The organism is Paenibacillus melissococcoides, assembly GCA_944800085.1.
GTDB lineage: Bacteria > Bacillota > Bacilli > Paenibacillales > Paenibacillaceae > Paenibacillus_B > Paenibacillus_B melissococcoides.
In genome coordinates this window covers 112431-227773 of record CALYLO010000012.1, presented here as the reverse complement: position 1 = coordinate 227773, position 115343 = coordinate 112431, and the positions used below count along the sequence as shown (strand labels likewise).

Sequence of the window (115343 nt, the reverse complement as noted above, 5' to 3'; positions counted from 1 at the left end):
ATGATTCCTCCTTCAAGTATCGTTATACCTATTATGCTCATCAGGAGCCGAGCCACCCGCAGGAAATGTTGCTCTGCTTGCCAAAAACCCCCTCTTGCGAAGAGGGGGTAAATGAGCACGATCAATTAGTCCGATGTTCGTGCATTTCTAAGGTTGTACGCACTTCCATAGCTGGCAAGCTTGACTTTCTCTCCTTGGAAAGAATCGTAAATGGAAACTTGGTACCCTCCGTTTTGAATTCTCTCGAAGAGTGCATCGTTGAAGCTTGCCGTATAACTCAGGTTTTTCCCAACTTTCAATCCGCCGTCTTTATCGATTTCGATTTCTTTCTCAAAAACTCGGTTGCTTGCATCCGTAATCTCCACAATAACCTTGTGTCCGTATTCGCCCATATCATACTGCTCATCCTTCTTCAACTCATACTTAAAGTCAAATTGCATCGAGGAGTTGTTGATGGTTGCATAAAACTCGCTAATGGTTAACGTGTATGGGAAGAAGTCCAGATTATCGAAGTATCGCTTAAGCGATGGTTGACCAATATCCAAATTCATCGCTACCGCATTAATGTATCCATCAGACTCTTCCTTCGGTGCCGTCAATTTGTTTTCTTTAATGCCTTCGCCCAATATAAGCTGCATATCTTTAGTGTTAACCGAGCTTGGCACTTTCGCCCACGCCGTTACGATGTTTTTGCCTTCCGGACTGGTTGGACGATCAATCTGCACCATGTTCGCTTTATAATACAAGCCATCGGATGTTCGGTAGTAGCCGACCATTTGCGACAGAGTCGCTTGGCGTCCTTCCTTGCTCTTCATTTCCAGGTCTGTATAGACGATTTTATCGGAATTTCCTTGGTATACTCTGGATTGACGGGCTAGAATCTCGGCCTTGCGGCCTTCGGTTTCTAGCTTGTGATAAGTATTGAATTCCACGACTGGCAACTCTGGCAATTTTCCAATGTTCGTGAATTGAATTAACTGCGCCGTGTCGGTCTCCCCGATTTTTTCAAGCAATGCGATTTGCATCTGCGTAAAATCAAGATACGATGGCAGCTTGGTGACCACGTACACATTTATTTTTTCTTTTGGACCAATAATAAGCGTGCCATTGGAGCTTACGATTTGCGTTTTTCCGCTGCTCTCCGCCGCATCGATTTTGAATACTCCTTCCAATGCAGGCAGTTGAATCGATTTTGACTCTTTATTGCGGATTGTCATTTTAGCAGACACGATTTTCCCGTCTGTCCAAGGCAATTGCTGAAGTGTATCAATCGTAATGCCCAAGTTTCCTTTACTATGTTGAACATTATACTCAATACCGGTTTTATTTTGCATTGACAACAGCTCAGGAACATTGTAAATCCCTTCTGGGTATTTAAATGAATTTGAAGCTGAATCCTTCACATCTTTTTCACCCGTATCTCCAGGACGATTCATGTGAAGCTTGAGCTGATTCGTACCGGTTTCTGCGGAAATGGATACATTCAATGTAATTGGCCGTTTCTCCAATGGCTTCAACGTCAAGTTTTCCAACGATTTCGTTGGAATTGGAGTAGAGAAGCCATTCGGGCCATGAAGCTCGAATTCATATTTCGGTAAAGTTACCGGTTTATTAGACATGTTCTCAAACATAAATGTCAAAGTAATATCGTTCTGGTTATAACTTTGATTTAACCAACCGGTTGTAATTTTCGTGTTAACTTTAGCATCATTGATGGTAATCACTTTATCTTTATTGGCAGGCACACCTGAATTAGAGTCATTTGCTTTAGGAAGCGCAAACGTCCCGACAGCCAGATTAATTTTCCCTGCCTCACCTTCTTTTCCGGATGCTTGTTCCTGAATGACTTGAAGTTCCAGCTTTTTTACATTTACGCTTTTAGGAATAGCCGTCATTAAGTTTAATGTCTTCTTTTCCCCAGGTTGAAGCTTATAATCTTTGCTGGTACCGTCAGGAACTAAAATATAGGTGCTGCCGTTCGTGGTCTTTACTGCATACTTGTATGAGCTATTTTCCAACGCCTTAACACCGGCGTTCACCACATTCACAGCTACGTTCACATAATGGTACTCATCGGAAGGAAAAACATTAACCCGATCGACGCTTGTCTTAATCGGAATATCATTCATGCGAATTGTCCGCGTTTCTCCAACTACGGTAGAAGTAGTGATTCCACTTGGAATCTGGAATGAACCGAGACGATTTTCAAAATTAGATTTGCTGAAATCCCATTTAATAATGTCATAATTCAAATCATGGACGGTTAAATGTTTCGCCACTTTAGCATAATATGTAACGCTCAGCTGAGATTGAGCCGGAATTACCTTCTTATCTTTGTCTTCATCTGTCAAATTACTCGAATAAACGGTTCCGCTTTTGGTGCGGACCTTCGTCCAATAATCAATAAGCGGAATGCTTCGCGCTTCATTGTTCGTATATGTCAATGTATAAGATAAAATGTTGCTTTCATCTTGGCGATACATGTTGACATTGGTTAATTTCACGGAACTTTTGTTTGTAAGCTTGATCGAACTCAAAGTATCCAACGTTTTTACAGCGGGGGTCTTGGTCGTCGTTTTCGCTTGACTTTGCTTGTCGGAGGCCTTTTGAGCTGCCTGCACTTCTGGAGACACGGTGGCAAATGTACCTAGAGCTAAAGACAGCGAAAGTACGGCCGCTATCGTCTTTTTCTTATTCAATCTGCTTCCTCCTATATCGAAAAAATTTCCTCTACATAGTATAACGCTAGGGGGAAGTGGAAAGTTTCGCTTTTCATACGATTTACTGGGTTACATTGTTGTAAGTTTTATAAAAAAAGAAAGCCCCGAAGGGCTTTCTTAAAGATTATTTCTGAGTGAATTGAGTAGTGCTAGTGAAGCCTTTCATTGGAACTGCTTCTGTAGCATATTTATCAATAATGTATTTGAATACACTATTCTTGGTGTCGTCCATCGAAACCGTAACAAAGTCGTCCTTAGTAAGTTTTACAACTTCACCATTGACTTTAGCGATTTCGAATTCAACAACCAAGGTTTTTTGGTCACTTCCTAAGAGGCTTACCTCTTTCACTGTAACAGCTGCATCCTTACCGTCTGCAGTTTTACCCTCATTCACTTTTACAGTGAAGAGTCCTTTAACATCAGCACCCTCCAAGAACTTAACGCCGCCAGTCAGATCAACTGTTGCTCTATAAGTAGCATCAGTTGCGGTAACCTGAAGCGTATTGAGAATTGCTTCTGGTCTTACATTGTAATAGTCAGACAGGTTTGTATTTCCAGCTTTAACAGGTACATTCAAGATGTCTGCAGTAGTCGCACCTTCTTTTACATTCAGCACTGCACCAGCAAGGCTTGCAGGCAAAGTTTCACTCGTGCTAAATTTCAAAGTCATGACAGTACCGTCATTGCTGAGCTCATATTCGTAAGGAACATAGGTATTGTTAAGAGCCTTGACAGAGAAATCATTGAGGTTTACATAGTTGATTTTTCCGCCAAACTCAACTTTGATCTCATTACGGTCAACTACACTTGCTTTTGTAACAGCGATGTTATTGGCAAATGCTTCACCCAATTTACCGCTGTAAGTCAACGTGTAAGAGTCACCGTTTTTAATGTAGTCTCCTTCGGCATTCTTAACTTGGCTTACAGATACTCTGATTTCGTAGTCCTCTTTAGCATCTGTAGGAATAAGCTTGCCTGCCTTAGCGGTAATACGAACTGTATCTCCGTTTACCATCGAAATTTCATGATCGGTGATGGATTTGTTGTTGACGAGGTATTTCTCTTTAGTCAGGACACCACCTTCGCCATCACTTCTCATATCTTCTTTAAACTGAATGTAAAGGTTTTGCTCGCCGTATTCTTGAGTGAACCAAGCGCGAACGATACCTGTTTTAGCAGTTTGTTTTGCTGTGAAAACTTGAGACCATGGCGCCATTGTGTTTTGCAACGCAGCTGTGTCGCGAACACCGGCAACCTCTAGAATATAGTCCGTCTGATTAGCCAATTTACCATTCAGGTTAATTGTTACCTTATTATTGCTTTCATCGTAGCTAGGCTTAGCAATTGGATGGCCGTCAACGTCTACGCCAACGAAGTTCTTCAGGACTTTACCGTCTCTGTCTTTCAACGTGTAGTTTCTGAAGTTTTCAGCGGACTCTTTATCCAATTTCTTGTTGAATTCAATAACCAATTGGTGGTTATTCATTGCGCCAACTTCTTTTACTTCCAGCTTTACAACTTCAGGACGAGTAGTATCCAAAGTAGGGTTCACTTTGTATTCACGATCAGCTTGGTTGCCGCTGTAGTCAGTTACACCTTTAACATAGATCGTGTTGTCTCCATTGTACATTGCGTTGGAGAAAGTGACCTTTACTTTATTGTCCTTATAAGTGATCTTGCCAGTATTTCCAGATACGTTATGATAAACCTTTTCGATGGACTTAACGGTTTCGTTAAATTCAATCTCTAGCTCTTTCAAATCGTTAGTCTTAGCAGAAACGATTTCAGGAGCGGAAGTGTCTTCAGCAACTGTAAACTCTTTGTCAACTGGAATAGATTTCAGGCCCGAGAAGTCTGTAATGTTGCTGATGCTCAATTTGTGTTCGCCTACAGACAAGTCCGTCTTAACGATGGCTACGTTAGGGTAAATGTAGTCAACGCTGCCGGATACCATCTTGCCATCAATTTTGTAGTTGCTGGAAGCAACGGCATCACCGCGTTTTACCGGCTCGGAGAACACAACTTTGAATGCTTTCGTACCCAAACCTACTACTTCTTTAACTTCTGGAGTTTTCACGTCAACTGGAGTGAACTTCTTCGTTTCGTTGAACGTTTTGGATCCGTCTTCGTTACGAACGTTTTTAATCTTCACTTCAGTTTCTTTTTGGTTCTTCATTACAGAACCGTTTTCTTCAAGCAAGATTGTAACGGAACGTTTGTCGGAAGACAAAGTCACGCTATCAATCGTCATGTCTTTTACTTCGTAGTTGTTTTTGTTTTCAGCTGTTTTTTGCTCCACAGTGCCGTCAAATGTAACAACTACTTCTTTCAGGTTTTCAGCTGTAACGGACTCGATTTTTTGAGCCGAAGTCACAACATAAGTAACCTTCGTAGTGTACTCTTTGCCTTTGTATTCAAACTTGATTTCAGTTTCTACGTTAGGCTTCAGAGCTTCTTCTGCTTTCAGCTCGACTTTAACTACTTCCTTGTCGGACATAGTTACTTCAACATTTCTTGCGTCGATAACTTTTGCGGACTCAACTTTAGGTCCTTTTGCAGCTTCGTCAGCAGCGTAAACTGCTTCTACGAGTTGACCGCGAGTTGCGTTCGCTTTAGGATTTACATCCTTGGAGAACAGACCTGCGTCAACTGCAGCTTGGAAGTAGTTCTTAGCCCAGTCAGAAGCGTTGTTTTCTGCGTTTTCTGGGATATCGAATTTATATCCAAGAACGAGAACTTTAGCAGCTTCTTGAACCGTGATGTTATCGTTCGTACCGAACAGTTGCTTGGAAGCGTTGATACCTTGCATCAAGCCTTCTGCAGTAACTGCTTCGATGTATTTAGCAGCCCAGTGCTTAGGACCGTAGTTTTTGTCCTTATAGGAGTACACGCCTTCTACTTCTTTCAAACCGAGAGCTTTAACAACCACTTTCGCGAACTCAGCGCGAGTCAGGTTTTGCTCCAGCTTTACATCGTCAGTTCCTGGGTATCCGCTAAAAATGCCAGCTTCTTTCAAAGCGTCGAATTTTTCTTGTGTCGTCTTAGCTGCATCGGCACCGAAAGCTACGTTAGCGAACATGGAGAACGCCATAGCTACGGAAAGCAGCAGCGCCAATCTTTTCTTCATAACCTTTTTGTCTCCTCCTCTAAATTGCTTCGTTTGTTGAGAATCTTGCTTAGAAGATTGATAGCTCATTTCCCTCATTCGCCGATTCACCCCCTTCCCAGAGTAAGAGCGAATTGTATTCAAAAAATAAGTCTGCAACATGGGACATGCCACAGAAACTAGTAAACAAATGAGAATAAATAGAAATGCTCATACTACTCTAGACATTATACAATGACAAACGACTAGCGTAAAGCATATTTTTGAGAAATACAGGGAATACTAATGATTTTATCCCTTTGTTTTTCAACTTCATGTATATAAACGCGCGTTGCTCGAAAAAGTTGCGGCTTCTTAAAAAAATTCTCAAGCTTTTTCGAACGCTTCATGAAGTCTTCAAAAACACTGCTTGTCCGCCATGCATAGAGCATGGCTCTGCCCCACAATCCGCCGAGTACCTGTATGTACGAAGTTATGTAAGCAAGAACCATTCGTTGTCACAAGTGACAGTATAGCGCGATTCATTTGTTTCGTCACGGGCTAATGTTTACCAAGGAGTGTAAGTTCACCCATGAAGAACAATTTCGCTCAGCCTCTCACAGAACTGGGGACTATTGCAGATAAAGAAGAGCCGAAGCGCAGTTCGGCTCTTCTCTTCATTACCCGTTGAGGGAACGGGTCAAACATCACCGGCTTATTTCACTTTCCCCAAAATGCGTTCGCCCATGACCGCAGCGTCGGCTCTCGTGAGATTCGACTTCGGATCGAAGCGGTAGGTCGGCTTTTTCTGGCCTTCCTGCATCTGGTTCGGAATGCCGTTGATGATACCGGCCTTCGTCACGGCGAGAATAGGGCTAATGCTGTAGTAATCGATGAGATTCGCATCGGTAAAGGTCTTCTGCAATTTGGCAAGATCCTTATCCGGATCGCCAAGCTTCAAGTTCAAGGCGCGTGAAATCATTACAGCGGCTTCTTGACGGGTTAGCTCCCCGTTTGGCATGAACAGGCGCGGAGCGAGACCGCGGACAATCCCTTTGCGGGCAGCCGTCTCAATATAGCGGTAATCCCATAGCAGGTCCGGAACCTCATAGTTGACCACATCATCGAAGGTCAAGTTGTCCGGATCGTAATCCAACGGAATATTCAGCATCTTCACGAGCATCGTCGCCATTTCGCCGCGCGTAATATTATCATATACCCCGAACTCATTCAGGTTCTTCGCCTTCATGAAGCCGCGGGACATCATCAGCTCCAGGCTCTTGCGGGCATATTTATGCGAAATAATATCGTCATAGCTATAGCGGACCGCGAAGACGGCATAGTAGCCGAAGCCGTCGAACGGCGCCGTAATCGTCTTTTTCTTCGTATCCAGCGTGCCGCCGAGATTCTCCCAAGACTTGTTCGTGTTGTTCCAACGCCATACGCCGACATTTCGCGCATGCTCGTTCACGATATTCGGATCATACTTAATCGTAATCGTGCCGCGTTGGGTCGGCTCAAGCCACATCCGGTCGCCGCGCTCGTAGAACTTCTTCGACTCGTCATAAGGATGCGACGGGCTTACCAACTTATAATCCTCATTCAGAAGACTGTCTTCTGAGCTGAAATATCCCGCATCGATCCAATACAGACTGGAACCGAGTCCGAAATGCGCCTTCGGCATAAGCACGCTGCGCGCAAATTCATCGGGATCGATTCGACGGAGCTGGCCGTCCAGGAATTCGTCGCTTCCGCCGGTTACCGGCTTGCGCACGCCAACCTGGTTCTCGCGCGTAATCGTCCGCCCGTCATCCGGGTCTGCGATGCCGAACAACAGATTCTGCTTGTCGAACAACTGGATTTCCTTCGGCGTCTGGCCTGGACGCGGATTCATGTCGCGCAGCATCGTGCCTTTCGGCAGTTGCACAACGAGGTCGCCTCCGAAGGCGGACAGCTTGCCGTTCTTGCCGATCGTCGTCTTGTATTGAGCGCCCGGCAGCGCGGCATCCGCATAATTTACTTCAAATGAGCCATTAATCTTTTGCTTGCCCTGCACAACCGTAAATTTGACGGTATTTTTGCCCTTCTTGAGCGTTGTCTCGCCCCGGAAAATATCCTGTTCGCCCTTCACCAGCTCCTGCTTGCCGATAAGCACCTGATCCGCGCCTTCCGCACGAATACTTACCATTAAGAAGTTCTGGTTGACGACACTCTCGTCCGGCAGCTTTGGAGACAGAATCTCGAACGTATTCTGTTCGCGCGTAATCTCCAGCGTCTGGCGGGCTGTCGTAACCCCTTTACGCACTTCGACGGTCACGTTCTTCTTGCCGGACGTCGGGAACTCCAGGCTGTGCAGCAAGAACAAGTAGGACCCTGTCGTCGTATTCTGTTCCTTGAACAGAATCGCCGGATTCGTATTCGGGCTGCCGTTAGCGAAGTCGCGCTCGTTCAACGTCGTAATCAGCTTGCCATCAATATACACATTCATCGAGTCCGCGTTCTGGATTTCTATCCATACGTCAGCCGAACGCTCCTTCGTGACATACTCATAATCTTTAATCAGCTTAAATTTCTGCTCCGTATCTTCCTTGTTCGGATTGGTCGGATCCTGGGCCGCCGGCACCGGATACATCTTCACAATCGCCGGAACGTCCTTCGAGAAGAAGAATACGGTAATCGTATAGCTGATCGGAACCCCATTCGCTACCCCGTCGAACGTGATCTTGTTCGGACCTGCAACCAGCTCTCCCAGAGGGTGTGTGAATTTCCCCGTAGCGGTATCTACATTTTTAAGATTTTCCTTTTTGCCATTAAAAGTGATGGTAAGCTTATTCAATTCCTCTTTATTCTGCAGATTGAAATTGATAAGCTGCCCTTGAATTTCAGGCAGGCCATTCGCCATATCGAATGTTTTGCCGTCATGCACGTTCGTCAGCTTGATATAAGGCCCTGGCGCGTAGCTTACCTTAATCTCGTAAATTTCCCCGCCGACCTCGATTTTGAGCGTCTGATCCCCGGCTGGCATCGCATCGATCCGGATCACCGGTTCACCGTTGACGGTTTTCAAGCCGGTAGCGCTTTGGAACTCGGTGGTCCCCACCTGCTTGCCGTTTTGCCAATCGGTGACCTTAACATCCTGACCCTTAAAATTATTCACGTCCAGCTTCAGATACAGCGGCAGCTCGAACACCGTGCTGTTCTGCGCGAACGTCGCTTCCGCGCCGAACGACACCGTGCTTCCGTCCACCTGTGGATTGAACAACTGCTTCACGCCCAGGATCTCAGCCGCATCCGCGTCTCTGACCGTGAAGTAATTGTTGAAGACATTCGTTTTGCCGTCATAGGCGACCTTTAAGTTCAAATTATATTTCCCGGTATCGGCCGGAGAAGCTGTACCAGCCGTCTCATATTCATAAATGATATAAGTCGAGCCCTCTTCCTTCTTCGTCACGTTCGTGATGCTGGCCTCATTGAAAATCTCGGTGCCGTCACTGTCCTTCGTAATGACCACATCGACGACAGGCGCCGCAGGCGTGTTGTTCTGCTGCGACTTCGGCACGATGAACTTCCCTTTGACCGTGCCGCTCACCGGGCCAGTCACATAGTGGTTCGCGGTCGCGTCAATCGCGCTGGCGCCGATAAAGGTGTCATAGCCGGTAAGAACGCCGTTGAATGACACGACATGGCGCGTAATCGTATACGTCAGGTTGCCGTTCGTGGCTACGATGACGAGCTCGTTCAAGCCAGGTTGAAGGGCTACCCCGGAGGATACGAACGTGCCCGCGCCGCCATTGAACATTTGACGCCCGTTGAGCGTCACGATCGTTGCGTTCGGCGCCTTCAGGGACAGGGACGCGGTATCGCCTTTTACAATCAGCGGCACGCCGGACTCGAGAATTCTGCCGTCCGACAGCTTGATGTCCGAGATAGCCGGCGCATTGCTGAACTCAACATAGGCGCTTGCCTCTACGGTGTTGCCGTTCGGTCCCAGACCGGTGACCGTTACAATGTTCAAGCCGGTCTTCAGCGGAACCGCGCGAAAAATAAACGAGTTGCCGGTAATAATCGGCTTCACATCGGTCCCGTAGGTCGTGTGCTCAATCTTCCCGTTTACTACCAAATCAACCCGGTATCCGATCGAACTCGAGGACACCCCGTTGAAGGTTCCTTTCACCTCAATCGTTTCGGTATTGACCTGGGTCGGATGTTCTTCCTCTGTACTCAAATTGTCAAAGTGAAAATATCTGGCACCATCTTGATCCGCCGCCTTGGCGATATCCAGCGGAATCGACATGGATATCAGCGCAACAACGAGCAGCATGTACAATGGTTTAAGCCAAGCACGCATTGTATCCCCTCCATATGACTGTATTGATTCCAAACGCTATATACCACTTTTTATCGGTTCCACATCGCATATTTTTTAGACAATGTCCAAAATCGAGTAAAATTCTTAGTGAAAATACAGTCCTGAAGCCATCTGCAAAAAAAGGCACAAAAAAGCCTGCTCCGCAACCGGAGCAAGCTTGATTTTGTCACATATTCGATTATTTCGACCGCGAATCCGCGTTGGCCTTGACGCGCATGCGATGAATCATATTCAACAGCGGCCGTTTCGTCTTGCTGACGATGCCGATAACCTCGGCGCCGAGCTGAAGCGATACAATCAGAATGCAGATGACGACAAACGTCACCCAGTTCGCATCATGCGAGGCCGCCACGGACTGAATAATGGCTAATACGCCGAAGAAGGTAGCAATCGCATAGATGATAAGCACCGTCTTGCGATGACTGAAGCCCAGCTCGCGCAAGCAATGGTGCAAATGCCCTTTGTCTGGCGCAAAAATCGGCTTCTTCTGCACCGCTCGCCGCACAATCGCGAAGAACGTATCCGACAAAGGAACGCCGATAATCAAGAGCGGCGTAATAAACGAGACGATGGCAATCTGCTTAAAGCCTAACAAGGACAATACCGCCAGGCTGAACCCGAGGAACAGCGATCCGGTATCTCCCATGAAGATTTTCGCCGGGTGAAAGTTAAAGAACAAAAACCCGATAATGCTGCCCAGCAGCACGGCGCACAATAAGATCACCATCGGATTGCCCATGAAGACCGCCATGACTAGAATGGTGGCGATGGAAATGGCAGATACCCCAGCCGCCAAGCCGTCCAGCCCGTCAATCAGGTTAATGGCGTTCGTCACGCCCACGATCCAGAAGATCGTCAGCGGAATCGCAATCCAGGATTCAATATTCCAGTATTGGTCGCCGAAAGGCACGTTCACGAAGTCGACCGTCAGGTCAAAGCCGAATACGACGACGCAAGCGGCGATGATCTGGCCGACCAGCTTGACCTTGGCCGACAATTCAAAGCGGTCATCCAGCGACCCCGTCAGCACGATAATCGCGCCGCCGGAGAGCAATGCCCAAATCAGGTTGGAATCACGGCGTCCGAACAATATATCAGGAACAAATAATGCCAATAAACATAACGTGATAACAAAAGCGGCAAAAATCCCTAAGCCGCCCATACGCGGCATAATGCGGGTGTGCACTTTACGTGCATTGGGCACGTCGACTGCACCGACTTTTATCGCGAACTTTTTAACTAGCGGCGTCAAACCGGTGGCCAGCAGCAAAGCGACCAGTCCACCAACAACATATACGGTTATCATCGGTTGTTCCAACCCCCATTTATGGTACCGGATCGAATTATACTCCGTTCATAAGGGAAACACCAACAGCATATTATGGAGCATTCTTACGAAATCATAAGCATAGGCTCCATTTCATTGCACTTTTGTCACCTTATCTTTATCGCGCATTACTTTCCAAGCGAACTTCGGCAAGGCCAGCATCCGGCCGAAGCGCTTCGGCTCCCGAAGCAGGCGGTACAGCCATTCCAGACGCAGCCGCTGCATCCATGCCGGGGCGCGCTTGCTTCTGCCGGAGATGACATCGAAGCTTCCCCCGACTCCCATCATCAACGGAACCTGCAGCTCATGACGATGCTTCGCAATCCACGGCTCCTGCGTATCGAGGCCCCGGGCTACGAACAGAATATCCGGAGCGGCCTCGCGAATGGACTGGACGACCGCCTCATCCTCCGCTTCGCCGAAGAAGCCGTCACGCACGCCGACGATCTCGGCCAGCGGATATTGCTGGCGCAACCGCTCCGCCGCGGCCCCAACCACGTCGGGCGCCGCCCCGAGAAGAAATACCTTCCAGTGGCGAACTTCGCCCGCCTTCATCAGCTCATGCAGCAAGTCGAAGCCGGTTACCCGCTCCGCGACCGGATCGCCTACATAATTAGCGGCCCATACGATGCCTGTCCCATCCGGAATGATGAGATCAGCCTGCTTCATGACACTCATGAACTTAGGATTCTCCAACGCCTCCATTACCATAATCGGATTGGCTGTAATCAGTTGGATCGAATGCCCGCTTTCGATTACCTTCTCCAGACAGGCAACGGTATCCTGCATATTCAGCTTGGAAAAATGAATTCCATATATGGACACGGTAGGTATTTTCGCCAGACTGTCCTGTTGCCCCATCATGCATCACCCACTTTATTTCTTCTCGAGCAGCCTGCGGACGATATTCTGCGCTGGAGTCATCGCTTCCCGCTTCAACGCTGCAATCGCGTTCCGATGGGTCTCCCGCCAGCTGTCGGCTCCATCCAGCAGCTTCACCAGTTCCCCAGCCGCAGCTGCGCTGTCGAGGCTGTCCGTCGAACCGGCGGCCTTCATGCCAAGCCGGTGCAGGAACTGGTCTATCTTCGGATCATAGGATATGCCGACCATCGGAACATCCTGGGAAGCGGCATAGATGAGCGAATGCAGGCGCATGCCGATGAGCGCGCGACAGCGGCTGACCTCGTACAGCATCGCCTGCGGATGCTCCTGAGCCGGGCACAGGCTCATGACCGAGCCGTTGCCCGCTGTCTGATCCCCCTGAGCGGAACCTTCGTCCCCGTTCCAGGCCCGAACCTCTTCCCGCAGCAGGTCCATGACATACTGCGACGCTTCCGTATCGGCCTCCCCGTGGAACGGGAGCAGGCGCAGATGCACAGGCCGCTGGCGGGCGGCCTGCATCAGCAGGTCCGCAATCGCCCGCATATCCGAGCGATCCTCCTTCCAGAAGCGAAGCGACACGCCGACAATCGGGCGGCCGGCCGTATCGAAGCCCTTCCCGTCCCCTTCCGCATGCGGGCCGTTCTCCCTCATGGGTCCCCGGCCTTCGGGAAGCTCCAGCCCCATGACCGGATCGGGAACGACATCGATTCGTTCCCGGCTCACGCCCATGCGGGCCAGCAGATCCGCCGACTCCGCATCGCGGACGGACAGATAGGCCGACTTGTTGAACACGCGGCGGATATAAGGGTAGAAGGCCTGTCTTCCGACGGGCCCCACTCCTTGGGCATAAATAAAGGTCGGCTTGCGGAACCACTGGGCCAGCTTCAATACCGCCAAATAATACGGTATCGTCTTCCAGCTTGTCGCATCCTGAAGCAGGCTACCGCCGCCGCTGATGAGGCCGTCGCATTCGCGGATCGCGCCGAGCAGCTCGCCCGGCTTCATCCGATGCGCGGCCTGCACCCCGTACAGCCGGGAGGTCGTCACCGGATCGCCGGACAGCACGATCGGCTGAATCCGGAGGCCCTCCTCCTGGCCGGCCCGCTCCAGCGCGGTCAGAATCGACAGCAGCACGGCCTCGTCCCCGCTGTTGCCGAATCCGTAGTAGCCGGACAGCGCTATGCTTCGAACTTCGGCCGCCATGCCTCCCAACACCTTTCAATAATAGTCCATATCAGCACGAAGATAAGGGCGACCACGATGCCAAGCCCGATGCCCAATACCGTGCGAATCAGCGAAATAATGACCGGCGTATGAATATGAGCGAACGTATCCACCATGGACAGTTGGCCAATCGATCCGATAATAAACAGATAGATGCCGAAGCGGTAACGATAAGCGATAAAGGCGCCCGCAATCAGCAGCGGATGGGCCATCAGGAACTCCTTATTGCGCGGACGGACGCCAATCGTATTTTCCAGCAAGGCCCGGAAGGTCGCTTCTCCCGGAAGCAGCGTCCCGGCATTGCCCGTGCGGGACAAATAGAACAGCCCCACTGCGCCAACGATGCCCAGAGCGATGACCCACAATACCGTAATCGGCGTGAACAGCCAACGTTTGCCTTCCTTGAATACCGATTCGCCGCGATACAGGAACACATAGAGCGCGGTCAAGACGATCGGCACGAAATGAAGCAGGCTGACGCCGCGGAACTGTTCCAGCACCAGGCTGTACGTAATGTTATTCAACAGCGCAATCACGAACGGAACCGCCATCAGCGACAACACCGTTGTGCGAAGGAACAAGCCGAGCGCCTTGGCCAGCCGGGTTCCCCCCGCCGTAACCGTCGGGCTCATATCGACCCGGCGGACAGCAAGCACCATCGCGATGGTCGGTGCGCTGATCGCGACCCCCAGGGCGAGCGCCTGCTCCAGCAGATTCGGCTTCAATACGAACAAGCCGGCGCTGCCGATCAGGCCGATAAGGAAGGCCGGCAGCATCACATAAGGAACGAAGAACGAAATCATAAGCGCGATCATCGCGACTCCGCCAATGACGACCAGCAGCTTCGCATAGCGCTGCCAAGGCGCATCGACGACATGGAACGCTTCCGCTTGCCCTAACGTATATCCGTTGGCTTCAATAGAAGCGATAGCTTGCCCCGGCTCCTTCAAGCTGTGCAGCATGTTGTCAATCGAATTGACGATTTCCGCTTTGGTGAAGTCCTTTTTCACCCCGATATTGAAATAAATCATCCGAATATTCCGGTCCTTCGTGGCGAGCGACAAGCGATCCCCCAGCACATCCGGCTCATTGAACGCTTCCTGATCGGTAATGGAGTGCAGGCGGATGACATTATAATCCGTCAAATACGCCAGCCTCTTCATTCCCTTTTGCTCCACCTTCAAGCCTTCGATGGCGGCAATCGCGATATCATATTTTTTCAACAAATCAGCAAAGGCAGTCAGGCTATTCATTTCCAGATCATCATTGAAGCCCTTGACCGACTCGCCGTCGAAAATAATCGTCTTCACGCCGATATCGTGAAAGCTCTTCAGCAGCGCTTCCACCTGCTCCTGATTGTACGGCAGCGCGTCGGACAGCCGCGGCACGATGTGGAAGCCTTTGGCAAGCAACTGCTCGATCGCAATCGGATCCTGCGGCAGCGGCTTCATGGACGTGCTCTCTACAGGCGCCTCGATAATCAGGCCGTCCCTGCCGCTCCACAAGCGCACATTAATATCGAGACCGAGGAACGTTTTCTCGATCATCGGAGACAACCGCTCCGCATACTCCGGACTCGTGAAGAGGACATATGTATAATTTTCATTGAGAGGCGGCGTCTTCTGATCAAGCAGCGCCGCATCCTGAGAATTATACAGCACGACGCGGTTGGCATTGCGTAGCTCGGCCAACGAGCTCTCGAACATAGCCATCGATCCGATGCCGGCTTGTTTCAACCGTTCGAGCTGTTCATTCATATAATTCGTCGGTTGAGGCGCGTAAGCGGCAGCCTCCACCAGATTGCGGTAATTGACGACCAATTCCACTTGATTCGACGATTGCTCCGTCTGAACCCGCTGGACAGCAACCGGTATGGCAGCCACCAATCCGACGATGACAAGCAGCCACAGCCACTTTTTCATACGGCGGTTCCATCTTTCCAACTGTTGAAGCACGAAGTTCCCTCCTTAATCCAATACCGGCACGGATGCCCCATGTCGAAAAAGCCCGCCATCGCCCGAGAGCATATGAACTCGTTCGACAGGAACAAGACATAACGATTCGATCACGGATCGCTTATCGTATAGAATAACCGAACCATGCCGAATCATTGCATGAATTTTCCGATTCCGTACCTTTCTTTTACGTGCGGTCCGCCAGCGCGAACATCAACTCGCCTTCCGCGACAACCTGATCGCCGACCTTGGCTACGGCTTGCCCCTTGCCGATGCTTCCTTTGAGACGGGTAATCTCGACTGACAGCGTCAGCGTATCCCCAGGCACAACCTGTCCGCGGAACCGGAAATGATCGATGCCGGCGAAGAAAGCCAGCTTTCCCCGGTTCTGCTCCAGCTTCAAAATCGCAACGGCCCCGACCTGAGCCAACGCTTCCACAATCAATACGCCGGGCATGACCGGATAGCCCGGAAAATGACCGGCGAAATGCGGCTCGTTCATCGTGACATTTTTGATGCCCGCCGCGCGTTTGCCTTCTTCCAGCTCCACAATCCGATCCACCAGAAGAAATGGATAGCGGTGAGGGATAATTTCTTGAATTTGTTCAATATTCAGCATTTGCGCATGCTCCTTTCGATAAATTCAGGACTCGCATGAATAAAAGCGTTCCTCCCCGTCTACACTAACATCATCCTTCAATGACTGCAGGCGTGAAGGTTAAGATAGAGAGCTTCCCCAGCGGCGAGGCGCTGTGACGGGAAGCTCTTTGTATTCTCATGGCTGTGAACACGCTCTTATCTTCTGCAGGACAAGACCGCATATTGCCGGTATCCGGCTTCTCTCTAATGGTTACAGTTTATTCGCTGCCATTTCTGTCTCGCGAGGCATGGGCTCACCGCCGTTATGCTTCGCTCTTTCGGTTCACGCGGACGACGAGCACGAGATACATCAAGGTCGTGACGAAGGAGAACAGGATAACGCCCCATAAGATGGCATGCGCTTGCGGCCATTGAAAATAGATGAACAAAATGGCGATATAGTATAATACCGTCGTCAGCTTGCCCATCCAGTTGGCGGGAACCGTCCGCTTGCCGTTAAAATGCATCAACGCCGCTACCGCAATCATCCCCGCATCGCGCACCAGCATCGCCAGCGCCGCGGCGACAGACAGATCGCCGGCCCACAGCAATGACAGCATGACCGTCAACATCATCAGCTTGTCTGCCAACGGATCGAGCATCATCCCTACCGAAGTCACCATATTATGCTTGCGGGCCAAATACCCGTCCAGGATATCCGTCGCTCCCGCCAACAGCCAGATTCCGAACGCGGCGAACCGCTCACCGAAGAAGAACAAAGCCAAAAAGACGGGGATAAGAACGAATCGAACCATGGTCAGCGCATTAGGCAAATTCAAACGTAAGACCCCCAGTTCCCCCCATATTACAGTTCCTCCAACTCATTATACATGTCTGCTATTAAAATGAAAACTGCACAAGCCCAAGCTCAGACCGGGCCACATCGGCGCAGAAGGACGGCTGGAAATAGAAAAACACAGAAAAAACCCCGCCAAGGCGGGGCCAACATCAGGCAAACACCAGTTGAAACAGGTGTCTCCAGGTATCAAAATTGAGCGCTTCCGCCACCGTGCCCTTACCTACGACGACGTATCCGGTAATCAACCCTGCAATCAGCGTCAAAAGGCATATCAGCGGAACGATAACCAGACGGACCAACCATTTGACCGAGCTGCCCGATTTCCTTTTCGCGGTTCCGTTCGGTTGTCCCTCTGTTTTCTCTGTAACATTACGGCGCTGCGGCTTGCGCGCGGTCGTCCGCTCCGCCGCCGCATGCTGCCGAAGCCTCGGCGCATCCGCATTTCCCGGAGCCCGCGGAACCGTCTCCTCTCCCCGTCTGCGCGCAATGCGCTGCAGCGAGATATCCTGCCGCTCCGGCTCGAAATCCGGCAGCTTCTTCTCGTTACTCATTGCTATTCACCTGCTTCATTACGCACGCAGACTATTGGCCAGCCCCCACATCGCATCACCCGACATCAATGCCCGCGAAGCCAACTGATAGGCCCGCTGCGCCTGAATCAATTCCGCCATCTCGTCCGCCATCGACACGTTCGATTCCTCCAGCATGCCCTGCATCACATAGACATGAGGCGCATTCGGATCGGAACGATCCCCGGTCAGATTCAAGGTCTCCACAATCGTGTTCCGGTCCGCTCCCTGGGGCAGCACATACAGATTGTTCTCCGTCTGCACGAGAAGCTCCGGCTTCAGCGGCCGGACAACCTTCAGCTGTCCGAGCTCCTCTTCCGGCTCGCCTGTCTTCACGGCGAACACCCGGCCAGCCTCATCGATCTTCATCTCATAGCCTGCCGGAATGCGAATCTCCGTGTCGTCCGTGCTCATAACGGGATGACCTTCGGCGGAAGTAAGAATCCGTTCATCCCCATCTATTATATAATGGAAAGAACCTTCGCGCATCCATGCCGTGCCGGTAGGAGTGCCCACTTCGAACAGCGCGTTCCCCTGCAAGGCCACATCGGTGCCGACCCCGGTATGCTGCAGCGAGCCTTGGCTCATGTCGCGGCTCAAGCCGGTCAGCTTGGAGCCGTACCCAAGCGTATACCCCATCGGAGTGACCCGCCCAGGCTGCCGAAATTCTTCATTATGCTGCTGCACATTCGTCAGCACGTCGGCGAAGGATGCCGTCTTCCGTTTGTATCCCTTCGTATTCAAGTTCGCCACATTGTCCGCGATAATGTCCAGCTTTCGCTGCAGACCATTCATCGAGACCGCAGCCGCAATCATCGTCTGATTCATATCGTTCCTCCCGCCCTGGCGTTAGACTCGGCCTACTTCATTCACCGTCTTGTCCAGCGTTCTGTCATAGAACTGCACAACCTTCTGATTCGCTTCATAGGCGCGATATGCCGTCATCATATCCACCATCGATTGTGCCGGATCCACGTTGGAACGCTCCAGCACGCCTTGGCGAACCTCCACGGCATCGCCTGCCGCCACCGGGGCGGCTTGGGCAGCGCCCGGCTGCAGCCGGAAGCGCCCATTGCCGGCCCGAAGCAGATCATTCGGATTGTCGATGCGGCTAATGAGCAGTTCCCCGCCTGCGATCGGCGTGCGGGTCCGGGTATCCAACAGTTGGCCTTCTCCGTTCACCTGGATGAACTCCAGCGCTTGTTCATTCTCCAGCACGATCGGCGCATTATTGCGGTTCAGCACCAATGAGCCATCGGATGTCACCAATTCATTTTGCCCATTCACATGAAAACGGCCGTCACGGGTGTACATGATCTCATCCCCGGCCTGTACCGTGAAAAAAGCTTCCGGCTGGAATACCGGATTGCCGTTCGCATCCTGGCCCTTTCCCGTCGCATCGAAGGTAACGCCTGGCACCTGGATATCCGAGAGCAGCGCGAAATGGCCCGGCTGCCTCGTCTCCAGCAGATCGCCCTGCGTGAAGGCCAAGCGGCTCTCTTCAGCGAATACGCCCGTGTTCAGCCGGCCGATCGTCTGGCCTTGGGCCTTATCGCTCCCCATCAAGGTCAGCATCATCTCGGGAAAGGATCGGCTCACTTCGGTAACCGCCTTATAACCCGGCGTCTGCAGGTTAGCCACGTTATTCGTCACTGTGTCATGCCGGCGCTGCTGGGTAACCATACCCGACGCAGCCGTGTATAATCCTCTAATCATGGAAGCTCCTCCCGTAACTGTAGACAATATACCTTGTATATCGGATTATACGAACCGTTTCTTAATGACTTTATCCAAATTATCGAGCATCATGCCCGTTCCCTTGACGACGCAATGCATCGGATCCTCCGCGATCAGCACCGGAACCTTCAGCTCCTCGGCCAACAGCTCGTCCAATCCGTCCATCAGCGCGCCTCCCCCGGTCAATATCACTCCGCGATCGATAATATCCGCCGACAATTCCGGCGGTGTCCGTTCCAATACCGATTTGGCGGCTGCCACGATGGAGGAGATCGGATCCCATAAGGCTTCACGCACTTCGTTCGACGTGATCGTCACCGTATAGGGCAGGCCGGATACCATATCGCGGCCCCGGATATCCATCTCGCGCTCATGGCCGGATCCCGACGGGCGGACCGTACCGATGTTCACCTTAATATCTTCGGAGGTGCGCTCCCCGATCAGCAGCTTGTACTTCTGCTTGATATAGCGCATAATCGCGTCATCGAACTTGTCCCCCGCGACTTTAATAGAAGAGGCGGTCACGACATCCCCCATGGACAACACGGCCACGTCCGTCGTTCCGCCACCGATGTCGACGACCATATTGCCGCTCGGCTGGAATATATCCATGCCTGCGCCAATCGCCGCCGCCTTCGGCTCCTCTTCCAAAAATACTTCCTTCGCGCCGCTCCGCTCGGCCGCTTCGCGGATCGCTTTCTGCTCTACAGAGGTAATGTTCGTCGGGGCGCAAATCAGAATCCGTGGATGCGAGTACCATTTGCGGCCGCCGACGCGTGAGATGAAATGCTTCAGCATCGTTTCCGTAATTTCAAAATCGGCAATGACGCCGTCCTTCAAGGGACGGATCGGCACAATATTGCCCGGAGTCCGTCCAACCATTCTTCTCGCTTCTTCCCCAACGGCAAGCACTCGCTTGGCATCGCTCTCAATCGCCACCACGGCCGGCTCGTCGAGCACAACCCCCTTCCCCTTGATATGGATGAGAACGTTCGCCGTTCCTAAGTCGATTCCGATATCCTTGCTTAGCATAAGTTCAAGAGCCTCCACATTCATTTTTCAACTGATTTTCGATGAAATCCGACCGATTCCTGCATAATATTTACTCATCGTTTACCATATCATACTAATAGCGCTGGATTCAATGAAAGAATGAAGGAGGATCCGTCTTATTCGGAACAAAGCAGGAGACGGTACGATCCGGCGGCGATTCGCTTGTTCCGAACTGCCGGCTACGACTTGCCTGCCGTCATCACTTCACGTTTTTTTGAGCTCGATTTCTTGTATTTGATTTTGGTCGCTTCCCCTCCCCGCAGATGGCGCACAGATTTATGGTACTCGAGAATGTGCTTCACCTGGTCCGCCAAATCGGGATTAATCTCGGGCAGCCGTTCGGTCAAATCTTTGTGTACCGTGCTCTTGGATACGCCGAACTCTTTGGCGATAGTGCGAACCGTATGCTTGGTCTCGACGATGCAGCGGCCGATTTTTATGGTCCGTTCCTTGATGTAATCGTGCACGTTCCCGCCTCCCTCTACTCGGTTTAATTGGTACATTATATGAGTGGGCCGCACACTTATGCGTTGTTGGACAGCCTGACAAGCCCGGCTTAACCAATAAATTTGACAAGACGGGGAAGAGGGACTTGGGCGGCGGGGGCGGAACCTGAGCGCTTGTCCTGTGCAAAAACGGCGCTGCGATGCGGAAAAATTCTGAGCCGGATACCGTACAAGAACGATCGCGGGAAGGCTGTCCACCCGAATAGAACCATCTGAAAAAAATTTAATCCAGGCTGTCCCACTCCATCCCCTGGAACGGCAAAAGGCGGAAGCATGTTCGCTTCCGCCTTCCTCCGGAGAGTGGAGAAGATTAGTTTTTGGCCAGCAGGCTCGTCGGATTGACCGGCTTGTTATTGTCGTACACTTCAAAGTGCACGTGCACGCCCAATGCCTTCTCCAGCTCGCTGCGTCCGGCCGTGCCGAGCGTGTCGCCCTTCTTGACCGTATCGCCTTTGGCGACTTTGACATCCGCCAGACTTTGATAGACCGTCTTCATGCCGCCGCCGTGATCCACTTCCACCACGAAGCCGTTTTTCGGGTGCTGCTCCGCACGGATGACTTTACCGCTCATTGCAGACAGGACGTCGAACGATTTCTGATCTTTGCGGGCCAGGTCGATCCCTACATTCGGCGTGAAGGTCTGTTCGAACTCTATCAGCGCCGCCGCTTGCTCTTCCTTGCTGGCCGTCTCGTCATAGAAGGACATGACGACGTCTACTTCCTGCGCGTCTTTCACCGGCCAACCCAACGTCTCGTTGGATGCGACCACTTCGACCGCGTCTTCGTTGACCGTTCCCTCCACCTGTGTTCCGGAATCTACCACCGTGTGATCGACCTGCGCCGTCTCCGCGTTCGGGTCGAGCGGCCGGTTCATATCCTGGTAGACCCACACTAACGTTAGGATGATTGCTGCTGCGGCCATGTACAAAGCAGGAAAGACCCATCGCTTGGACAACAGCTTTCTCCATGTGGAAGTGTGAACCGCCTGGGCTCCCTGCATTGGTTTGGAAGCTTCCGGCGTGTTCGCTGCATTGTTAGCCGATGAACTGGTTGCGGATTTGTTTTTCGAGTTGTTTTGGTTTTGTTCACTCATTTGTGATCACCTCAGTAACCATTGTTACCGGGGCTATCGCTTTTATACGTGGAAGTTTGCTAATTTTTTAGATTCATAGTTCTCTTACGAGGAAGGCCGGTCGGCCGCCGTTAGTAACTTCGAAGCTTTGTCCAACTGGACCCCTGTATAATAGTAGGTCAAGATCCGCTCGGCCCCCGCTCCTTGCTTCGCCATCCCCTGCGCCCCATACTGGCTCATGCCGACACCGTGGCCGTAACCGTATGTCGTGATGCGCAGCTTGTCGCCGTCCCGCTCCCAATCGAACGCGCTCGAACGCAGATTCAGCTTCTCCCGGATATCCCTGCCGCTGAAGCGCTTCGATCCGAATTGAACCTCCTCCACCCGCTTCCCCGCCGTTCGGGACAGGATGCGCACATCCGCTGCCAGCCCGCCGCCAGCCGCTGTGCCCGAGGACGAACTTTCCGTTCCGTCCTGCCGCGGGGCTTGCGCGAGACCCGGCACCGCGGCAGGAGTCAGGCCAAGCTTGTCGAGGACTTCGTTCAGCGGCAGCTCCGCCGTCTCGGCGTATCGGGGAGACTCGTTCTGATCCCAAGGGCTGGGCACACTCTTCAAATAGGGAACCGGATTCTTCCAATAGTCTTCGGCATTCTCGGTATACCCGTTGCTCGTCGAGAAGAATGCGGCCATAATCGGCTCGCCTTGATAGGTAATCACTTGATCCCGCGTCTCATTGACGGCCTGGTTGAGCTTCGCGATCGTGCGCTCCGGCCGCTTCGCCAGCTCATCCAGCGGGATATAAGCCTGATGGGCGACGGTATCCGTCACGTCAGCCCCTTCCGGGACGCCGGCAGTGTCGCCCGAACGAAGGCGGCGCACGATATACGTGCGGGCGGCGATCGCCTGCGCCTTCAGCGCCTCCAGCTCGAAGTCGGCCGGCATCTCGGCCGCCAGGACGCCGCGCACGTAGTGCTCCAGCGGGACGCTCTCTATCTTGCGCGCCTTCGCCAGATAGACGCGCACTTCCGTCCCGCCCTCGGGGGTGCCCGTCATAGGCGGCGCCGGGCCGGGTCCGGTCTCCGTAGCGGGCGGCCGCTCCGCCAGCCGGTCTACCAGCCCGAACGGCAGCAGCACCGCCAGCGCCATCAGGCCCGCCGCCCATAGGATGGCTCGTCCCAGCATGTCGTTCCGCCGGGACGATCGTCTTGCCCCTGGACCGCCCTTCCATCGCTTGGCGGATATCCGTGTCGGCAGCATCGTCATCGCTTCTCTCTCCTTATCCTCCCGATGGCTCCCTCTTTCTATGAACCGGATATAGAGGGAAGGGGGTAATCTACTTCCATCCTATGCTTTTTTGAGAGACGAAAGAACCGGAATCTGACAAGCTCTCTCCTCCGCCGGGCCGTGGACGCTGCCGCAGGCTAACCGGATATATAGAATTTTCCGTTTCCGGTATTCAATTTCGACTGTCGGCAGTCGATATTAGATACGGAAGACTGCTCAAGAAATCGAAGGTTTCCGCAGCAGATTGGAAGGGGAACGTCATTGAATTGGCGGAGCCTTTGCCGTGGCATGTCAAGCTATGGTGCGCCTTGCCGCTCGCGCTCATCTTCGTGGGCGGAGCAGTCGGCGGAGCCCTCGCCGCAATCGCGGCGCTAGCGAACTTCGCCCTCTTCCGGACGCAGCTTCCCGCCATGACCAAATACATGACGACGCTGTTTGCGACGATTGCCTGTGGAGCCGGATGGTGGATGCTCGCCATGATGGCGGCCGGAAGACAGTGAGGGGAACAGGAGGAGGCAGCGAATCCTGCGTTTTACAGGAATTCACACGCTACCATCCGCTATCAGATGAAATTCCTGCAAATGTACATCCTTTTCGCCGATTTGTGCTTTCAATCCATTGACGTGGCTGAAATTCATGCCGTTCTGCAGGAATTACGGTACCAGAGTAAACGTCACCTGGAAAAACTGCATTTTCGCGGTTTTATCGGCAAGTCGAGCTGTAGAAAAAAGGGAGCTGTCTCACCATAGCTAAAAACCTACGGATGGGACAGCCCCCTCTTGCTTCATAAAAACTGGATCCGCCGCATCCGGATCTTCGAACGGACGAATCCAGACCGTATCCATTTATTCAAACCGTCACCGCCAAGAGAGCGAAGCGAAATCTACGCCCAGGTCGGCTGCGCGCTGAACAACGGAATATCCTGTTCTTCCTTCGCTTCCTGCGCCTGCTCGTCGATCGAGACGCGATAGATATCGGCTCCGAGCGAGGACAGCTTCTCCGTGATATTGACATAGCCGCGGTCGATATGTTGAACACCGCTCACCTCGGTCGTTCCTTCCGCCACCAGTCCGGCACAGATTAAGGCCGCGCCTGCGCGCAGGTCCGTCGCGCACACCTTCGCCCCGACAAGCTTGGCGCCTCCCGTGACGACGGCGGTGCGTCCATCAACCTTAATATTGGCCGACATCAGATTGAACTCATCGACATGCATAAAGCGGTTCTCAAATACCGTCTCCGTGACGACGGAGGTGCCTTCCGCCACGAGCAGAAGCGCCATCATCTGCGATTGCATATCCGTAGGGAAGCCCGGATAAGGCAGCGTCTTCACGTCTACGGCCTTGAGCGGCCGATCGGCCCGAACCCGGATTCCATTCTCGTCCGGTTCGATCTGTACGCCCATCTCTTCCATCTTCGCAATGACTGGACCGAGATGGTCCGCAATGGCTCCCTCAACGTAGACATCCCCGCCGGTCATCGCCGCGGCCACCATATAGGTGCCGGCCTCGATTCGATCCGGGATGACCGTATGCTCGGCCCCGTGCAACTGCTCTACACCTTCGATGCGAATGACTCCGGTGCCCGCGCCCCGCACTTTGGCGCCCATCTTGTTCAAATAGTTGGCCAGATCGACGATTTCCGGCTCGCGGGCCGCATTTTCAATCGTCGTCGTGCCTTCGGCTAGCGTTGCCGCCATCATTATATTTTCAGTCGCGCCGACACTCGCCACGTCCAAATAGATCTTGGCGCCCTTCAGCCGGCCGTTCACTTTCGCTTCAATATAGCCCTGACCCAATCCAATCTGCGCACCCATCGCTTCGAAGCCCTTCAGATGCTGATCGATAGGCCGCGTTCCAATCGCACAGCCACCAGGCAAGGAGATCCGTGCCTGACCCGGGCGGGCCAGCAATGGGCCCATCACGAGGAACGATGCCCGCATTTTGCGCACCAGCTCATACGGAGCTTCATACGAGTGAAGATGCTCTGCGTTTACGCGAATGGTTTCATTGGAATATGTAAGGTTGGCTCCCAGCTTCTCCAACACATGGTGTATCGTCTTGACATCGTCGAGTGGAGGCGCGTCACATATTACACTTACGCCATGCTCTCCCAATAACGAAGCAGCGATGATCGGCAGCACCGAATTCTTTGCACCGCTTACGCGGACGGTTCCCGTCAATCGTTTGCCTCCGCGGACGATAAATTTGCTCATCATGTTTCCCTCCGCGCCTTTTTTCGCCCCATCCTCACATCACTGTACAAGATGGTAGGTCTCTCTCTTGCCCAACCCTCATCATACCACCGCCTAACGAGGGCGACAAGCGATATTTTTCGACATACCCTTCCACAATTTACTTGGGGCTACTCCCATTGTTGACATCTTTATTCGATGTTATTCGACAAGCACCGAAACCGCCGGCCGTCCCCCCGTACTCTGCCAATCGGCAGGGCGGCGGCGACGGCTGCCGGCCTGCGGTGAATGTTTTTCATTTCCTCTTAACCACAATCGCTACGCTCCAAACAAATAACGCACGGACTGTGTCCAGCCCCAATAATCGATGAAGAACCCGGCCACTGCGCGCCCGACGATAATCGCCAGGAGCAAGTGCAGCATTTTGCCCTGCGGGCTCTGCGGATGGCAGATGAACAGATCGAGCTTGACATGCTGCAGCGACCACCAGGCAACGCCGATGCACAGCAGCGTGACGAGCATGTTCACCACTCCGCCCCAACCTACGGCTGCCGATAGGTTCGACCATGAATTGTCCATAACCCACCCTCCTTCTATAGAGGTTGTTCAAAACGTCCTGCTTACCGCAGCCCGGCGAGCATCGACACGAATTCCGCCCGGGTCGCCTGCCGATCCGGGGCGAAGAGATCCTCGTCCATCCCCTGGATGAGGCCCTCCTCCTTCATAGCGGACAGCATCGGGGCGGCCCAATGGTTCACGGGCACGTCTCGGAACGGAGCCTCCGACGGGCGCTCCGGCTGAATACCGAGCGCCTTTCCCATCATGACGGCCATCTCCGCCCGCTTGACCGGCAGAGCCGGACCGAAGCGACGGTTGCCGATGCCGCCGGTGATACCCGCCTTCGCGACCCGGGAGACATCGGCGTAAGCCCAATGCTTCGCCGGAACGTCCGTGAAGGTTGGAGCTCCCTGAATGCTTCCGCCCAGCTCGAAGGCTTTGGTCAATACGGTTGCCGCTTCGGCCCGGGTAATCTGCCGGTTCGGCCGGAACAGCGCCTCATCATAGCCCTTGATCCACTTGGATCGGACGGCCTTCACAATGGCCTCCTGAGCCCAGTGGCCGCCGATATCGCGGAAGCCTTCAACCAACGGCTCGGTGTTGAAGGACAACCGGTAATATTTCGTATCGAACTTCTTGTCCGTCGTCAGGCGGACATAATACGTTCCCGGCTCCAGCGCAGCGCCCGCCGCTATCTGCTCGAGCTTGGCGCCGCTCTGCGCGCCGGCGAGCTTCTTCTGCTCCTTCGTCATCACCGTCATGCCGACGTTCCGGTCCGACGGGAGATTCTTCAAGGTCACCGTGCCATAGACCGGATTCCTGACCGTGAATTGGAACCAGTCCACATCGCTGTCTTTGTCGAACACGCCGACATATTCGGCGCCTTCGCTCATCGTGACCGCTTCATACATCTTGTCGTTCGGTTCATTCGGATCGGTGTATTGCGTAATATATTCGACATGCAGCTTATACTCGCCCGCGACCGGTTCCGGATTCGCCGTGACGACATTCTGCACTTGAATGTAATATTTCCCCGCGGGAAGATCGGTCAGCACGGCCGATTCAGACCGCCCCTCCTTCTCTTCGTCGATCCATTGCGTGCGAATATGCGAGCCGCGCACCTCCAGCGCCGGATCGATCCGCACCGTATCCACGCTGACCTTGAGGCGCAGCGTGCCTTTGCGCGGCAGTTGAATCATATACCAGTCGACATCGCCCGTATGTCCGAACGTGCCGACAATATCCTGCGTCCGCGCCGGAATCGTGTAGGCCTGGTACTGCAGGTCATTGGATTCGAACGGATCCTCGTAGATGAAAAACCGGGACGACAGCTTATAGGACAGCGTCTCCTTCCCCTCATATCCTTGATGCTGGAGACGGATCATATTCAGGCCCTGCTTCACCGGAATCAGGGTCTTCTTGCCGCCTGCGTCGCTGTACGTCTTGCCTGTGCTCTGCTTCCCAACATAATGTGCCGCCTGAACGGTTCCCTTCCCTTGGATCCGTTCCAGCGAGAGCTGGAGGGTGCCTTCGTAAGGGGCATCGACCGCGAACCATTGGGTCCGCTTATTCGGGGCGAATACGCCGCTAAGCGATGTGTCGATAGGGAACACGCGCGCGGTGCCACGAGTCGTATTCGTGCCGAATGCTTGCTCATCGTAAGAAATCCGAAGCGCCTCGTCGACGCGCAGCAGCCCGTACCCGCTCTCCCGATCCCAGCCTAGCGATTTGATATTCTGCGCGGTGCGGCGGAGATGCTCCCGAATCTGGTGTGGCTTCAGCCCGGGATATTTGCTCCACAGCAGGGCGGCCGCCCCGGCCGCTTGCGGCGCAGACATCGAGGTTCCTTCTTCCGCCTTGTAGCCGCCGCCGAGCGCTGTCGTATAGACATGCCACGGAGCAACCAGATCGACCTCCGGCCCCGTGTTCGAACGCGGCTCTACCAGCAGATCGGGCGTGCTTCCCCCGACAGCCAGCACAGTCGGATAAGCTGCCGGATATTTGACCTCGACCTTTTCCTGGTAGCGCATGCCGTCATTGCCCGTGGCCGCGACGAGCAGCACGCCCTTTTTCTCGGCGTAATTTACGATATCTTCCATATATTTCGAATAACGATACAGTCCTACTGACATGACAACAATTTTGGCTCCGTGATCGACCGCGTACAATATGCCTGCGCCCAACTTGTCTTCGTCCCCGTAGCCTTGCGCATCCAATGCCTTGATGGGCATAATCTTCGCGTTCCACAGCACCCCCGCGGTGCCCTTGCCGTTATTGCCGACGGAGGCCAGCACGCCCGCCACGCTGGTGCCGTGGCCGTTATCGTCCTGAGGCAGACCCGCTTCCAGCAGGTTCGTGCCTTTGACGAGGTTCGGCTTCAGATCAGGGTGGTTCAGATCCACTCCGGTATCCACCAGCGCGATCGTAAGGTTCGAGTTGCCCTTGACCTGCGCCCAGGCCTTATCCGCACCGATCTGCCGCAAATAGCTCTGCTGGGAATAAAGCGGATCATTGGGCTTGACGCTCGCGTTCAGCGTCCGGACAGACTGATTCGGTTGAACATATTCAACATGATCCGACTCTCTCAGCGTCTCCAGCCATTCCCCGGCGGCGTCCGCCTGCTGCGGCTTGACGATCGAGATATTCACCGCCTGCTGCTCGCTTACGATTTCGCTGTTCGCCAGCAGCCGTTCATCGTGATGTCCATTTTTCCATTTTAGAATCCAGGTGCCGGCTGCCTCTTCCTTCGCGGCGCTTTCCCGCCGCATCTCGCTTAAGGAGAGAAGATTGCCGTCCTTCCCCGCCCAGTCGACCGGCCGCAGATGACGAATCTCAGTCTGCAGCGGAGTCAAGGAGTTCACCAGGACAAGCAAGGCTAGGGCTGCAACCAACATCGATCCGACGGCTGTTCGCCATCGTGTCTTCATAGCTTTCATCCCATTCCAATCATTCAGGTTATGCACGGGCATCGCGCATCATTCAGAGGATGATTAAACCAGACCGTCACCCTGCTGTCAATCGGTAAACCTTGCTTGTTGACAGGACATTCCTGTCCGTCATGCCATTCGCCATGGAGCCCATTGCTATTGTAAGGGATGCCGAATGACTGCACAAGGCGTCGTAAGATATATAAGATTCGTCACATAGAAGGGACAATCCTTTATTTAGAGCCAATATAGTTCCCTGGACCTATTATCGACAAATTCCCGCATCAACGGGCTCGCAAAGCCCGCCTCTTCACCATTGTTTTTGGGTGGAAAACTCCCCCCCCGTTCCCCGCCTCCCGGATAAAAATAAAAAAACTTCGCCTGTACGGCAATTTCATGCGTGGACTAACTTGCTTCATGCCGGATCAGCCTGCTTCGTTGCACGGACCCACTAGCCCTTACTTAACCTGTTCTGCCTTCCCCGGCCCCCCTACCTAAAATAAGAAAGCCCAAGGGATTTTTCGAAACTTCATTAGGACTTGTCTCTCAATAGAAAGAAATGGATTTAAAACGCTCGGAGTGTCAAGTTTTGCTTAGGAAATTGGACAATCCCCACCCCTTCGTAAAAAAAGGGGGGCCCGCGGCCTGAAGACTGCACGATTTCTTCAGACACGTCGATTCGGTAAGCAAAATCCTGCCTAAATACAGCAATTCGATAGGCACGACTTCAGCAAAAAGGGAATCCTGCAAAACAGCAGCAATTTCACCCGTTTCGCTCCGGCTTGGAGCACAAGGGCCTAAAATGATGTAGATTTGCAGCATTTCCTCGGGATGCGGACTCATTGAAACGAAATTCCTGTAAAATAGCAGCAATTCCCTCCACACGTTCAAGCCCGAGGAGGAACCGATGCCCTCAGAACGCGACGATACCCTCAGAAGGCGATGATGCTCCAAAAAAAAATTCTATAATACCCAAAACACCCAAAAAAGCCCCTGAACCTGGTGCCCAGGTTCAGGAGCCCTAATGACTCATTTTTTTATCTCACCAGCAAATCGGCCCCGATGGAGAATACCCGGCTCAGCGCATGGATGACCGGATTCGGGAATGCCCCAAGCCCGACAATCGCGAGCACGCAGACCACGATGACGAGACCTTGCGTCCATGGTATGCGCACTGCCTCCTCATTATCCCCGCGCATATACATCTGGCGAATAAAGCCGAAGTAGAAGTAGAAGGAGACAACGCTCGTGACCATCATGACGATGGCGATCCAGAGCGTGCGCGATGCAATCGCTCCGAGAATAATGAACAGCTTCCCGAAGAAGCCCGCGGTAACCGGAATGCCGGCCAGCGACAAGACCATCACCGTCATCGCGACGGCCAGCCATGGCGAACGATAGTAAAGGCCCGCATAGCCGCTTAGTTGATCGTGGCCGGAGGACCGTTCGACAACCATATGAACGGCAAAACCCCCGAAGGTCATGAACAGATAAGCGATAAGATAATAAATGAATTCCGCGAAGTTCGACGCGTGCAGATGCTGGCCGAACAAATTCAGACTGATCGGAACCAGCAGGTAGCCCGCGTTCGCGATTCCGGACAAGGCAAGCAGCCGCTTCACGTTGGCCTGGCGAAGCGCCATCGTCGTACCGACAATCATGGACAAGGCTGCGATGGACAGCAAGATCGTCGACAGGTCTGAATAGATGGCCATATCCCGGCCCAGACCGAGATACATGCTATAGAATATGCGGAACACGACAGCCAGCGTTGCCCCCTTGGACACGACGCCCAGAAAGGCGGATATCGGCGTCGGCGCCCCCTGATACACATCCGGGGCCCAGGCGTGGAACGGAGCCGCCGCGATTTTGAAGCCGAAGCCGACAATCATCAGGATGAAGCTGACATAAATGAGCGGCTCGAACCCGGCGGTGCGATCAGCCAAGGCATGGGCGATTCCATTGAAGGCCGTGCTTCCGCTGATTCCGTACAGAAAGGACATTCCATATAAAATAAAGGCCGAAGCGACGCTTCCGAGCACCGTATACTTGAACGCGCTCTCCGTTGATTTGCTGTCGTTCTTTTTCATCGCCACTAAAATATACGATGTGATGCTGAGCAGCTCCAAGCCGACATAAAGAGTCAGCAGGTCGCCGGAGGAAGCCATCATCATGCCTCCGATGGCGGCCGGAAGCAGCAAATAGTAATACTCTCCCCGATTCGGCAGCTCTTCCTTGCGCAGATTGCCGAGACTCATCATGATGACGAAGCCGACGCCAATCAGAATGATGGCCTTCACGATCAGGGCGAAGCCGTCGATGCGATAGCTGTGTTCGAGCAGTTGCACCGCCTGCGCAGTCTCGGCCGTCAGCTTCGCCCGCTGATAAAGCTTAAGCAGGACGAACCCAAGCGACACGGCAACGGCCAGCAGCGAGAGCACGCCCATGACGTCGCGATGGATGCGGCGGGGAAGAGCCAGGTCAATGAGCGAGATGACAATGGCCGCAATGACTAGCGTAAGCTCAGGCGCCAGCAGTGCGAGATCGGCCAAATGCAGCAATTGAACATGTGGCGTATCCATGAGCCTACCCCCTCACCTTGAATAGTTCGATCATTTGCCCAACGCTATTGTCTATCGGGGCGGTCACGAAGGACGGGAACAGACCGATAAGGACAATGCATGCGGTCAGCACCATTATCGGAATCGCCTCCGCCAGCCGCGCATCCTTCAGCCCCTCGAAGCGGGCATCCATCGGCCCGTACGAGATGGCCAGCACCCCGCGGAGCACGTAGACGGCGCTGAAGATGAGCCCGAGCGCTCCGAGTATCGCGGCCCAGGATGCGGTGCCGTACAGCCCGAGCAGCGTCAGCAGCTCCGCGACGAAGCCGGACAGCCCCGGCAGGCCGAGCGATGCCAGACCGGCCAGGAGCAGAATTCCGCACAAGAACGGCATGCTCTTCGCCAGTCCGCCCAGTTCGCCGATGCGCGTCGTGCCCGTTCGCTTGCCAAGACTGCCGACGAGCAGGAAGAACAAGGCCGAGATGAAGCCGTGCGACACCATCTGAACGACTGCGCCCTGTATGCCGAGCTCATTCATGGCCGCGACGCCGAGCAGCACGAAGCCCATATGGCTGATGCTGGAATAGGCCAGCAGCAGGCGCAGCTCCCGCTGCCGAAAAGCCAAGATCGCGCCGTACAGCACATTGATTACGCCGAGCACGGCCAGCACGGTCGCCCAGGAGGCGGTCTCTCGCGGAAGCAGCGCCGCTCCGAATTGGACGAGCCCGTAAGCCCCCATTTTCAACAAAATACCCGAGTGAAGCATGACGACCGGAGCCGGAGCTTCGGCATGCACCTTCAGCATCCACGTATGGAACGGGAAGAACGGCAGCTTGATGCCGAAGGCGATCAGCAGCAGCACGAACACCGTCGTCCTCATTCCCTCGGTGAGATAAAAGACGCTGTAGTCCGGCTGATTGACGTAAGCTGAGGCGCTTCCCAGATTGTCCATAATGACATTCAGATTGCTGGTGTAGATATAGTGGCCGCCATCCGGGAAGTCGGGATGGGTCGTGAAGCCCGCGGTTACCGTCAGCATGACGAAGGCCACGAGCAGCAAGGCCGAGCCGAGCCCGTTATAGACGAGGAAGCGGTTCGCCGCCTTCTCCCGGCGCATCAATCCCCATATGCCGATCAGGAAAAACGTCGGCACCAGCGTCCATTCGAAGAACATGAAGAACAGGAGCAGATCCCGCGCCAGGAAAACGCCAATCATCCCGACCTCCAGCAGAAGGAAAAGGATGTAATACGTTTTCCATCTTTTTTTGATGCCCAGTGAAGCGATCGCCGCCATCGAGGCCACAATCGTCGTCATGACGACGAGCGGCAGCGACAACCCGTCAATGGCCAAATGATAGTCGATGTTGAACGACCAGGATTGAATGCCGCTGGCGATCTCCAGATTCAGCGGAAGGGAGATCCAGGCGTATTGCTCGGTTAAAGACGCTCCTTTATCGACCAGATCATAGATGCCGTACACCGTGAGCGCCAAGATGAGCGGCAGGATGGTCGCCGCGATGCCGATGAATCGAATCGCGCGCGCGCAGCCCTTCGGCACGAACAGCAAAATCAGCACGCCCAACAGCGGAGAGAAGGTCAGCAGTGTCAATAAGGGCAGCGATGTAAGCCCGTTTACCATTTACCAGAACCTCCTTCCGAGCGCCAGGATGAACACGATCAGCGCAGCGAATCCGAACAGCGACATCAGCCCGTACGTCTGAAGCTGGCCGTTCTGCAGCCGGGTCCCCGTCTTGCCGATGCCTATCGCCGTTCCCGATACAAGCCGGACGATCCCGGCGACAATCCATTTGTCGAACGCCTGCAGCACGCGGCCGAGGCCGGCAAGCGAGCGGACAAAGACGATCTGGTACAGCTCGTCGATATAGTACTTGTTCGCCACAAGCCGATAGAACGGATTCGCCGATTCCTGCGCACCGCCGCGGCGGCTTCCGCGCGGCCCGTACCATACATAGCCCAGCCCGATCCCGAGCACGCCCGCCAGCACCGAAATGATCATGGCAGCCGCATGGACGGAGGAGCCCGGCTCATCCCCGTCCAGCCACGTGCCGAACGCGCCGCTGAATGGAGTATGAACGAACCCGGCGGCAGCGGCCAGCACGGCCAGCACGACGAGCGGGAATGTCATGGAAGCCGGAGCTTCGCGGACGCTCTCCGCATCCGAATCCGCGGCAGGGGAACCGGTGAAGACCAGGAAGAACAATCTCGCCATATAGAAGGCGGTAATGAATACGGTGACCGCTCCAACGATGAAGAGCGGCATATTTTGTTCCCAGGCGGCCGCCAGAATGGCGTCCTTGGACCAGAAGCCGGACAGCGGCGGAATGCCGGACAGCGCCAAGGCGCCGATGGCGAAGGTCCAGGCCGTCACCTTCATCCGGTTCCCCAATCCGCCCATGCGGAAGATGTCCTGTGTATGTATGGCGTGAATGACACTGCCTGCCCCGAGGAACAACAGCGCCTTGAAGAAGGCATGGGTGAACAGATGAAATATCCCGGCCGTAACCGCCCCGAGTCCGAGCGCCATCATCATATAGCCAAGCTGGCTGACGGTGGAATAGGCCAAGATTCGCTTCATATCCCGCTGCGCCGCGGCAATCGATGCCGCGAAGATCGCGGTGAAGCCGCCTACCCCCGCGACGATCATCATCGCCGTCGGCGAGACGGTGAAAATATCAAAGGTCCGGGCGACCAAATATACGCCGGCCGCAACCATCGTCGCCGCATGAATCAGCGCGGAGATGGGCGTCGGCCCCTCCATCGCGTCCGGAAGCCAAGTATGCAGCGGGAACTGGCCGGACTTGCCGGCGCCTCCCAGGAAAATCAGCGCGGCAATCCAGGTGCCCAAGCCGGCGGAGATGCCATGCTGCGCCATGGAATCGGCATTGGCGAAGACGTTGCCGATCATCGTAAAATCAAGCGCATGGTTCGGCATATGCCAGAACAGAATGAGAATCGCGAGCAGCAGCCCGACATCGCCGATGCGGGTGACGATGAAGGCTTTTTTGGCGGCGGCGCGCGCCGCGGGCCGCTCATACCAGAAGCCGATCAGCAGGAAGGAACAGACCCCGACCAGTTCCCAGAATATATAAAGCTGAATGAGGTTCGGCGACAGGACAAGTCCCAGCATCGCGCCCGTGAACAGAGCAATGTATGCGTAGAACACCGTCTGCCGCTCGTCGCCCTCCATATAAGCTTTGGAGTACACATTGACCAGCGTGCTAACCAGCGTGACAATGACGAGCATCAGCACATTCAGATTCGTAACGTCAAATCCGAACTCTAGGCGGATGTCGCCAATGCGGAACCATTCGAAGCTGCGGGTGTAGTCGTCAGGCGCTCCTGTCATCCGCTCCCACAGGATGAGGATGGACAGTACGCATGCGGCGAACGAGCTGAAGACGCCGAGCATGACGGCAGCACCTTTCATCTGGCGGCCGAATGCCGTCAGCACGAGGAACGCGAGCAGCGGAATGACCGGGATAATCCATGCATATTGCGACAAGACGGATTCCATTGTCGTATCCTCCTCGTATAGTATTTCCTGAAGGCAGTTTTGAGTCTTTTTCCAGTCCTTTATAGGAACATAGAATGCCTTCAAAATTTCCAGCTTGCACATTGAAAATTAATATGGGGACTGGACTTTCCGGAATGTCTCTGGACAATGGAACTTAGGGTTCCATTCGGGGAAATTCGTCTCCCTCCTGTAGTCCAATCTACTTTTTAAGTCTGTTTCTCCGGTACTCGCTTGCACTTCTTACCCGCTGGCTGTTCCCTTCGGCAACTCATGCCCGACTGTAGCAGCGTCGGGGCAGCTCATGAACCGAAGCGTGTTCTCATATGCGAGGGTGATTGATCGGCGAGTGCGCCGGAGACAGTCCGGAGAGTCCGTTCCCTGAATCCCTTATAGAAAGGAGGAATTCTCTTGAAGCTTTTTGTCGGTATTGACGTCAGTTCCGAAGAACTGGAAGCCTGTTTGATGAAATCGGATGGCGACACCCTGGAGACCTTCAAGACCACCAACAATCTGCACGGCGCCTCTTACTTGCGGGATCGCATCATTTCTGCTGCGGTCAAGACAGCCTGCTCTGAGGTTCATATCGGGCTTGAAGCCACATCCGTCTACAGCTGGCATCCAGCCATGTACTTGCATGAAGATGAGGCCCTTCAACAATTGAATGCCAAGGTGTTCACCATTAATCCGAAGCTGATTAACAAATTCAAAGACGCTTATGCCGACCTGGACAAAACCGATCGCATCGATGCCTGGATCATTGCAGACCGCCTGCGTTTTGGCAGACTCACGACGACTATCGTGATGCAGGAACAGTACATCGCCTTGCAGCGGCTCACTCGCATGCGATTCCATCTCGTACACAACCTTACCCGCGAGAAGCAATACTTTTTGCAAAATCTGTTCTACAAGTGCAATGCTTTTCGCGCGGAGGTGGACAGTTCCGTGTTCGGCCATGCCATCATGGAAATGCTCTCGGAAAAGTATAGTCTGGATGAGATGGCGAATATGGATGTCGCCCGTTTGGCTGACTATCTCAAGGACAAGGGGAGAAATCGTTTCCCCGATCCCGAACACGTCGCCCGCTGTATTCAAAAGGCGGCTCGGGCCTCGTACCGTCTCTCGAAGGTTGTCGAGGATTCCATTGATTTGGTGCTGGGCACCTCAATTCAGTCGATCCGGAGCATCCAGAGTCAGCTTAAAGAGCTCGACAAGGCGATTGAGCGCATTTTAGACGGCATTTCCAGCAGCCAGTGCCTCCGTTCCATTCCGGGCATTGATCGGGTCTATGCCGCAGGCATCCTGGCCGAGATCGGCGACATCGACCGCTTCACGGATCAAGCCGCCTTGGCCAAGTATGCGGGTCTGACGTGGCGCAAGCACCAATCCGGCTCCTTCGAGGCGGAAGATACAAAGCGCATTCGTTCCGGCAACCGATTCCTTCGCTACTACCTTGTTGAAGCTGCCAACTCGGTAAAAAACCGCGACCCGGAATTCGGGGAGTACTACCGGAAGAAATTCAATGAAGTCCCTAAGCATCAACACAAACGTGCCCTCGTCTTAACGGCAAGAAAACTTGTGCGTCTGGTCGATGTGCTGCTACGCAACGACCAACTCTATACGCCCAGAAGGAAGGTGAAGCCGACAGAGCAATAATGCCTTGGCTCATGAATTTTCTTCTCTAATTCCCAGTTAAATTATGGTATTTTACTTAATTTTCGACTGGGTCTAGTTTGGTGATGCCTTTTTTGGGATTGATCCTGCTGCACGCCAAGGAAATTTTCCAATTCTCATCAATCAGGGACTTGACATCATACCGCTGGACTTACGGTTATCTCTTCAATTCGTTATATTCGTCCACGTTAGCCGTGCCGCGGTTCCGATACAACGCGATTAGAATGGCGACGCCCACCGCCGCTTCCGCCGCGGCGACCGCAATCGTGAAGAGCGAGAAGATCTGTCCCTTCAGATTCGGCACGACCCCATACTTGGAAAAGGCAATCAAGTTCAAATTGGCCGCATTCAGCATCAGCTCGATGGACAGCAGCACGATGACGGCATTGCGCTTCGTCAGCACCCCGTAGAGTCCAATGCAGAACAGGATGGCTGCCAGCGTAAGGTAGGAAGCCAGCATGCTACCCATTTAATCCGCCTCCTTCTTCGCGAGCACGATGGCCCCGATGAATGCGACGGTCAACAGCACCGACAGCAGCTCGAACGGGATGACATGCTCCGTAAATATCTGCTTCCCGAGCTGGAGCGTATTGTCCTGGGCCAGCCCGGCCGGCTCAGGCGCTGGAAAATCAGTGCCGCGTATCGTAAAGAACAGCACCCCGAACAAGGCCAGACAGCCAAGGGCGGCCAACGTCTCCCTTAGCGGGCGCGATACCTCTTCGTCCTGCCGATCATGCCGGGTCATCATGATGCCGAAAATCATCAGAATCGAGATGGCTCCCGTGTAGACCAGCACCTGGACGAAGGCGACGAATTCGGCTTCCAGCATAACGAAAATGCCAGCCAGCCCGAGAAAAGCGAAGGCCAGCGACACGACCATATGAACGACCTTCGTAAAATTGAGCATCAATACCGATCCGGTGATGATGCAGATGGCAAGCACGAAGAAGGCTACCGTTTCTCCCGTCCACTCGATGGAGAAGTTAAACATTTTTTCTGGCGCCCCCTTTTGGCATGGCTGAATTGTTTTCCTGCCGAATATTCTGGTTGTTCTCGTTCAACCATTCCATGTTTTTGAACAGATCGTCGCGGCTGTACGCCGCCAGCTCGAAATTGTTCGTCATGACAATCGCTTCCGTCGGACATACCTCGGTGCACAGATCGCATAAAATGCAAATTTCAAAATTGATGTCGAACGTATCGATAACCTTGCCCTTCTTCTCCGGATCCGGGTTCGGCTTGCCGGTGAGCGTGATGCAATCGGTCGGGCAAATGCGCGCGCACATGTTGCAGACGATGCATTTGTCCGGTTCGAAATATTGAATGCCGCGGAACCGGTCAGGCATGACCAGAGGCTTATCGGGATACGGATAGGTGACTTTTTTGGAAGTCAGCGCCTTCATCGTGACGCCCAGCCCTTTGAATATTCCTTTCACGTATTTCCCCCCTAGCCTATTTGTTGAAAAATTCGATGTATAGCGCCGTCACAAACACATTCAGAAGCGCCAGCGGCAGCAGCACCTTCCAGCCGAAGCTCATCAATTGATCCACGCGAATGCGCGGCATCGACGCCCGCAGCCAGAAGACGAAGAAGACGCAGAACGAAAACTTGAGCGCGAACCATAAGATTCCCGGAATAAAATCAAGGAACGGAAACGGCGGATGCCAGCCGCCAAGGAACAGCACCGTCGTCAGCGCGGAGAGCGCGAAGACGTACACATATTCCGCCAGCATGAAAAAGGCAAACCGGAAGCCGCTGTACTCCACATGATAGCCGGCTACCAGCTCCGATTCCGCCTCCGGCAAATCGAAAGGGGTCCGGTTCAGCTCGGATATCCCCGCAATGATGAAGACGACGAAGCCGATAATTTGCGGGAACAGATTCCATTCCCAAAAATAATTGCCTTGCCCTTCTACAATGGTACGCAAACTGAGCGATCCATTCAATAGAATAATGCCGACGACGGAGATGACCAGCGGAATCTCATAGCTGATCATCTGCGCTGCAGAGCGCATTCCGCCCAAAAGTGAATATTTATTGTTCGAGGCCCAGCCTCCGATAATGATGCCGATGGTCGTAATGCTGGAGAGGGCGGCGTAGTAGAGCAAGCCCACATTCAGATCGGCGAAGCCAAGCCGTTCGCTGTACGGTATCGTGGCCAGAACGGCGAACGCGGGCACATAGGCGATGACTGGCGCGAGGATGAACAAGGCCCGGTCGGCTTTGCGCGGAATGGTGTCTTCCTTAATAAGCAGCTTGAATATGTCCGCGACCGTCTGCAGCAGCCCGAGCGGACCGACCCGGGACGGGCCATGGCGGTACTGCATCCAGCCGATCACTTTCCGTTCGAAATAGATCGCATACGTGACGAAGCCGAGAACGACAAGCAACATGACTATGGCCCAGCCCAGAAAGATGAAGGCATTCGTCCAGGTGAGCGATTGTGCGATGAGTTCTTGCACTAGCAATCCACCTCCCCGACGACGATATCGACCCCGCCCAGTATCGTGATAAGATTCGTCATCGTCTCTCCGACGAGCAGCTTCGGCAGGATTTGCAGGTTGACGAAGGAAGGACGCCGGAACTTCAAGCGATAAGGCTCCTGCTTGGCCCGGGATACGATATAGCAGCCGATCTCGCCGCGCGGCGATTCAATTCGCGCATAGATCTCTCCCTCCGGCGGACGGATGACGCGCGGCACCTTGCCCATCGTCTCGCCCTCGCTCGGGAATTGTTCCACCGCCTGCTCCAGAATGCGCAGACTCTGGTGAATCTCCTCCATCCGGAGGACGTAACGCGTGTAGCAATCGCCGTCCGTTCCCACCGGGACATCGAATTCGAAGCGGTTATACAGGCTGTACGGCTCATCCTTCCGCAGATCCCACTTCACGCCGGTGCAGCGAAGATTCGCTCCGCTCAATCCATAGGCGATGGCCGTCTCGGCATCATAGGTTCCGATCCCTTTGATCCGGGCCAAAAAGATCTCGTTGCCGCTTACCAGCTTGTCGTATTCCTTCAACCGCTTGCGCATGTATGGAAGGAAGTCGCGCACCTTGTCAATCCATCCCGGCGGAGCGTCCCACTTGACGCCGCCGACGCGCATATAATTGTACGTCAACCGCGCTCCGCACAGCTCGTTGAACAGATCGATGATAATTTCGCGATCGCGGAACGCATACAGGAACGGGCTCATCGCCCCGATGTCCAGCAGGTAGGTGCCCCACCAGACGAGATGACTGGCCACGCGCTGCAGCTCCATTACGATCAGGCGGAGAAATTCGGCTCGTTCGGGTATTTCGAGCTGCATCATTTTCTCGACGGCGTGAACAAGCACATAGTTATTCGTCATCGCGGACACATAGTCCATTCTATCAGTGTAAGGGATAATTTGCGTGTAGTTGAGGTTCTCGGCCAGCTTCTCCGTCCCCCGGTGCAGGTAACCCATCACGGGGGTGGCTTCCTTGATCACTTCGCCGTCAAGCTTCACGACAATGCGAAAAACGCCATGCGTGCTCGGATGCTGAGGACCGACGTTCAAGAGCAGTTCTTCTGTGCGAATCAAGGGGGATTACACCTCCGAATCCAACGGCTCATAGTCTTTGCGCAGCGGGTGGCCGACCCAATCGTCCGGCATCATGATGCGGCGCAAATCGGGATGCCCGGGAAAATCGATGCCCAGCAGATCATACACTTCCCGTTCACACCAATTCGCGGTGGGCCAGATCGGCGTGACCGAAGCAATAGACGGCTGTTCCCGATCCGTTTTGACGTGAACGGCCGCTTCGGCCTTCGTGGATAAATTGATCAAATAATACACAACCTCGAGATGCGTCTCGCGGTCTACGCCGGCCAGATTCCGCAAGTAATGGCAGGACCACTCCGGGTGATGCCGAAGCAGCCGCGCGCAGGCCAACCAATGCTCATTCTTCACGGTAATCGTCGGCAAATGCCCGTTCTCTTCGTTAATGACGGCCTCCTCCACCGCATCCGCGGCCACCTCCGCCTTCAGCAGGGCAACCAGCGCATCAAGTATAGGCTGCTTCGGGGAAGGCTCCTTCGGCTTCGGCGGCTCGTCGCTCGCCTTCGCCCGCGGCAAGCGTGCCGGCCGCTCGGGCTTGGCGCCGGCTGCGGCAGCCGCCGTCCGGGCAGGCCGTTCGCCTGCGGCTCCCGCGGCGCGCCGTTCCTCCGCCGCTTTCAGGCGGGCGGCCTTCTCCTCCTCGCTGAGCGGCGCGCGCTTCGCCTTGTCCGCCGGCGCGGCCGGTTCTGCCGCGGCGGGTTCGCACACCGGCTTCGGCGCGTTCGCTCGCCTCCACGTCAGGCGGCGCACTCTCAGCGGACGGAGATGCCGCTTCCTTCGCGGGCTCCGTCTTCGGCTCTTCCGCAGCGCCTTCCGAAGCGGATACCGGCTCTTCTTGCGGCCTCGTTCCCTTGGCCGCTCGCTTCACCGGCTCCACCGCTGTCTCTCCTTCCCCCGATGCAGCCGCGGACGGTTCCGCTTGTCCTGCCTCCTTCCCTTCTTGTGCGGAAGAAGTTGCCTCAACTTTCACGGCCATCCCGGTCTTACCGGATTTTTCCGCCTTCTCTTCCTCTACTAACTTTTCCGCTTCGTCCTTCCGCTCTTTCTTTACCATCTTTTCACTTTGTTCAGCTTGCGCTTCTTTTACCGTCTTTTCGTTTTTTTCGGTTAGTTCTTCTTTCACAGCCTGTTCCGTTTTCTTTTCCTTCTCGGCTTTTTGCGGCGGCTGAACCGCCCCCCGATCCTTCTTCTTCTTGCTCACGCATCCGTCACCCGCTTTCCGGTCTTCGCTTCGTAGCGGATTTTCGCTTGCAGTTTGTTAATGCCGTAAATCAATGCCGCCGGATTCGGCGGGCAACCCGGTATGTAAATATCGACCGGCACAATCTGATCGACGCCTTTAATAACCGAGTACGATTTGACGTAAGGTCCGCCGGCCGTCGCGCAGGAGCCCATGGCGATCACCCATTTCGGCTCAGGCATCTGATCGTACAGCCGTCTCAATAGCGGCCCCATTTTCTTCGTTACCGTTCCGGACACGATCATGACGTCCGACTGGCGGGGAGAGGTACGGAATATGACGCCGAAGCGGTCCAGATCATAGTGCGAGGCGCCGGTGCCCATCATCTCGATTGCGCAACAGGCGAGACCGAACGTCAGCGGCCATAGCGAGTTGCTGCGTGCCCACCCCTTCAGTTGCTCCAGCGTGCCGAAAAAGACATTGCGTTCCAGTTCCTGCCGTTCTTCCAACGTGATTGACTCTAAAGAGAATCCCATCGAAACACCTTCTTTTTCCAGGCGTAAATTAATCCAACCAATAACAATCCGACAAAAATCAGCATCTCAATCAGCGCGAACAGGCCAAGCTGCTTGTACGCAACCGCCCACGGGTACAAGAAAACGGTTTCCACATCGAAAATGACAAACATAAGCGCAAACAAATAATACCGGATGTTAAATCGAACTTGTCCCACACCAACCGGATCGTTACCGCTTTCATACGTTGTTTGTTTCATGTCTGTCGGCTTCTTCGGCCTGAGCAGCCGGCCCGCTGTCAGAGCGGCCACCGGCAGAAAAATACCGAGTCCGACAAAAATGGCCACGATGACGTAATTGTTGATGTACTCCAAAGACATCCCCTCCGTCGCAGCTTATCGTATTATAGACAATCCTGTATTCAATTGTTATAAAACCCGCCACAATTATAACAAAACCTGCCAACCCCGTCTATGCAATTCCTGGCATAATTTGTATTCCTTTTTGCAAAGCGGCCAATGGACATATCGTTATATTTTATTCATCGCGACGGGATAATAGAAGCATTTCAAAGAAGCTTTTGTGGCAATATAGACATATTCGTTCGAATGTAAATCCAGAGAGGTAAAGCCTATTATTACTATCAGCTTAGAGAGAATGGTGTAAGATTCATCGTTGAGGGACCGTTGTTGCGGGATGCATGCGTCGAATATCCGCACCTAACGGAAGCTGGGGCGGCTGCGTTCAACTAACCTGGGGTCAATTCGGCGGCAGGGCGCTGCGCAAGCCCTCCGGATACAAATCAAGCCGAGACGCTAACAGCGCCTCGGCTTGAATCTATTATCGTGACACGTTTCTTTGGGACACTTGGATCCGTGTTACGGCACGTTGGAGCGACAATTCCGCACGGCGGAAATCGACGTGATCCTGTTTGCTCCGTCGAGCCATTGCCAGGCGTTGTTCCGCACGCGCTTTTGCTGCCTTCGCACGCTCGATGTCGATCTCTTCCGGCAGTTCCGCGCTTTCCGCAAGGACAACGACCTTGTCTCTGCGTACTTCCACGAATCCGCCATGAACAGCAAGCCAACGCTCCTTGCTGCCTGTCTTAATCTTCATCGGCCCAACCTGCAGCGGCGTTACCATCGGGATATGTCCTGCCAAAATGCCGAGTTCACCTTCCGCGCCCTTGACGGTAATCATGTTCACTTGATCCTCGAACACTTTATGCTCGGGTGTGACGATTTCCAATAAAAAGGTGCTCAACTGCGGTTCCTCCTTCCGTTCCATCCGGAACTACCCGTCCCGGACAGCCCGTTTCACGTCAAGCCGCTTACAGCGTCTTTGCCTTCTCCACCGCTTCTTCGATGGTGCCGACGAACAGGAATGCCGCTTCCGGAAGGTCGTCGTGCTTGCCGTCGAGAATTTCCTTGAAGCTGCGAACCGTTTCCTTGACCGGCACGTACTTCCCGGGAATGTTCGTGAACTGCTCGGCAACGTGGAACGGCTGGGACAGGAAGCGTTGAATCTTCCGCGCCCGGGCTACCGTCAGCTTGTCATCCTCCGACAGCTCATCCATACCGAGAATGGCGATAATATCTTGCAGCTCTTTGTAGCGCTGAAGAAGCTTCTTCACGTCTTGTGCCACATCATAATGCTCCTTGCCGACGATATCCGGCGACAGAGCGCGGGATGACGAAGACAGCGGATCGACCGCCGGGAAAATACCCAATTCGGAAATTTTCCGGTCGAGGTTCGTCGTTGCGTCCAAGTGGGCGAACGTCGTCGCCGGCGCCGGGTCCGTATAGTCATCCGCAGGAACGTAGATCGCCTGAATGGATGTAACGGAGCCTTTTTTGGTCGACGTGATCCGTTCCTGCAATTGTCCCATCTCGGTAGCCAGCGTCGGCTGGTAACCTACCGCGGAAGGCATGCGGCCCAGCAGGGCGGATACTTCGGAGCCCGCTTGCGTGAATCGGAAAATGTTATCGATGAAGAGCAGCACGTCGCGGCCTTCTTCGTCACGGAAATATTCCGCCATCGTCAGACCGGTCAGAGCAACGCGCAGACGCGCTCCAGGCGGTTCGTTCATCTGACCGAACACCATCGCCGTCTTGTTGATAACGCCGGAGTCTCTCATTTCATAGTAGAGGTCGTTCCCTTCCCGGGTACGCTCGCCTACGCCGGCGAAGACGGAAATCCCGCCATGCTCCTGCGCGATGTTGTTGATAAGCTCCTGAATGGTAACGGTTTTCCCAACGCCCGCACCGCCGAAGAGGCCGATCTTGCCGCCTTTGACGTACGGAGCAAGCAAGTCGATAACCTTAATCCCGGTCTCCAGAATCTCCGCTTGCGTCGTCAGCTCGTCGAAGCTAGGAGCCGGCTTATGAATCGGGCTGGACAGCTCGCGGCTGACGTCCCCCGCATTGTCAATCGTATTGCCCAGAACGTTGAAGACACGGCCCAATGTCGCCGCGCCTACCGGTACGGTAATCGGATGCCCCATATCGGTTGCTTCCATGCCGCGCACCAGACCATCTGTCGAAGACATCGCGACGCAGCGCACTACGTCATCGCCCAGATGGACGGATGCTTCCAATGTCAAGTCGATGTCAGGCGCGCCAGGAGTCGTCGATTTCTGTTCAATCTTGATCGCGTTCAATATCTCCGGAAGTTGACCGCGTTCGAACTCAATGTCGACAACCGGACCGGTTACGCTAATCACGCGTCCTTTGTTCATCTCGTTCCCTCCTACTGAAAACTTGCGCTATCCTGTTACCCGTTTAAGCTTGAGCGTTCGCTCCAGCTACGATTTCAGAAATTTCCTGCGTGATCGCCGCTTGGCGCGCACGGTTATAAGACAATGTCAGCGAGTTGATCATCTTCGTCGCGTTCTTCGTCGCGTTGCCCATAGCGGTCATCTGCGCGCCGAATTCGCTTGCTTTCGCATCCAGCAGCGCGCTGTAAATGAGCGTCTCCGCATATTTCGGCAGCAGATCATGCAGCACCGCCTCCGGCGAAGGTTCATACTCATAACTGGTCGTCTCTCCGCCCAATGCGTCATCATCCAATGGAAGAAGGCGCTTCTCGACCGGCACCTGCGTGATCGCGTTGACGAATTCGTTGTAGAACAGGTTGAGTTCGTCGTACTGCTCTTCTTCGAAATATTTCACGGCTTTATAAGCTATCGTTTTAATATTCGCGAAGGTTGGAGAATCAGGCAGCTCCGTCACGACCTCCACCATCGGCATTTCCCGTCTGCGGAAGTAATCGCGGCCTTTGCGCCCGATGACGAACAATGCATATTCATCCGCCGAACGGTGACGCTCGTTAATGACCTGCATCACTTTGCGGAGCACGTTGGCATTATAGCCGCCCTTCAATCCGCCGTCGGAAGTAATGACCAGATATCCCGTCTTCTTCACCGGACGCTTCGCGAGCATCGGATGCTGAATGCCTTGCGTGCCTGCGGCGATGCTGGAGACGACTTCCTTCAGCTTATCCGCATAAGGACGGGCCGCTTCCGCCTTCTCCTGTGCGCGGCGAAGCTTCGCTGCAGCCACCATTTCCATTGCCTTCGTGATCTGCCTTGTACTCTGTATGCTCTTGATCTGGCGTCGTATTTCGAGAATCCCTTTAGCCACTTACCTTCACCTGCCTTTCACACTTTGCGGGAGGCAAAGCGGAATTCATCCCTGTGCAGGCCGGGCCGCCATTGGCTTCCCGGCTTGCCTGTTCACTCTATAATCAGCTCGACACGGCGAAGCTCTTCTTGAACTTGGTAATCGCCTGCACCAGTGCCTCTTCATTTTCTTTGCTCAAATCTTTCGTATCCCGGATCGATTGATAGATTTCATCGTTGTTCGACTGCAGGTACATATGAAGCTCCTGTTCGAAGCGAAGAACGTCCTTGACCGGAATATCGTCGACATGGCCTCTCGTCGCCGTATAGATGCTGACGACTTGCTTCTCGACCGGAAGCGGCTCGTTGACGCCCTGCTTCAGGATTTCCATCAGACGGGCGCCGCGCTCCAGACGGGCCAGCGTCGATTTGTCCAGATCGGAACCGAACTGGGAGAATGCCTGCAGCTCGCGGTATTGGGCCAGATCCAGCTTCAGTGTGCCGGCGACCTTCTTCATCGCCTTAATCTGAGCCGCCCCCCCTACGCGGGATACGGAAATACCGACGTTAACCGCCGGACGTTGGCCGGCAAAGAACAGATCGGACTCCAGGAAGATCTGTCCGTCCGTAATCGAGATGACGTTCGTCGGAATGTACGCCGATACGTCATTCGCCTGCGTCTCGATAAACGGCAATGCCGTCAGGGAGCCGCCGCCATTCTCGTCGCTCAGCTTCGCTGCGCGCTCCAGCAAGCGGGAATGGAGATAGAAGACATCGCCCGGATATGCCTCGCGGCCCGGAGGACGGCGAAGGAGCAAGGAGAGCTCACGGTATGCCGCCGCTTGCTTGGACAGGTCGTCGTATACGACCAGCACATGCTCGCCTTTGTACATGAAATACTCGCCCATCGCGCAGCCTGCGTACGGTGCCAGGAAGAGAAGCGGCGCCGGTTCGGATGCCGATGTCGTAACGACAATCGTATAGTCCAAAGCGCCGTGGCGGCGCAGTGTTTCCACGACTTGAGCTACGGTCGATTGTTTTTGGCCGATAGCGACGTAAATACATTTTACGCCGTTGCCTTTTTGGTTAATAATTGTATCGATAGCGATGGTCGTCTTACCGGTCTGACGGTCGCCGATGATCAGCTCCCGCTGTCCGCGGCCGATTGGCACCATCGAGTCAATCGCTTTAATCCCGGTTTGCATTGGCTCATGAACCGATTTACGGTCAATGACGCCTGGCGCATTCGATTCCACCGGACGGAATTCGGTCGTCGCGATTTCTCCCTTGCCGTCAACCGGCTGTCCGAGCGAATTCACGACGCGGCCGAGCAGCGCTTCGCCGACCGGCACTTCCATAATGCGTCCCGTACGTTTGACTTGATCCCCTTCGCGAATATCGGTGTAAGGACCAAGAATAACGATACCAACGTTGCCTGCCTCCAGGTTGAGAGCCATCCCTACGACGCCGTTGGAGAACTCCAGAAGCTCCCCGGCCATGCAGTTCTCCAAACCGTGAACGCGGGCGATACCGTCACCGACATTGATAACCGTGCCGACTTCGGCCACTTCGATCTCAGCCTTGTAGTTCTCGATTTGACTTTTAATCAATGTGCTGATTTCTTCAGGTCTGATGCTCAATTCGCTTCACCCCATTCTTCCGTGCTTATATCGTTTAACGTACTTGTGTTTTCAACGTTTTTTGAATGCGTTCCAGTTGGCCGGACAAGCTTCCGTCATACAAGACGTCGCCGATGCGCACCTTCATGCCGCCGATGATCGAAGCATCGACCACATTTTGAACGCGGATCGTCTTGTTGAGCATCTGTCCGAACTGGGCGGCAACTTCTTGCTTCCCTGCTTCGTCCAGCGGAAAGGCAGTCGTCACGTAGGCGTCAGTCACGCCGGTCGCTTCGCCGACGATGCGGACGAAGTGGTTCGCCAGCTCGGGAAGGATGCGGATGCGCCCCCGTTCCGTCAGGAGCAGCAGCGTATTCAGGACAATCTCGGATACTTCGTTTTCGAACGCCTGCCGAAGAATGGCCTGCTTCACGCTGACATCAATATTCGGCGCGGAGAACAGAACGTACAGTTCCGAAGTCGAGTTCATGACTTCCACGACAGCCTTCAATTGCTGCTCGGTCTCGGCAACGGCTTTGCGCTCGGATGCCAGGTCGAACAGCGCTTTGGCATAACGCTTCGCTATATCTTTGCTCATTGTTTGCCCCCTACCTCTTTCAGGTACTGGTCAACCAATTGCTCTTGGTCCTTCTCGTCCACCTGCTTCTGAAGAAGCTTCGAGGCGATGGCGACAGACATGCCGCTGACTTCGTTGCGCAGGGCAGCCACAGCCTTGTTCTTCTCGCTCTCGATATCGCGGGCTGCTTCTTCCTTCAAGCGAGCTGTCTCGGCCTTCGCTTGACCGACGATTTCGTCGGCCTGCCTTACGCTGGTCTGCTTCGCCTGCTCGATAATGTCATAAGCTTCTTTGCGGGCAGAATCGAGAGCCTGCTTCTGCTCTTCGATGTAAGCCTGAGCTTGAGTCCGGCTGTTGGCCGCTTCGTCGAGCTGCTGCTTGACCAGCTCGCGGCGTTTTTCCATGACGCTGAACAGAGGCCCGAACGCATATTTTTGAAGCAAAAAATATAGGATGAGGAAAGCGATGATCGCCCATACGAAATTTTCCCACACGAAATTCACTACAGTCACTCCTTTCCGTTAACATAACGCGCATTTACAAAACGAAGGCGCGGATGGCATCGGCCTTCCCCGCCAGACCGTTTGTCGTTTCATTAAGAGAAAAATGCCAGGAATGCGATAACTGTAGCCGCAAGCGGAATAACCTCGACAATACCGACGCCGACAAACATGGTCGTCTGCAACATGTTGCGGGCTTCCGGTTGGCGGGCGATTGACTCCACCGTACGGCTAATGATCATACCGTTACCAAGACCGGCGCCCAATGCGCCCAAACCTACTGCAATTGCTGCTGCTAACATACCCATTAGAAAAGTCCTCCTCAAATTCATGTATTTGTGAATTGCTTTTGTCTATATGTCTCACCCGAAGTTGCTCATCAAGATGATGGATTCGGCAGAGTTTGTTAATGTTCTTCATGCACGGACGCTTGCGCGATATAGACCATCGTCAACATCGTGAAGATGAAAGCCTGCAAGGCGCCGATAAAGATACTGAATCCTTGCCAAGCCGCCAGGAACGGAAGACCGAAAACGCCCGCTCCGATAAGCGTCGATAGCAGGACCTCTCCCGCAAAAATGTTCGCGTAAAGACGGATACCGAGCGCGACCGGCTTCGCCAGGTTTTCCACAATGTTCAATGGAAGGAAAATCGGGAACGGCTCGATATAATGCTTCAAGTAATGCTTGCGGTTGTTCTTCAAGCCCAGGAAGTTCACGATGACGAAGACCATGAACGCCAGACCGAAGGTTACGGAAATGTCCGCCGTCGGCGACTTATACCATAGCAGATGGACGTGCTCCGGTTTGCCTTTGGCAGCAAGCTCGTCGAAGACCTGTTGGCTCGTCGTAACGATCTCCTGGCCGAAGACCGTTACCGGGTGGTGCGCCTCCGTGATGACCGCGAACGGCAACCCCAGCAGGTTGGATACAAAAATAAACAAGATAAGCGTCATCCCCAGGGAGATGTATGCCTTGCCTTTCTTGAAATCCATCGCGCTGCCGATAATCCCCTGTACGAATTCGACAACCCATTCCATGAAGTTCTGCATTTTGGAAGGGTTCTCGACCGACAGATTGCGGACGGCCAATCGTGCAATGATGAATACGATGACTACACTGATGAGCAGCGTGAGTATGATGGATAAATCCAAGTGCAGCCCGCCAACCTCGATAATCGGTGCTGAGTGCATAAATGTGTTCACCCCTTTCGAATAAGCTGCTTATTCACCTTTTCTCCATTCCATAATGACGCTAACGATAATGGTCATGACTTGCATGAAAATCAGTCCCGCAATGGTCGACACAAGCGACACCTGTTCGAACTTCATGCCGATCATCACGGCCAAGAGAACGATACACATTCTCGTAACGAGTCCAAGGTTGAACCTCTGCCTTGTCTGACTGGCGGCCAGTTCGGCCAACTGTCTCACCTTCATCGACAAATAGCGCGCATTAATGAGACCGGCGACGGTTCCTAGCGTCAAGCCGGCTGCATAAGGGCGGTGCTCCGGTGAAAAAGCCCATACGAGAAGGAACATCGACATCAGGATGAATGCCACCCTGGTCACGGCATGGACAATCGAAGTCATATCATTCATCTTGTTCCCCCATGAACTTCCTTACAAAATAAATAATGTTCATGATGCCGAGACACATCCCGGCGATCATGCCGACGGCCAGCCACAGCTTGGGCCCGTCCAACATTTGCGCCAGCCATTTCCCCGCGAAGTATCCGATGACGATGTACACGGCGAGCGTGACACCGGCCCCACCGATGCTGAGAGCGATGAACCAAGCGCTGTCATTGCGTTTCGAAGTCTTCATAGGCTAATAATTCCCATTCATTTTACTGAACAATACGAGATTTTGTCAATTCGTTAAAACCTTGTATTTATAAGGATGAAAACGTTGTATTTTGGTTCTCGCTGTCGTAAAAATCCGCGTAAACCGTACAGTATCACTGTATGCTGGTACGTTAGGGTATAGAAGACGCTCCGAATTCAAATTGTGAACTTTGTGTGAAAAGACTCCGGACACTCCGCTTTCCGTCCGAAACTGTGAAGAATCGCACTGACAATACGCTGGGATGCCTTCCCGTCCCCGTATGGATTCGCCGCTTGGCTCATCCGGGAATACAGCTCCTGATCGGTCAACAATTGTTTGGTTCGGCTATACACCTTCTCTTCGTCCGTGCCGACAAGCTCCAGCGTGCCCGCTTCAATGCCTTCCGGACGCTCGGTTGTGCCCCGAAGCACAAGTACGGGTACGCCAAAGGACGGCGCCTCTTCTTGCATGCCGCCGGAATCCGTAAGGATAAGATGCGTGTGCGGATAGATGTTGTGAAAATCAGCGACATCGAGCGGCTCGATAAGCTTGATCCGCGGGTGATCGCCCAGCATCTCATGCGCCGGAATACGAACAGCCGGGCTTGGATGCACCGGATAGACGATGGCGATATCCTCGAATTGGTCGGCGATTCGCCGCACGGCACGGAAAATATTGCGATGCGGATCCCCCTGCGATTCCCGGCGGTGAGCCGTCATCAGCACGAGGCGCTTGCCCTGTGCCCATTCCAGCACCTCATGGGTGTAATCGGAACGTACTGTATATTGAAACACATCTGTTATTGTGTTGCCTGTGACATATATCGATGATTCTTTCTTATTCTCCTGCTTCAGGTTGTTCGCGGACCATTCTGTCGGGGCAAAATGCAGGTCCGCCAGCACCCCGGTCAGCTGCCGATTCATCTCTTCCGGATACGGCGACAGCTTGTTCCATGTGCGCAATCCCGCCTCGACGTGACCGACCGGAATCTGCTGCATGAACGCCGCATAACTGGCCAGGAAGGTCGTCAGCGTATCGCCGTGCACAAGCACGATGTCCGGCTTCGCCTCCTTCAGCACCGGCTCCAGCCCTTGCAGCACCCTGATCGTAATATCGTTCAGCGACTGCTGGGCCTGCATAATGTCCAGATCGTAGTCCGGCCGAATATTGAATACGTCCAGCACTTGATCGAGCATTTGACGGTGCTGGGCCGTCACGCAGACAATCGATTCGATCTGGTCCGGATGCTTTTGCAATTCCAGAATAAGAGGCGCCATCTTGATCGCCTCCGGGCGGACACCGAACACCGTCATCACTTTCAGTTTCGACATCTCGTTCTCCTCCGCTATTTCCATATTATCGGCATGCTATAACCATATTATCGGCAGTTTATGCCACATTCATTTAGCGATATGCCTTATTTCGTACCGAAAAGCCGGTCGCCCGCATCGCCCAATCCCGGCACAATGTAGCCGTGGTCGTCCAGACGCTCGTCCAGCGCAGCCAAATAAATATCGACGTCAGGATGCGCATCCTGAACCGCCTTGACCCCTTCCGGCGCCGCGATGAGGCACATCAGCTTAATCTGGGTGCATTCGCGCTTCTTCAGCACATCGATTGCGGCAATCGCCGATCCGCCGGTCGCCAGCATCGGATCGATGACGATAAGCGCCCGCTCATGCACATCGGTCGGCAGCTTCGTGTAGTATTCAACAGGCTTCAATGTCTCTGGATCGCGGAATAGACCGACATGTCCGATTTTGGCCCCCGGAATCAGCTTCACGACCCCTTCCACCATGCCCAGACCGGCCCGCAGAATCGGAATCAAGCCAAGCATGCGGCCGGAAATGACCTTGCATTCCGTCTCCGCCACCGGCGTCTCCACCGTGGATGTCTGCAGCGGAAGTTCGCGCGTAATCTCATACGCCATCAGTGTCGCGACCTCGTCGACCAACTCGCGGAAATCTTTCGTGTTCGTGCGCTTGTCACGAATCAGTGTCAATTTGTGTTGAATCAAAGGATGATCGCAAATGATCAATTTGCCCATATAACATGTCCCTCCGCTTTTTACTCATGTTGCTTGCTAGAAAATGTCCAGCGATTCTTATTCATCGTCAAACAGGCCTATTATAACATTCCCGCCTTGTATCTGCACGTTTTCAAGATCACTTTATGACTCCCATTTATCGCCTGGCCGATCGTAACAAATCGGTTCTATCCCTATTAGTGACATCCCACCCTCTGGTTATACCTGGATCAAAAATAAAGTTTGTGCCCTTTTTACATTTTCTCCGCTCAGCGTGCGGAAATGAATGAATCCGGCCAGACCAACTTGAAGCTGTTCTATCTCCATCAAGGCATCTACTGTCTACATCGAGGCTCATCTCTTTGTGCCCCTTGGTGTCGTTCGGATTTATCTCCTTTGCCGCGCTTTACGCTACTCTCCCATCGAATCAGATTTATCGCCTCTGCCGTCCTTTACGTCACTCTCCCATCCAGTCAGCTCTACCGCAGGGCGGGCTGCCCGGGCGTATCTCCTTACATAAAAAAAACCGGCCCCCCAGAGCTGCCGCTCCGGGGAAAGCCGGAATACATCATCTATGCCGGTTAGATTAATATTTGATCGTCTGATACAGCGGGTATTGCGCCGTCAGCTCCCGCACCATCCGGCGCGCAGTCGCGAGCGTCGCTTCGTCGGCGGGATTTTTCAGCGTCATGGCAATCACCTTGCCGATCGTGCGCATCGCTTCGACATCCATGCCGCGCGATGTCGCAGCCGGCGTGCCAATGCGGATGCCGCTTGTAATGAACGGACTTGTCGGATCGAACGGAATCGCATTTTTATTTACCGTAATGCCTACCGAATCCAGCACCTTCTCCGCATCCTTGCCGGTAATGTTGACATTGCGCGTGTCAATTAGCATCAGATGGTTGTCGGTGCCGCCGGATACGATGTTCAGTCCTTCTTCGATCAGGGTGGCCGCCAGCGCTTGCGCGTTCTCGATGACCTGTGCCGCATATTGCTTGAAGGATGGCTGCAGCGCTTCGCACAGCGCGACTGCCTTGGAAGCAATCACATGCATGAGCGGACCGCCCTGCGTGCCCGGGAAGACGGCTTTGTCGATGGCTTGCGCCCAGGCCGAACGGCATAGGATCATGCCGCCGCGCGGACCGCGAAGCGTCTTGTGGGTCGTCGTCGTCACGAAATGCGCATGCGGAACCGGGCTTGGATGCAGACCTGCGGCGACCAGACCGGCGATATGCGCCATATCGACCATGAACAGCGCACCTACGTCATTGGCGATAGAGCCGAGCGCTTCGAAGTCGATAATGCGAGGGTAGGCGCTGGCGCCAGCGACGATCATTTTCGGACGATGCTTGAACGCTGCCTTGCGAACCTTGTCATAATCGATGAGGAACGTGTCTTCCTCCACGCCATAGGCCACGAAATTATAGAGCAAACCCGAAGCATTGACCGGGCTGCCATGCGTCAAGTGGCCGCCATGCGCCAGATTCATGCCCAGGACCGTATCTCCCGGCTTCAGGGCCGCCAGATAGACCGCCATGTTCGCCTGCGCGCCGGAGTGCGGCTGCACATTCGCGTGCGCGGCCCCGAACAGCTCCTTCGCGCGGTTGCGAGCAATGTCCTCGACGATGTCGACATGCTCGCAGCCTCCGTAGTAGCGCTTGCCCGGGTAGCCTTCCGCATATTTATTCGTCAGGACGGTCCCCATCGCTTCCATGACCGCTTCGCTTACGATATTTTCCGAAGCGATAAGCTCGATATTGTTCCGCTGACGCTGCAGCTCCAAATCCATCGCTTTCAGCACTTCCGGATCCGATTGTCGTAAATGTTCTACCATTGGCCAAGCCCTCCCATTTCATCGTTAATCATAATCAGAAATCAATCTTGCGAAAACAGGCCGCAATCGGCGTCAATCGCATGAAGTTCCGCTGTCGTCCGGCAGACGGTAGACCGCCCGTTCGCCGCCAATGAGCTTCGGCCGCGTCGATGCCATCGTCACTCTGGCGCTGCCGATGGCGCGGAGCTCCGTTCGCAGCGGAACGGCCACGCGGCGCAAATGCATGCCGATCAGCGTCTCGCCGATATCGATGCCGGCATGCGCCTCGATCGACTCGGCCAGACATGCGTCCGGCAGCATGCGGTACGCCTGCGCCGCCATCGAACCTCCCGCATGCGGGACAGGCACCGCGGCGACCTCCTCCAGCCGGAATCGCTCCAGCGTGCGGCGCTCCACCACCAGCGCGCGGTTGAGGTGCTCGCAGCATTGAAAAGCGAGCTGCAAGCCGAACTCGGTCCGCAGCACATTCAGCCCGTCGAACAGCATGCGGGCAACCTCAAGCGTGCCGGCCGTCCCGATCCGCGCGCCGGCCACTTCGCTTGTGCTGCAGCCGACTACGACCAGTTGGCCCGGAGCAAGCTTCGCTGCAGCCGCCAGCTCCCGGGCGGCCTGCTCGGCCTGCCGCTTATAAGAAGATTTCATGTCGCTTCCTCCTCGCTGATGCGTTACGGCGCCGGGTTGTACTTGCGCTCGGCTTCCTCCACCTTGCGGATGCGGCCGGCATGGCGCTCCCCTTGGCTGAATTCCGTGCCGAGCCAGACGCGAACGATCTCTTCCGCCAGGCCGGGGCCGATGACCCGTTCGCCCATGGCGAGCACGTTCGAATCATTATGCTCCCGAGTCGCCTTCGCGCTGAACAGATCATGCACGAGGGCGCAGCGCACCCCAGGCACCTTATTGGCGGCGATGGACATGCCAATCCCGGTCCCGCAGATCAGAATTCCGCGATCGGCTTCGCCGGCGGCCACCTTCTCGGCGACAGGCACGGCATAATCCGGATAATCGACCGAATCGGTGCAATGACAGCCGAAATCCTCCACCTCATGTCCCAGTTCCCGAATGACCGCGATAATGCCGTCCTTCAGCTTCACACCTGCGTGATCCGCTCCAATTGCAATTTTCATGTACGTTCCCTCCATCCCATCATTCCCTGGGCGAAGCCTCTGCCCCGCCAGGAAACAATATGCTGTCTGTCCATTATAACCAATTTTCGTACCGTTGGCCCGCGTCTTCGATATCATTTTGTTCGAAAGCGCGCTTCTCTCCTCCAGCATCGGAACAAGGGGATGCATATCTCCCGTTTATGCTTGGAAGTGTGTGTTCAAAATGATCGGTTTTCAGCACCGAGAAGGTTGCAAGAACTTGAAGCGGATGCTTTCGTAGCGAGTTTTGCTTCGTAAAACTTGTGAGGAGCAGCAGTGTAGGCAAGATACATGAGCAGCTACAATGTTTCCGCAGGAAACATACTTCGGAAGCATACGCTTTTCGAGAGTGAATGCAAGATTCGATGCCGAGTTGCTTCCTGCTTTACTTCGTGATCAAAAGCGGACTTTTTGAACTGCCTCTCAAAAAAAAGAAAAAGAGCATAGCATGGCCGTAACCATGCACTGCTCTTTCGCCCAGGCGACCGGCCGTATATCACTCGATGCTCCACCGTGGTTTTCCCACTTCCGTCGCCAGTCACACCGAGTGCCCTTCATCTATTTCCGATAATAATGGATGCGCCGCGGAAATGCAATCACTTTGTGTCAGGCGGGGCCAGCTTGTCCACCACGACAAGCAGCGCCTCCCGAATCTGCAGCGCGGTCATCCGGTACTCCTCCAGCGAGCCGCCGAACGGATCGGCGACATCCGGGTTCGGGCAGCGCCGCTCCAGTTCAGCCAGCTCCGCCAGCTCCTCCGGCGTCGGCTCCTGTCCCAGCGCCTGCTTCAATTGCAGCTCCGCGGCCAGCTCCTGCAGCCGATCGCGCTCCCCGGAACCGCCTTCCCCCGGCTCCGCGTATTCCCTCAGCGTGTATGTTTTGTCTGCGGCCGTTGGGAATCGCTGCAGCACATGACGCTTATGGCCGACCGTCAGCGTCAAGATGAGATCGGCCCAGGCCACCTCCGCGTCGCTCAGCGCCGTCGAAGCGAAGGTCTCGTACCCCTCAATATTATGCTCCTTCAGCACAGAGGCGGCGTGATCCGACATCGGCGTCCCATCCCATGCCGATACGCCCGCGGACTTGACCTCCAGCTCCAGCCCCCGGTCGGCGGCCAATTGGCGGAGCATCGCTTCCGCCATCGGACTGCGGCAGGTGTTGCCCGTACATACGAATAATATCCGGTTCATAGGCCGTCACTCCTTTGGATGGTTATGATTTTGTGTGCGGCAGGGCGGCACGGCTGCGAGCGACTCCGGCTCCCTGATTATCGATAACTCCGGCCGCTGTATTATCGGCGGATTTTTTCACGTTCATGACCCTCCCCAAGGATAGAGCCCTTACCGGATCGTACCCAAATACGTCCGGATCACAGCTCAACGGTTAGGGCAGCATGAAAAGAATGCCGAAGGTGAGCAGAATCGCTCCTCCAACCGCCTCCCCGTACTCGCCCATAGCGGCACCGACCCGCTGGCCGAGAACCAATCCCATGACAGACATCGCTCCCCCGGCCAGACCGAAGGCAATAATGGTCACCATCAGGCTGGTATGGAACATGCCCAGCGATACGCCGACGGAGAACGAATCGATGCTTACGCTCAAAGCGAACAGCAGCGTTCCCCAGATCGGCATCTCATAGAGAGAGCCCGCGGACCCGCTCCGGAAAGAGCTGAACATCATATGTCCGCCCAGCATAATAAGCAGCCCGCCGGCGGCCATCACCGCGACATGTCCAAGGATGGAGCTGATATAATGCCCCGTCAACACGCCAAGCAGCGGCATCGCGATATGGAACAGCGCGATAATTCCGCTGATGCGGAGCATCTCCTCCGAGCGCACCCCTCTCATGCCCAGGCCAAGACAAAGTGAAAAGGCGTCAAAACCGAGTGCCACGGCCATGACGAGTATCGTGATCCACTGACCTGCCGGTACTGCCGTCTCCCACATCGCGTTCTCCCCTTGTCCATCGTCTGAGATCAGCGTATGCGGACAAGGAGGCAATGATGACAAGTCCTTCAAGGCGGAAGACGTGGCGGCCAGCGGATATCCCGGCCGTTCAGCAGCGGATAACGCGGTGGCCGGCAGCCTTCAGCAGCCGGTTCATGACCGCCAATCCGATCCCTTCGGTGGAGCAGGCTTCCGCCATAATGAAGCCGACCCCTTCCTCGTCGAAGCGGCGCAGCCCTTCATACAGCCGGTGCGCGGCCTCCTCCGGCGCGGACACGCTGCCCAGCGGCACGACGACATCCGCGCGGTAGGCTGCGGCATGCTCGGTGAAGGCGAGCACGCCGGTGCGCTCTCCGCGCTGCCGGGCGGCGTCGAGCTCCGCCTGGATGCGGCGGGCCGCGGCTTCCGGCGAGGCGCTCTGCACGATCGCGAGCGTGCCTTGCGGCGCATAGTGAGCGTATTTCATGCCCGGGGAGCGCGGCGCTGCCAGCGCTTCGCCGGCCTCCTGCGCCGCGGGAGCCGCCAGCGCGCCGTCCGGATCGACGGCCGGGTCGATCGTGACCTCGGCGGCAAGCTCGCGCAGCATGGCGGTCGTCACGCCGCCGGGGCGCAGCACATGAATGCGGTCGCCGTGCAGCTCCACGACGGTCGATTCGACGCCGACGCCGGTCGGACCGCCGTCCACGATGCCGCCGATGCGGCCGTCCAGATCCTCGGCGACATGCTCGGCCCGCGTCGGGCTCGGGCGGCCGGATCGGTTGGCACTCGGCGCGGCCACCGGGCAAGCGGCGGCGCGGATCAAGGCCAGCGCCGTATCATGCGCCGGCATGCGGACGCCGACCGTGTCGAGGCCCGCCGTCACCCGAGGCGACACGGCTCCGGGGCGCGCCGGGAGCACAATCGTAAGCGGACCCGGCCAGAAGCGCTCCATCAAGCGGCGCGCCGTCACGCCGAACGGCTCGACCAGCTCATCCAGCATTGCCATATCGGCGATATGCACGATGAGCGGGTTGTCGGACGGGCGGCCCTTGGCGGCGAAGATGCGTTCGACGGCGCGGGTATCGCGAGCGTCGGCGCCGAGGCCGTAGACCGTCTCGGTCGGGAAGGCCACCGTGCCGCCCGCGGCCAGCAGGGCTGCCGCCTCCGCAATAGCCGGCTGACCCTCGACCGGCTGCTTCGCGTCGACCGTCCAGCGCTGCGTGGCTTCGCCCTCATGGCCGGCGGCACCCTCCGCAGCCTGGTCGGCAAGCTTCGGTTCATTGAATCGATTCATGACGTTCATTCCTTATTCTCTCAGATGGGGATCAACGCAAGAAAGATGCCAAAAGAGCTTCGGCATCTCCCAGTCCATCCCGTCGAATTGATGTCTTCTTCTAGTTGTACCACAATTGCCGAGAGCTCGTCCAGCATGCGGCGCCGCCCGGCCGGCCCGCAACGATAGCAACCGCTACCCATGCCAATAACCAAACAGAGGAACCTAAAATTTAACCGATAAGGGCATTCCACACCTCTGCCAGCCATTGAAACAAGCTTACCAGCATATCCCACAAAAAGAAGCGCACTTCCGGTCCTTCATCCGTGCTTGGCTCCGCTCCCGAAGCGGCGGATCCGCCGTCCATTCCGGCTGTTCCGCTTGCTTCAGCCGCGGGAGCTCCATCCTGCCCTGCCGCTGCCGATGAGACGCTTTCGCTTCCGGCACCGGAATCGGCCTTCGCCTGGCCCGTATCCCCGTCAATGAAGCAGAGCGGCGGGAACAGTACGCACCACCAGTTCTGTCCTTCCCCCGCGCCCAGCGTAACGAGCAGCGCCTCGTACATGCCCGCCGGATACACCTGGCCGCCGTACAGCTTCGCCGGGAAGGGCACCTCGCCCAGCGTCAGCTTCGCCGAATACGGCATGCCTGCCTCCTTCAGCGTCTGGGTGGCCGTGCGCTCCAGCTCTTCGAGATGGTCAGCGATGAATTCCCGCGCCTCCTCCCGCGTCTGCGGAGCGGCTTGCTCCCGCAGCCAGCCGTTCAATTGCTCGACGATGCGATCCCGCACCAGCCGCTTCACCCGCTGATCGCCGTCCGTGTCCGAATTCGCCAGCACGCGCAGCCGAATCGCATCCTCGGGTATGGCCGCCACGGCCGGCTGGCCGGCTTCCGCCGTCGTCCCCCTTGCCAAGCCTGCTTCCTCCACAGCCGCTGCCGCGCGGCCTTGATCCCAACGCATCCACGTCCCTGCGGCGACGATGGCCAGCAGGAGACCGAGTACGAACATCCGTGATTTCATGTTCTTCTACTCCTTGTGAGGTTGGGCGCGCCTCTTGTCTATCAGTATGTCCGGCAGCGGCAGGATTAAACGTCGGCAGTTCGCAATTCATAGAATAAAAAAATAGAGTCCCGCGCCCTGAGCCCGCCTGAGAGACAGGCCGCAAAGGAGCGGAACTCTATCAAAATATGAAAACAATATTATCTAGCGAATTCCACGCTTACAGGCGCCATTGGGAGTTTCCATCGAGAGCTGCCCTGGACCCCAAGCTCAGCTTTATTGCCGTGCCTAGTTCGGCTCCGCCGCGGCTCCAGTCAGCTCTTCATCTTTCGGCCGCATGGCGCGCACGCCGATGACATGGCGCTCGATGCCGGCCAGATCCGGCACGATGACGAGCCGCTCCCCGTAGCCCGCCGCCTCCAGCAGCGCGGCCACGTCTCGGGCTTGCCCCTGGCCGACCTCGAAGCCGATAAGACGCGGCGGGCAGCCCAGCAGCGGCAGCATGGCGACGATGCGGCGGTACGGGTCGAGCCCGTCCGCGCCGCCGTCCAGCGCCGTGCGTGGCTCATAATCGCGCACCTCGCGCATGAGCCCGCCAATCTCGGCGGCCGGGATATACGGCGGGTTGGACACGAGCACGTCCAGCCCGCCGCCGGCGAGCGGCGCCAGCAGGTCGCCCTCGCGCCAGCTCAGGCGCGCCGCCACGCCGAGCTGCCCGGCGTTATGCTGCGCCATGCGAAGCGCCGCGGGCGAGATGTCGGTCGCCGTCACCTGCCAGGACGGCCGCAGATGCGCCAGCGTGCAGGCGATGGCCCCGCTGCCGGTGCCGATATCGGCCGCCCGCAGCGCGGTCCCGGCCGGCCAGAGGCGATCCGCTTCGGCCACGATCGCCTCGACCAGCAGCTCCGTCTCCGGACGCGGAATCAGCACATCCGGAGACACGGCGAACGGCAGGCCGTAGAAATGCTGCTCCCCGATAATATATTGGGTCGGCTCGCCTCCGGCCCGCCGCTCAATCGCGGCCTCGTACGGACCGCAGACCGCCTCGGGCATCGGATCGGGCAGCCGCACGAGATAGGCTACCCGCTCCCAGCCGAGCACATGGCGCAGCAGCAGCTCCGCATGATGCGGCGCATCCTCCACCCCGCCGGACGCCAAAAAAGAAGAAGCCTGCACCCAGGCTTCTCTTATCGTTAACGGCCAGGCTAGTCGGAAGGAGCCTTGCGCTCCCTGCGCCGATCCGCCGGGCCGGCTCATGCGTGATTCTCCCGCTCCATCAGCTCGGCCTGTTCGGTCAGCGTCAGCGCTTGAATAATCTCTTCCATATCGCCGTTCATCACCTGATCCAGCTTGTGCAGCGTCAGGCCGATGCGATGATCCGTCACGCGGCTCTGCGGGAAGTTGTACGTGCGGATGCGCTCGCTGCGGTCGCCGGTGCCGACCTTGCTTTTCCGTTCGCCCGCGTATTTCGCTTCCTCTTCCTGCCGCTTGATATCATATATCCGGGCCCGCAGCACTTGAAGGGCCTTCACTTTGTTGTCGTTCTGCGACTTGCCGTCCTGACAGGTCGCCACGATGCCCGTCGGAATGTGGGTGACCCGCACGGCCGACTTGGTCGTGTTGACGGATTGCCCGCCGGCGCCGGACGAACAGAATGTATCGACGCGAATGTCCTTGTCGAGAATCTCCACTTCGACTTCATCGATCTCCGGCATGACGGCGACGGTCGAGGTCGAAGTGTGAATGCGGCCGCCTGATTCCGTCGCCGGAATGCGCTGCACGCGATGCGCGCCGCTCTCGTATTTCAGCTTGCTGTATGCGCCCTTGCCGGAGACGAGGAAGATCACTTCCTTGAATCCGCCCAGATCGCTGATATTCGCTTCCATCAGCTCCGTGCGCCAGCCCTGGGCATCGGCGTAGCGCGTATACATGCGGTACAGATCGGCCGCGAACAGCGCCGCTTCGTCGCCGCCGGCCGCGCCGCGTATCTCGACGATGACGTTTTTGTCGTCGTCCGGGTCCTTCGGCAGCAGCAGCACGCGGATGCGCTCCTCCAGCTTGACCTTGCGCTCCTCCAGCTCCTCGATTTCCATCTTCACCATTTCGCGCATGTCATCGTCCAGCTTTTCCTGCAGCATGGCTTTCGCCGCATCCAGCTCGCTTATCACGTTTTTATATTCCATATAAGCTTCGTACGCAGGCTGCAAATCGGACTGTTCCTTCGAATAGTCGCGCAGCTTTTTCGGATCGTTCGCCACATCCGGATCGCACAGCAGCTCGCTCAATTTGTCATAGCGATCCGCCAAAGATTGCAGACGGTCCAACATATCACGTTCACCTCTTTCTGATATGCAACTTGCTTCTCGTTTTCAATGATTCTGGATTAACCGATATTTCAAATGAACCGAATGGCCCGAGGCTATCAACAACAATATGCCGCCGCCGGGCAATCGGCGCATGCTTTTATCTATACATTGAACCGGAAGTGCATGACGTCTCCGTCCTGCACGACATATTCCTTGCCTTCCAGCCGCAGCTTGCCCTGTTCCTTCACGGCGTTCATCGACCCGGCCGCGATCAGATCGTCATAAGACACCACTTCCGCCCGAATGAAGCCGCGCTCGAAGTCGGTATGGATGACGCCCGCCGCCTGCGGTGCCTTCATGCCCTTGCGGATCGTCCACGCGCGCACTTCCTGCACGCCCGCGGTGAAGTACGTATACAGCCCAAGCAGACGGTAAGCCGCCTTGATAAGACGGTTCAGACCGGACTCCTCGAGTCCAAGCTCCTGCAGGAACATCTCCTTGTCCTCGCCGTCCAGCTCCGCGATCTCCGCCTCGACCTTGGCGCTGATCGGCACGACCTCCGCATTCTCCTTCGCCGCGAAATCGCGCACCTGCTGCACATACGGATTATTGTCCGCATCCGTTACGCCGTCCTCGCTCACGTTCGCCGCATAAAGAACCGGCTTCATCGTCAAGAGATGCAGATCGCGCACCAGCAGCTTCTCGTCATCGGTCAGTTCCAGACTGCGAGCCGGCTGATCATTGTAGAGCACTTCCTTGAGGCGTTCGAGCACTTCTGCCTCCTGGGCGAATTTCTTGTCGCCGCTCTTCATGTTCTTCTTCGTCCGCTCAAGACGCTTCTCGACCGATTCGAGGTCCGCCAGAATCAATTCCAGATTGATCGTCTGGATATCGCTAACCGGGTTTACTTTGCCGTCCACGTGCGTAATATTTTCATCCTCGAAGCAGCGGACGACGTGAACGATCGCGTCCACCTCGCGGATATGGGCCAAGAACTTGTTCCCAAGGCCTTCCCCCTTGCTCGCGCCCCGAACGAGGCCGGCAATATCGACGAACTCGAATGCCGTCGGCACCGTCTTGTTCGGCACGACGAGCTCGGTCAATTTGTCCAGCCGCTCATCGGGAACCTCCACCACGCCGACATTCGGATCGATCGTGCAGAACGGGTAGTTGGCGGATTCCGCCCCCGCTTGCGTAATCGCATTGAACAACGTCGATTTACCGACATTCGGCAGTCCGACGATACCAGCTTTCAAAGCCATTTATAATGACAACTCCTTCATTCGATGTGCTCTATCCATAAGTCCATTGTGCCGGCAGGCTCACGCCCTGCCCTGTCGTTGACCATTACTGTAGAAAAGGACGCAAAAATTCCTTAACCATTATAACCAACAACACAAAAAAAACCTAGTCATCGACTGGATTTTTTCCGAATTGTCTACATATTCCGGATGCGGCTCCCTGTTCAGGTCGCCTCGGTTGGCGATGCCGGGGGCATGAACCTTCCGGCAAGGCGGCTTCGCCGGTTCCGGGCGAATTCGGGAAGCCCGCAGCCGCTGAACCGCTGTGCGCGGCAAGCGGATAAGGCATCCGCCATCGGCGAAAAGTAAGGATCGGGCCCCAATAACCGCCCGTCTCCATAAAATAAACTCAGGAAGAAAGAGGTGCAAGACGATGGAAAATAAAACGCATCGCGGCAACTACAAAGGCACGACACGGATGAATGCCCAAAACCAGGACATGGCCTTCGTGAACGATAACATCGAAGATGCCAAGTCGGTCAATCCGCTTCCCGACAGGCGGGCAAGGGACAAAAGGTAAGGGGTTCTCCATTGCGGCCGGCAGGCCGATAAGCCGATGGAAGGCGGGCCGCACAGGCGGCCTTCCCTGCAGCCGCAGCCGGGGAGGTCTAGGTCAGATAACGGTACAGGCTGCGAATAAGACGGCTTGCTCCATACCGCCCGGCATTCGGCATTTCCACCTGATACTGCAGGCATAGCTTGAGCACTTTCGCGACGATAGGCAGCTCGTTCTCCGGTTCGATCTCGGCCTCCCGGCCCCCCGCGAACAAGGAGGACAGCATCCCGTCCGCCACCAGCATCGGCCCGTTCCAATTCCACTGCAGCCACTCTTCATCCCATTGCACCGTCGAGGACCCGATTTCCCAGACGACCTGACGGGAACGCTGGCGGTGCGCCTGAATGGTCCGCTCCAATGCCTTCATCCAAAATTCAGCCCGCTCCTCGCGCGATGCGGATCGGGCAAGAGCCAGGCATGCCGCTTGGGCGCATACGGAGGAGATGGCGCCGTCGGCCCACGGGAATTGAATCCGGTCGAGGCGCGGCAGGGCGCAGCCTTGAATCAACTGCTCCCACTCGTTCTGTCCCAACTGTTCCTGCCCGGTCAATGCCATGCAAATGGAACGGATAGCTTCCTCCTTCACATCGCCGCGGTGTTGGCCGAACGCAAGCGAAGGATTGAATGGCTTATGAAGCCGGCGGCGGAGATCGGCAAGCGCAATCAGCCCGTTCAGCCGGACGCGCTCCGATTCCGAATGCAAAGAGGCGTGAAGGAGCATATCCTCCGCTTCCGGGGCTGCGTCCTGCATCAGATGAATGACATAAATGGCCTGAATCGCCGTCTGCTCGTCTTCATGCAGGAGCGCGGTCCACTCCGCGAACCGATCCCGCAGTGCCGTTAGCCACCGTCCGGCCAACTGTTCGGCTTCCTCCTCCCCTGCATCGTCCCGGACGCGGGTGTTCGGCGTGACGCCGAACGGAAGCCGGCAGGTCGCCGTCACACGCAGCACCTGGGCGATGCCGTTCAAAATCGTCGCCTTCGCCACTGATTTGTTCTGCACGGTTACAATATCGATCAGCGAATGGATCAACCCGCAGACGGCGATATCCATCTCATTGCCGTCGCTGCATAATTGTTCGAATAGCGATTGGGCCGCATCAGCCGACTGCTCCCGCGATCCGTTCTCCATCACGTTGAGCAATTCGGGCATATAATCTCCAGATCCGAACGCATGCAGCCATCCCGCATCATAAGCCGTCCCCATTACTCTCTCCTCCATATGCCTGCCCTTTCCATCGGGGCCGTGGTTTTAATTGCCATTATATCACTTCAGACCAGGGAAGTTACTGAAAAATATCGGAAAATGTCGAAAAGAAAATGCCCGCCAGGCCGCACTCGCTCCAAAAAAGCGAAGAACTTCCGTTTCAATCGTCTGCGAAGCGGTTAAATCTATACTAGCATGACATTCTCCCCCTTTTTGCATAGACGGCACGGAACGCCCCCTGCAGCCTTGCGCGGCAGAGGGCGTATCCATTTCCCCGCAGCCGGCATGTCCGACATCCGGAGCAGGAGCTCGCTGCTCCGTCGCAGGGCAAGGCCCGATTCTCATCCCCCGCGCTTAGCACGAGGAAATCTCGCTTGACGTTCCGCAGCATATAGGAAGATGTAAATATGCAGGTTTTCCGCCGAAATCGCTAAACGTCGCCTGGAAGCCTGCAAATCTACATCAATTTTATGCCATTGTGGCTCTAAACCCGCCGTTACAGGCGAAAGGCTGCACTTTTTTTTGCAGAAATTTGTTCAGAAGTCACCCTCCAACGCAATAAAAAACTGTAAAATTGCAGCTTTGCCGCCACAGGTTTCGTTATGCAGAAAGTCGGAACGCAGGGTAAGCCGAAAACAGAGCTAGTATCTCATCAGAACATAGAACAATCCGGCCAGAATCCCTCCGGCCGGACTGTCTTCATCCGCTGACTGGAGCGGATGCTCAAAACGATTTATTCCGTTACGACAATTTGATAGGCATAGCTCATCGGCGGCAGGGACAAGGTCATAATTTGCGCATGGAAGCCGATAATTTTTTGGCCGGCCTTCAGCTCGCTTACTTTCAGCTCCTTGCCGTCCTTGGTCACAATCGTTGTATCCTTATTGACGCTCAACACGATATCGTTGTTGGTGTTCCCGTCGGAATCCGCATCCAGCCGAATCGACGCTTGGTCGTCTTTCCCATTCACGTCCAGAATCGTGCCTGTCTGGCGAACCGTCTCTTCTTTGACCACGATGCTGGTTGCATTGCTGATCGGAGGCAGGCTCTTCGTCATGGCCGCGCTGTAGCGGGCTTCTACGCGGACATTGTCCTTGAGCGCATCGGCTGTCAGCTTGTTGCCCTTTTCATCCTTGATGACCGTCTTGTCGGTAATGTTCAAAATTACCGGATTCTCGCCCAGGAGCTCGATGCGATCCTTGCTTGCGTTCACGATAATGCCATCTGCTTTCTGTTCGTTCTTTTGCTCGTCATTGTCATTGCTTGGGCGTTCGACGACGATCTTTTCCGCCGTGCCCTGCGCCGGAATGCTGCGGGTCAGCTTCGGACCGTACCATGCGGTCACTGTCCAGCCTTTTTGCACCGCTTGGTGCAATTGCGCCTTGTTGCCGTCCTGATCGACAATCGCCGTATCCTCCGTCAAGGACAGCACCACGGTATCTTGCGCGTGAGCCTGCACGCCCTCGCCGGTAACCGTGACGTAAGCGCCGTTCTTATTGATGCGGATCTCTTCCATTGTGCCTTTCGTGGCGAGCCAGTCCTGTTGGATTGGCCGATCAATCTCCTTATGCTCGTTGTCTTTCTCATAACGATCTGCCTGCTGGCTGACGACCTGACCACTCACTTTGTTTTTACTCTCTTGGGCCGCCGCAGTCAACGGCATTGCTGCCATGGCAAGCATGCTTACCGTCAATATCATTTTTGTCCATGTACGCTTTTTCATCTGATATTCCTCCCTGTCGCGTCTGTTCCTGGAAGTTCGGCGCTTCACCCGATGCGAAGATTGCGGGGGAATTGCCGCGTTCATTGTTACAGACGGGCCCAGGTGGGCAGATGTTGCACTTCCTCGTCATTTTTTTTCGGAATAAAGGACAAGGGAGCGAGAGCCATCACAATATGCCGATAGAGGACAGGAAAATGAGAATGATCAAAATCGGCGCCACATATCGCATCATGATTCCCCACACCCGTCCCATAAACGGACGGAGCCCGGCTTCCTTCTTCGCGCCGGTCCAGACGAAGCCGATCAGCAGCGTCACGAACAAGCCGCTTAACGGCAGCATAATATTGGAGGTGAGGAAGTCAAGCCAATCGAACAGATTGCGTCCGCCCGGCTTCCAATCCGTCAATACGCCGCCGGCGGCCAGCGTCGCCGGGAGGGCGATAACATACACCGCGCCCATGACAAGCATCGTCGCCCAACCTCGCTTCATCTGGAACCGCCGGATAATGAAGGCTACCGGAACTTCGATCAGCGACAGACAAGAGGTCAGTGCCGCGATGGCAAGCAGAATGAAGAACAAACCCCCGAACCACTCGCCATACGGCATCGAGGCAAAAGCCGCGGGCAGCGCCGCGAACACAAGGCCAGGCCCCGAATTCGGCTCGATTCCGAACGTGAAGGTCGTCGGGAAGATAATGAGTCCGGCAATCAGCGCATACACCAGATCCCCGGCCCCGACCGCCAGAGTCGCCCCAGGCAGCGATTGATGCGAATCCACGTATCCGCCATACGTAACCATCGCTCCTATCCCGAGAGAAAGGGAGAAGAAAGCAAGCCCAAGCGCCATCAACGCGGATTGAAACGTCAATTTTGAAAAATCGGGATACAAAAAGTAGGATATGCCTTCGGCGGCACCCTCCAGCGTCAATGTCCACACCAGCATCACCATCAAAATGATCAGCAGTCCGGGAATGACGATTTTATTGAATTTCTCTAGCCCTCCCGTAATGCCGCGGGCAATGATGTAGCCGGTCAGCAGAAGCACGGCCAACTGCCACAGCACAGGCCCCCAGCCGGCGGTGAAGGCCGCGAAATGCCCTTCATAATCCGGATCGGCATACAAGACGCCCGTCAGCGATTCGAAGGCATAATGAAGCGTCCATCCCGCAATGGTACTGTAATACGTTAAAATAAGAAAGGGCGCAAGCACCGCAATAAATCCGATCGCGCCCCAGCCTCTCTTGCCGGACAGCTTACGGAAAGCTGTGACCGGATCGCCTCTGCCCGCCCGGCCGACAGTCAGCTCCCCCAACAGAACCGGAAGCCCTACGAGCACAAGGCAGAAGATGAAAAGAAGGAAAAAGGCCCCTCCCCCATTTTGGCCGGTGACATAGGGGAACTTCCACATATTGCCCAGCCCTACCGAGCTGCCGATGGCCGCCAGAATAAACCCGGAAGAGCTGCTGAATTGATCTTTGTTTTTGTCGATGCGACGAGAAGTTGATTTTTGTTGTCTTGACATGCGTAATAATTGCACTCCTTGCTCTGCTCTATTTGTTCTAGGTTACCCGCAAACCCCGGTCACTGCAATACTTATGCCCAAAAAAACAAAGGGACTATCCTATAATAATCTTAAAATTGACGAGGGACAAGACGGGGTTACGGCAAATGCGGAGGCGGAGAAGAGCGGCGGGGACAATGCGGCGGAACATTGAAATCCGTAAACGCAGGAATTTTCGCGATTTGAGCCGCTATTTGGTGAAATTCCTGCAAAAGCCAGGCTGTTGGAAAACCCCTGTTTTTTACGAAGTAATATCAATGTAATATCATTTTGCTGGGAAAAAGTGGTGTTTGGTGAGAGAGAATGGAGGGGGGATGGGGTCTTTGCTTTACCCCACCCTTCTGGCGAGATGTGTGGCTATCTTTTTTATGTTCTGTGCAGTGGCTGTCATCAGCACTTGCTCCTGCACCTTGTCTCTTCCCCGAAACCGGCAATAGCGAAGTCCATGGAGCACTTTGGCATCCGCGAAACTTCGCTCAATGGTTTGGGCGCGTAGGGCATAAACGGCTTTTCCGCTCTCACTCTGGAAGTTTTGAACTACTTTCTCTTTGTGTTCTTCCCAGATATGCCGTTGTATGGTGCGTTGTTTATTTTTGTTCTCGTTACACTTGCTCAATAATGGACAGGCAGCGCATTGTTTGGGATCGGATTTATAATCTCTGAATCCTTTTCGTGTTGTGGTGCGGTACGTGAGTTTTTGCTGGTTTGGACAGATAAAAACATTCTTTTCTGCATCATAATGAAATTTCTCTTTGGGAAATACACCGTGTTCACGGGTCGAACGCTCTGGAATAACTGCCGTGATGTTTAATTTGTTCGTACGGTAACAAACATAGGCCGTCATGTAACCAGAGTCGAGTGCAACGGCCTCCAGCGACTTTTCCCAGCCAAACTTCTCTATTTGATGTAGTAGACGATCCACATAAACAACCGAATCATTCACATTTCCAGGCGTAACGTAGCAGTCCGTAATCACGTTGTATTTATGATCTACGGTGCGGTGATCTAAATAATGAAACCCTTCCGGTTTTCCATCCCGATTCAGGTTTCCGCTATCCGGATCTGTTAAGCTAACTTTTTGTTCCTTGGTTTCGGCCTCCTCTTTGGGAGGCAGTGGCTTTTTTCCAAAAGCGACCCGATCCTCATTCACGGCTTGCTCCAGCTCTTGGAGATATTCATAAGGCGTACAAGTGACTTCTCGTTTCTCGTACCGTCCGTTATTGGCATTTGCCTTGATATGCGTGGAGTCGGTAAAGAGCAGCCGCCCTCCCACCATGTTGTGCTGAATCGCCTGCTGAACGATATTATCGAAGATATCTTGGAAGACGGTAGTATCCTTAAACCGATTTTTCCGGTTCCAGCTAAAGATCGAATGGTCAGGCGCTTTGCCGGAAAGCCCGAGCCGTAAGAACCACCGAAAAGCCAGGGAATCGTTGACGACTCGCTCCAGTTCTCGCTCTGAGCGAATGTTATACAAGTAGCCGATCAGCAGCATTTTAAAGAACACAATGGGATCCACAGATGGTCGGCCGTTCGACTCGCTGTAGTAAGGACGCACAAGGTCCAAAATAAAGGTAAAATCAATATGTTTATCGATATGACGAAGCAAGTGATCAGGGGCAACCATATGCTCAAGACAAACCAGTTCATAGTCCAGTTGTGGGTTGGGATCATTCGTGTAAAGCATACAAACACCGCGCTTTCCATGGATTATGATAAGAACATTATACCAAATTAACGCGGTGAATGGGTAATTAACATAGACTTTCTCAACACTCTGAAAAGCGCATTAATCTCTCCGATTATTGCTTTCAAACCATTGGCATGGCTGAAATTCCTGCGGTTTTGCAGGAATGCCTCTAACGGAGTACGCGTCATAAGGGAAAACTGCATTTCTGCAGCTTTTTCGGCAAGTCGAGCGGGATAAAGCAAGGGGGAAGCAGAAAGCATCAGTCGAGCGGTAAAAAGCAAGGGTGTAACCAAAAAGCGTCAGTCGAGCGGACCAAACAAAACAAAACGAACCAACCGTTACATCGAATCAGAGAATGATTGCACAATCGGGCTTGTCCGGCAAAAACGCGGTACGGCTTGTTCAGAGACTGGGGCTGTCTCACCGCAGTTCCATACTGCTTAGGGGACAGCCCCGTTCAGTTCCGGCGCCGATTCCTCAGGCGAAGGGATACCAGAATGTCCCGAATCCTTGGACGCGCGCCGTGATTGCCGCGATCAGCGCCACAGCGCTAATCGCTATCATGACATAATCCTCCCGCCGCCACACCGTGGCCGAATACCAGGTGCGGCGCGAATGCTTGCCGAAGCCCCTCAGATCCATCGCATTCGAGATCGTCTCGATCCGATGGAGCGAAGACTGGACGAGCGGGATCGCGAGCGAGATAAAGTGCTTCAGCCGCTGCGAGAACGAGCCTTCTCCCTTGCCAAAGCCGATCCCGCGCGCCTGCATCGCATTCGAGATGTTGCGGAATTCAGCCTGCATGTCCGGAATGTAGCGGAAGGCGATACTGAACGCATAGGCGATCTTGTACGGCACGCCCACCCGGTTCAGACTGCTGGCCAGCCGGGTCGGATGCGTTGTATAGATAAAGAGCACCGTAATCGGCATAAGGGACATATATTTCATCGATAAGGTCAATACGTAGATGACGGTCTCCAACGTCAGCACGTTATAGCCCAGCTTGGCGATAACCGTCGTCGAACCGGTCACCTCGCTTCCGTAAGCAGGCGTCACGACGAGCGTGAACAACGAGTTGAACACGTTGAAAACGATCATGAGCCAGACGAGCAGGCGGATGCGCCGCCACGGCAGCTTCGCGCTGACGAGCATGACGATGCCCAGCAGGAAGAGCGGCACGAAGACGCGCAGATCCTGGAACAAAAAGACGGCGACCGTCCACACGGCCAGCAGGAGCAGCTTGGCCGCTCCGTCCATCCGGTGGAACAGGGTGTTGCGGTCGATGTAGAGCATCCCCGCCTTACTCATGATGATTCACCTTCTTCTCATGGGCAATGAAATCGCGCACGAGCATTTCCGGGGCAGCGGCGCCCGTCAGCCGCGCCAGCGCGCCCAGCGACGTCTCCTTCAGATTGGCGCGCGCGATGGCGGATACATCCGTGAGCACCGACGCCGTCTCGCCGCAAGCGATGATGGCGCCGTCGCAGAGCACGGCGGCCCGCTCGGTATACTCCAGAGCAAGATGCATGTCATGGGTAATGAACAGGAACGACAGCCCGCTGTCCGCCAGCCGTGAGATGAAGCTCATAAATTCTGTATAATGCTTGTAATCCTGTCCGGCCGTCGGCTCGTCCAGAATCATCAGCCGCGGCTCCAGCGCCAGAATCGAGGCGATCGTGACGCGTTTCTTCTGCCCGTAGCTCAGGGCGGAGATCGGCCATTCCCGATAGCCGTGCAGGCCGCAAATGCGCAGCGTCTCCTCGACCCGGGCCGAGACCTCCTCCTCGCCAAGCCCGCGCACCCGCAGACCGAGCGCGACTTCATCCCAGATCATCGCCTGGGTAATCATATGGTTCGGGTTCTGCATGACATAGCCAATCTGCTGGCCGAGGCGGGGAATCGACCAGCTGCGGGTGTCTTCTCCCAGCAAGCGGATCGAGCCGGACGAAGGCTTGGCAATTCCGGTCAGCAGATGGGACAAGGTGGACTTGCCCGCTCCGTTATTGCCCAGCAGGGCCAGCCGTTCTCCTTGCCCGATCGTGAGGCTGACTCCGCGAATGACCTCTCGCTCGCCGTCGTAGGAATAGCGGACATTGTCCATCTCGATCAGCGGCTCTCGGTCAGGCAGCGGCTTCTCCGCATCGGCCGCGGCGACGAAGGCGGCCAAGCGGGAACGGTATTCCGGATTCGCGCCGACCTGCGCAAGCGAGGACGGATGATCTTCCGGCTTCAGCTCGCAGCCGGCATATTTGAGCGCGGTCACGTAGAGCGGTTCGCGCAAGCCATGCGCGCTCATGACGGAGGAAGCCAGAATCTCGTCAGGGGTTCCCGTCCGCACAATCCGTCCCTCCGCCATAATGACGATGCGATCGATAGGCTGCTCCAGCACGTCCTCGACGCGATGCTCGATAATGAGAATCGTCTTGCCCGTCTGCTGGTGAATGTTCTCGATCAAGGCCATCGCATGCTTGCCGCTGGCCGGATCCAGATTCGCGAGCGGCTCATCGAAGAGCAGGACATCGGCCTCCATCGACAGCACGCCTGCGAGCGATACCCGCTGCTTCTGCCCGCCGGACAGCTCATGCGGGCTGTGTCCGATATGAGGCAGCATGTCGACGATCTCCAGAGCGCGGGCCACCTTCGGCTTCATCTCCGCCACCGGCATGCAATCATTTTCGAACGCGAAGGCGACATCCTCGCCCACTGACAGTCCGATGAACTGGCCGTCCTGATCCTGGAGAATCGTACCGACGCTCCGGCTGATCTCGAAGATGCTCAGATCGGACGGACGCCGCCCTTGCAGGCTGTATTCGCCGCTAATCGTACCGCCGTACGTAAACGGAATCAGCCCATTGATGCAATGGGCCAGCGTGGACTTGCCGGAACCGCTCGGTCCGGCAATCAATATTTTCTCCCCCGGATAGATGTCCAGGGTGATATTTTTCAAAGTCGGTTCGGACAAGCTGCGATATTGAAAGCTGAAATCCCGAAACGAGATAAGCGGTTCCTTCATGATTTCGATAACTCCTGTCACATGCTGCATGCCAATCCATGTTCCACGAGGAGAGGGCTCCATGGGGGACTTCCGATCCCGGCACGCGCCCCTCCTATGCGGTGGAACTCCATTCGTTTCCAGCAGCTTATTTAAGTACCCGCAAATTTGAATTGCGGCGGTTCAAACGGATCAGACCAAGCACGGCCGAGAGGCCCAGCACCAAGTGAACAGCGATGTTGGCCAAGGTCGAAGCAACGAACTGGAGCCACATTTTGTCCGGCGCCTCTCCCAGCAAATACACGTCCAGGATGCTGGACAGTCCGAAGCCGACAGCCAGCGCCAGCGAACCGGTGATCGCGAGCGTCCAGATGGCGCCCTTCGTCGAGCGTCCTTCGTTGACATCGAAAGATTTGTTTATGTAGACGAGCCCCATTCCGAATCCGGAAATCGCGGATCCAAGCACCCATGTCCACCAGATCGTGCCGCCGCCCCAAGTCAAATCGGTAATGATATGACCGATGGCCCCGCTCAACAGACCGACGATCGGACCGAACATCGCCCCGAAAATGGTCAGAATCGCAATAGCCGGGCGGAGACCCGTCTGCGGCACCAGCGGAATCGTAATCGTGCTAAGCAGGCCGTATAATGCCGCTCCGATCCCGATGGCAACAACCGTTTTGGTGCTAAAGTTGAACATCGATTCCTTCATGCTTCAACCCTTCTTTCCTGGTTTAATATGTATCGACATTCGCCCGTTCGGCAGACTAAGGAGAGCGATATGCGTAAAATCCGAACGTTTGATTGTGATTCCGATAATAATATAAAGGACATTCCAAGGTAAGGGTACAGTTTTTATTTCCCATAAATGAATGTGACTCACAGTTCTGTCAAGGCGAGCGGAACAAGCTGAGAGGTGTCCTTCATTGCTTCATAGGCGCAGGTTGGACACCGCTCCGGGGCCCGGTGAGCCGGGAGCATAAAGGAAGCCACAGGCTCGGGGTCTGTGGCCGTTGGATGTGTCCATTATAGCAAAGCTTGCCTAATTTGGCATCAGCCGATTCGTGGCGCGCAGCTCCCGAATGCTGCCCGCTCCGATGCCGAACATGGCGATGCGGAGCTCCAGTTCGACCTGCGCCAGCACCTCGTCCACCGCCTCCTCCGAATCGGCGGCGGCGGCCAGCAGGGAGCGTCCGAATCCGGCCAGATCCGCGCCAAGCGCCAGCGCCTTCGCCGCATCGACGCCGCTGCGCAATCCGCCGCTTGCGACCAGCGGCTGGTGCGGCAGCTCCGCCCGGATAAGCCGGACGCTCTCCGCTGTCGGAATGCCCCAGCCAGCGAAGGCTTCGGCCGCGCGGCGGCGAATCGGGTCGGCGGAGCGGAGCTTCTCGACCTGGCTCCACGACGTGCCGCCCGCCCCGGCTGCGTCGATGAAGGCCGCGCCGGCATCGGCGAGCTGCCGCGCGGTATCGCCGGCGATTCCCCAGCCGACCTCCTTGATGCCGACGGGAACGTCCAGTTCGCGGCATAATTCCTCAATCCGCCGCAGCAAGCCCGCGAAGTTGACGTCACCTTCCGGCTGGAACACTTCCTGCAGCGCGTTCAGGTGGAGGATTAAGCCATCCGCTTCCACCAGCTCCACGGCGCGGCGGCATTCCTCGATTCCCATCCCCATATTCAACTGGACGGCGCCGATATTGGAATAGATCGGCACGGTCGGCGCGATATCCCGAATCCGGAATGTGCCCGACAGCCCCGGATTCTCCACCGCCGCCCGCACGGAGCCTACGCCCATCGCCCAGCCCCGCGCCTCCGCCACCGCGGCCAGCCGGCGGTTGATCGGGGCGGCCAGACTGCTGCCCCCGGTCATCGAGCTGATAAGGAAAGGCGTCCGAACTGGCTTGCCCAGCCATTCCGTCGCCAGATCGATCTCCCGGAAATCCAGCTCGGACAGCGCCTGGTGAAGGAAGCGGTAACGTTCGAGCCCTGTCGTGATCCCGACGCCGTTCACCGCTTCTTCCAAACAAATGCGAATATGCTCCGTCTTGCGCTTCTCGGTTGCTCCTCCAGGAGCCGGCTGCCGATCCTCCATCTGAAAATGAACCTCCTTCATCCTCTTCTCTATCATGAATGCAACGAATGCATGGGACAATAACCCGCCCGCTGCCGTTTCTCCATCCGCTGCAGCCAGGCGATTTTTCAGCATCATTAGCATAGCAAATATGGACGCTATCGTATACTTCATCTATTTGAAAAAAGGCCTCCGAAGCAGGAAGGCGTTCCTTCCGGTTCGAAGACCTCGCAGTCTAATCATCGCGATTCGGCCAAGCCCTGCCCGCGAAGCCGTCCAGCTCGCGGCCCGGCATTCGCCATCACTCCACCCGAGGGGAATCAGCCGCGCCGGAGCCCGAATGTTCGCCGAAAATCTCCTTCTTCAGGCGTATGCCCGTCGGCGTCGCCGCCAGACCGCCAAGCGCCGTCTCCTTCATCGCCATCGGCATGCTCTCTCCGATGCGGAACATCGCTTCAATGACCTCATCGCACGGAATGACGCTCTCCACTCCGGCGAGCGCCAAATCGGCCGCCACCATCGCATTGGACGCCCCCAAGGCGTTGCGCTTCACGCACGGCACCTCGACCAACCCGGCGACCGGATCGCAGACCAGGCCGAGCATATTTTTCAGCGCGATCGCCATCGCGTTCGCCGCCTGCCGCGGCGTGCCCCCGGCCAGCTCGGCAATCGCCGCGGCCGCCATGCCCGCCGCCGATCCGACCTCGGCCTGGCAGCCGCCCGCCGCTCCGCTGATGGATGCATTGTTCGCCACGACAAGGCCGAACGCGCCGGCCGTGAACAGAAATTCCACCATCTGCTCCCGTGTCGGGTTCAGCTTCTCCTTGAGCGCGAACAGCGTCCCCGGCACCACCCCCGCGGCGCCGGCCGTCGGCGTCGCACAGATAAGCCCCATGGCCGCATTGACTTCATTCGTTGCCATCGCCTTGCTGACCGCATCGAGCAGCGTCCCGCCGCTTAATGCTTTGCCGGAGGCGATATATTGCTGGACCTTCACGGCGTCTCCGCCCGTCAGGCCCGAGTGGGACTTCACGCCGGACAGCCCTCGCTCGACCGCCTGCTCCATCACATCGAGGTTGCGCTCCATTTGGGCGATCACCGCCTCGCGCGTCATCCGCTTCACTTCCATCTCTTGCTCTATCATCACGTGCGCCAATTTGCACGATCGTTCCTCTGCGAGCGCGACCAGCTCAGCCACATTGCGGAACATGCTTCATCACCTCTCCCTTAGATTGGACAGCGCATCAATCTTCCATGCGGAGAACGCGGTTCACGCCGGGAAGTCCGCGAATCTGCCCGAACATCGCTTCATCGATCATTTCGTCGGTCTCAATCACCATCAGCGCCATTTTGCCCTTCTCCTTGCGGCTAACCTCCATGTGGCCGATATTGACCCGGGCCTCGCTCAAAATCCGCGTCACCCCCGCAATTACGCCATAGCGGTCATGATTCAATATCAGGATGGCCGGACACTGGCCGGACAGCTTCAGCTTGAAGCCGTTCAGCTCGACAATCTCCACCTTCCCTCCGCCGATGGAGATGCCGGTCACTTCCATATCCTCCTGCTCATCCGACAGGCGGATACGGGCCGTGTTCGGATGCTCCGGCACCGCATCCTCGGCCGTAATCTCGACCGTCATCCCCGCTTCCTCCGCCAACTGCAGCGATTGGGGGAGCCGGGCGTCATTCGTATCAAAATCGAGCAGGCCGGCCACAAGCGCGACATCCGTCGCATGGCCTTTATAAGTCTCCGCGAAGGAGCCGTACAGGAAAATATGAACCTTTGTCGGCTGTCTCCCGAATATGCTGCGGGCCAGGCGGCCAATCTTGGCTGCGCCCGCCGTATGTGAACTGGACGGTCCGACCATAATCGGACCAATGATGTCAAACACGCTGCGATATTTCATCGCGATTCCTCCTTCTACGCGTATCCATGATCGAATCCGGCTCCGCACGTCATACGACAGGATACGCTGCAGGGAGCGCATCCTGTACGGCGAATGATGAAATGAAAGCACTTTCAGCATCATCCTACCAATCCGGCGGCCGGAAGGCAAGGCCTCTTTCAGGCAATATGTCCATCTATACAGGATTTTGGCACAAAAAAGACCGCTTTGCACGAACAAAAGCAGTCCGATTCCTCTTTCCCGGCCGGGTTCTTGGGCGGCCTTGCCGTGCCGCCCGGAGCCCGTCAATTACATCGAAGGACTCCCCGGATCCGGCACACCTGATGCTGCATAAATTCAAGATTGGCAATAATGGAAGTCCATAAGCCGAGGCCGGCCACGAACTCGCCACAGAGCACAATCCATACGTTCCGAATCGTCCACATCCGAATCCTCTCCAATTCTATGGGCAGATGAACTTATCATACCATGTTCCCGCCCGCGGCAGGTAATGGTTCCATGCCGTTCGGCGCCGCATCCCTGCCGCGTCAGACGGCCGCCCGTTCGGCTTTTCCAAGCCAAGACCAAAAAGGCCAACGGCATTCCTGCCGATGACCTGTATCGCATCTATCCTGTCATTCCCGTCATGCTCATCCCGGCCGAGATCGCGCCTCGACCACTATCCGGCATGCGTGGCGAGCACATTATTCGCCCGGCATTCGTCCTTCCGCTCGCACCGTTCGCCGCACATCCGCCCTTTGCCGTGCGGAACGCACATCGGCGTGCCGAACAGAGGATCGTCACAGATGATGCAATCCATGCAGAACACGTCTCTGACCATCTGCGGCGTAAGCACATCCTCCGGGGCCCCTTGGGCATATACGCCCTTGTCGCGGACGGCGATAATATGATGGGCATACCGGCAGGCCAGATTCAAGTCATGGAGAACCATGACGATAGTGCGTCCTTCATTCTGATTCAGCTCATACAGCAAATCGAGGATCTCGATCTGGTGGCTCATATCGAGATAGGTGGTCGGTTCGTCCAGCAGAATCACGTCCGTATTCTGGGCAAGCGTCATCGCGATCCAGGCGCGCTGGCGCTGTCCGCCCGACAAGGAATCGACCGGCCGATCGGCGAGGCTCTCCACGCCCGTCACCTGCATGGCATGGCGGACCAGCCGCTCATCCTCTTCCGACCACTGCTTCAGCCACGATTGGTGCGGGTAGCGCCCCTGCTTCACCAATTGCAGCACGGTCAAGCCTTCCGGCGCCGTCGGCCCCTGCGGGAGCATCGCCAGCTTGCGGGCGACGGCCTTCGTGCTGGACTGGTGGATATCTTTGCCATCCAGCAGGACGGAGCCTTGCTCCGGCTTGAGCAGCCGGGCCAACGAGCGGAGCAGGGTCGACTTACCGCACCCGTTGCTGCCGATCAAGACCGTGATCTGCCCCTCGGGAATGCTCAGTGTGAGATTATCGATAATCGGCACGTCGCCATAGGCCAGTGTCAACGACTTCGTCTGAATCATGGACATGCTCTTCCTCTCCCCCGTTCTCGTAACGCATGCGTCTGCCGTTCGGCATGACAATCAGGCATAATCATTAATGAATATTCACATCTATAATAATGAAAATCGTTCTCAAATATAACTAGCTACATGATGCCATATTCTGCCCCGCTAGTCAATCGCCGGACGGCCTGCTGCCGACAGCCGGATGCGGCCGGGGAGCCGGGCCTCCACCGCCGCCTGCGCTCTTGTTCCAGGCCCTTCTGCTCCTGGGGAACAGCAGGGGGACAGTGGCGGGGGCAGCCAGCCTGGGGCCCCGCCTGGCTCCCGTCTCCCCTACAGCAGCGGCGAGAACAAGCGGGCCGCCGACTCAAGGAAGCGGGTAATGACTTTTTTGTTGGCAAATTGTTCATCCGATATTTGCACGGCCGACTCCAAATCCTGCTGGAACTCCCGGATTAACTGCTTCACGCTCTCCGTCCGGATCAGCAGCGCATTCACCTCGAAGTTAAGGTGGAAGCTGCGCATATCCATGTTCGCGGTGCCGATCGTCGCCACTTCGCCGTCCACGATGATGAGCTTCGAATGGAGAAACCCTTTTTCATATTCATAGATTTGCACGCCGGCCTCCAGCAGACCCAGGAAATAGGAATGGGAAGCCAGGAACGGGAGCCATTTATCCGGCTTGCCCGGGAACAGCAGCTTCACCTCGATGCCGCTCAAGGCCGCTACCCGCAGCGCGGTAAAAATATCCTCATCGGGAATGAAATACGGCGTCGCTATCCAGATCGAGCGTCGGGCCGAGGTCAGCATGGCGAAGAACAGATTTTTCATCGTCTTGAATTCCTGGTGCGGACCGCTCGCGATCATCTGCACCGCGCCCGCGGTCGCCTCCACCGGTTCAGGCTGAAGATATTCCGCTCCATAGAGCGTCTCTCCGCTCGTATGGGCCCAGTCCTGCAGGAAAATGATCTGCAGCGTCTGCACCGCCTCCCCGCGCACGATCATGTGGGTATCCCGCCAGAAGCCGTATGTCTTGCTGCGGCTCAAATATTCATCCCCGACATTGAGGCCGCCGATAAACGCGACATTGCCGTCAACGACGACGATTTTGCGGTGGTTCCGGTAGTTGACCCGATTGGAGAAGATCGGGAATTTCACATTGCCGAACACAGCCACCTTCACCCCCGCATACCGAAGCTCCTGCAGGAAGGCTTTGGAGAGATGCATGCTGCCGACCGCATCGATCATGAACCTGACCTCGACCCCGGCCCGGGCCTTATCCATCAAAATCTGGGCAATGCGGCTTCCGATGTCGTCATCGCGGTAAATGTAATATTCCATATGAATATGATGCTTGGCCTGATTCAGCTCCGCAAGCAAGGCGCCGAACGTTTCTTCGCCATTGTTCAGGATGCGCGTATCCGACGCCAACGTAATCGGGCTCTTGCTGATGCGGCTGGTCAGGCGGAGCAAGTGGCGCTGATCCGGCGTCATGGCCGCGAGCGCATGCTCCCGGAGCTGCTTCGGCTCATTCTCTACGAAGGTATAGGTATGCTTGTCCTCCTGCGCCTTCCGGGTATACCGGCGGCGCTTGCGGTAATTTTGGCCGAACACGAGATAAAAGATGAAGCCGACGACAGGCACCATCGCCAGCACCAATATCCAGGCGACCGTGCTGGAAGGATTCCGGTTCTCCATAAAAATAATGATCGCCAGCGTCACGACCGCGAGCGTCGTCATAATGCTCAGCGCCGTCGTGATACTATGGCCAATCGTGCCATTTACGTAATAACCGAAAGCGAGTAACAAGATAAGAAATAAGCCGACTTGTAGCGCTCTTCTCATGACGAGGCCCCCATTCACGCCATAACGGCGCTTCACTTTCCGTGTATTTTTGAAACGCAAGGTACGGCATAGCCGCCATTTCTTCTTTTTCCTATTATATTCGACAAGCGCTTCCTTGAATACGGGGATGGCAGCCCCGAAAATCATATAAAAAAAGACCCTTCCGCAGAAAGGTCTTGTATCCAATCGATTCCTTGACCAATGTTCTGTTATCTGTGGCGGTACACCCTGCGCGCCGCCGCTTACGCCGCCTGCCCGGCCCGCTCCGCCTCGCCGGCCATGAATTCCACCAGCAGCCGCCCGATCGCGCGGTAGAGCGGATGATCCGCATGCCGCGCCAAGTCTTCGCCGAAGCGCGGAGCCCAGCGCGTCAAATGGTCGAGCACGAAGCGCCGCTGTCCGTCCATGTAACGGTGGTAACGCTCTACGGTCATGACATTGCCGAGCATTTTGCCAATCAGGACGGCCATGAATTCCAGCTCGATAGCGATATGATCATCCGGCTCGCCGTTCATCTTCTTGAAGTAGAGGCTGAATTCGGCGTAATGCTGCCGCACAATCTGAGCGTAGCTCTTCGGCAGCTTCTGTTCGTTGGCCCGGTACATCGTCTCGCAAGGCGTGACAGGAAGCTGTCCCGAGCTTCCGAATAAGCGGTAATATTCATCGCGCAAGGAAGAGAATACGGCGTACAATTCGCTTACCGACAAATTATCCAACAACGCGTACAGGTCGCGGGCAGCCTCGGAATGGCGGCATAACCGCTTCATCCCTTCATGATTGCGCCATGACATCAAGACATCGAGCGTTGGCATGTGACCCAGGAAGTCGGCCAGCAATTGATATGCCGCCATCCGCGTCTCCAGCCGTTCAACGGTCTCTTCATTCCACTGTGCCGGTCGATCTGCCGCTAACAACATTGTCCGTCCCCTCCATATGATGATGAATTCCCTTGCTCAACCATATTGTCCCATATCCGGATTTGGAAAGCTGTGACAAAACACAAACATTCCCGCGCTTGAAAGCGCTGTATGTGAATCTTATGTGAACAGCGGGAAACCCCATGATTTGCGTCACCGATTGGACAAACTTCCGTTCGATCACACGGCTATCTATTTTACCAGATTCAGGTCATAACGACTACATGCAAAAACTGGAATACGCCCGTTCGGATGAAGGGCGGTTGCGCACCGTGTACAATTACAGCCTCTTCCTCAAGGTGTATGCCACGTTGAACCGGGTCGATGTCGCTCTCCGTCTGCACAAAGACAGCGTCTGGCTTCCGGAAAACGTCTATGTCGCCCTGCCATTCACGAATGGCCATCCGTCCGCAGACACCCTGTATGCCGACAAGGCGGGCGAGCTGGTTCGCCCGTGGACAGAAGGAATCCATGCAGCCCCCAGGAACAGCACGCTCGGCAATGGCAGTCCGGATGCGCTCGGGCTGCCCTTGCCGCCCTCTTTTTCCCGCCATATGCGTCCCCCGGACACGGACGGGACAAATGTGCTCGCGCAGGAAGCCCTACTTATGATATGTTCAAGGGAGAATGTCGAATTGCTGCACTACGGAAAGGATGAAAAGCAATGAACGAGTTGTGGATTAGATTACGTACGGCCATGGAGCAGGAAGGCCATGACGCCGTCCTCATTACCGACCCGAAGCATGTCTACTACTTGACCGGCTTCGCCTGCGATCCGCATGAGCGCTTCCTCGGCCTCGTCCTCCCCCGGGATGCCGAGCCGACGCTCATCGTGCCTGCCCTGGATGCGGACAAGGCGGCGTCCGCCTCCTCCGTCAAGAACATCGTAACTCATGAAGACACGGACAATCCTTACGATGTGTTGAAGCCCTGCCTGCCCGCCGGGCTGAACCAGTTGGCCTTCGAGAAGAATCATATCTCCGTCGCCCGGTTCGAGGCGCTGGCCGCAGCGCTGGACGCCAAGCGCTATGCCGATGCTGGGCCGATTCTGCAGGAGCTGCGCGTCCTCAAGTCCCCGGAAGAAGTGGAGCGGCTGCTGGAGGCGATCCGGGTGATCGAAGCGGTGCTGCTGGAAGGCGCAAGCCGCGTGCGTCCGGGCATGACCGAGCTGGACGTCGTGGCGGAGCTGGAATATTTGATGAAGAAAAAGGGCGCGGAACGGCCTTCGTTCGATACGATGGTGCTGACCGGCGAGAGGGCCGCGCTGCCGCATGGCGTTCCGGGCAATCGCGTCATTCGCGAAGGCGAGCTGCTTCTGTTCGATCTGGGCGTCTACGTGAACGGATACGCTTCTGACATTACCCGCACCTTCGCCGTCGGCGAAGTGAACGAAGAGAGCCGCCGCATCTACGATACCGTGTTGGCGGCGAATGAAGCGGCCATTGCCGCCGTCAAGCCCGGCGTCACCTTCGGGTCGCTCGATCGCACGGCGCGGCAAGTCATTGAAGACCGTGGCTACGGCCCTTACTTCACTCACCGGCTCGGGCATGGGCTCGGCCTGGACGTGCACGAGTATCCATCCGTGCATGGCCGGAATGAGGATGTGCTGAAGCCGGGCATGGTCTTCACGATCGAGCCGGGCGTCTATGTGCCGAACGTGGCGGGCGTGCGCATCGAGGATGACGTTATCGTCACCGAGGATGGCGTGCGCGTGCTCACGTCCTATCCGAAGGAATTGACCGTCATCGGAGGATAGCGGCTTCTCTCGCCAATGCTGCAAAATTACAGTTTTTCCAAAGGTGATGGATGAAGAAAAAGGAATTCCTGCAAATGTGCAGCAATTTCCGCCGTTTTGCTTGAGTAGGAGACAATTTCGGTGAAAAGATGTAGATTTGCAGGATTTTCACTCATGATTGCCTCGTTAGGGGTAAAAAGCTGCAGCTGTGCAGGATTCAGTTCGGCCTCCTTCTCCTTCACCGCCGCCATATGACGTAAGCAAGCCCTCCCAAAGCCATGCTTCGGGAGGGCTTGCTCATTTATTTCTTCATGCCGAGCGTGAAGATTTCCGCTGCGCCGAGCTCAACGCCGACGCTGCGCTTGTCGCCGGAAGCGAGGTCTTCGCCCTTCACTTCCATGATGCTGCTGCGGTAGAAGCCGCCGCCTGCCTGCGGAAGCGTGACGTTCAACGTGTTCGCTTCCTGCGCGAAATTGACCCAGCGGCCAACCATGTCGCCGGTCTGCTCCGCCATCTTGATCGAGGAGAACGCGATGCCTTCGCCTTCCCATGCCAGGAACGCATGGTTGGCTGGCAGCTTGCCGTCATGCACCTCGGCCTGGCGGACAATCCACGGCACCTGGAACGCGTGCGCTTCCTTGTACGCGCCGGAGGTCACGACATCGCCCGCATGCGGAATAATCGCATATTCGGCGGTGTACGTGCCGAGGCATTGCGCTTCCGGCGTCGGGAAGACGCCCCAGTCGCCGAGCTCGCCGGAGGAGCGGAGCAAGGTGACCGCCATCGTGTTGCGGCCGTCGCGCAGCACTTCATATTCGAACAGCCCTTTGTTGGCGATGGTCAAGCCGAGCTGGCCGTCGCTTACGCTGACGAACGTATGCTGATGCTGATCGTTGCTCGGATTCTCCCATTCCGGAGCCGACTGTGTATTGCGGCGGGCCACCTCGAAGATGGATTCCGCCTGATGCGTCTCGGCCTGAAGAGCGGTCGGGAACAGCGCGCGCAGACGGTGATCCTTCGCTTCGTTATGAATGGTCACCTGCACTTCGACGCGCTTCGCGCCGCGATCAAGCGTGTAACGGGTCACGAGCCGGAACGGCACCATGTCTGTGGAGCGCTGCGCCGTACGTCTTGGGAAATCTACCAGCTCATTCATCTCTTCCTGCAGCTTCTCGTCGGCGGAAGCCGGAATCTCCCAATGGTGAACCGCTTCGATGACGGCTCGGTATGGCGCGTCTTCGACGACGCGGATATCGGCCGCCAGACCTGCCGTCGTGAGCGGCACCTCGCCGTCCGGCTTGCGGAACATGTACTCGTTGCCGATGTCTCCGCTGTCTTCGTACACATTCAGCCCGCTGAACGTATGGCCCGTCGCCTTGTCAGTCAGCGTCAAGGAACCGTCCGCTTCGACGACCGCCTTCAGATGCTCGTTCTCCAACGTATTGTGCCCGTTCAACAAGCTGGACGCTTGCGGCGCTGCTCCGCCTGCCACCCAGGCGAAGGTCTGGTACGCGAAGGCCGGCATGCCGCTTGCCTGCAGGCGAACCTTCACGCAGCGCGCCACGTAAGGCTGGCGGAACTTATCCTTCGGCAGATCGTAGCCGAACCGGACGCCGGCGTCTTCCCATTCGCAGACGACCGCATTGCCGTTCGCATCGATGACGGTGCCCGGCGCGATCGGCTCCTGCTTCAGCTCGCGCGCCAGCTTCGTCGGATGCCCTTCGCGGAAGTAGCGGCGCTTCAGCTCCAGCGTCACTTCGATGACGCCGCTGCGCTCATAGCCCGCCGTGTTGAAGACGACGAACGGCACGGCTTCCTTGGCGCCGTATGCCGAAGTATCGATCTGCTTCACGAGGCTGTCTACCGTCTCGTTAATGATCATCTCGGTCATATGCTTCGACTTCTCGAAGCGCGTGACCATCTCGCGGTGCACTTCATCGACGCTGCATCCGCAGATGCTGTCATGCGGATGGTTCTGCATCAATGTCTTCCACGCATAGACGAACAGATGATGCGGATATGGCTTGCCTGCCTGGTCAGCGAATGCCGCCAGCGGCTCAGCCACCTTCTCCAGGAGCGTCTGGTTCTCGGCGTTCATCTGCTTGAGATAGACGCGGGAAGACGCGGTATTGACCAGCGTATACCAGCCGTCGGTGCGCTGGCTGCGCAGCTCGCCTTTTACCGTCTGCAGATTCTCGGGCAATTCCTGTCTCAGCACATCCACATAGTAGTTGAAGTTGGAGTGAACGAAGTCCACATCCGGGAACAGCTTTTTCGCCACCTCGATCGCTTTGGACAGATCGGTCTGAATCGGCTGATGGTCGCAGCCGTTCATGAACAACAGATGCGGCGTGGAAGCGAATTTCTCCGCATTGGCGATATTCTTCTCCCAATAGGCGATCGCTTGCTTCTCGTCAACCGGCACTTCCATGCCGTTGCAGTACCAGTTCGCGAACAGAATGCCGATGACGCGCGAGCCGTCCGGCGATTCCCAGATCATTTCCGAGAATGGAGACTCGTATGCGGCATCTTCGGATACCTGGTTGTTGAAGCCGGTCGGCTTCACGCCGCGTCCGAACACCGCCACATCGATATTGGCCTGCTTGAGCATCTGCGGCGCCTGGCCCATATTGCCGAACGAATCGGGGAAATACCCGATTTTGGAGATGGTGCCGCCGTAGTGGCCGGCATCGCGATGTCCGATTTGCAGATTGCGCACGTTCGCCTCGCTGCTCGTCAGGAACTCATCCTGCAGAATGTACCAAGGACCGATATGAATGCGTCCTTCGCGGATATATTTCTCCAGCTTGTCCTTCATCTCCGGACGGACCTGGAGGTAATCTTCCAGCATGATCGTCTGTCCGTCGAGATGGAAGCTCTTGAAGCCCGGGTCGTTATCGAGCGTATCCAGCAGCGTGTCCATCAATTCGATCAGCAGCGCATGGTGATACTCGTAAGGCATATACCACTCGCGATCCCAGTGCGTATGAGAGATGATGTGGGCCGTTTTTTTCGTCATGTTCTGTCCCTCTCTTCTTGTCGGATTAGGCTTTCAACCAATATTCGCGGTAGATAAGCTCAGAGAACAAGCTGTTCGACCAGGCGAACCATTCACGAGTGAACTGGGCCGGATCGTCGACATGAAATCCTTCATGCATATAACCGGTATCGCCATCCGTCGCCGTCAGCAGCCGAATCAGGCCGTCGATCTCTTCCTGCGATCCGGCGGTCAGCCCCTGCATCGACAAGGCGATATGCCAGATGTATTGGTCAGGGGTATGCGGACTGCCGATGCCCTGAGCGGCCTTGCCGGAATAGTAGTAAGGATTGTCCTCGCTCAGGATGAAGCGGCGCGTATTCTGATAGATCGGATCGTCCTCCGTCGTATAGCCGAGATAAGGAATGGCCAGCAAGCTCGGCACGTTCGCGTCATCCATCAGATTGTAGTTGCCAAAGCCATCGGTTTCATAGGCATAGATTTTTCCGTATTTCGGGTGATGAAAGATGCCATAATTGCGAATGCCGTCTTCAATCTCTTCACACAGTGCCCGGGCCTTGGCGGCGAATGGCGCATCCTCGTAGACTGCCGTCGCGATCTCCTCCAAATAACGAAGCACGACAACCGCGAACATATTCGAAGGAATCAGGTAACCGAAGGTGCACGCATCGTCGCTTGGGCGGAAGCCCGACCATGTCATGCCCGTGTAGTTGACCGGCATGCCTCGACCGTTGTTCTTGAGCGTGTCCGTCTTCCGGCAGTCCATGCGCGAGAAGCGGTAAGGCGATTGCTCGAAATGGCGCTGCTCCGTCGTCCACAGGTTCATAATGATATGCGCTACTGTCTTGTACTCGCCATCGAAGAGCGACGTATCGCCCGTCTCCTTCCAGTACAAATAGCTCAATTGGATAGGGTAGCACAGCGAATCGATCTCGTATTTCCGTTCCCAGACCCAGCCGTTCAATTCCGTCTGATCCCGGTGATGAATCTGATCGAGCGGAATTTCTTCTTCATTGAATGCATTGGCGTACGGGTCGATTTGAATATATTTCAACTGCTTGCGCACCAGCCCGGCGATGATGCGGCGAATATCGGCATCCTCTTTGGCCAGCGGCATATACTGGCGCACCTGGGCGCTGGAGTCGCGCAACCACATGGCGGGAATGTCTCCAGTGAAGACATACGACGTGCCGTCTTCATGCAATTTGGTGGTCGTCTGCAGCGTATTCGGGAAACAGTTCAAGAACAGCTGCTGCAATTTCGGGTTGTCCGCTAAACGGGTCTTGGCTTCTTCCATCACGCGAAGCACGGCTTGGGGTAGGCGTTCCATGTCAGCTCTCTCCTTCTCCATCCATCGATCAAAGTCGTTGTTGTAAGCCGTTTTAGTCCGGCCATTACCTTATTTATTACATTAGATATGTCCATCATATTGTATATAAGGATTGTGCAAAATTCAACCAATAAACGTACCTATTCCACAGTAGTTCTGCAGCGAATAGCAGACAGTCAGGTGAAGCCTACGCTCCACCTGACTGCACAGTTGCGGCGATTCATTGCGGGCCGGCAGCAGGCTGCCTTCATCCAGCGAATGGAACGATGCCGTTATTTATTTTCTGGATGCTTTCCACTCATCCAATTGTTTTTGCATCTCGGCTTGAACTTTATCCAATCCAGCCGCTTTGAACTTCTCGATTGCTTTCGGCACGTACACTTTCGGATCAACCGAGCCGGTGAACAGGGACGCATAGAACTCCTCTTTGACGTTCGTCAGCGCGGTCATTTCCGTTTTTACGCTGTCTGCATTGAAGTGGAAGCCAAGCAGCGGCGCATTTTTCGCATTGTCGTTGAATTGGGCGAACTGCTCCCATTTATCTTTCGGGTCGGCAGGAAGCTTATCCAAGATGAAGAAGTTGCCCAGTGTAAAGGTTGCCATGTCATACGATTCCGTTTTTGCTGGCAAATACTCAACCGTTTCGTCATCAATGCGTTTGTAATGAACGTCTTCGATACCGTTGTTCACCAGGTTGCGCAGGTAACGATCAGAGTTCAGCAGGTTCAGGAATTGCATCGCTTTCTCCGGATGCGGGCTGTTCGCGGAGATCGCGTGCATGGAGCCCATTACGGACCAGTTATAGACGTAAGGCTCGGTATAAGGAACCGATTCAACCGGATAGCCCAAAGATTGAGACCACAGGTTATCGGCGAACGGCTGCGTATCCGGCATGTCTACAAGCCATTTTCCGGTTTTCATTTCATCCCCGCCGGAAGCGGTTGCGGCATCCTTCTTCAGGTAGCCTTTTTTGTAGAAGTCATGCATCGTCTCGAAGCCTTTCATCATGTCTGGCTGTTCGAGAATGTTGACGATTTTGAGTTCGTTCGTATCTGTCAGCGCGACGCCCAACGGCAGGTTCTCGTTCACCAGGTCGTAAGGAACGGCGAACTTGAACTGCTTATCTGCGGACAGCGGGTACAGTCCTGGCTCGCCCTCTTTGACCTTCGCAAGCAGCGGCTCCAGATCTTCCAGCGTCTTCACGCTGTTGATGTCCAGATTGTACTTGTCAACAAGCCCTTTGTTGAAGCGGAATACTTTCTGTGCAGGCAATTCCTTGTTAACTGGAATCGCATACGTTTTGCCGTCGATTTTGGCGCCTTCCAGGAACGAAGGGTGAACCAGCTTTTTAATGTCTTGGCCATACTGATCCATCAAGTCATCAAGCGGGTAGAATGCGCCTTTCTTCGCATTGGCAACGTATTCAAAAGCCCACGAAGAAGTAAATGCGATATCAAACGGTTCACCAGAAGCGGCGATAACGCCCATCTTTTGATTGTAATCGCCCCAGTCGAACAGCTTCATTTTTACGGTAACACCGATTTTTTCTTTGGTGTACTCGCTCACCTTTTCCATGACCTTGTCCAAATCTTTTTGCGGTGCTCCGATGGAATACCAGATCAGCTCAACCGGCTTCTCGCTCGTGCCTGCTTCTGTTCCGCCCTCTTCTTCCTTCTTGCTGCCGCAGCCAGCCAGTGCCAGCGAAGCGACCAGGACAAGACAGAAGGTCATGAGCAACAATTTTTTTGCCTTATCCATGTTTTTCCTCCCCTTTTTGTGACCAAGTTGTGGTGTATATTATTTCCGGAGCGGCGGCCTGCTTATGTAGGCCGCCGCCCGGGAATAATCGAAGGTTGAACTGCTTATTCTTTAACAGCTCCAATGGTCAAGCCTTGAACGAAGTAGCGCTGGAAGAACGGATATGCACATGCGATTGGCAGCGTGGCCAGGACGACGAGCGCCATCCGTGTCGATTCTTGCGGCAATGTCCGCATCAATTCAAGCGTCTGGCCCGATGCATTGAGCTGCGCATTGTTGAGCAAGAATTGCATACTGTTCTCGATCCGCATCAGCATCGATTGCAGCGGAACGAGCGCAGGGTTGTCGATATACAGCAACGCATTGAACCAGTCATTCCAGAAACCAAGCGTGGCGAACAATCCAATCGTGGCAATCCCCGGCAAGGAGATGGGCAGCACAATCGTAATAAATGCCCGCAATTCCCCGGCTCCGTCAATCTTGGCCGATTCGATGATCGCATCCGGCACCGTTGTATTATAGAACGTTCTCATAATAAGGACGTAGAAGGCATTCATGATAAGCGGCAATATAAGCGCCCAGATTGTGTCCTTCAAATGAAGCACCTGCGTTAGAACCATATAGGTCGGGACTAATCCGCCATTAAACAGCATCGTAAAGAAGGCGATAAACGAGAAGAACCCCCGATATTGGAAGTTCTTACGCGAAATCGCGTAAGCGTATAGACAAATCACGGCCAAACTGATAAGCGTCCCCACGACCGTAATCAGGATGGTTACTCCATAGGAGCGAAGAAGCTGATCTCCGGCCTTGAAAATATATTCATAAGCGGAAAAGCTCCATTTCTCCGGGAATATGGAATACCCGTTCCGTGCAAGCGCCTCCTCATTCGTCAATGAAATAACAATGACGAACAAGAACGGGTAGACGCACAGGAAAGCAAACAAACCGGCAATCAGATTGAAAATCAAGTTGGTGCCTCTAGATAAATTGTGGAAATCTCGTGTTTTTTTTCTCAATGTCGTCCCCCCCTTAGAACAGCGCGTTGTCCTTGTCCACTTTACGCACAATCCAGTTCGATGTCATCACGAGAATGAACCCGACCAGCGACTGATACAAGCCTGCGGCCGTACTCATCGAGATTTCCCCTGTTGCCTTCAGCCCACGGTACACATACGTATCGATGACGTTCGTTACGCTGTATAACGGACCGGAGTCGCGTGGAATCTGATAGAACAACCCGAAGTCTGCGTAAAAGATTCTGCCGATGGCCAGCAATGTCAGAATGGTCATCAAAGGCGTAATCGCAGGTATCGTAATATGGCGAATCTGCTGCCACTTGTTGGCGCCGTCAATCATCGCAGCCTCATAATAGGTCTTGTCAATCCCGACAATGGCAGCCAAATAGACGACGCTGGAATACCCGATTCCTTTCCATAGATTGAGGAATACGAGAATATAAGGCCAATACGTGGTGTCGGAATACCAGGAGACCGGATCCTTTCCTAACCAAGTGAGGAATTGGTTCAGCACCCCTTTGTCGACGCTCAGGAAGCTGAATGTGAAATAACCGACGATGACCCACGACAAGAAGTGAGGAAGGAACATCCCGGTCTGATATATCTTCGCCAGCCGCTTGTTCACAATCTCGCTCAAAATGATAGCCATCGCCACGGCCCCGACCAGACCAAGCACGATAAACACCATGTTGTACAAAATCGTGTTGCGCGTAATGACATATGCGTCATTGGTACCGAAAAGATATTCGAAATTTTTAAAGCCTACCCATTCACTTTGCTGCAAGCTGGCAAGGAAGCCGTCTCTGCTAAAACGATAATCCTTGAAAGCGATAACAGTCCCGAACATCGGCAGGTAGGAGAAGAACAAAAACCACAAGGCTCCCGGAAGAACCATGATGAGAAAAATCCAGTTGCGGTTTAAGCTCCGAAAAACGTTCTTGATGGATTGCATCAGATTCATCCCCCGTTGCTATGTTGTACCTCTAGCGTACTCCAATTGATGCGCTTCCAATAGTCAACAAACTTTAGATTTGGTGTACAAAATAAAGGAAGGGCTTTCATAGATGCCGCATTTTCATGTGACACCGTGGAACCCCTTCCCAGTAATGTATTTCATACGATTTCATTTCGGTTTGCATGGAATTCTCTGTATTCTTTGGGGGATACGCCGACGTACTTGCGGAACTGTTTATAGAAATAACTTTTATCCCAATAACCGACATTGGAGGCAATATCGCTCATCCGCTGATTCGTATTGACGAGCATTTCCTTCGCCATCTTGATGCGCGTCTTGTTCAAATAATCGGAGAAGGTCGACTGAACCTCCTTCTGGAACAATTGCCCTAAATAGACCGGGTTGATATTATACACCTGGCTCAAGGTCTTCAACGACAGTTCCTCCGCATACCGGGCATGAATATCATGCAGCACCTGCTTGATGACCGGACTCATATGCTCCGGCTCCGCCAGTTGGCCCATAATGCGGTAGCCGACCTCGAGCACATGATCCTTCAGCACCTCCAGGGTCTGAATATGGTACACATCATCGAACCAGTCCCGCTCCTCCTCCATCAAGTAGTGAGCGGTATCCTTCAACGCCTGCTTCCAGGCGATGAGCAATTCGACGGTGAAGTTGCGAATATCCCGCGGCGTAACCCCTGATGTTGATGAGAGCCGTTCGAAATCGGCCTCCAGCTGCGTCCGAAGCTGTTCCTTGTCCCGGTCGTACAGCAGCTTCACGTAAGGCTCCGTCTCGGGCTGCACGTCTGCCGGACGGGACGAGCGGTAGTCGGCGATCTCGTCGACGTCGACCCATTCGTCATCCGCACGGACAAGATGGTAAGGCTGGACCCGCTTCGCATGCAAGTAGCTTGCCGAAGCATGGGCGTATCCTTCCTGGACGCTCCCCAGCGTAATCTGCAGGGAGGTGCCCAGCGTATCCTCTACCTCCCGCTTCCATTGACGCAGCCGCTCCATGAGCTCTTCCTTCTCCTCGCTCCGGTACAAGCCGAAAATGATCGCGGTCTCTCCGTCCCATTCCGGGACGCAAAATCCGCCGTTCGCCTGCTGCAACAGACGTCTGGCGTGACTGACGACCTCTTCCTGCTTATCATAATCCGCCTCCTGATCCATTCGCGGCTCGTGCCGGACCAGGACAACCATATAATAGGGATGAATAAAACGGATATCCAGCAACTCCGCCCGCTGCTGCAATTCTTCCAGATGGATCAAATCGCGCAGCCAGCGGTACAGCACATTGTCCCGCAAAATATCCCGATTGTGCTGCTCCGCCATCTGATGAACCCGGGACTGGTCGATCTTCTGCACGGTCGTCTCCAGCGTGGAGCGGAACTCTTCAATATTGATCGGCTTCAGCAAGTAATTCTCCACGCCCAGCTTAATGCCTTCCTTCACATACATGAACTCGTTATATCCGCTCAATATAATGAACCGGGTCTGAGGATGAGCCTCCTTCACTTTCTCAATTAACTGAAGGCCGGTCATGCGCGGCATCATAATATCGGTAATAATCAAATCAACCGGCTGCCGCTCCAGCTTCTCCCACGCATCCTTCCCATTTTCCGCCGTTCCCGCCACGCTTAATCCGTAATCATTCCATTCCAGAATTGTCTGCAAGCCTTCTATAATAAATGGTTCGTCATCTACTAAAAATACGCTGTACATCGTATCCCCCCTTAACCACTTCCCTGCGTCAATTCAAAGGCACACGAATGATGACCGTCGTGCCGGTCCCGAGAACGCTTTCCAGCGTAATCCCGTAGTTTGTCTCCCTAGCATATCCACAGACGGTCATGCACATTTTTCAATCCCCAGAAACCATGCTCCTGAGTGCCGGACTGCTCCGAAAGCTGCCCCAGAATGTAACCGGTTAACGCATCTCTTATCATACCATAACTCGGCGGGCCCGTTTGATAGGTCCATGAATCGCAAATATAACCTTTGCCTGTAACTGATAAACTCCAAATATAACCTTTTAATGAATCATTTGGAGGATATAATGAAATACAGGAGGTTTGGACGGGCTGCAACACACTCAATCCCACTATTTGTTACCAAATCTGCTCTTGGATTTCGACTCTATTTGTAATAAAGTAAACAATGTTGCATAATTATACCGTAATCCAAGGAGAATTATTCATATATGGTAGCCAAGAACGACAAGACGCAACGAAAACTTGCGCATACACAGCAATTGAATCTAAGAGGAGTGCTGCATTTCGCCCTTCCCTCTTTACTGGGGTTGCTTCTCTTCGTCATTCCCGTTCCGAGGAACGGAGAAGTGACCGTGCCCATTGCATTCCTGACCAACGCCATCACGCAAGGGCTTGAGCCTTGGCTCCCGTCGGCGGTCACAATCCTCATCGTGCTCGCCTGGCTGGGAACCGCTTATACCCGCTGGTTGAAGCCGGTCAAGCTGCTGCATATGCCGCTATGGAATGCACTGTTCAACATTTCCCCCTTCTGGTTCGCCGCACGGACATTAGGGGTACTATTCGCGATACTTACCTTTTTCCGGGTCGGGCCGGAATGGATATGGTCGGAGAGTACGTGAGGCATGCTGCTCTCCGGTCTTATCCCTGGGTTGTTCGTTGTATTCTTGCTCGCGGGTCTTCTGCTGCCGCTGTTGGTCGACTTTGGCCTGCTTGAGTTTTTTGGCACACTCATGACCCGAATTATGCGCCCGATTTTTACTTTGCCGGGACGAGCCTCTATCAATTGCATGGCATCCTGGCTTGGAGACGGCACTATTGGGGTCATGATGACAAGCAAGCAGTATGAATCCGGATATTACACGAAACGCGAAGCCGCCGTCATCGGCACGACATTTACGGCTGTATCCATTACGTTCAGCTTCATCGTGCTGAGCAATGTCGGGCTAGGGCATATGTTTCTTCCTTTTTATGCGACAGTAACCTTTGCCGGGATGGCAGCAGCCGTCATCATGCCGCGCATTCCGCCGCTCTCGCGCAAGCCGGACACCTATTCACCCGATGCCACTCCTGCGGAAGAAGAGGTCATCCCGGCCGCATGGAGCCCTTGGCGTTGGGGGCTGCGCCAGGCCGTCGGCAAGGCGCGCCAGCACGGGGGAGCCGGAGCCTTCCTTCGGGACGGCTGCAAAAACATTATCGACCTGTGGATCGGCGTTATCCCTGTGGTTATGGCCATCGGCACACTGGCTGTGGCAATCGCCAAATTCACGCCAATCTTCAAATGGCTCGGCTGGCCATTCATTCCGCTGCTGCAGCTGCTCGGTATTCCTGAAGCGGAAGCGGCTTCCCAGACCATTCTTGTCGGATTCGCGGACATGTTCCTGCCTACGGTACTGGCCTCCGACATTACGAGCGACATGACCCGCTTCGTCATTGCGGCATTGTCCGTCACCCAACTCATCTATATGTCCGAGGTCGGCGGATTGCTGCTAGGCTCTAAGCTGCCCGTAAGCTTTAAGGATCTGGTTTTCATTTTCCTGCTCCGTACCTTGCTTACATTGCCGATTATCGCGTTCATCGCGCATCTTCTATTTTAAATTCGATATGGCCCTAGTCTTGCGAGATTCCCTCCAAGCTTCTCGAGGATTAGGGTCTTTTTCTGGGTACCGGGTAACCCTGCGTCAATTCAAAGGCACGCGAATGGTGACCGTCGTGCCGGCCCCGAGAACGCTTTCCAGCGTAATCCCGTAGTTGTCTCCATACAATATTCGCAGGCGGTCATGGACATTTTTCAGCCCCAATGAACCATGCTCCTGAATGCTCGACTGTCTCAGTTCCTTTTGAATCTGCTGCAGCCGCTCGAGCTCGATCCCTTTCCCGTTGTCGGCAACCCGAATCACCAAATCCCCTTCACTGGACTCGACTTCGATGGCGATATGGTTGTCTGTCCGGTCCAACCCTAGCCCGTGAACGAGGTAGTTCTCGATAATTGGCTGCACCGAGAGCTTCATGATATTATACCCGCCCAGACGCTCATCCATAGAGATGGAGTACTGCAGCTTGTCCCGGTAACGGATTCGGGTCAGTTCCAGGTAACGGCGGCAATTTTCGATCTCTTCATTTAATGTAATCGTGGTCTTGTCCTTCACCATGTGCCGGAACATGGATGCCAGGTTATAGATCATATCGCCGACATCGTTCGCGCCCTGCGAGATCGCCCGCATCCGGATAACCTCCAGTGTGTTGTACAGAAAATGAGGTTTGATTTGAGACTGAAGCGCTATCAGCTCCGCATTTTTCTGCTTCAGCTCCGATTTATAGACTTTATTGATATACTGCTGCAAATCTTCGCACATTTGGTTGAAGCTGAGCGCGATAAGCCCCAGCTCGTCTTCCCGGTCGACCGGAAGCTTCGTATTAAGATAGCCCTCTCTAACCTTCTTCATCCCTTGGATGACCGTCTGCGTGCGGCGCGACAGATGGAGAACGGAGAAGTAGGTGGCCGCCAGTACCGTTATGATGCAGAGCAAAGTAATAATGCCTATCGTATTTCGAATTCCCGACAGCCGACCGGTAATCGCTTTCTCAGGAATCGTGTTGACGACAACCAGGCCCAATTTATTCGTCTCCGACACCATGACATATGACTTCTGTCCGTTGAGATCCACTTGCTCCGATTTGTTACGCGGTATAGACATCAAGTCACTGTAAAATTGGGAAGTGACGGGAAGCGGCGAAGTTTCCGTATGGTAGACCGTTTGGCCGTTGGAATCAAGCACGAGCCATTGTTCTCCCGGCATTTGCTCGCCGATCTGCCGCGATATGCCGTCGGCATTGAAGTCGATGGTAATATCTCCGGCCGTCGCCAGCGTCTCCGGGTTGCTGATCCGGTTGGTTACGCTCAGCAGAGAGAGCGGCTTGTCCGTCTGATCCGGTTCAAACGGCGGCATATTCATGATTTCTTCGATTGGCTTCGTTGCGATGTCGTGTCCTGTCTCCGCCGCCGGATTGGAGTTCCCCGACTCCGGCGAGTAGCGCTTGGTCGGAATGGCATAACGATTATTCTGCCATAGCTGCTGCGCCTGGCTGTTCTCGCTCCAGTCGTAGTAGCCGCGATAGAAGCCGCCTTTATAGTAGATGTAGGCAAACTGCTTCTTCAGACTAATCAGATTGATATTTTGCAGATCCTGATCCTTGACGAACTGCGTAGAGAAGAAGTCGTGCATATTCCGAATATAGAAGCCGTTGCTTGAACTGAAGCTGTCCAGCCGATAGCGGATGAAATTTTCCAGCCCTTCATTGAGCAAATAGACCGTTTCCTTCACAAGAATGGTATCCTGGTACACCTGCTGAATGATAGCCTGGGCCGTATCATACTTCTGATCGAGAAAGCGGTTGATCGCATCCACATTCCGCTGCTGATCGAACAACGCATTGTTGACGTTGTTATAGACAAAGAAATGATACGCCGACACGGACAGCGTAACCAGAGAAGCGACGGCAAGAATCGAGTAAACGACAATCAGCTTGATGAACAGTTTTTTCTTGAAATGCTTCATATATATCTGTTTGATTGCCTTCAGCATCCTGATGCCTCTCCTTTACTCGACTGCGTGATCCGCAGCCCATCCACCATGTAATCGGTTTACGCATCTTCTATCATACCATAATCAATATATCCTTTTGATGGGGTCCATTAATTAGCATATTAGAGGTTGCGTGATAGTGGAGGACTGGCTACATTAGGCGGGTAAAGCGAGAGGATATGGCGCTGAGGTTCCAACAAATTTCACTAAAATATGACATATATTGCATTAAAATCAAACCAAATGATTATCGTTTGGCACCAAAGATACTCCGACAATATTTACAAGAGGAACTTGTCAAAAAGGGATGGAAGCAAAAGGAGTTGGCGGAAGCTGCGGGAATCGATTGTGCCACGATTAGCAACGTTTTCAACCACAAGCAATCCCTTATGCTTCCCCAGCTTCACGCAATCAATCAAGCATTTGGACTGCCGCACGATAGCTTTTATGAACTGTTTATCGGGGAATGCTGCGGGGATAACGGACGGCTGAAGCCGGAGAAGACGAGCGATTTCATCCTTCATTGTATACCCGTAGAAAAATATGAAATTGTTAAACAGGTTGTTCAGCTTCTTCATGAAGAATCAAGCCGCTCCAAAATGATCGACACCACTTTCAAAATAAAGGTGCATTGAAGGCCACTGCGGCGTATGGCAGATATGGAGAGCATTATGCACGGTTATCTAAACTTAACGAGCTCTATATCTCCATTGAAATGAAGCATAACGCTGATTCTTTGAAATTAGCGCTCTATCTTAAAAATATGCATCGCATAGGGATGGCCGTCATTACATTTCGAGAATATGAAAAGGAGGCTTCGGCAGAACATAAAGAACGTTTCATGAATATACTATTGAGTATGAATCACAATCTCCATGGCTCTTTTCTTGTTCAGTATTACAGGAGTGTCGTCTCTGAGTGATATTGGAGTGGTTGGTAAGGTGAGAACTGTTCCAGTTGCTTGTTGCTTAGAATCTATTCAGTTAAACATACTTTATTCAAGCGTAAAATAATTTGAGCCGCGACACGATTTCGACGGCTCATTTTTATTTTTCGTTACTATCATTTTCACTACTGGCAGGCGCCGCTTCTTCGGCAGCGACAGGTGATATGGCGCCGAATTGCATGGCCATTTGTTCTAATAAGAGAAAGTCGCAGCAGCGGGCATTCAACTTTGGTTGTTTCTGGCTCTTCACAATTTGATACAATCGTTTTGCTTTTTTCTTGATTGCTTCTTCATTTTTCCGAACATACAGCATTTGTTTCGTCAATAATTGCCGGTACCGATTGTCGGGTTCACTCGCGATCTGAATGGGAATGATGACAGGCGGTAGAACAGGAATCATATTATTCAAATTAATAATCCCCAATCTTCCACGATCTATCTTAATGACATCAGGCGCCGTGTCTGGTATCAACTCGTGTTTTGGTTTAGGAGAAGACAATGGAGCATAATAAGAAAAATCATTTACTTCAAGCAGGATACCAACAAACTTCCGATTTTGGGTTGGATCCTTACTAACAAATCTATCGAATTCACGAAGATAATCTAAATAGACTGATTGAACTCCACAAATTTTTATAGTTGTCCTCATTTCAATTCTCCTAAAAAAATAAGGGTAGCAAATAAATGCTACCCATTCTACCTTTTTTCGTCCCTCACTTATACGGCAGAGGATCTCCGGCTTCTTTCGTCCCTCACTTATACGGCAGAGGATCTCCGGCTTCTTTCGTCCCTCACTTATACGGCAGAGGATCTCCGGCTTTTTCAGGAACAATCATGCTCCTTAAACCTCAGTTTAAGGGATTCATTGGAAGCTGTCAAGGTGCTGAATTGCAACTGTGTTTTGGAATGGTATCCGAGGCAAGGGAACTATGATCCAAGCCTGTCCTTTTATTTCACCGCACCCGCGGCAATGCCCTTAATAATATACTTCTGCGCGAAGATATAGAAGAGAACAATCGGGATGATCGTGAGCGTCAGCCCGGCCATCGCCTGGTTCCATACGATCGTGAACTCGCCGAAGAAGTAGAAGGTCGACAGCGGAATCGTTCTCAGTCCTTTGTCCGCCAAGGTCAGGGATGGGAGCAAGTAGTCGTTCCACAGGGCAATCACGTTCAGAATGGCTACCGTGATCGTAATATTTTTGAGCATCGGGAAGACGATTCTCCAGAACACCCCGAACTTGCTGCAGCCATCGATGGTTGCCGCCTCCTCCAGATCGATCGGGATCGACTTGATGAATCCGTGATAGAGAAAGACCGCCATGCCCGAGGCGAAGCCTACGTTCATGTAGATTAAGCCCTCATGGGTATTCAGCATCGGAATATGAAGATGGGTGCGAATCCAGTCCATCACCTGCATCAGCGGCATCATCAGCGTCTGGAACGGAATGAGCATGGTGGCTACCAAGGTCATGAAAATGATTTTGCTCAGCTTATTGTCGGTGCGAACCAGCATCCAGGCCGTCATCGACGCCAACACAATGACAAGGATGACGGAGACAACCGTGACATACAGCGAATTGCCGAAAGCGGTGAAGAAATTCATCTTCTCCATGGCTTCTTTATAGTATTGGAAGCTGAATGAAGTCGGAAAAGCGAGCGCGCTCTCATACAGCTCCGCACGGTTCTTGAATGAATTAACCAGCATCAAATAGATCGGCGACAAAAAGAGGAGAGCCAGCAGAAGAAGCAATAGTTCAAGCAGCCATTTGCTCGTTTTCTTCATTAGTACTGCACCTCTCTTTTCTTCGTCAGGAACACCTGAGTCAGGGTAAAGACCGCCACGACAAGGAAAAACAGCACGGCCTTCGCTTGTCCGAGACCGTAATTGCCGTAAGCGAAGATCTCATTGAAAATATTCATCGCGAACATCTCGGTCGCATTGTTCGGACCTCCGCGCGTTAAGCTCAAGTTCACGTCATAAATCTTGAATGCGCCGGACAACGTCAGGAAGAGGCAGATCGTGAACGCGGGCATAAGGAGCGGAAGCGTGATTTTGGTGAGGCGATGCCACCAATTCGCTCCATCCACCTTCGAGGCTTCAATCAGTTCATCCGGCACGCCTTGAAGGCCGGCCACATAAATAATCATCGTATAACCGGCAAACTGCCACGTGAACACGACCACCAAAGCGAACAAGGCGAATTGAGAGTCGAGAAGCCAGTTAAAAAATACGTTGGTAAGCCCCGTGCTCTCGCCGATATAGCCCATCGCATCCGTAAATATGAATTGCCAGATATAACCCAGAATCAGTCCGCCGATCAGATTCGGCATAAAGAACATCGTACGGGCGAGGTTGCGCACTCGCAGCTTCGCGGTGACAAAGAGAGAGAAAGCGAGACCGAACACATTGACGAGCAGCACGGCCAGAATCGTGAACTTCAATGTATGCCATGCCGATGCCAGGAATCGTTCATCCTGGAACAGTTGAATATAGTTGTCGAGCCCGACGAACACTTTGGGGTTGGCCGGAATGCCGTCCCATTGGACGAACGAATAAGCAATACCGAACAGAAACGGTATGATGACGACGGTGGTAAAGATAAAAAGCAGGGGAAGCGTAAATAAGGCAAACCAGAGCCGGTCCTTCCGCTTCTTCATGGTAATCCCTTCTCGTATAGTATTTCCTGAAGGCAGTTTTGAGTCTTTTTCCAGTCCTTTATAGAAACATAGAATGCCTTCAAAATTTCCAGCTTGCACATTGAAAATTAATATGGGGACTGGACTTTCCGGAATGTCTCTGGACAATGGAACTTAGGGTTCCATTCGGGGAAATTCGTCTCCCTCCTGTAGTCCAATCTACTTTTTAAGTCTGTTTCTCCGGTACTCGCTTGCACTTCTTACCCGCTGGCTGTTCCCTTCGGCAACTCATGCCCGACTGTAGCAGCGTCGGGGCAGCTCGTGAACCGAAGCGTGTTCTCATATGCGAGGGTGATTGATCGGCGAGTGCGCCGGAGACAGTCCGGAGAGTCCGTTCCCTGAATCCCTTATAGAAAGGAGGAATTCTCTTGAAGCTTTTTGTCGGTATTGACGTCAGTTCCGAAGAACTGGAAGCCTGTTTGATGAAATCGGATGGCGACACCCTGGAGACCTTCAAGACCACCAACAATCTGCACGGCGCTTCTTACTTGCGGGATCGCATCATTTCTGCTGCGGTCAAGACAGCCTGCTCTGAGGTTCATATCGGGCTTGAAGCCACATCCGTCTACAGTTGGCATCCAGCCATGTACTTGCATGAGGATGAGGCCCTTCAACAATTGAATGCCAAGGTGTTCACCATTAATCCGAAGCTGATTAACAAATTCAAAGACGCTTATGCCGACCTGGACAAAACCGATCGCATCGATGCCTGGATCATTGCAGACCGCCTGCGTTTTGGCAGACTCACGACGACTATCGTGATGCAGGAACAGTACATCGCCTTGCAGCGGCTCACTCGCATGCGATTCCATCTCGTACACAACCTTACCCGCGAGAAGCAATACTTTTTGCAAAATCTGTTCTACAAGTGCAATGCTTTTCGCGCGGAGGTGGACAGTTCCGTGTTCGGCCATGCCATCATGGAAATGCTCTCGGAAAAGTATAGTCTGGATGAGATGGCGAATATGGATGTCGCCCGTTTGGCTGACTATCTCAAGGACAAGGGGAGAAATCGTTTCCCCGATCCCGAACACGTCGCCCGCTGTATTCAAAAGGCGGCTCGGGCCTCGTACCGTCTCTCGAAGGTTGTCGAGGATTCCATTGATTTGGTGCTGGGCACCTCAATTCAGTCGATCCGGAGCATCCAGAGTCAGCTTAAAGAGCTCGACAAGGCGATTGAGCGCATTTTAGACGGCATTTCCAGCAGCCAGTGCCTCCGTTCCATTCCGGGCATTGATCGGGTCTATGCCGCAGGCATCCTGGCCGAGATCGGCGACATCGACCGCTTCACGGATCAAGCCGCCTTGGCCAAGTATGCGGGTCTGACGTGGCGCAAGCACCAATCCGGCTCCTTCGAGGCGGAAGATACAAAGCGCATTCGTTCCGGCAACCGATTCCTTCGCTACTACCTTGTTGAAGCTGCCAACTCGGTAAAAAACCGCGACCCGGAATTCGGGGAGTACTACCGGAAGAAATTCAATGAAGTCCCTAAGCATCAACACAAACGTGCCCTCGTCTTAACGGCAAGAAAACTTGTGCGTCTGGTCGATGTGCTGCTACGCAACGACCAACTCTATACGCCCAGAAGGAAGGTGAAGCCGACAGAGCAATAATGCCTTGGCTCATGAATTTTCTTCTCTAATTCCCAGTTAAATTATGGTATTTTACTTAATTTTCGACTGGGTCTAGTTTGGTGATGCCTTTTTTGGGATTGATCCTGCTGCACGCCAAGGAAATTTTCCAATTCTCATCAATCAGGGACTTGACATCATACCGCTGGACTTTCCGGTAAAGTTCAAGCCAGCCGCCCTATCACGCTGGAACCTGATGACGAGAGCCAGAATGACAAAAAGCCTAACACGGTCATGTATGTAAACCCATGGGTTAGGCTTTTTGTCTTCAAGCAACTATCTTATAATTATTTGGTCGCTTTGGCCCAGATTTCATCCAGCTTCTTGAGGAATTGCTCTCCCGTCATCGACTTATCCAGGAAGAACGCTTGAGCTGCCGGCGCCAGATCGTTGGTAATGATGCCAGCCGGGAAGTAGGTGTGCGCCGTCATTAACGTCTCCCCGCTCTGCGTGGCTTCATATACCGCTTGAGATAATGGGTCCATATTGCCTGCGTCGATATTGGTCATAGCCGGAATGAACTGGAAATCCTCCACAATCGTCTTCTTGCCGGTCTCGCTGTTGAAGAGCCAATCCAAGAAAGCGTTTGCGGCTTTGATTTCATCGGCATCCGCTGTCCCGTTAATGGCCCAGTAGCTTGCCACGCCTACCGTCAGCTTCTGGTTGCCGTTGATTGGAAGCGGCATCATTCCGATGTTGGAGCCGAAGTCGCCGAAGTCCTTCAGCATCGAGTAGCTCCAATTGCCTTGATGCACCATCGCCGTCTTGCCGGTTGCAAAGTCACCCATTTGCGTATCGTACTTGATCTCCATCGGATTTTTCGCATAGGCCTTGATGGCTTCCATGAGCTTGGCGAACTCCTGGAATTCCTTCGTGTCGGCCATCTTCACTTCGCCCTTGTTCAGCTTATTAATGTAGTCGACCGGATCGGGCTGCAAGGCGAACGGCGTATTGATGATATGGCCGATGAGGAAATACGCTTCTTGAGAAAGCGCCAGACCGTTGATGTTTTCATTCTTGAACTTTTCCAGCGTCTTGGTGAAGGAATCCAGGTCCGTCACCTCGGAAGGGTTGACGAGATCCTTGTTGTATACCAGGCCGTAGCCTTCAACGCCATACGGAATGCCCGTCACTTTGCCGTCCATTTCCAACGCCATGTTCGGCGCTACATTCTTCGCGTACCCTTCATTGCTCATATCGTAGAAATACGACTTGAACTTCTCGGCTTCCGTGCCCGGCCCGATGCTGAAGATGGACGGCCCTTGGTTGCTCGTCAACTTCGCCTGCAGCTGCGTAATATAGTTATCGCCGGCAGCGCCCCATACTTCCGCCTCATTGCCGGTTTCCTCTGTATATTTCTGAGCCAGTTTCTCTAATTGCTCTGCGATCTCAACCTTGGATTGGAAAATCGTAATCTTACTCATCTTCTCCTGCCCCGAAGAATCCGTGGAAGGATTGGCATTTTTGCTGTCCGATCCGCCGCCGCAACCTACCAGCGCCGTAATCACGGCCAGCACGGTCAGCAAGCTAAGCGTGCGCGTAATGTATTTTCTCTTACTCATTTTTTACGCCTCCCCGATTAAGATGAATACTTCGTAGTTAAGCGCTTACAAACACATCTTAACGGATATTTTGTGTGAATGCAATAAAAAATAAGTGAAATAATCCGATGTTTTTATTCTTTATTAGATAAACTTTAACTCTTAACTAAGTAAAATGATTATATATTTTTACTCATTTCGTTGTTTTTCTCCATTGAATCGTTGCATTCAGCTTCACGGGCTCCCGATTCGCTTGGCCGCGTATCATCGCCAGCAGCTCCTTCGCCGCCAAGTAACCGCATTCATACCGCGGAATCGCGATCGTCGTCAGTCCCGCCATCATCGCCGCGTCGGTGTTGTCGAAGCCCGTCACCGCAATGTCTTCGGGAACCTTGATCTTATTTTCCTCGAAGGCCTTGAACGCGCCGAGCGCCATATGGTCATTCGCGCAGACGAGCACTTCCGGCAGTTCATTGCTTAGAATGATAAGCTTCGCCGCCTGGTACCCGCTCGTCTCGCTGTAATCGCCATGGAAATAATGACGCGAATCGAAGGTCAGGCCATTGTGATGAAGCGTATCCTTGAAAGCCGCAAAGCGTTCCTTGTGGTCCAGCGTGAAGTCGACCCCGCCGAGAAAGCCGAACCGCCTGTACCCTTTGTCCACAAGCCCTTGAACCATCTCGCACATGACGGGATAATTATCGACGACGACGCTTTTCGTATTTGCGTAATCGTGGGCGATCATCCGATCCATCAGCACGACCGGGAAATGGGGCTTCGCGTATTCGATCAGGACGTCGTCGCTCATATGGCGATCAAGGCAAATGATCCCGCAGGCGAAGTTATTGCGCATAAATTTTTGACTGGACTTATTCGTGCAAATAACCAAATCATAGCCATTCTCCGTCAGACAATGGTTAATTCCTTTAATAATCCGCAAGTAATATTCCCGATCAAAATCACTGAAAATGAACATTACGGTGCTGCTGCTCACCGCCTTGTTCGAAGAGCTTGAATAGTATCCCCTCTCCATGCATATTTTCAGCACTCGCTCCCGGGTCGCTTGTCCTACATTTTTACGGCCATTCAATACGTTGGACACCGTTGCGACCGATACATCCGCAAGCTCCGCAATTTCCTTCAATCTGCTCTTCAAGCCGCTTTCCCTCCTACAGCACTTGTTTTATCCATGAAACCCGATTTTTTGGCGAACCCCTCCCCCTCCCGGCTGATTGGTTAACATTTATGGGTTGCATTATTAACTATTTTACTAAACCATTTTACTAGAATACACTCTTTTTTTCATGCCGCTGCCACGGATAGAGATGATCGCTCCGTTCTCTTCATTCAAAAAGGCTGCAAAACCTTCTCAGGTTCTGCAGCCTTGGCCATGCTTTTGCATTTGTTTGAGTGGTTCTCGCCGCTAATTCCGGATGACCCGGCCCAAGAACCGCTTGACCGGACCGTACGGGGTATCCAGCGTCTCGTAGAAATTGACCATCACCGGATATTTGACGCTCGCCATACCGATATTCTCGAAATAGATATGCTGCACTCCGTCCGTCAGCCGCGGCTCGTCGACGAGCGAGAACTGCTTCGTTCCCAGTACCCGGCCGCCATGATCCGTCAGCTCCAGCCGGATACGGGAGAGATTCGCATCGGCCATCACCTGCCGCGCCCGATCGATATTGAGCCTGAGCTCCAGGTCGTAGGAGGAGTCCGATTGCGTCATCGGATTCACGTCCCGGATCCACTTGCCATCCCAATTGTCGATCTTGATGCGGAACGGATACATGTCGTAGATGAGATCGGAGGTGTTGTCCAGCGTCGTCGAGAAGCGGAACGTGTCCATGACGACAGGGTAACCCTTCTCTTCCCGGTTGTCGACAAGATGCAGCAGCAGATCCTTGCCCGTCTCGCCTTCCGGCAGAATGAACAGATGCGACTCGACGATGGCGGCATTCGGGATGAGCGCCTTCGGTTCGGCCGGCGGCGTGCCGATTCGTTCCCCGCCATACCGCGTCCCGTCCGCGCCCTCAAGCTCCGCATGGAACGGCGGCGGGATGATGGACGAGCCGCTCTTGTTCTCCAGCTTGAACCGGAGGAGCAGCGCAGTGAAGCCGGCCTCTTTGTTCACCAGCATCGTGTCTTCCTCGATGGACATATTCAGCCCCTTCGGGAATAGATCCGAACCGGAGGAGAACTTCATCGGCGTCCCCAGCTTATAATCGATCGGCGGCACGGAGGCCTCCGCCTGCCTAGGCACGGCAATCTGAATCCGCCCGACCTGGTAGGTTACCGCCTGAGCCGGATCAGAGGCGTCGGGCGGCAGGAACGTCTCCGGCATCAGCACCCGCAACAGGGTAAGCTCCCGGTTCGCTCCCGTCTCGACGGCATAGCGCAACTGAACCGCTTCGCCCGGCTTGAGGACGGGCGGATCCGGCTGGCCGAGCCGCTTCCCGTCATAGATGGCGGTATCCGACCATGCGGTCAAGGTGAACTCGGGGAGCTTCTCGCTAATATTATTCCGGTTCTCTACCCGCAAGGTCACGATATGCACCGTATCCAGCTTCTCGCGCGCCCGCTCCGTCGTCTGTTCCGGCTTGCCCGAGCTCTTCACGATGCTTATCGGGGTAAAGATGAGCATCGAGGTGCCGGCAGGACCATTCAATTGAAAAGGCTGCCCCCAAGGCTTCACCCTCTCCGGATCGGTCATCGGGCTGTAGTCGTTCTCCCATACGTCCCGGATAGGCATTCCGCCGAGAACGGTCACCTTGGCCGGATACACCTCCCGGTCCGTCTTCTTCCAGATGAACCGGACCGGAGCGGATTCCTCCGCCAGCGTCCGGCTCATCCAGCGCCACTCCGCGGTCTGGCCCGGCATGAGGAAGCGCGGGCTGCCCGCGCTCGGCTCCATTGCGGCTTCCGCCCCGGACGCCATCCGGACGGCGAGCTCATAATCGGGGATGCGGACCCGCTTCCCGGAACTATTCTTCAACTGGAACACGGCGGCCACCTAGCGCCCGTTGTCCCGCTGTCCGTAGATGACCCGCTCCACCGCGATCTCGATGCCGTGGGCGGACTTCATGAAGGCGGCCGCATCCGTCTGGATCGAAGCGCGCGAGGGCGCTGCCTCGTCGCTCTTCTGCTCCTTCGCTTCCGCCGTGCCGGACAGTCCCGGCACAGGCACCGCCCCTGTCAACGCCATGGCAAGCAGACTGACCGCCCATGCCACGGCCGTGATTCGCTTCAAGCTCCGCTTCGTCTTCGGCTTCATTGGTTGTCCCCCTTCTCTGGCTGCTGCGGCTTGGCGGATGGCGGCTCCACCGACACCGGCTCATTCTCCTTCAGGCGATGCTGTCCCGTCACGATGACGGTGTCTCCTTCCTTCAGTCCATCCGTCACGGCATAGAGCGTGCCCTGCAGCGGACCGAGCTCGACTTCCTGCCGGACCGCCTTGCCGTCCTTATAGACAAAGACGAACGTCTTGCTCTCGTCACGGATGACCGCGCTGGCCGGAACGGCCGGCACGAGGCGCTCCGCCTCCGTCTCCAGCCGGATGCGCACCTTCATGCCGGGCTTGAGTTCCCCCTTGCCGTTCGCGGCCCGCAGCTCCACATCATAGGTTCGGGTGCGCGTATCCATCACCTCGGACAGATAGGCGAGCGAGCCCTTATAGGTCTGGCCGGGGCGATCGCTTACATAAAAGGCAAGCGAGTTCTTCCCTTCCACCAGCGGCAGCAGGTCTTCCGGAAGCTTGGCCCGGACGAGGACCGGATCAAGCTGCACAATCCGGCCGATCGTCCCCCCTTGGTTAAGCATCATGCCCGGCTGCGGAGTCCATTCGGTCAAGATGCCGTCTGACGGCGCGGCGATCCGGGCCTCATCGATAGCCATCCCCGCCTCCAGAAGCTCCAGCTTCGCCGTATCGAGCTGTTGGCGGGCGGTTGCCTTCGAATCGCTATTGTCCGCCGCCTCCAGCTTCATCTTCCACACGCCGAGATCAATCGCCGAATTTTTCAATTGCAGCTCGGCCTGATCGACGGCGGCCTTCTCTACCGTGCCTTCGTCATATCCGTTTTTGAGCCGGTTCAATTCCTTCGTCTGCTGCTCCATCTCCCGTTCCAGCTTCGCAATGCTCTGCTTCACCTCTTCTTTGCCTATCCGCTCCTTCTCCTCCGTCTGCTCCAAAAGATTCTCGGCGCTGCGGATGGCAAGCTCCGCCCGCTTCTTTTTCATATGAGCGGCGGAGTCATCCAGCCGGGCGATAACCTCTCCGCGCTTCACGCGATCGCCGCGCTTCTTCAGGACGGCGGTCACCTCGCCTCCCCCCTTCGCCATGACGTCCATGGAGACGGAAGGCGCGATCTCGGCAATCAGCTCGGCCGGCATGCCGATCTTCTCGCGCTTCACGACGGCTGTCTTCACGAGCGGAGCCGCTTGCTTCGCCTCCGCGGGCGCCGCCCCATTCTCCGGCTGGCCGGCGCAGGCCGCCAGCAGCACGGCGCAGGCGGTGATGCCGGCCATCATGCCGGGCCAGCGCTTGCGCCGGCTCTTCTTGCTCTGTCTCATTCGTTACATCCCCTTTCCTTCCGCTTGCTCCGGAGCGGCAGCCGGCAAGGCGTTAACCTGGCTGCGCTTCCCCCGTCCGATCAGGTCGTACATGACAGGCACGACCAGGAGGGTCAGCAGCGTGGATACGGCCAGTCCGCCGATAACGACGACGGCGAGCCCTCTCGATATCAGCGTGCCATGACCGAAGCCAAAAGCGAGCGGCAGCAGCGCCACGATAGTGGCTCCGGCCGTCATGATGATCGGCCGCAGGCGCGACACGCCGGCCTCCACCAGCGCCTCCCGGACCGCGAAGCCCGCCTTGCGCAATTGCTGCGCCATATCGATAAAGACAATCGCGTTGGTGACGACAATGCCGATCAGCATCATGAACCCGATAAGCGAGGTAATGTTCAGCGATTCGTTCGTCACGAACAGGCCGAACACGCCGCCGATCGCGGCGAACGGGAGCGAGAACAGAATCGAGAACGGCGCGCTGGCATTGCCGAAGGTCAAGACCATAATGAGGTAGACGACGCCGATGGCAGCGCCCATCGCGACGAACAACTGGCCGAAGCTGTCCCCGATGTTCTCGCTGATGCCGCCCACGGAACGGCTCACGCCTTCCGGCAGCTCAATCTGATCCAGTTCAGCGGCGATATCGGCGCTGATGCCCCCCTTGTTTTTGCCGATAATTTTGGCCGTCACCATCACGACCTGCTCTTCATTCACCCGCTTGATCGAGGCGGGAGCCAGCTCCCGGGTCACATCCGCGATGTCAGCGACGCGAATCATGCCGCCGTTCCCCGTCTCCATCGGGATATTGCCGACCCCCTCCAGATCCTGCCGGCCGTTCTCTCCCGTCTGGACGGTCAGCGCGCGCAGGCCTTCATCGAACCGGTATTCGCCCAGCTTCTGCTCGAACAGCCAGGTGCGAAGCGAATGCTGGACGGCCGCCGGGGATACCCCCGTCTGGAGCGCCTTCTGCGGATCGACCCGAATCGTCACCTCGGAGGAAGCTTCGCTCAACGAGTCCTTGACCTCCGTCAGCTCCGGGTAGCGCAGCGCGGCTTCCTTGATAATGGCCGCGGCCTGCCGCAGCTTGCCGCTGTCCTCTCCCTTCAGCACGTAGGAGAAATCCTCGCCTCCTCCCGAATCGCCCGACAAGGTGCGCGTGTCAATCTCGCTGCCGGCCGGAACAAGGGACAGAAGCGATTCTTTATATTCCCGCTTCACCTGCTCCACGTCGGCGTCTTCGTTCACTTCGGTATAGATCTGGGCCATATATGGAATCGCGTTCGGATCGCCCCCGTAGCCGACCAAGGCCTCGACGAAGGTGAACAAGGGACGTCCCGCCTTGTCCGATGCCGACCGGAGCTTCGCCTCCATATCCTTGACGACCGCATCCGTCGTCTTGAGCGATGTCTCGTAAGGCAGCTTCACCGTAAAATAAAACTGGCGCGGCGGATTCCCTTCCGGCATGTAGGTGAAGGACAACTGCGGCACGAGCGCAACCATCGTGAAGACAAAGAGCAGCGCCGATGCCGCCAAGGTCTTCCAGCGATGGCGCAGAGACATTTCCAGAATGCGCCGGTACCCCTCCGTGAAGGCGGACGGCCCCGGCTCCACATGGGCCTTGGCGTTGGCGCTGCGGAGCACGAGCAATTTGGCCAGCATCGGAATCACGGTCAGCGCGACGGCGAGCGAGGCCAGGATGGCGCAGGACAGCGTCACCGCGAACGGGCGGAACAATTGCCCGGCCGGCCCGCTAATCAGGCCGATTGGCGCGAAGACCCCTACTGTCGTCAGCGTGGACGACGTAATGGCATTCGCCACTTCCTTCGTCGCGAGCAGGATGACCGACTCCTCCTTGCGGGCCGCCTGCTCCAGCTTGCTGTAAATATTTTCGATAACGACGATGCTGTCGTCGACGACGCGGCCGATAGCGATGAACATGCCGCCCAGCGTCATGATGTTCAAGGAAATATCGAGCCACTTCATCATCAGCAGCGCGATCAAGACGGACAACGGAATCGACACAAGCACAATCAGCGTCATCCGCATGTTGCGCAGAAACACCAGAATCATGAGCGAAGCCAGCACGGCGCCGACCATGACTTCGCGCAGCAGTCCGCCAATCGACTGCTTCACTTCATCCGCGTAATTGTACACCTGCTTGAACGTAATCCCCTTCAATTCGGAGGTCCACCGCTCCATCAAGTCATCGGCCTGGTCCGTGAATTGAACGGCGTTCGCGCTCCCGGTCTTATACAGCAAGACCCCGATGGCAGGCCGAGCGTCCATGCGGGCCGCGAACGCCGATTCGCGTATCTCTGCCACGCTTCCGAGACTGCCCACCGTTAACTGGCTTCCGTCCGGCGCCGCCAGCGGGATCGCCTCCAGCTGCGAGATGCTGCGCAGGCCGTTGTCCATCCGGGCGAGCAGCGTGTTGCCGTCCAGCTCCACGGTACCCGCCGGGCCGGCAGCCATCGCGCTCTGGACCGCCTCGGACACTTGCGCCGGCGTGAGCCCGTTCACTCGCAGCAGCTCCGGGGACAGCCGGATCGCCACCTCCGTCTTCCGCTCGCCGATGACATCCATATGATCGAGCCCCGGCATCGCCTGGAATCCGGGCCGGATCACATGCTCGAAATGATGCTCCAGCTCCGTCTGATCCATTTCTTCCCCCGCCTGAATGGCGAGATAGTATGTAGGAATGGACGAGACGCCGAATGTCGATACTTTGGGCCGTCCCGCCTCCAACGGCAGCTCTGTCTCCTGGAACAGGCTCTCCATGTCCGCCTTTTTCCGATCCGGGTCCGCTCCTTCCTCGAATGTCACGATAATGGTCGCCATCTGATCGCTCGAAGTGGACTCAATCGTCTTCACGTTCTCCATCCCGCTAATTTTCTTCTCCAGCGGCTTGGTGACGTCTTCCATGACATCCTGCGGCGAACCCGGATAGGGAACGGTGACCATGACGATCGGCAATGAAATATCAGGCATGTTGTCCACCTTAAGGCTGGTCGCGGCATAGATCCCTCCCCCGAACAGCATGCAGCACAGGATGATGACGGCCGCCACCTGTTTCATCGAAAATTGAATAAGCGAATTCATCGTTGTCTGTCTCTCCCCTCCTTTTTCTCTGCACTACCGTAACGAACGAATTCAAGATAGCAGCGAAATATGAACGGAGTATGAACGGAAAAGAAAAAAAGGGAGTGTCTCATAGGCATTGCAAAATGATCGAGGTAACGAGTCAACAGAGAATGTGGATGCGGGAAAAACGAAAACGCTCGGATAGAGACTGTACAGAGCGAAAAATGTCGGCGCGCAAAACGGTGGAAACTTGGAAGCTGGATGAACCAGTGAAATGCTGCGTGGATGCAGCAATTTCTGCTCTTTAAGCCCCCATTTGATGAAATTCCTGCAAAAGTCAGGCTGTTGGAAAACCCCTGTTTTTTACGAAGTAATATCAATGTAATATCATTTTGCTGGGAAAAAGTGGTGTTTGGTGAGAGAGAATGGAGGGGGGATGGGGTCTTTGCTTTACCCCACCCTTCTGGCGAGATGTGTGGCTATCTTTTTTATGTTCTGTGCAGTGGCTGTCATCAGCACTTGCTCCTGCACCTTGTCTCTTCCCCGAAACCGGCAATAGCGAAGTCCATGGAGCACTTTGGCATCCGCGAAACTTCGCTCAATGGTTTGGGCGCGTAGGGCATAAACGGCTTTTCCGCTCTCACTCTGGAAGTTTTGAACTACTTTCTCTTTGTGTTCTTCCCAGATATGCCGTTGTATGGTGCGTTGTTTATTTTTGTTCTCGTTACACTTGCTCAATAATGGACAGGCAGCGCATTGTTTGGGATCGGATTTATAATCTCTGAATCCTTTTCGTGTTGTGGTGCGGTACGTGAGTTCTTGCTGGTTTGGACAGATAAAAACATTCTTTTCTGCATCATAATGAAATTTCTCTTTGGGAAATACACCGTGTTCACGGGTCGAACGCTCTGGAATAACTGCCGTGATGTTTAATTTGTTCGTACGGTAACAAACATAGGCCGTCATGTAACCAGAGTCGAGTGCAACGGCCTCCAGCGACTTTTCCCAGCCAAACTTCTCTATTTGATGTAGTAGACGATCCACATAAACAACCGAATCATTCACATTTCCAGGCGTAACGTAGCAGTCCGTAATCACGTTGTATTTATGATCTACGGTGCGGTGATCTAAATAATGAAACCCTTCCGGTTTTCCATCCCGATTCAGGTTTCCGCTATCCGGATCTGTTAAGCTAACTTTTTGTTCCTTGGTTTCGGCCTCCTCTTTGGGAGGCAGTGGCTTTTTTCCAAAAGCGACCCGATCCTCATTCACGGCTTGCTCCAGCTCTTGGAGATATTCATAAGGCGTACAAGTGACTTCTCGTTTCTCGTACCGTCCGTTATTGGCATTTGCCTTGATATGCGTGGAGTCGGTAAAGAGCAGCCGCCCTCCCACCATGTTGTGCTGAATCGCCTGCTGAACGATATTATCGAAGATATCTTGGAAGACGGTAGTATCCTTAAACCGATTTTTCCGGTTCCAGCTAAAGATCGAATGGTCAGGCGCTTTGCCGGAAAGCCCGAGCCGTAAGAACCACCGAAAAGCCAGGGAATCGTTGACGACTCGCTCCAGTTCTCGCTCTGAGCGAATGTTATACAAGTAGCCGATCAGCAGCATTTTAAAGAACACAATGGGATCCACAGATGGTCGGCCGTTCGACTCGCTGTAGTAAGGACGCACAAGGTCCAAAATAAAGGTAAAATCAATATGTTTATCGATATGACGAAGCAAGTGATCAGGGGCAACCATATGCTCAAGACAAACCAGTTCATAGTCCAGTTGTGGGTTGGGATCATTCGTGTAAAGCATACAAACACCGCGCTTTCCATGGATTATGATAAGAACATTATACCAAATTAACGCGGTGAATGGGTAATTAACATAGACTTTCTCAACACTCTGAAAAGTGCATTATTTCCATCGGTTTTTGTCTTTTTACATATTGGAAGTCGGAAATTGATGCCGTTGTGCAGGATTCCCTGTAACGGAGAATACGGCGTAAAGGAAAGCTGCAGTTGTGCAGTTTTCGGCGAGGCGAGCTTTGTGAATCAGAAGGGGGCTGTCTCACTGTAGTTAAAGACTGCTGTTGGGACGCCCCCTGTGGAACTACGAATTGCGCCGGATCGGAAGCGTCACGCTCACGGTCGTCCCCTGGCCGGGTTCGCTGTCGATTCGGATCGTCCCGTGATGCAGAGTGACGACCTTTTTCACGATAGCCAGACCGAGGCCGCTGCCGCCCGCCTTGCGCCTGCGGGCCTTGTCCGCCTTGTAAAAGCGCTCGAACACGCGCGCCCGGTCCTCCTCCGCGATGCCGATGCCGTTGTCGGCAATGGTGACGAGCGCTCTGCCGTCCTGACGCGCAAGGCTGACGGTAATCATCCCGTTCTCCGGGGTGAACTTGATCGCATTGCCGATAAGATTCGTCCAGACGAGGCTCAGCAGATCCTCATCGGCTTCGATCGTAACATCTTCGAGCCGGTCCTCCAGGCGCAGCGCCTTGCCGGCCCTTTGCAGCTCGGCGGCGACGATGACTTGGCGAAGCTGCTCGTCGAGCCGGTAGATGCGCGGCGCGAACGGATGATGCTCCGAATCGAGCGAGGCGAGCTGCAGCAGATTGTCGCTGAGACGCGACAAGCGTTCGCATTCCGTCATCATAATTTCCAGGTAGCGCTCCTGATCCGCCTCGGGGATGACGCGGTTGCGAAGCGCCTTGGAGAAGCCGTAAATCGAAGTTAGCGGCGACTGAATCTCATGCGACACGCTGGAGACGAAATCCTGCCGCATCTGCTCCATCTGGCCGAGCTCCTGCGCCATATAGTTGAAGCTGGCGGCGAGAACGCCGATCTCGTCCTTCCGCCGGAAGCTCAGCTTCGTGCTGAAATCCCCCTTCGCCATGCGCTTCGTCGCCTCGGTCATCTTCTTGATCGGCCGCACGACATAGCGGGCGGCGACGAGAAAGCAGACGCTCCCGGCCGCCAGCACGACGGCAAGCGTGAATAGAATCAGCCGATTGATCAGTTTATTGTCGCCATACTTCATGCGCAAGAAGAGAGCAGACGGCTCCCCCTCCTTCAGGAAGGAGATGCCGATGATGGGCTCGGAGCTCTCCGGCTCCGTGGTGTGATACGGCCGCCCGGACAGCACATCCTTCACCGCCTGTGCCTCAATCGACTCCGGCGGCCGTCCGGCGATGGTATGCCGCACGATCGCGTTGCCTTTGCTGTCGAATACATGGACCTGTATCCATTCGAATGATTTCAATGAGTCCAGATAATCACGGAACTCCGCTTCGGGCACCTGCTGATACAGCCGAACCATATCATTCCCGAGCTGGTTCAGATCTTGGAAGACAACCTCCCTCATCTCTCTCTCGAAAAAAAAGCCGGAAGCGGCAAAAGCGACGATAATGCCTGCGATTACGGCGAATAAAAAGGTGATCACAACCCGGACGTACAGCGTCCTCATCATGAGCGGACCTCCAGCCGGTACCCGAGACTGCGGGCGGTCGCGATGCGGAACTCATGCGCATGGCCGGCGAAGCGCTCGCGCAGACGCTTGATATGGACATCGACGGTCCGTTCTTCCCCCTCATAATCGATGCCCCAAATGTCGCGAATCAACTGTTCCCGGGTCAGAATCTGGCCCGGATGGCTCGCGAGCTTGAACAGCAGCTCGAACTCTTTGAGCGGCAGCGCCGTCCCCGTGGACGGGTCATCCGCATAGACCTTGTAGCTGTTCCGGTCCAGCTTCAAGCTGCCGAGGCGGATAATCTGCTCGCATACAATCTTGTAGCGGCGCAGGAGCGCCTTCACCCGCATCACCAGCTCCATCGGATCGAACGGTTTTGTTATATAATCGTCCGTGCCGAGACGGAAGCCCTTTACCTTTTGGCCGGACTCTCCCTTGGCCGTGACCATGAACAACGGAAGATCAGGGTACTGCGACCGCAGCTCGCTGCAGAGCTGCCAACCGTCCATCACGGGCATCATAATATCGAGGATAACCAGGTCGGCCGGATCCGTCTCCATCAGCCGGAGCGCCTGCTCCCCGTCCTCCGCCTCCAGCACCCGGAAGCCTTCATTGCGCAAAAACAAGCCTATCATCTCGCGGATATGCTCGTCATCATCAGCGACCAATATCGTTCTCATCGTCTGTTCGACACTCCATTCCCCTCGTTCTCCCTTAATATCCTGTATCTTTTTCTAATGGATGACCCGATGCCTCTCATGACACCGCATTTATTGTAATATAACTCACCCCCATATTCCATGATTTCCCTGACGGATACGAGCCATCTTTCTCTTCATCGGGTATATCTTGCCGGTTCTGAATCATGAATAAGACGATCGCGAACAGGCCGCTTCCGCTATCGAAAGCAGCCTGCCGATGCCAGCCGTGCGCCGTCTGGTTCAGTCCTGCACCAGACGGTCCGCGAAATAAATTTCCAGATTCGGATGGACGGCCCGAAGCAGCCTGCAGCGCGGCCGCACCGCGCCGAACATCTCCCCCCGCTCCGGAGCAGACAAGCCTTCAGCCGTCACATACAGCTTGATATCCAAGATGGCGCCTTCGTCGGTCCGCTCATCCTGCGCTTCAATCTGCAGGGCGGACAACGCCCATCCCCGTTCCTCCGCGTAACGCTCCATCTCCG

94 protein-coding genes, 1 pseudogene and 1 riboswitch (1 of these 96 only partly in view) are annotated in these 115343 nt (G+C 54.8%); of the genes and pseudogenes, 8 read left to right on the top strand and 87 right to left on the bottom strand.

The genetic code is table 11. The features are described from left to right. Window positions 1–125: 125 nt before the first annotated feature. The 16 genes from OCY70_RS29805 to spoIID form a co-directional block, all read right to left on the bottom strand. Window positions 126–2699 carry a hypothetical protein gene (locus OCY70_RS29805; RefSeq protein WP_213427502.1) on the bottom strand — a complete coding sequence of 858 codons (2574 nt, stop codon included), beginning with the start codon at window positions 2697–2699 and terminating at the stop codon, window positions 126–128. 145 nt (window positions 2700–2844) lie between these two features. Continuing rightward, window positions 2845–5925 carry an Ig-like domain-containing protein gene (locus tag OCY70_RS29800; RefSeq protein WP_213427501.1) on the bottom strand — a complete coding sequence of 1027 codons (3081 nt, stop codon included), beginning with the start codon at window positions 5923–5925 and terminating at the stop codon, window positions 2845–2847. A 595-nt stretch (window positions 5926–6520) separates the two neighbouring features. After that, window positions 6521–10153 carry an S-layer homology domain-containing protein gene (locus tag OCY70_RS29795; RefSeq protein ID WP_213427500.1) on the bottom strand — a complete coding sequence of 1211 codons (3633 nt, stop codon included), beginning with the start codon at window positions 10151–10153 and terminating at the stop codon, window positions 6521–6523. A 199-nt stretch (window positions 10154–10352) separates the two neighbouring features. Then, window positions 10353–11480: a glycosyltransferase family 4 protein gene (locus OCY70_RS29790; RefSeq protein WP_213427499.1), complete on the bottom strand. Its 1128-nt coding sequence runs from the start codon at window positions 11478–11480 to the stop codon at window positions 10353–10355. Window positions 11481–11594: 114 nt separating this feature from the next. Beyond that, window positions 11595–12362 (bottom strand): WecB/TagA/CpsF family glycosyltransferase, encoded by a 768-nt coding sequence (locus OCY70_RS29785; protein WP_213427523.1) that lies wholly within the window; start codon window positions 12360–12362, stop codon window positions 11595–11597. A gap of 15 nt (window positions 12363–12377) precedes the next feature. Beyond that, window positions 12378–13586 (bottom strand): polysaccharide pyruvyl transferase CsaB, encoded by a 1209-nt coding sequence (gene csaB / locus OCY70_RS29780; RefSeq protein WP_213427498.1) that lies wholly within the window; start codon window positions 13584–13586, stop codon window positions 12378–12380. Continuing rightward, complete coding sequence (locus OCY70_RS29775; protein WP_213427497.1) at window positions 13562–15562, bottom strand: DUF5693 family protein; 2001 nt, start codon at window positions 15560–15562, stop codon at window positions 13562–13564. Before OCY70_RS29775 ends, csaB begins: the two co-directional genes overlap by 25 nt. Before the next feature lie 187 nt (window positions 15563–15749). Further along, entirely contained in the window at window positions 15750–16181 is a 432-nt protein-coding gene (gene fabZ / locus OCY70_RS29770; RefSeq protein WP_213427496.1) for a 3-hydroxyacyl-ACP dehydratase FabZ, read from the bottom strand. Window positions 16182–16464: 283 nt separating this feature from the next. Then, on the bottom strand, window positions 16465–16980 hold the full coding sequence (locus OCY70_RS29765) for a CDP-alcohol phosphatidyltransferase family protein (RefSeq protein ID WP_213427495.1): 516 nt from the start codon (window positions 16978–16980) through the stop codon (window positions 16465–16467). Between the two features lie 169 nt (window positions 16981–17149). Beyond that, on the bottom strand, window positions 17150–17551 hold the full coding sequence (locus OCY70_RS29760) for a DNA-directed RNA polymerase subunit beta (protein WP_213427494.1): 402 nt from the start codon (window positions 17549–17551) through the stop codon (window positions 17150–17152). An 18-nt stretch (window positions 17552–17569) separates the two neighbouring features. Further along, window positions 17570–18397, bottom strand: coding sequence for a flagellar hook-basal body protein (locus OCY70_RS29755; RefSeq protein ID WP_213427493.1), 828 nt, complete (start codon window positions 18395–18397; stop codon window positions 17570–17572). Between the two features lie 21 nt (window positions 18398–18418). Continuing rightward, window positions 18419–19285, bottom strand: a complete 867-nt coding sequence (locus tag OCY70_RS29750) for a flagellar hook-basal body protein (RefSeq protein ID WP_213427492.1) — start codon at window positions 19283–19285, stop codon at window positions 18419–18421. A gap of 45 nt (window positions 19286–19330) precedes the next feature. Continuing rightward, window positions 19331–20338, bottom strand: coding sequence for a rod shape-determining protein (gene mreB / locus OCY70_RS29745; protein WP_168179149.1), 1008 nt, complete (start codon window positions 20336–20338; stop codon window positions 19331–19333). A 200-nt stretch (window positions 20339–20538) separates the two neighbouring features. Further along, window positions 20539–20826 carry a sporulation transcriptional regulator SpoIIID gene (gene spoIIID / locus OCY70_RS29740; protein WP_006674820.1) on the bottom strand — a complete coding sequence of 96 codons (288 nt, stop codon included), beginning with the start codon at window positions 20824–20826 and terminating at the stop codon, window positions 20539–20541. A gap of 349 nt (window positions 20827–21175) precedes the next feature. Continuing rightward, window positions 21176–21958: a M23 family metallopeptidase gene (locus OCY70_RS29735; protein ID WP_213427491.1), complete on the bottom strand. Its 783-nt coding sequence runs from the start codon at window positions 21956–21958 to the stop codon at window positions 21176–21178. 84 nt (window positions 21959–22042) lie between these two features. After that, window positions 22043–23200, bottom strand: coding sequence for a stage II sporulation protein D (spoIID, locus tag OCY70_RS29730; protein ID WP_213427490.1), 1158 nt, complete (start codon window positions 23198–23200; stop codon window positions 22043–22045). Between the two features lie 287 nt (window positions 23201–23487). On the opposite strand from spoIID, the gene OCY70_RS29725 reads away from it, so the two are divergent. Continuing rightward, entirely contained in the window at window positions 23488–23721 is a 234-nt protein-coding gene (locus OCY70_RS29725; protein ID WP_213427489.1) for a hypothetical protein, read from the top strand. Between the two features lie 383 nt (window positions 23722–24104). Here the strand turns inward: OCY70_RS29725 and murA are convergent, their stop codons facing one another. From murA to nuoL, 6 genes are all read right to left on the bottom strand, one after another. Continuing rightward, window positions 24105–25433, bottom strand: a complete 1329-nt coding sequence (gene murA, locus OCY70_RS29720) for a UDP-N-acetylglucosamine 1-carboxyvinyltransferase (RefSeq protein WP_213427522.1) — start codon at window positions 25431–25433, stop codon at window positions 24105–24107. Between the two features lie 297 nt (window positions 25434–25730). Then, window positions 25731–25991, bottom strand: a complete 261-nt coding sequence (locus tag OCY70_RS29715) for a DUF1146 family protein (RefSeq protein ID WP_213427488.1) — start codon at window positions 25989–25991, stop codon at window positions 25731–25733. 41 nt (window positions 25992–26032) lie between these two features. Beyond that, window positions 26033–28897 (bottom strand): S8 family serine peptidase, encoded by a 2865-nt coding sequence (locus OCY70_RS29710; protein ID WP_213427487.1) that lies wholly within the window; start codon window positions 28895–28897, stop codon window positions 26033–26035. 1037 nt (window positions 28898–29934) lie between these two features. After that, window positions 29935–31479 carry an NADH-quinone oxidoreductase subunit N gene (locus tag OCY70_RS29705; protein ID WP_213427486.1) on the bottom strand — a complete coding sequence of 515 codons (1545 nt, stop codon included), beginning with the start codon at window positions 31477–31479 and terminating at the stop codon, window positions 29935–29937. Between the two features lie 4 nt (window positions 31480–31483). Further along, window positions 31484–33097, bottom strand: coding sequence for a complex I subunit 4 family protein (locus OCY70_RS29700; RefSeq protein ID WP_213427485.1), 1614 nt, complete (start codon window positions 33095–33097; stop codon window positions 31484–31486). After that, entirely contained in the window at window positions 33098–34993 is a 1896-nt protein-coding gene (gene nuoL / locus OCY70_RS29695; RefSeq protein WP_213427484.1) for an NADH-quinone oxidoreductase subunit L, read from the bottom strand. Window positions 34994–35401: 408 nt separating this feature from the next. On the opposite strand from nuoL, the gene OCY70_RS29690 reads away from it, so the two are divergent. Next, the gene (locus tag OCY70_RS29690) at window positions 35402–36646 is read left to right on the top strand and encodes an IS110 family transposase (RefSeq protein WP_261944499.1); all 1245 of its coding nucleotides are present in this window, start codon (window positions 35402–35404) and stop codon (window positions 36644–36646) included. A 175-nt stretch (window positions 36647–36821) separates the two neighbouring features. Here the strand turns inward: OCY70_RS29690 and nuoK are convergent, their stop codons facing one another. From nuoK to ychF, 31 genes are all read right to left on the bottom strand, one after another. Next, window positions 36822–37133 carry an NADH-quinone oxidoreductase subunit NuoK gene (nuoK, locus tag OCY70_RS29685; RefSeq protein ID WP_006680140.1) on the bottom strand — a complete coding sequence of 104 codons (312 nt, stop codon included), beginning with the start codon at window positions 37131–37133 and terminating at the stop codon, window positions 36822–36824. Next, window positions 37134–37655 (bottom strand): NADH-quinone oxidoreductase subunit J, encoded by a 522-nt coding sequence (locus OCY70_RS29680; protein ID WP_213429391.1) that lies wholly within the window; start codon window positions 37653–37655, stop codon window positions 37134–37136. Then, window positions 37648–38100, bottom strand: coding sequence for an NADH-quinone oxidoreductase subunit NuoI (nuoI, locus tag OCY70_RS29675; RefSeq protein WP_213429392.1), 453 nt, complete (start codon window positions 38098–38100; stop codon window positions 37648–37650). Before nuoI ends, OCY70_RS29680 begins: the two co-directional genes overlap by 8 nt. A gap of 16 nt (window positions 38101–38116) precedes the next feature. Continuing rightward, the gene (gene nuoH, locus OCY70_RS29670) at window positions 38117–39127 is read right to left on the bottom strand and encodes an NADH-quinone oxidoreductase subunit NuoH (protein ID WP_213429393.1); all 1011 of its coding nucleotides are present in this window, start codon (window positions 39125–39127) and stop codon (window positions 38117–38119) included. Continuing rightward, entirely contained in the window at window positions 39127–40227 is a 1101-nt protein-coding gene (locus OCY70_RS29665) for an NADH-quinone oxidoreductase subunit D (RefSeq protein ID WP_213429394.1), read from the bottom strand. Before OCY70_RS29665 ends, nuoH begins: the two co-directional genes overlap by 1 nt. Before the next feature lie 6 nt (window positions 40228–40233). Beyond that, window positions 40234–40761 carry an NADH-quinone oxidoreductase subunit C gene (locus OCY70_RS29660; RefSeq protein ID WP_283776775.1) on the bottom strand — a complete coding sequence of 176 codons (528 nt, stop codon included), beginning with the start codon at window positions 40759–40761 and terminating at the stop codon, window positions 40234–40236. Then, on the bottom strand, window positions 40691–41443 hold the full coding sequence (locus OCY70_RS29655) for a hypothetical protein (RefSeq protein WP_249725379.1): 753 nt from the start codon (window positions 41441–41443) through the stop codon (window positions 40691–40693). Before OCY70_RS29655 ends, OCY70_RS29660 begins: the two co-directional genes overlap by 71 nt. Beyond that, window positions 41440–41958, bottom strand: a complete 519-nt coding sequence (locus OCY70_RS29650) for a NuoB/complex I 20 kDa subunit family protein (RefSeq protein WP_006284236.1) — start codon at window positions 41956–41958, stop codon at window positions 41440–41442. Before OCY70_RS29650 ends, OCY70_RS29655 begins: the two co-directional genes overlap by 4 nt. Continuing rightward, window positions 41943–42317: an NADH-quinone oxidoreductase subunit A gene (locus tag OCY70_RS29645; RefSeq protein WP_168182356.1), complete on the bottom strand. Its 375-nt coding sequence runs from the start codon at window positions 42315–42317 to the stop codon at window positions 41943–41945. Before OCY70_RS29645 ends, OCY70_RS29650 begins: the two co-directional genes overlap by 16 nt. A gap of 460 nt (window positions 42318–42777) precedes the next feature. Then, the gene (locus tag OCY70_RS29640; protein ID WP_213429395.1) at window positions 42778–43200 is read right to left on the bottom strand and encodes a F0F1 ATP synthase subunit epsilon; all 423 of its coding nucleotides are present in this window, start codon (window positions 43198–43200) and stop codon (window positions 42778–42780) included. 67 nt (window positions 43201–43267) lie between these two features. After that, window positions 43268–44674, bottom strand: coding sequence for a F0F1 ATP synthase subunit beta (gene atpD / locus OCY70_RS29635; RefSeq protein WP_168182358.1), 1407 nt, complete (start codon window positions 44672–44674; stop codon window positions 43268–43270). A gap of 43 nt (window positions 44675–44717) precedes the next feature. After that, complete coding sequence (gene atpG, locus OCY70_RS29630; protein WP_213429396.1) at window positions 44718–45578, bottom strand: ATP synthase F1 subunit gamma; 861 nt, start codon at window positions 45576–45578, stop codon at window positions 44718–44720. 103 nt (window positions 45579–45681) lie between these two features. Continuing rightward, window positions 45682–47196: a F0F1 ATP synthase subunit alpha gene (gene atpA, locus OCY70_RS29625; RefSeq protein WP_213429397.1), complete on the bottom strand. Its 1515-nt coding sequence runs from the start codon at window positions 47194–47196 to the stop codon at window positions 45682–45684. Window positions 47197–47230: 34 nt separating this feature from the next. Continuing rightward, entirely contained in the window at window positions 47231–47773 is a 543-nt protein-coding gene (locus OCY70_RS29620; protein WP_213429398.1) for a F0F1 ATP synthase subunit delta, read from the bottom strand. Beyond that, window positions 47770–48255: a F0F1 ATP synthase subunit B gene (gene atpF / locus OCY70_RS29615; protein WP_213429399.1), complete on the bottom strand. Its 486-nt coding sequence runs from the start codon at window positions 48253–48255 to the stop codon at window positions 47770–47772. Before atpF ends, OCY70_RS29620 begins: the two co-directional genes overlap by 4 nt. Window positions 48256–48347: 92 nt before the next feature. Then, window positions 48348–48560, bottom strand: coding sequence for a F0F1 ATP synthase subunit C (atpE, locus tag OCY70_RS29610; protein WP_006284737.1), 213 nt, complete (start codon window positions 48558–48560; stop codon window positions 48348–48350). Window positions 48561–48658: 98 nt separating this feature from the next. After that, a complete protein-coding gene (gene atpB, locus OCY70_RS29605; RefSeq protein ID WP_213429400.1) occupies window positions 48659–49444 on the bottom strand; it encodes a F0F1 ATP synthase subunit A in 786 nt (261 codons plus the stop codon). A gap of 30 nt (window positions 49445–49474) precedes the next feature. Next, window positions 49475–49852 (bottom strand): ATP synthase subunit I, encoded by a 378-nt coding sequence (locus OCY70_RS29600; RefSeq protein WP_213429401.1) that lies wholly within the window; start codon window positions 49850–49852, stop codon window positions 49475–49477. After that, a complete protein-coding gene (locus OCY70_RS29595; RefSeq protein WP_168182365.1) occupies window positions 49845–50078 on the bottom strand; it encodes an AtpZ/AtpI family protein in 234 nt (77 codons plus the stop codon). The genes OCY70_RS29600 and OCY70_RS29595 overlap by 8 nt, the downstream gene beginning before the upstream one ends. Before the next feature lie 176 nt (window positions 50079–50254). Next, window positions 50255–51409, bottom strand: a complete 1155-nt coding sequence (gene wecB, locus OCY70_RS29590) for a non-hydrolyzing UDP-N-acetylglucosamine 2-epimerase (protein ID WP_213429402.1) — start codon at window positions 51407–51409, stop codon at window positions 50255–50257. An 86-nt stretch (window positions 51410–51495) separates the two neighbouring features. Further along, window positions 51496–52125, bottom strand: coding sequence for a uracil phosphoribosyltransferase (gene upp / locus OCY70_RS29585; RefSeq protein WP_143797310.1), 630 nt, complete (start codon window positions 52123–52125; stop codon window positions 51496–51498). Window positions 52126–52690: 565 nt separating this feature from the next. Continuing rightward, window positions 52691–53941: a serine hydroxymethyltransferase gene (locus OCY70_RS29580; protein ID WP_213429403.1), complete on the bottom strand. Its 1251-nt coding sequence runs from the start codon at window positions 53939–53941 to the stop codon at window positions 52691–52693. Window positions 53942–54013: 72 nt separating this feature from the next. Continuing rightward, window positions 54014–54583: a TIGR01440 family protein gene (locus OCY70_RS29575; protein ID WP_261945017.1), complete on the bottom strand. Its 570-nt coding sequence runs from the start codon at window positions 54581–54583 to the stop codon at window positions 54014–54016. A 23-nt stretch (window positions 54584–54606) separates the two neighbouring features. Further along, on the bottom strand, window positions 54607–55065 hold the full coding sequence (gene rpiB, locus OCY70_RS29570; protein ID WP_197258586.1) for a ribose 5-phosphate isomerase B: 459 nt from the start codon (window positions 55063–55065) through the stop codon (window positions 54607–54609). A gap of 486 nt (window positions 55066–55551) precedes the next feature. After that, window positions 55552–55635, bottom strand: a riboswitch (ZMP/ZTP riboswitch). A gap of 44 nt (window positions 55636–55679) precedes the next feature. Continuing rightward, window positions 55680–56273, bottom strand: coding sequence for a low molecular weight protein arginine phosphatase (locus OCY70_RS29565; RefSeq protein WP_213429405.1), 594 nt, complete (start codon window positions 56271–56273; stop codon window positions 55680–55682). A gap of 193 nt (window positions 56274–56466) precedes the next feature. After that, entirely contained in the window at window positions 56467–57030 is a 564-nt protein-coding gene (locus tag OCY70_RS29560) for a manganese efflux pump MntP (RefSeq protein ID WP_213429406.1), read from the bottom strand. A 109-nt stretch (window positions 57031–57139) separates the two neighbouring features. Beyond that, window positions 57140–58312, bottom strand: coding sequence for an L-threonylcarbamoyladenylate synthase (locus OCY70_RS29555; RefSeq protein WP_213429407.1), 1173 nt, complete (start codon window positions 58310–58312; stop codon window positions 57140–57142). Window positions 58313–58514: 202 nt separating this feature from the next. Beyond that, window positions 58515–59303 carry a stage II sporulation protein R gene (spoIIR, locus tag OCY70_RS29550; RefSeq protein WP_213429408.1) on the bottom strand — a complete coding sequence of 263 codons (789 nt, stop codon included), beginning with the start codon at window positions 59301–59303 and terminating at the stop codon, window positions 58515–58517. Window positions 59304–59570: 267 nt separating this feature from the next. Continuing rightward, the gene (prmC, locus tag OCY70_RS29545) at window positions 59571–60539 is read right to left on the bottom strand and encodes a peptide chain release factor N(5)-glutamine methyltransferase (protein WP_213429409.1); all 969 of its coding nucleotides are present in this window, start codon (window positions 60537–60539) and stop codon (window positions 59571–59573) included. Continuing rightward, window positions 60536–61609, bottom strand: a complete 1074-nt coding sequence (gene prfA, locus OCY70_RS29540; RefSeq protein WP_213429410.1) for a peptide chain release factor 1 — start codon at window positions 61607–61609, stop codon at window positions 60536–60538. The genes prmC and prfA overlap by 4 nt, the downstream gene beginning before the upstream one ends. A 140-nt stretch (window positions 61610–61749) precedes the next feature. Further along, on the bottom strand, window positions 61750–62850 hold the full coding sequence (ychF, locus tag OCY70_RS29535) for a redox-regulated ATPase YchF (protein ID WP_213429411.1): 1101 nt from the start codon (window positions 62848–62850) through the stop codon (window positions 61750–61752). A gap of 412 nt (window positions 62851–63262) precedes the next feature. Between ychF and OCY70_RS29530 the strand changes: the two genes are divergently transcribed. Further along, complete coding sequence (locus OCY70_RS29530) at window positions 63263–63409, top strand: hypothetical protein (protein WP_213429412.1); 147 nt, start codon at window positions 63263–63265, stop codon at window positions 63407–63409. An 88-nt stretch (window positions 63410–63497) separates the two neighbouring features. Here the strand turns inward: OCY70_RS29530 and OCY70_RS29525 are convergent, their stop codons facing one another. The 13 genes from OCY70_RS29525 to OCY70_RS29465 form a co-directional block, all read right to left on the bottom strand. Beyond that, complete coding sequence (locus OCY70_RS29525; protein WP_213429413.1) at window positions 63498–64652, bottom strand: hypothetical protein; 1155 nt, start codon at window positions 64650–64652, stop codon at window positions 63498–63500. A gap of 733 nt (window positions 64653–65385) precedes the next feature. Further along, entirely contained in the window at window positions 65386–66375 is a 990-nt protein-coding gene (locus tag OCY70_RS29520; protein ID WP_213429414.1) for a hypothetical protein, read from the bottom strand. Window positions 66376–66541: 166 nt separating this feature from the next. Beyond that, window positions 66542–67897 carry a sodium-dependent transporter gene (locus OCY70_RS29515; protein WP_213429415.1) on the bottom strand — a complete coding sequence of 452 codons (1356 nt, stop codon included), beginning with the start codon at window positions 67895–67897 and terminating at the stop codon, window positions 66542–66544. Window positions 67898–68264: 367 nt separating this feature from the next. After that, the gene (locus tag OCY70_RS29510; protein WP_261945018.1) at window positions 68265–69623 is read right to left on the bottom strand and encodes an IS1182 family transposase; all 1359 of its coding nucleotides are present in this window, start codon (window positions 69621–69623) and stop codon (window positions 68265–68267) included. A gap of 480 nt (window positions 69624–70103) precedes the next feature. Beyond that, window positions 70104–70934: an energy-coupling factor transporter transmembrane component T family protein gene (locus OCY70_RS29505; RefSeq protein WP_213429572.1), complete on the bottom strand. Its 831-nt coding sequence runs from the start codon at window positions 70932–70934 to the stop codon at window positions 70104–70106. Continuing rightward, window positions 70927–72639 (bottom strand): ABC transporter ATP-binding protein, encoded by a 1713-nt coding sequence (locus OCY70_RS29500; protein ID WP_213429573.1) that lies wholly within the window; start codon window positions 72637–72639, stop codon window positions 70927–70929. Before OCY70_RS29500 ends, OCY70_RS29505 begins: the two co-directional genes overlap by 8 nt. 127 nt (window positions 72640–72766) lie before the next feature. Continuing rightward, window positions 72767–73330 carry an ECF-type riboflavin transporter substrate-binding protein gene (locus OCY70_RS29495; RefSeq protein WP_213429574.1) on the bottom strand — a complete coding sequence of 188 codons (564 nt, stop codon included), beginning with the start codon at window positions 73328–73330 and terminating at the stop codon, window positions 72767–72769. Between the two features lie 330 nt (window positions 73331–73660). Further along, the gene (fni, locus tag OCY70_RS29490) at window positions 73661–74710 is read right to left on the bottom strand and encodes a type 2 isopentenyl-diphosphate Delta-isomerase (protein ID WP_261945019.1); all 1050 of its coding nucleotides are present in this window, start codon (window positions 74708–74710) and stop codon (window positions 73661–73663) included. Window positions 74711–74990: 280 nt separating this feature from the next. Further along, window positions 74991–75899, bottom strand: coding sequence for an L-serine ammonia-lyase, iron-sulfur-dependent, subunit alpha (sdaAA, locus tag OCY70_RS29485; protein WP_213429576.1), 909 nt, complete (start codon window positions 75897–75899; stop codon window positions 74991–74993). Between the two features lie 34 nt (window positions 75900–75933). Beyond that, window positions 75934–76596 carry an L-serine ammonia-lyase, iron-sulfur-dependent subunit beta gene (gene sdaAB / locus OCY70_RS29480; RefSeq protein WP_213429577.1) on the bottom strand — a complete coding sequence of 221 codons (663 nt, stop codon included), beginning with the start codon at window positions 76594–76596 and terminating at the stop codon, window positions 75934–75936. Between the two features lie 658 nt (window positions 76597–77254). Further along, on the bottom strand, window positions 77255–78109 hold the full coding sequence (locus OCY70_RS29475) for an ABC transporter ATP-binding protein (RefSeq protein WP_213429578.1): 855 nt from the start codon (window positions 78107–78109) through the stop codon (window positions 77255–77257). A gap of 309 nt (window positions 78110–78418) precedes the next feature. Continuing rightward, window positions 78419–79930, bottom strand: coding sequence for a cardiolipin synthase (cls, locus tag OCY70_RS29470; protein ID WP_213429579.1), 1512 nt, complete (start codon window positions 79928–79930; stop codon window positions 78419–78421). Window positions 79931–80172: 242 nt separating this feature from the next. After that, entirely contained in the window at window positions 80173–80847 is a 675-nt protein-coding gene (locus OCY70_RS29465) for a TorD/DmsD family molecular chaperone (RefSeq protein ID WP_213429580.1), read from the bottom strand. Between the two features lie 224 nt (window positions 80848–81071). On the opposite strand from OCY70_RS29465, the gene OCY70_RS29460 reads away from it, so the two are divergent. Continuing rightward, window positions 81072–81515, top strand: coding sequence for a hypothetical protein (locus tag OCY70_RS29460; RefSeq protein ID WP_249725402.1), 444 nt, complete (start codon window positions 81072–81074; stop codon window positions 81513–81515). After that, window positions 81512–82603, top strand: coding sequence for a M24 family metallopeptidase (locus OCY70_RS29455; RefSeq protein ID WP_213429581.1), 1092 nt, complete (start codon window positions 81512–81514; stop codon window positions 82601–82603). The genes OCY70_RS29460 and OCY70_RS29455 overlap by 4 nt, the downstream gene beginning before the upstream one ends. Window positions 82604–82629: 26 nt before the next feature. Here OCY70_RS29455 and OCY70_RS29450 read toward each other — a convergent pair whose 3' ends face one another. The 7 genes from OCY70_RS29450 to OCY70_RS29420 all read right to left on the bottom strand — a co-directional run bounded on the left by OCY70_RS29450 (window position 82630) and on the right by OCY70_RS29420 (window position 92372). Next, on the bottom strand, window positions 82630–82833 hold the full coding sequence (locus OCY70_RS29450) for a hypothetical protein (RefSeq protein WP_213429582.1): 204 nt from the start codon (window positions 82831–82833) through the stop codon (window positions 82630–82632). 50 nt (window positions 82834–82883) lie between these two features. After that, complete coding sequence (locus OCY70_RS29445; RefSeq protein ID WP_213429583.1) at window positions 82884–85601, bottom strand: alpha-mannosidase; 2718 nt, start codon at window positions 85599–85601, stop codon at window positions 82884–82886. A 25-nt stretch (window positions 85602–85626) separates the two neighbouring features. Further along, complete coding sequence (locus OCY70_RS29440; RefSeq protein WP_213429584.1) at window positions 85627–86910, bottom strand: glycoside hydrolase family 125 protein; 1284 nt, start codon at window positions 86908–86910, stop codon at window positions 85627–85629. A gap of 276 nt (window positions 86911–87186) precedes the next feature. Continuing rightward, window positions 87187–88668, bottom strand: a complete 1482-nt coding sequence (locus tag OCY70_RS29435) for an ABC transporter substrate-binding protein (protein ID WP_261945020.1) — start codon at window positions 88666–88668, stop codon at window positions 87187–87189. 104 nt (window positions 88669–88772) lie between these two features. Then, complete coding sequence (locus OCY70_RS29430; protein ID WP_213429586.1) at window positions 88773–89687, bottom strand: carbohydrate ABC transporter permease; 915 nt, start codon at window positions 89685–89687, stop codon at window positions 88773–88775. A 13-nt stretch (window positions 89688–89700) separates the two neighbouring features. Next, a complete protein-coding gene (locus OCY70_RS29425) occupies window positions 89701–90639 on the bottom strand; it encodes an ABC transporter permease (RefSeq protein WP_006679055.1) in 939 nt (312 codons plus the stop codon). A 161-nt stretch (window positions 90640–90800) separates the two neighbouring features. Continuing rightward, window positions 90801–92372: a response regulator transcription factor gene (locus OCY70_RS29420; protein ID WP_213429587.1), complete on the bottom strand. Its 1572-nt coding sequence runs from the start codon at window positions 92370–92372 to the stop codon at window positions 90801–90803. A gap of 478 nt (window positions 92373–92850) precedes the next feature. On the opposite strand from OCY70_RS29420, the pseudogene OCY70_RS29415 reads away from it, so the two are divergent. Continuing rightward, window positions 92851–94236: pseudogene (locus OCY70_RS29415) on the top strand (YjiH family protein). Between the two features lie 84 nt (window positions 94237–94320). On the opposite strand, the gene OCY70_RS29410 reads toward OCY70_RS29415, so the two are convergent. Continuing rightward, a complete protein-coding gene (locus tag OCY70_RS29410; RefSeq protein WP_213429588.1) occupies window positions 94321–96225 on the bottom strand; it encodes a sensor histidine kinase in 1905 nt (634 codons plus the stop codon). 179 nt (window positions 96226–96404) lie between these two features. Between OCY70_RS29410 and OCY70_RS29405 the strand changes: the two genes are divergently transcribed. Then, the gene (locus OCY70_RS29405) at window positions 96405–96860 is read left to right on the top strand and encodes a helix-turn-helix domain-containing protein (RefSeq protein WP_213429589.1); all 456 of its coding nucleotides are present in this window, start codon (window positions 96405–96407) and stop codon (window positions 96858–96860) included. A gap of 411 nt (window positions 96861–97271) precedes the next feature. On the opposite strand, the gene OCY70_RS29400 is transcribed toward OCY70_RS29405, so the two are convergent. The 3 genes from OCY70_RS29400 to OCY70_RS29390 form a co-directional block, all read right to left on the bottom strand. Next, a complete protein-coding gene (locus tag OCY70_RS29400) occupies window positions 97272–97820 on the bottom strand; it encodes a type III toxin-antitoxin system ToxN/AbiQ family toxin (protein WP_213429590.1) in 549 nt (182 codons plus the stop codon). Window positions 97821–98119: 299 nt separating this feature from the next. Beyond that, complete coding sequence (locus OCY70_RS29395; protein WP_213429591.1) at window positions 98120–98956, bottom strand: carbohydrate ABC transporter permease; 837 nt, start codon at window positions 98954–98956, stop codon at window positions 98120–98122. Next, complete coding sequence (locus OCY70_RS29390) at window positions 98956–99831, bottom strand: carbohydrate ABC transporter permease (RefSeq protein WP_213429592.1); 876 nt, start codon at window positions 99829–99831, stop codon at window positions 98956–98958. The genes OCY70_RS29395 and OCY70_RS29390 overlap by 1 nt, the downstream gene beginning before the upstream one ends. 407 nt (window positions 99832–100238) lie before the next feature. Here OCY70_RS29390 and OCY70_RS29385 point away from each other — a divergent pair, with 407 nt between their 5' ends. Continuing rightward, window positions 100239–101483: an IS110 family transposase gene (locus OCY70_RS29385; RefSeq protein ID WP_261944499.1), complete on the top strand. Its 1245-nt coding sequence runs from the start codon at window positions 100239–100241 to the stop codon at window positions 101481–101483. A gap of 305 nt (window positions 101484–101788) precedes the next feature. Here OCY70_RS29385 and OCY70_RS29380 read toward each other — a convergent pair whose 3' ends face one another. The 10 genes from OCY70_RS29380 to OCY70_RS29335 form a co-directional block, all read right to left on the bottom strand. After that, window positions 101789–103063, bottom strand: coding sequence for an ABC transporter substrate-binding protein (locus tag OCY70_RS29380; protein WP_213431013.1), 1275 nt, complete (start codon window positions 103061–103063; stop codon window positions 101789–101791). 172 nt (window positions 103064–103235) lie between these two features. Next, window positions 103236–104198: a LacI family DNA-binding transcriptional regulator gene (locus OCY70_RS29375; RefSeq protein ID WP_213431014.1), complete on the bottom strand. Its 963-nt coding sequence runs from the start codon at window positions 104196–104198 to the stop codon at window positions 103236–103238. Window positions 104199–104465: 267 nt separating this feature from the next. After that, entirely contained in the window at window positions 104466–106049 is a 1584-nt protein-coding gene (locus tag OCY70_RS29370) for a hypothetical protein (RefSeq protein ID WP_249725613.1), read from the bottom strand. 9 nt (window positions 106050–106058) lie between these two features. Further along, on the bottom strand, window positions 106059–106319 hold the full coding sequence (locus OCY70_RS29365; RefSeq protein WP_249725614.1) for a hypothetical protein: 261 nt from the start codon (window positions 106317–106319) through the stop codon (window positions 106059–106061). Further along, on the bottom strand, window positions 106316–107614 hold the full coding sequence (locus OCY70_RS29360; RefSeq protein WP_213431015.1) for an efflux RND transporter periplasmic adaptor subunit: 1299 nt from the start codon (window positions 107612–107614) through the stop codon (window positions 106316–106318). The genes OCY70_RS29365 and OCY70_RS29360 overlap by 4 nt, the downstream gene beginning before the upstream one ends. A 3-nt stretch (window positions 107615–107617) precedes the next feature. Next, window positions 107618–110710, bottom strand: coding sequence for an efflux RND transporter permease subunit (locus OCY70_RS29355; protein ID WP_213431016.1), 3093 nt, complete (start codon window positions 110708–110710; stop codon window positions 107618–107620). A 432-nt stretch (window positions 110711–111142) separates the two neighbouring features. Beyond that, window positions 111143–112501, bottom strand: coding sequence for an IS1182 family transposase (locus OCY70_RS29350; RefSeq protein ID WP_261944512.1), 1359 nt, complete (start codon window positions 112499–112501; stop codon window positions 111143–111145). Between the two features lie 297 nt (window positions 112502–112798). Continuing rightward, window positions 112799–114160 carry a sensor histidine kinase gene (locus tag OCY70_RS29345; RefSeq protein ID WP_249725612.1) on the bottom strand — a complete coding sequence of 454 codons (1362 nt, stop codon included), beginning with the start codon at window positions 114158–114160 and terminating at the stop codon, window positions 112799–112801. After that, a complete protein-coding gene (locus tag OCY70_RS29340; protein ID WP_213430995.1) occupies window positions 114157–114840 on the bottom strand; it encodes a response regulator transcription factor in 684 nt (227 codons plus the stop codon). The genes OCY70_RS29345 and OCY70_RS29340 overlap by 4 nt, the downstream gene beginning before the upstream one ends. 261 nt (window positions 114841–115101) lie before the next feature. Next, window positions 115102–115343 carry the 3' portion of an OsmC family protein gene (locus OCY70_RS29335; RefSeq protein WP_213430996.1) on the bottom strand. The gene runs 148 nt beyond the window's last position, so only the last 242 of its 390 coding nucleotides appear in the window; the start codon falls outside the window, past its right edge — the gene reads right to left on this strand; its stop codon occupies window positions 115102–115104.

What these genes read in the sequence shown, in the direction of transcription:
- atpD (WP_168182358.1), bottom strand. Translation starts at nt 44,674, where the DNA reads ATGAACAAAGGACGCGTGATTAGCGTAACCGGTCCGGTTGTCGACATT.
- OCY70_RS29345 (WP_249725612.1), bottom strand. Translation starts at nt 114,160, where the DNA reads ATGATGAGGACGCTGTACGTCCGGGTTGTGATCACCTTTTTATTCGCC.
- OCY70_RS29680 (WP_213429391.1), bottom strand. Translation starts at nt 37,655, where the DNA reads ATGTTTAACTTCTCCATCGAGTGGACGGGAGAAACGGTAGCCTTCTTC.
- sdaAA (WP_213429576.1), bottom strand. Translation starts at nt 75,899, where the DNA reads ATGTTCCGCAATGTGGCTGAGCTGGTCGCGCTCGCAGAGGAACGATCG.
- atpE (WP_006284737.1), bottom strand. Translation starts at nt 48,560, where the DNA reads ATGGGTATGTTAGCAGCAGCAATTGCAGTAGGTTTGGGCGCATTGGGC.
- OCY70_RS29455 (WP_213429581.1), top strand. Translation starts at nt 81,512, where the DNA reads ATGAACGAGTTGTGGATTAGATTACGTACGGCCATGGAGCAGGAAGGC.
- rpiB (WP_197258586.1), bottom strand. Translation starts at nt 55,065, where the DNA reads ATGAAAATTGCAATTGGAGCGGATCACGCAGGTGTGAAGCTGAAGGAC.
- mreB (WP_168179149.1), bottom strand. Translation starts at nt 20,338, where the DNA reads ATGCTAAGCAAGGATATCGGAATCGACTTAGGAACGGCGAACGTTCTC.
- spoIIR (WP_213429408.1), bottom strand. Translation starts at nt 59,303, where the DNA reads ATGAAATCACGGATGTTCGTACTCGGTCTCCTGCTGGCCATCGTCGCC.
- OCY70_RS29380 (WP_213431013.1), bottom strand. Translation starts at nt 103,063, where the DNA reads ATGAGTAAGAGAAAATACATTACGCGCACGCTTAGCTTGCTGACCGTG.
- OCY70_RS29465 (WP_213429580.1), bottom strand. Translation starts at nt 80,847, where the DNA reads ATGTTGTTAGCGGCAGATCGACCGGCACAGTGGAATGAAGAGACCGTT.
- OCY70_RS29735 (WP_213427491.1), bottom strand. Translation starts at nt 21,958, where the DNA reads ATGAGTGAACAAAACCAAAACAACTCGAAAAACAAATCCGCAACCAGT.
- OCY70_RS29450 (WP_213429582.1), bottom strand. Translation starts at nt 82,833, where the DNA reads ATGGCGGCGGTGAAGGAGAAGGAGGCCGAACTGAATCCTGCACAGCTG.
- OCY70_RS29795 (WP_213427500.1), bottom strand. Translation starts at nt 10,153, where the DNA reads ATGCGTGCTTGGCTTAAACCATTGTACATGCTGCTCGTTGTTGCGCTG.
- OCY70_RS29760 (WP_213427494.1), bottom strand. Translation starts at nt 17,551, where the DNA reads ATGAGTAACGAGAAGAAGCTGCCGGATTTCGAGCCGGAGCGGCAGGAT.
- OCY70_RS29750 (WP_213427492.1), bottom strand. Translation starts at nt 19,285, where the DNA reads ATGATTAGAGGATTATACACGGCTGCGTCGGGTATGGTTACCCAGCAG.
- OCY70_RS29525 (WP_213429413.1), bottom strand. Translation starts at nt 64,652, where the DNA reads ATGGGGACGGCTTATGATGCGGGATGGCTGCATGCGTTCGGATCTGGA.
- OCY70_RS29355 (WP_213431016.1), bottom strand. Translation starts at nt 110,710, where the DNA reads ATGAATTCGCTTATTCAATTTTCGATGAAACAGGTGGCGGCCGTCATC.
- OCY70_RS29620 (WP_213429398.1), bottom strand. Translation starts at nt 47,773, where the DNA reads ATGAGCAAAGATATAGCGAAGCGTTATGCCAAAGCGCTGTTCGACCTG.
- OCY70_RS29340 (WP_213430995.1), bottom strand. Translation starts at nt 114,840, where the DNA reads ATGAGAACGATATTGGTCGCTGATGATGACGAGCATATCCGCGAGATG.
- OCY70_RS29565 (WP_213429405.1), bottom strand. Translation starts at nt 56,273, where the DNA reads ATGAACCGGATATTATTCGTATGTACGGGCAACACCTGCCGCAGTCCG.
- upp (WP_143797310.1), bottom strand. Translation starts at nt 52,125, where the DNA reads ATGGGCAAATTGATCATTTGCGATCATCCTTTGATTCAACACAAATTG.
- OCY70_RS29495 (WP_213429574.1), bottom strand. Translation starts at nt 73,330, where the DNA reads ATGAAGGAATCGATGTTCAACTTTAGCACCAAAACGGTTGTTGCCATC.
- OCY70_RS29365 (WP_249725614.1), bottom strand. Translation starts at nt 106,319, where the DNA reads ATGAAGCCGAAGACGAAGCGGAGCTTGAAGCGAATCACGGCCGTGGCA.
- OCY70_RS29560 (WP_213429406.1), bottom strand. Translation starts at nt 57,030, where the DNA reads ATGTGGGAGACGGCAGTACCGGCAGGTCAGTGGATCACGATACTCGTC.
- nuoL (WP_213427484.1), bottom strand. Translation starts at nt 34,993, where the DNA reads ATGGAATCCGTCTTGTCGCAATATGCATGGATTATCCCGGTCATTCCG.
- OCY70_RS29395 (WP_213429591.1), bottom strand. Translation starts at nt 98,956, where the DNA reads ATGAAGAAAACGAGCAAATGGCTGCTTGAACTATTGCTTCTTCTGCTG.
- OCY70_RS29505 (WP_213429572.1), bottom strand. Translation starts at nt 70,934, where the DNA reads ATGAGTAAGGCGGGGATGCTCTACATCGACCGCAACACCCTGTTCCAC.
- OCY70_RS29600 (WP_213429401.1), bottom strand. Translation starts at nt 49,852, where the DNA reads ATGAATGATATGACTTCGATTGTCCATGCCGTGACCAGGGTGGCATTC.
- OCY70_RS29700 (WP_213427485.1), bottom strand. Translation starts at nt 33,097, where the DNA reads ATGGTAAACGGGCTTACATCGCTGCCCTTATTGACACTGCTGACCTTC.
- sdaAB (WP_213429577.1), bottom strand. Translation starts at nt 76,596, where the DNA reads ATGAAATATCGCAGCGTGTTTGACATCATTGGTCCGATTATGGTCGGA.
- prmC (WP_213429409.1), bottom strand. Translation starts at nt 60,539, where the DNA reads ATGAGCCGGCCCGGCGGATCGGCGCAGGGAGCGCAAGGCTCCTTCCGA.
- OCY70_RS29790 (WP_213427499.1), bottom strand. Translation starts at nt 11,480, where the DNA reads ATGATAACCGTATATGTTGTTGGTGGACTGGTCGCTTTGCTGCTGGCC.
- OCY70_RS29460 (WP_249725402.1), top strand. Translation starts at nt 81,072, where the DNA reads ATGCAAAAACTGGAATACGCCCGTTCGGATGAAGGGCGGTTGCGCACC.
- prfA (WP_213429410.1), bottom strand. Translation starts at nt 61,609, where the DNA reads ATGTTGGACCGTCTGCAATCTTTGGCGGATCGCTATGACAAATTGAGC.
- OCY70_RS29645 (WP_168182356.1), bottom strand. Translation starts at nt 42,317, where the DNA reads ATGTCTTTGGAGTACATCAACAATTACGTCATCGTGGCCATTTTTGTC.
- wecB (WP_213429402.1), bottom strand. Translation starts at nt 51,409, where the DNA reads ATGTCGAAACTGAAAGTGATGACGGTGTTCGGTGTCCGCCCGGAGGCG.
- OCY70_RS29405 (WP_213429589.1), top strand. Translation starts at nt 96,405, where the DNA reads ATGGCGCTGAGGTTCCAACAAATTTCACTAAAATATGACATATATTGC.
- OCY70_RS29555 (WP_213429407.1), bottom strand. Translation starts at nt 58,312, where the DNA reads ATGAACGTCATGAATCGATTCAATGAACCGAAGCTTGCCGACCAGGCT.
- OCY70_RS29360 (WP_213431015.1), bottom strand. Translation starts at nt 107,614, where the DNA reads ATGAGACAGAGCAAGAAGAGCCGGCGCAAGCGCTGGCCCGGCATGATG.
- spoIID (WP_213427490.1), bottom strand. Translation starts at nt 23,200, where the DNA reads ATGACGATGCTGCCGACACGGATATCCGCCAAGCGATGGAAGGGCGGT.
- OCY70_RS29445 (WP_213429583.1), bottom strand. Translation starts at nt 85,601, where the DNA reads ATGACGAAAAAAACGGCCCACATCATCTCTCATACGCACTGGGATCGC.
- OCY70_RS29785 (WP_213427523.1), bottom strand. Translation starts at nt 12,362, where the DNA reads ATGGGGCAACAGGACAGTCTGGCGAAAATACCTACCGTGTCCATATAT.
- OCY70_RS29515 (WP_213429415.1), bottom strand. Translation starts at nt 67,897, where the DNA reads ATGTCAAGACAACAAAAATCAACTTCTCGTCGCATCGACAAAAACAAA.
- OCY70_RS29800 (WP_213427501.1), bottom strand. Translation starts at nt 5,925, where the DNA reads ATGAGGGAAATGAGCTATCAATCTTCTAAGCAAGATTCTCAACAAACG.
- fabZ (WP_213427496.1), bottom strand. Translation starts at nt 16,181, where the DNA reads ATGCTGAATATTGAACAAATTCAAGAAATTATCCCTCACCGCTATCCA.
- OCY70_RS29420 (WP_213429587.1), bottom strand. Translation starts at nt 92,372, where the DNA reads ATGTACAGCGTATTTTTAGTAGATGACGAACCATTTATTATAGAAGGC.
- OCY70_RS29755 (WP_213427493.1), bottom strand. Translation starts at nt 18,397, where the DNA reads ATGAATCAGACGATGATTGCGGCTGCGGTCTCGATGAATGGTCTGCAG.
- OCY70_RS29595 (WP_168182365.1), bottom strand. Translation starts at nt 50,078, where the DNA reads ATGAAGACTTCGAAACGCAATGACAGCGCTTGGTTCATCGCTCTCAGC.
- OCY70_RS29530 (WP_213429412.1), top strand. Translation starts at nt 63,263, where the DNA reads ATGGAAAATAAAACGCATCGCGGCAACTACAAAGGCACGACACGGATG.
- OCY70_RS29410 (WP_213429588.1), bottom strand. Translation starts at nt 96,225, where the DNA reads ATGCTGAAGGCAATCAAACAGATATATATGAAGCATTTCAAGAAAAAA.
- OCY70_RS29350 (WP_261944512.1), bottom strand. Translation starts at nt 112,501, where the DNA reads ATGCTTTACACGAATGATCCCAACCCACAACTGGACTATGAACTGGTT.
- OCY70_RS29500 (WP_213429573.1), bottom strand. Translation starts at nt 72,639, where the DNA reads ATGAAGGAACCGCTTATCTCGTTTCGGGATTTCAGCTTTCAATATCGC.
- csaB (WP_213427498.1), bottom strand. Translation starts at nt 13,586, where the DNA reads ATGGCGGCCGAAGTTCGAAGCATAGCGCTGTCCGGCTACTACGGATTC.
- fni (WP_261945019.1), bottom strand. Translation starts at nt 74,710, where the DNA reads ATGGAGGATCGGCAGCCGGCTCCTGGAGGAGCAACCGAGAAGCGCAAG.
- OCY70_RS29580 (WP_213429403.1), bottom strand. Translation starts at nt 53,941, where the DNA reads ATGGTAGAACATTTACGACAATCGGATCCGGAAGTGCTGAAAGCGATG.
- OCY70_RS29475 (WP_213429578.1), bottom strand. Translation starts at nt 78,109, where the DNA reads ATGTCCATGATTCAGACGAAGTCGTTGACACTGGCCTATGGCGACGTG.
- OCY70_RS29425 (WP_006679055.1), bottom strand. Translation starts at nt 90,639, where the DNA reads ATGCAATCCATCAAGAACGTTTTTCGGAGCTTAAACCGCAACTGGATT.
- OCY70_RS29390 (WP_213429592.1), bottom strand. Translation starts at nt 99,831, where the DNA reads ATGAAGAAGCGGAAGGACCGGCTCTGGTTTGCCTTATTTACGCTTCCC.
- nuoK (WP_006680140.1), bottom strand. Translation starts at nt 37,133, where the DNA reads ATGGGTAGCATGCTGGCTTCCTACCTTACGCTGGCAGCCATCCTGTTC.
- OCY70_RS29650 (WP_006284236.1), bottom strand. Translation starts at nt 41,958, where the DNA reads ATGGGATTCTCTTTAGAGTCAATCACGTTGGAAGAACGGCAGGAACTG.
- OCY70_RS29710 (WP_213427487.1), bottom strand. Translation starts at nt 28,897, where the DNA reads ATGAAGACACGATGGCGAACAGCCGTCGGATCGATGTTGGTTGCAGCC.
- murA (WP_213427522.1), bottom strand. Translation starts at nt 25,433, where the DNA reads ATGAGCAAATTTATCGTCCGCGGAGGCAAACGATTGACGGGAACCGTC.
- OCY70_RS29400 (WP_213429590.1), bottom strand. Translation starts at nt 97,820, where the DNA reads ATGAGGACAACTATAAAAATTTGTGGAGTTCAATCAGTCTATTTAGAT.
- OCY70_RS29520 (WP_213429414.1), bottom strand. Translation starts at nt 66,375, where the DNA reads ATGAAAAAGCGTACATGGACAAAAATGATATTGACGGTAAGCATGCTT.
- cls (WP_213429579.1), bottom strand. Translation starts at nt 79,930, where the DNA reads ATGAGAAGAGCGCTACAAGTCGGCTTATTTCTTATCTTGTTACTCGCT.
- OCY70_RS29575 (WP_261945017.1), bottom strand. Translation starts at nt 54,583, where the DNA reads ATGAAATCTTCTTATAAGCGGCAGGCCGAGCAGGCCGCCCGGGAGCTG.
- OCY70_RS29435 (WP_261945020.1), bottom strand. Translation starts at nt 88,668, where the DNA reads ATGGATAAGGCAAAAAAATTGTTGCTCATGACCTTCTGTCTTGTCCTG.
- OCY70_RS29510 (WP_261945018.1), bottom strand. Translation starts at nt 69,623, where the DNA reads ATGCTTTACACGAATGATCCCAACCCACAACTGGACTATGAACTGGTT.
- OCY70_RS29715 (WP_213427488.1), bottom strand. Translation starts at nt 25,991, where the DNA reads ATGGACAATTCATGGTCGAACCTATCGGCAGCCGTAGGTTGGGGCGGA.
- OCY70_RS29705 (WP_213427486.1), bottom strand. Translation starts at nt 31,479, where the DNA reads ATGGATACGCCACATGTTCAATTGCTGCATTTGGCCGATCTCGCACTG.
- ychF (WP_213429411.1), bottom strand. Translation starts at nt 62,850, where the DNA reads ATGGCTTTGAAAGCTGGTATCGTCGGACTGCCGAATGTCGGTAAATCG.
- OCY70_RS29440 (WP_213429584.1), bottom strand. Translation starts at nt 86,910, where the DNA reads ATGGAACGCCTACCCCAAGCCGTGCTTCGCGTGATGGAAGAAGCCAAG.
- atpB (WP_213429400.1), bottom strand. Translation starts at nt 49,444, where the DNA reads ATGCACTCAGCACCGATTATCGAGGTTGGCGGGCTGCACTTGGATTTA.